We start from the raw sequence: 115343 nt of genomic DNA, 5'->3' as shown, positions 1-115343 counted from the left end.
CTGTTGCCGGCGGAAGAGCGCGACCAGCCGCTCGACGCCTATTGGCGACGTATCCTCGATGCCGATGCTGCCGTGCACGGCCCGGCCGCGCGCGCCTGGCATGACACCGAGCAGATCCTCTCCGTCCACGCGCCCGCCCGCGTACGGCTTGATCCCGCCTCGCTGAACTCCTCACGCGCTTTGCCCGCGACGCCGTTCCTGGAAGCGCATTACTTCGCCAATGACTGCTTCATGGCACCCGACCAATTGATGAACGCAGCCGGCAGGCTTGCGGAAATTCCGGGCATCCTGGTGCAGGGCCGCTACGATCTGCTGTGTCCGCCGGCCACGTCGTTTGCGCTGGCTGCACGCTGGCGAGAGGCCGAAGTACGCATCGTCGAAGGCGCCGGGCATATCCTGTACGACCCCGGCGTCCGCGACGCCGTGATGAGGGCAATCGCGGATCTCGCCTCGCGCAAGCCGGGCTGAACTCGCCAAGCTTCGCTTCAAGCACCGATCAACGTCCGCACTTGCCGCCCGGACAGACGGGTGCGTGCGCCGCCGGCGCAGCCGGCCGTGCTGGCGGCGCCGCCATACGTGGCGCGTGAGCCATCGGCGGCGGTGATGCGACACGCGGCGGCGCCGGCGGCGTGGCCATGCCCGGCGGTGGCGCCGCGACCCGCGGAGCCGCTGGTGGCGGAGCGACCGGCCGCGCCGCGACGGAAGGCGGCGGCGTCCGCACTGCTGCCGGCGGCGGTGTCGGTGTCGGACGACGGACGGCTGCTGGCGGAGCCACGGAAGGCGGCGTCTGCCTGGCTAATGCGGCCGCCGGAGGCGCGTTGCGAGACCGCGGCACGCCAGCGGCCCTCGGAACATCCGCCGGCCGTGCGACCGACGGCCGTTGCGCGGGCGCACCGCGGTTGAGTTTCGTATCGGTCGGCGCAGCGGCAGCGCCCGGCCAAGCTGCCGGCCTGCTCGCGTTCGGTTGCGTTGCCGTGGCAGGTGCCGTCGCAGTCTGCGGCGTTCGCCGTCCCTTCGCCCCAGCCGGCGCATTGGTGCCAGCCGCGTTGGGGGCCGCAGCGGGCGGAGACGTCAGTCTCGATGCCTTGGTGCCCGCATCAGGCTGCGCGGCGGTTGCAGGCGGTGTCGCCTGCGGCAATGGCTGCCTTCCGGCGCCTGGCAATGCATTCGTGCCAGCCGCATTGGGTGCTGCCGGGCCCGTCGCGCCCTGTGTCGCCGCGGACGGCGCAAACTTCGTGCCCATTCCGGGCTGCCCCGCGCCCTGCGGCAATGGCTGGACCAGGTTGGCCCGCTGCGCCGCGGCCGGCGGCAGCGATGGCGCGATCGCCGGTCGAACCGCGCCACCATTGAACTTCGTTCCGAGAGCATTGAGCTGCGCCGGACTCGGGTTGGGATTGTTGATGACCTCGTTGATGATCGTCCGGTTGTGGATGTTGGCGAACACGATGTTGTTCGGCGGCGGTGCGACATAAACCGGCGGCCGGACATAGACAGGGATCGGCACGAACACCGGGACGGGCAGCACGTACACTGCGACCGGCGGCGGCGGTGGCGGCAGCACGACGAAATCCGGTGGCGGCGGCGGCAGGAAGAACACCGGCGCCGGCGGCGGCGGCGCGAAGGCGAACACCGGATCGTCGAAGTAGAGAACCGGCCGATCGTCCACATACATCAACTCGTCGGGCGGCGGCGGCGAAACGTCATAGTCGATCGAGGCAAAGGACGGCGGCGGCTCCAGCGCCGCTGAAAGGATGGCAAGACGCCGCCGCGCATCGGCGGCGTGAGGGCCGCGCGGGTAGCGATGGAGATAGGACCAATAGGCATCCGGCGTATCGGTGCGATAGGTCCGCCCCCAGGTGATCGCCTCGCGCCGCGCGGCGACGATCGCCCTCACCCGCTTCGCGAGCGGATCATTCGGAAACGCCTGCAGGAACTCTTCATAGCCCTGCAGCGTGTCGCGCTCCAGCGCGGCGGCATAGGCGTCCTTGGCATCGAAGTCGCGGATCGGCTTGTCATGGACGCTGGCATCGACCTGGGTCGGCGGCGCATCCGGTTGCCGCTCGAAGAACATGAAGGGCGTGTCGATCTTTTGCGCGTTCCACGGAAGCTGCGCGCCCTTCGTCATCTCGCTGACGCGCAAGCGGACGCGGTCGAACAATTCCGGCAGCGGCAGGCCGCCGGCGCGGATCATCTCGGCGAGCGCCTGCGCGTAGGCGCCGTAAGGCGGCTGGCTTTCCGTCGCGATCGTCCCGGGCGCCGCATTGAACGCCACCAGCATCTTCGCCTCGGGCTCGACCAGCGCCAAGCCGCCGGCGAGCGACTGTCCCTCCTTGGCGAAGGAATTCGTACGCGCGCCATCGAGGACGATGATATTGGCCTTCACTGGCAGCGCCGAAAGCTGGCGCATGTAATCCGACAGCCGCAGGCCTTCGATCGGAACGTCGATGTCGCGGGCGATCTTCGCGTCGACCGGAAGGAAATAATTCTCGCCGGTGAGCTGCACGCCGTAGCCGGCGAGATAGACAAAGGCGACCGTATTCGGTCCCGCCTCCTGCACCTTCTGCACGAACTCGCGGAACGACCTCCGCAGCGTCTCGCCGTCGAGGTCGCGCGCGCCGACGACGTCAAAGCCCGCGGCCTGCAGGGTCTGCGCCACGAGGCCGGCATCGTTGGCCGCAGTCGGCAGCGCGCCAGCCGTGTAGGCGCCGTTGCCGATCACCAGCGCGACGCGCCTCTGCTGCTCCTGCGCCTGTGCGGACAGCGCGATCGATGACACCAAGCCAATGAACAGTGCCAACAGAATCCGCGTCATGATCGTCTCCCCCTGTCGGATGCCAATCGATTGGAGTCCTCAACGGGTGAACTGGCGCTGAACAGGATTACGCCAAATGTGGCAATCCTTGGCCTCCCCTCAGCGTTCCCTGTGCTTTTCGTCGCGGCCCTTTCGACGCGCCAGTAAGTAAATGGAACCGTGCCCTGTCGCGCACGATGCTCGAAGCTGGCAGCGCCGAGCGTGCTTCTAGCCCTCGCACTAGCAGTTGGAGTACCATCGTCCTTCATCGCTGCGCATTCCCTCCACGGGCATGACATGCGGAGGAGTCTTGAAATATGAGCACAATCGAGCGTCCCCGCCCGGAAGGACTACTGCACAATCCGGCATTCTCGCAGGTCGTCGCCTCCTCGGGCGCACGCACCATCTACACGGCCGGGCAGGTATCAATCGATGAACGCGGCGCGCTGGTCGGTCCGGGTGATCTGGCTGCGCAAACGGCGCAGGCAATGCGCAACGTCGGCCTAGCTCTCTCCGCCGTCGGCGCGAGCTATGCCGACATCGTCAAGATCACCACGTATGTAGTGAACTACAAGCCGGAATACCGATCCATCGTCAGCCAAGCGCGAGCGCCCTTTTTCGCAAATGGAACACCCCCAGCGAGCACCCTCGTCGGTGTGGCAGCGCTCGCACTGCCGGAATGGTTGGTCGAAATCGAAGCCATCGCGGTCGTCGGCTGAGGACAAGCCTCAGGATCGAGATGCTGGTGATTGGTCTTATTCGGACCTCCCGGCATTTCGGCATTCAAGCGCCGAGATGATGCAGTCCAAGGAAGTCGTTGATGGCTGCGTTCACGGGGTCTGGGTTTGTCATGTTGACGGAATGACCGCCCGCAATCACGATCAATTCCGCATTGGGAATTGCGTCCTTCATGGCCTGCGCCCTGGCAAGTGGAATGGCAGCATCGATATCGCCATGGACGATCAGTGTGGGGACACCGATCGAGGAGATTTTGTCGGTGATATCATCTCGGCTAGCGAGAGTATCCATGGCGGCCGAAAGATTTGGGGCTGTCATGGCGCGCCACTTTTCCTTCCATGCGGCGGCGCCGGGCCAGCCTGGACCGAAAAGAATGTGCTCGACTGTGGCGGCGATTTCTTCTGGCAGCTTGCCTGCGATCCATGCGTCAAGCAGCGCGCGATAGCCCGCGAGTGTCTTCGGATCGTCGATGCCTGCCTGCGCTCCGATCAAGACCTGAGCACGGACGCGCTCGGGATGCCTCAAGGCGCATCGCATGCCCAAAAAGGCGCCCTGGGACACGCCGACGAGAATGGCGCTGTCGATGCCGAGAAACGAAAGGAGTGCGGAGAGATCGTTTGCGGAGTCGTAGTATGAAAAGCTCGGCAACGTTTCCGTGGCAGTCTTCCCATGCCCGCGCTCGTCCCACACGATGCACCGGTATCTATCCCGGAACGCCGTCACCTGCGGAGAGAACATTGTGCCGTCAAGCAACAATCCGTGTGAGAAGACAATTGCCTGGCCTGACCCGCCCGTGTCCTCATAATAGAGCCGCTGACCGTTCACGTCCGCGTAGGGCACTTCTTTCTCCTGCTTGCCATCCTTCGTCTTCCAAGCATGCGACATCGGTCTGACAAAGGCGATGGAATTTGAGCTACAGTAGTAACCGAGCAGCTCATCAGCGGCGCGTCGGACAATTCCTCACAATGACCTCAGCCGAACACGCAACTGAGCGTCGGTCTCGGCAGCCAGTTCGAGCAGCCCTTGATAAGGATCGCCAGCGGGTCGAACGCGCGGAGCGCATCCAACACACCTGAGCTCTCGATTGCAGCTTCATATTCCATCGTTGCGCGCCGAGACATGAACCACCGCCACTTTGGCTCTCAGCTTTTGCGGATCGACATTGGCCGTACCACATCTCACGCGATCTTCCATCATCTCTTCCGCCAGTTGCTGGACGTACTGGCTCGTGAGATAGTTTGCGCCCCTGTTGGCGAGCCGTCCCAATCGTCAATCCGGAAATGCTCGCCTTTGTCAAACGCTGAGAGAAAGCCATGAAGATCATCGTCATTGGCGGCACCGGACTGATCGGATCGAAGCTGGTTGCGAAGCTCGGCCAAAAGGGACACGAGGCCGTGCCGGCCTCTCCGCGGTCAGGCGTGAACGCGCTGACGGGAGAAGGGCTCGCTGCCGCGCTCACTGGCGCGCAAGTCGTCGTCGACGTTTCCAATTCGCCATCCTGGGAACCTGCCGCAGTGCTCGACTTCTTCGAGCGTTCCAGCCGCAATCTCCTTGCTGCGGAAACCGCGGCCGGCGTGAAGCACCACATCGTGCTATCGATTGTGGGGACCGACCGCTCGCCGGATATTGCCTATTTTCGTGCCAAGGTCGCGCAGGAGAATTTGGTCAAATCGTCCGGCGTGCCCTACACCATCGTTCGCGCCACCCAGTTCTTCGAATTTTTGAGCGCGATCGCCGAAGCGGGAGTGATCGGGAACAGGATTGTCGTTCCAACAGCAATGTTTCAACCGATCGCGGCCGACGATGTCGTTGACTACCTCGCAGGGGTTGCGATTGGACAGCCGCTGAACAGCACGGTGGATATTGCAGGCCCGGACAAGGCGCCCTTCAATGAATTCGTTGCGCGCCGCCTGAAGGCATCAGGCGATCGCCGGCCCGTTTTCGGCGATCCAACCGCGCAGTACTATGGCGCGCCGATCGACGATGCTTCCCTGACGCCCAGCGGGACGGCCTGGCTTGGACCAACCCATCTGGAGACATGGCTCGCGAGAGCTTAACGTCGACCGATGCGGATCATCGAGTCGGCTTTCCCGCCGACGTCCTGCTCGAATGCGAGCTACTCCACTCGCCGGCATGCGACCAGTAGCATTGAACGCGGCTAGGCAAGGTTGCCCATTTACGGGTACACACTCCGGACACGCGCCGTTGGAGTTCAAACCTGGAGAACAACAATGCCCCTGGCAGGAAAAGGCATGCTGCTGACGTCGATGGATATCGCCCCTGCCGACGAAGCCGACTTCAATCGCTGGTACGACCGCGAGCATCTCGAGGAGCGCGTTGCTATCGACGGGTTCCTGGAGGCGCGTCGCTACGTCGCGCATGACGGCAAGCCGAAATATCTCTGCCTCTACTCCGCCGCGACCTTTGAGGTGCTCGATAGTCCGGCCTATCGCGAGAAGCTCGCCAACCCGACCGAGTGGTCGCGCAAGACCATGGCGCGCTTTGAGAACATGATCCGCGCAGTGGCGCGGATCAGCATCAGCCGTGGCACCGGGCGCGGCGCGGCGCTCGGCATCATCCGCCTTCGCCCGCCGGCCGATGGCGCCGAAAAGCTGCGTGCTGCACTGCGGGAACTGCTCGATCCGGCAAGGCTCGACGGGATCATCTCAATGCATGTGATCGAGAGCGATCCGGCGCTGTCGAAGCCGCTGAACGACGCTCCGCAAGCTGCCTCTCCCGGCGCTGCTGACTGGTTCGTGCTGATCGATGCGACCGGCGTGGAGGCGATCCCTGCGGCTGCGGCCCTGGTGACTGACAATGCCGCCTGCAAGCCGCTGGTAGTTTCCAGCGGCACTTACCGGCTGATGTGGGAACTTGCCAAAAGCGACCTGCCCCGCGCGTGAGCCGCGCCGACGGTGTTCCGAATTGTTGCACCGCCGCAAAAATTTTCACAGAGCCCAACGGCAGACGCGTAGCTGCAACGCGAAAGCCTTATGTCGCACAGAATTGCCTTGTGTGCCTGACCTGGAATGGCTCTAATAAGAGACAGGTATGATGCAATTGAAAAACCAGAAGAACGCCCGTCCGTTGGGCGTTCGCAGGCAAAGATAAGGCCGCGCATCTGACTTGGGCTGCGACTTCGGGTCAGCGCGGATAAGGTAGGAATGAAACCGACTGATATCTCGGCGCCGGACTACTTTCACAAAGTTGTCGACTGCCAATGGGCCTGCCCCGCCCACACACCGGTCCCTGAATATATCCGTTTGATTGCCGAGGGCCGTTACAGCGACGCCTACATGATCAATTGGAGATCCAACGTGTTCCCCGGCATCCTGGGGCGCACCTGCGATCGTCCATGCGAGCCGGCGTGCCGCCGCGGCCGCATCGAGGAAAATCCGGTCGCGATCTGCCGCCTGAAGCGCGTCGCGGCCGACTTCAAGGATGACATCAAGCACCGCCTGCCGCGGCCCGGGCCGAAGAACGGCAAGCGCATCGCGCTGGTCGGCGGCGGTCCCGCTTCCCTCACGGTCGCGCGCGATCTCGCGCCGCTCGGCTATCACTGCACCGTGTTCGATTCCGATCCGAAGGCCGGCGGCATGATGCGGAGCCAGATCCCGAAATTCCGCTTGCCTGACTCCGTCATCGACGAGGAGACCGACTACATCCTCAACCTCGGCATCGAGTTTAAGGGCGGCCACCGCGTCGACAGCCTGAAGAAACTGCTCGATGAGAACTACGACGCGATCTTCGTCGGCTCCGGTGCGCCGCGCGGACGTGAGCTCGACATTCCCGGCCGCAAGGAAGCCGCTGCCAACGTCCATATCGGCATCGAGTGGCTGGCATCCGTATCGTTCGGCCACATCGAAAAAATCGGCCGCCGCGTGATCGTGCTCGGCGGCGGCAACACGGCGATGGATTGCTGCCGCACCGCGCGCCGCCTCGGCGGCCAGGACGTGAAAGTGATCGTCCGCTCCGGCTTCGACGAGATGAAGGCTTCTCCCTGGGAGAAGGAAGACGCGCTTCACGAGGATATCCCGATCCTCAACTACATGGTGCCGGTCGCCTTCATCCACGACAACGGCAAGCTGACCGGCGTCACCTTCCAGAAGGTGAAGGCCGAATACGACGCCAAGGGCCGCCGGAACCTGGTGCCGTCGGGCGAGCCGGACGAGACCGTGGCCTGCGACGACGTGCTGGTCGCGGTCGGCCAGGAGAACGCCTTCCCCTGGATCGAGGCCGATTGTGGCATCGAATTCGACAAATGGCACATGCCGAAGGTCGATCCGAAGACCTTCGCCTCCACCAATCCAAAAGTGTTCTTCGGCGGCGACGCCGCGTTCGGCCCGAAGAACATCATCTGGGCGGTGGCGCATGGCCATGACGCTGCGCTCTCTATTCACAAGATGCTGTCCGGCGAGGATATCACCGAGCGCCCGCTGCCCGAGGTGCAGGTCTCCTCGCAGAAGATGGGCATCCATGAATGGAGCTATGACAACGACATCTCCGCCGACAAGCGCTTCAAGGTGCCGCATCGCGACAAGGTGATCGCGCTGAAGGATATCCGCGCCGAGGTCGAGCTTGGCTACGATCTCAAGCTCGCGCTGGGCGAAGCGCAGCGCTGCCTGAACTGCGACGTGCAGACGGTGTTCACCGCGCCGCTCTGCATCGAATGCGACGCCTGCGTCGATATCTGCCCGATGGATTGCATCACCTTCACGCAGAACGGCGAGGAGGACGATCTGCGGCAGCGGCTGAAGGCGCCCTCGCCGCATCACGACCAGGCACTCTATATCGCCGATGGCCTGAAGACCGGCCGCATCATGGCGAAGGACGAGGACGTCTGTCTGCATTGCGGGCTGTGCGCCGAGCGCTGCCCGACCGGCGCCTGGGACATGCAGAAATACCTCATCGATATGGTTCACGCGGGATCAACATGTCAGTCCAAAGCCCGATCAGCAGCGTAAACGACTTCGTCGTCCGCTTCGCCAACGTCAACGGCTCGGGTTCGGCGAGCGCCAACGAACTGTTCGCGCGTGCGATCCTGCGCCACGGCGTGCCGGTCTCACCGCGCAACATCTTCCCTTCCAACATCCAGGGCCTGCCGACCTGGTATGAGGTGCGGGTGACCGAAGCCGGCCATCTTGGCGCCCGAGGCGGCGTCGACATGATGGTGGCGATGAACCCGCAGACCTGGGACAAGGATGTCGCCTCGATCGAGCCCGGTGGCTATCTGTTCTACGATTCCACCAAGCCGATGCCGTCGTCGAAATTCCGCGCCGACATCACCGTGATCGGCGTGCCGCTGACCGCGATCACCAACTCGACCTATAGCGATCCGCGGCAACGGCAACTGTTCAAGAACATCATCTATCTCGGCGCGCTGTCTGCGCTGCTCGAGATGGATCCGAAGCTGATCGAGCAATTGATCGGCGAGCAGTACAAGGGCAAGGAGAAGCTGCTCTCCTCCAACGTCCACGCGCTGCATCTCGGCCGCGACTGGGCGCTGCAGAACCTGAAATGCCCGGTCGGGCTCAGAGTGAAGAGGGCCGACAAAGTCGGCGACCGCATCTTCATTGAAGGCAACAGCGCGGCCGCGCTCGGCGCGGTCTATGGCGGCGCCACGGTCTGCGCGTGGTACCCGATCACGCCGTCATCCTCGCTCGCCGACGCCTTTACGAGCCACTGCAAGAAGCTGCGGCACGATCCCGAAACCGGCAAGGCGAAATACGCGATCGTCCAAGCCGAAGACGAACTTGCTTCGATCGGCATCGTGATCGGCGCCTCCTGGAACGGCGCGCGCGCTTTCACCGCGACCTCCGGCCCCGGCATCTCGCTGATGACGGAGTTCATCGGGCTGTCCTACTTCGCCGAAATTCCGGCCGTGATCATGAATGTGCAGCGCGCCGGTCCTTCGACCGGCATGCCGACGCGCACCCAGCAATGCGACATCATCGCCTGCGCCTATGCTTCGCACGGCGATACCAAGCATGTGCTGCTGTTTCCCGAGGATCCGGCGGAGGCCTTCGAGTTTGCCGCGACCGCCTTCGATCTCGCCGAGCGGTTGCAGACCGTGATCTTCGTGATGCTCGATCTCGATATCGGCATGAACCACCGCCTGTGCCGGCCGCTGCGCTGGGACGATGCGCGGCAATATGACCGCGGCAAGGTGATGACCAAGGAGATGCTGGAAGAAGGCCGCGATTTCGGCCGCTATCTCGACGTCGATGGCGACGGCATCCCCTACCGCACCTATCCCGGCACGCACCCGACCAAGGGCTCGTTCTTCACCCGCGGCACCTCGCGCGACCGCTATGCGCGCTACTCGGAGGAAGGCCCGGTTTATGCCGACAACATGCAGCGCCTGGTGCGCAAGTTCGAGACTGCGCAGGACCTGGTGCCGCGGCCGCTGCAGGCCAATGCGGCCAAGCCGACCAAATACGGCGTGATCTATTTCGGCTCGACCTCGCCGGCGATGGACGAGGCGATCGAGATGCTGGAGGCGCGCGGCCATCATCTGGACCGGCTGCGTATCCGTGCCTTCCCGTTCCACTCCAGCGTCGCGAGCTTCATCGCCGACCACGATTTCGTTTACGTCGTCGAGCAGAACCGCGACGCGCAGCTCCGGCAATTGATCGTCAACGAGAACGGCATCGACCCGGTGCGGCTGGTGCCGATCCTGCATTATGACGGTACCCCGATCACCGCACGCTTCATTGCGGATTCGATCGGCGACCACCAGGACCATCTCAAGGTGACCCCACTGCGCAAGGCCGTGTCATGACCTACATCGCAAAGCCGAAATTCCATCATCCCGGCCTGAAGAAGAACGAGCTCGGCTACACCCACCGCGACTACGAGGGCAAGATCTCGACGCTGTGCGCCGGCTGCGGCCACGACTCGATCACGGCCTCGATCATCGAGGCCTGCTTCGAGCTTTCGATCGAGCCGCACCGGGTGGCGAAGATCTCCGGCATCGGCTGCTCGTCGAAGACGCCAGATTATTTCCTCGGCAATTCGCACGGCTTCAATTCGGTTCATGGCCGCATGCCGTCGGTCCTGACCGGCGCCAACCTCGCCAACCGGGACCTGATCTATCTCGGCGCCTCTGGCGACGGCGATAGCGCTTCGATCGGCTTCGGCCAGTTCGCGCATTCGATCCGCCGCGGCGTCAACATGACCTATATCGTTGAGAACAACGGCGTCTATGGCCTGACCAAGGGCCAGTTCTCGGCTACCGCCGACCGCGGCTCGAGATCGAAGAAGGGCGTGGTCAACACCGACAACGCGATCGACCTGGTCGCGATCGCGCTGCAGCTCGGAGCGACCTTCGTGGCGCGCAGCTTCTCCGGCGACAAGACCCAGCTCGTGCCGCTGATCGCGGCCGCGATCCAGCACAAGGGCGCCTCCTTCATCGACGTCATCAGCCCCTGCATCGCCTTCAACAATCACGCCGGTTCGACCAAGAGCTTCGACTATGTCCGCGAGCACAATGATGCGGTGAACCGGCTCGACGTGCTGGTCGGCCGCGAGCCGATCCATGTCGACTATGCGCCCGGCACGGTGCAGGTGGTGGAGCAGCACGACGGCTCGCGGATCGCGCTTCGCAAGCTCGACGCCGATTACGATCCGCACGACCGGTTAGGGGCCATGACCTTCCTGCAGAAGCACGCCGCCAAGGGCCAGATCGTCACCGGGCTTCTGTATGTCGATCCGGAAGCGGAGGATCTGCACGCCCATCTCGACACCGTCGAGACGCCGCTCAATACGCTCGATGCGAGGGAGCTCTGCCCGGGCTCCGCCGCGCTGGACAAGATCAACGCCGGCCTGCGCTGAGTGCTCCCTCTCCCGCTTGCGGGAGTCCGCTCACCCGGCGCGGAGCCTGTACTCGGACGGCGCGAAGCGCCGATCCGGGTGCGCCGACCTCCCCCGCAAGCGGGGGGAGGTGAAGGAAGGGCCCCATGCATCACTTCTCGCTCAGCACGTCGCCGAACAGGACCCATGACTTGCCGTCGAACCGCGCCATCTGGATTTGCCTGATGGGCGTGACGTTGGTCGGCTCGGTCGTCACCTTGATGCCCGGCAGCAGCATCGGCAGTTCGAGGCCGTTCAGGTTGGTGGCCTGCTTGATGATGTTGTCGCGGCTGAGATCGCCCTTGCAGTTCTTCAGCACCGCGGCCATCACGCCGGCAACGGTATAGCCCTGCACATTGAAGAGGTCGCCGGGACTGGCATTCGGCTGATACTTCTTCATCCACGCCGAGAATTCCTTCTGCGCGGGATCGTCGGCCCAGCGCGGATCGGTCGGATCCTTCAGGTACAGGCCGGTGACGACACCGACCGCATTCTCGAGGCCGGCCGGTTCGAGCACGGCGGACACGGAATTGGAGACAGTCGGCAGGATGATAAGCGGCTTCCAACCCATGCTGGCCGCCTTGCGTAGCGCTTGGGCCGCGAATTTCGGAGTAGCCTCGGCGAAGAACACGTCCGCGCCGGACTCGCGCATCGACACCATCTGTGAATCGATGGTGGGATCACTGGTCAGATAGGTCGTCTCCGACACGATCTGGCCGGCATGCTCGCCGAGGCCATCCTTGAAGCCCCTCAGATAATCCTTGCCGGCGTCCTCGTTCGGCGTGATGACGGCGATCTTGGCATCCGGCTTGGTTTTGAGAATGTATTTGGCGTAGAGCCTGCCTTCGAGTTCGTAGGTCGGGTTGAAGCCGACGGTCCAGGGGAATTGTTTCGGGTCGTTCCACCGTGTCGCGCCCGAGGAGACGAAGAGCTGCGGCACGCGCTTGATGTTCAGGTATTTCTGAACGGCGATATTGGGCGCGGTGCCGACGGAACTGAACAGCGCAAGCACCTCATCCTGCTCGACGAGCTTGCGCGTCTGCTCCACCGTCTTCGACGGCGAGTAGGCATCGGCCAGGCTGTCGAACTCGACCTTGCGACCGTTGATGCCGCCCTGGTCGTTCAGCATCTGGAAATACGCAGCTTCCGCGCGCGCAATGGTGCTGTAGGCCGACGCGGGCCCGCTGTAGGGAGCGGTGTTTCCAAGCTTGATGGTGGTTTCGGCACTGAGCGAAGCGGAGATCGTCAGCATCGAGAGCGCGGCGGAGGCGAGCGCGCCCGCCAGACATTTACGAGTTGTCACGGTCTATATCCTTTTTGGTTTTTTCGACCGCGCGCACCATACCAATCGCAAGAGATGAAGCAATCGCGCAAGAATTCCGCGCGCCGGCAATTGGGCACGCGACACAGTCTCTCGGCTCTCCCTCTCCCCGCTCTTCGCGGGGAGAGGGTCGGGGTGAGGGGCTCTATCCGCAAAATGGTGACAGATGGACTCGCGGAGACTGCCCCTCACCCGAAATTCAAGCTGCGCTTGAATTTCGACCTCTCCCCGCACGCGGGGCGAGGTCAGGCCAAGTTCGCTGCTCGACTTGAGAAGAAGGCTACGCTACCGCCGGCAGGATGCGTGGGCTAACGACATATTCCTTCAGCACCTTGTCTGTCGTATCGACCTCGGTGAGCACGACGTCGTAGCTCCAGAGATCGGCGAGGTGCTGCAGCACGCGCCGCGTGTCGGTTTCAACCAGTTGCGATCCCTTCACGACGGTGTGGCGCAACATCAGCCGGCGGTCGCCTTCCAGGTCGACATCGATGACCTCGATGTTGGGATCGATGAAGCCAACGTCGTATTGCCGCGCCAGTTCGCGACGCACGCGGCGATAGCCTCGCTCGTCGTGGATGGCATCGACACGGATGCCGGCGGTCTCCGCGGGATCGTCATGCAGATGAAACAGGCGCAGGCGCCGCATCAGCCGCGGGCTCAGGAACTGGCCGATGAAGCTCTCGTCGCGGTAGTTGGCCCAGACATCGCGCAACACGCCCATGACATCTCCCTTGCCCGCGATGTCGGGGAACCATTCGCGGTCCTCGTCCTCCGGCTCGGTCACGATGCGCTCGATATCCTGCATCATCGCAAAGCCGAGCGCGTAGGGGTTGAAGCCGGAGAAGCGGGGATCGTCGAAATCCGGCTGGAACACCACGTTCGTGTGCGACTGCAGGAATTCGAGGAAGTTGCCGTCGGAGATGCGGCCCTGCTGGTGCAGCCGGTTCAGGATGCGGTAATGGACGTGGGTCGCCGTGCCCTCGTTCATCACCTTGGTCTGGCTCTGCGGATAGAAATACTGCGCGATGTGGCGGACGATGCGCAGCACTTCACGCTGCCAGGGCTGCAGCCGCGGCGCGGTCTTCTCCAGGAAGTAGAGGATGTTTTCCTGCGGCAGCCCGAGCAGGGTTCGGCGGCGCTCCGCGGTCAGCGCGGCCCTGGTCTTCGCCGGTCCGGCCGGCACCGTGCGCCAGAGATCATTGAAGGCGCTCTCTTCATGCGCGCGGCGATCGCCGGCGCGCTTCTCCTCGGTGCGCAGGTCGAGCTTCTTCTTGCCGGGATAGCGATCGATGCCGTGCGACATCAAGGCATGCGCGGCGTCGAGCGTAAGTTCGACCGCATGCCGGCCATAGCGGTCCTCGCAGTGCGCGATATAGCCCTTGGCGAATTCGAGATAGTCGAGGATGCCATCGGCATCGGTCCACTGCCTGAACAGGTAGTTGTTCTTGAAGAAATGATTGTGGCCGAACGCGGCATGCGCGATCACCAGCGTCTGCATCGTCGCGGTGTTTTCTTCCATCAGGTAGGAAATGCAGGGCGACGAATTGATCACGATCTCATAGGCAAGGCCCATGTATCCCTTGCGGTAGGATGCCTCCTGAAAGGCGAAGTGTTTGCCGAACGACCAATGCTTGTAGAACAGCGGCATGCCGACCGACGAATAGGCGTCCAGCATCTGTTCGGAGGTGATGACCTCGATCTGGTTGGGGTAGACGTCGAGGCCGAGTTCCGACTTCGCGATTTGCTCACAGGCATCGTGGACGCGCTGCAGCGTGCGGAAATCCCAGTCCGCGCCCTCGAACAGCCGTTCACCTGTCATCGTCATGGCGTGGCCCTCTCCTGCTTGCCGCGACGTTTGAACAGATCCTGGAACACCGGAAATATCTCGCTGCGCTCGCTCACCTTGCGCATCGCCAGCGGCGCGCCCTCGCTGCGCAGACGCTCATAAAGGGTCCACAGCGAGGAGTCCGGCATGTCGAAAGTGTAGTTGGCGGCCTCGCCGACCTCAAGATAGGCAAAGAACTGAGTGACGGGGAGGATCTGCTCCGTGAGCAGCCGTCCGGTCAGAAGACTGTCGGAGGTCATGTTATCGCCGTCGGAGGCTTGCGCGGCGTAGATATTCCAGTCGGCCGGACGAAATCGGGTGCGGACGATCTCGTGCATGGCCTGCAACGCGCTCGACACCAGCGTGCCGCCGGAGGCAGGGCCATGGAAGAACGTATCCTCATCCACCTCTTCGGCGCGGTCGGTGTGACGGATGAACACGATCTCGACGTGGCGATAACGCCGCTTCAGGAACACGTAGAGCAGCATGTAGAACCGTTTCGCCAGGTCCTTCATGTGTTCCGACATCGAGCCCGACACGTCCATCAGGCAGAACATCACGGCTTGAGCCACCGGCTTGGGCACGGTCTCGAAACGCCGATAACGGATATCGATGGGATCGATGAACGGAATCCGTTTCGCCTTGGCCTTCAGCGCCCGGATCTGCGCCAAGAGTTCGGAGCGTCGCGGCTCATCGGCCTCCGCCGCCTCCGCCTCGAGCTCGGCAATCTGTGCCGGCCGCGGCCGGCGCAGCGCGACGCGACGCGCCAGTGCGAGCTTGACGGTGCGGCTTACGGAGATGTTCGCAGGCGAGCCCGAGGTGGTGTAGCCCGCCCGATGCAGGCCTTCGCTCTCCGCCTCCGCCAGCTTGCGCTTGGCGAGGTCGGGCAATTCCAGATCGTCGAGAAACAGGTTGACGAACTCGTCCCGGCTCAGGACGAAGCGGAATGCATCCTCGCTGTCACCCTCGCCCGGCCCCGTCCCCCGGCCGCCGCCCTGGTTCGGACGCTGCAGGATATCGCCTTCGACGAACTTCTTGTTGCCGGGCAGCACCATATCGCGCGTGCCGCCCTCGCGGCGGAACCGCGGTTCATCCATGCCGTCGAGCGGTATCGTGACCTCACCGCCTTCCAGTACATCCTTGATGTCCCGGTCCTGCGATGTCTTCTTGACGGCTCCCTGAACCAGGGCCTTGGCCCGCCTCAAGAACCGCTGTCGGTTCTCAAGGCTCTTGCCGCCCGGATTCAGGCGCCGATCGACAATATGCATCGTCACTTTGCATCCGCCTTAGCCAGCCTGCTTCACGCGCATATACCATTCGACAAGACGGCGGACCTGCCGCTCGGTGTAACCGCGCTCCACCATCCGCGCGACGAAGTCGTCGTGCTTCTTCTCGGTGTCGCCGTCCTTCTTCGACCCGAACGAAATGACCGGAAGCAAATCCTCGACCTGCGAGAAGATCCGCTTCTCGATGACCTCGCGGACCTTTTCATAAGAGGTCCAATTCGGGTTCTTGCCGCCATTATGCGCTCGCGATCGCAGCGAGAATTTGACCACCTCGTTGCGGAAGTCTTTCGGATTGGCGATACCGGCCGGCTTCTCGATCTTGGTCAGCTCCTGGTTCAGAAGCTCGCGATTGAGCAACTGACCGGTGTCGGGATCCTTGAAGTCCTGATCCTCAATCCAGGCGTCGGCGTAATCGACGTAGCGATCGAACAGGTTCTGGCCGTAATCCGAGTAGGATTCGAGATAGGCCTTCTGGATCTCGTTGCCGATGAACTCCGCGTAGCGCGGAGCCAGATCGGCCTTGATGAATTCGAGATAGCGCTTCTCGATTTCCTCGGGCAGTTGCTCGCGCCGGATCGAATGCTCGAGCACGTACATCAGGTGCACGGCATCAGCCCCGACCTCTATCGTGTCGTGGTTGAAGGTGGCGGCGAGCACCTTGAACGCGAAACGCGTCGAGACACCGTCCATACCTTCGTCAACGCCGGCGGCATCGCGATATTCCAGGACGCTGCGTGCCTTTGGATCGGATTCCTTCAGGCTCTCGCCGTCATAGACCCGCATCTTGGCGAACAGCGTCGAGTTCTCGTGCTTGCGCAGGCGCGACATCACCGAGAAGCGCGCCAAGGTCTCCAGCGTCGCAGGCGCGCAAGGTGCGCTGGCAAGCTCGGAGCTCTGGATCAGCTTCTCGTAGATCTTCTGCTCCTCGGTGACCCGCAGGCAGTAGGGCACCTTGATGACGCAGATGCGGTCGATGAAGGCCTCATTGTTCTTGTTGGCCTTGAAGCTCTGCCATTCGGCCTCGTTGGAGTGTGCGAGGATGATGCCGCCGAACGGGATCGCGCCGATATTCTCGGTGCCGATATAGTTGCCTTCCTGCGTCGCCGTGAGCAGCGGGTGCAGCATCTTGATCGGCGCCTTGAACATCTCGACGAATTCGAGGATGCCCTGGTTGGCGCGGTTGAGTCCGCCCGAATAGCTGTAGGCATCGGGATCGTTCTGGGCGTAGGTCTCGAGCTTGCGGATGTCGACCTTACCGACCAGGGAGGAGATGTCCTGGTTGTTCTCGTCGCCGGGCTCGGTCTTGGCGACGGCGATCTGCCGCAGCCGCGACGGCTGGATCTTGGCGACGCGGAATTGCGAGATGTCGCCGCCGAAGGCCTCGAGCCGCTTATAGCACCACGGGCTCATCAACCCCGTGAGGCGCCGCTGCGGAATGCCGTACTTCTCCTCCAGCATTGGCCCGAGCTGATCCGGATCGAACAGGCTGAGCGGGCTTTCGAACACCGGGCTCAGTTCGTCGCCGGCCTTCAGCACGTAGATCGGATGCACTTCCATCAATGCCTTGAGCCGCTCGGCGAGCGATGACTTACCGCCGCCGACCGGTCCGAGCAGATAGAGGATCTGCTTGCGCTCTTCCAAGCCTTGCGCGGCGTGACGGAAGAAACCGACGAGCCGCTCGATCGTGTCCTCCATGCCATAGAAGCCAGCGAACGCCGGATAGGTGCGCATCGTGCGGTTCATAAAGATACGGCCAAGGCGAGGGTCCTTGGCCGTGTCGATCATCTGAGGCTCGCCGATCGCAGCCAGTAGTCGCTCTGCCGCATTCGCATATCGCATCGGATCAGTTCGACACGACTCGAGATATTCAGCCATCGACATATCGCTCTGGCTTCGAGCCTCGAACGACCTAGCGAAAGCGTTGAACAGAGAATCGTTGTACATGATCCCTCTCCACGATATGTTGCGCCGCCGGAGAAGAACGAGCCGGATTGCCAGAGCGTTCCTCACTTCGAATCACGGTCGGCACGCTGGACCTATAGGACACTCGCCAGCCTCCCTTCCGCAATGCGCGGCGCAAGCAGCCGCTGCCTTATCAACAAGCAGCCAGCCTAATAGTTCATCAAAAACGCGATTTGTCATTTACTTTCTTGGCCATGTAGCTGGTCCGCCACATCCGTGATTTTACCGGGATGCATCCCGGAAGACCCGACAAACACCAGGCTCCTTGCCATCAGCAAATGCCATTCCGACCGCCTCTCGGCTGCCATCGCGTTGCTCCTTCACGCCCACGAGCTGCCACAGGTTTGAACGCATCCGGCTACTGCCGCGACTAAGTCAAACCGGCAAGCACATCGTGACGCAGCATCGTTGCGGCGCCGATCGAAGTGGCGTGTATCATTTCATATAGATCGCTTGTGTTCGCTGAACAGATCATGAAGCGTATTTTATTCTCCGTTCATCTAGCTGTCGCAGCCGCAATGCTTGCGGGAATTGGCCACAGCCACGCCGCAGATGGCGTCGACAGCGCCAACGCCGCAACTCTCGACAACAGAATAGCAGCCTTCGACAAGAGAATATTCACGGGTCCGCTCGCCGAAAAGACCTAAGCCTGCTTCGTGCGCCGTTATGACGCCAATCATCGGGCGCAACATCCAAAGCAGAACGTGAGCGCGATGAAACTGTTGCTGACGGCGGAGAACGCGCCGGAGAAAAACTGCCAGCTATTCATTCCGCCTTGGAATTAAGTACCGTCACCGCGCAAGCAATTTCGACTCCAGCAGCCTTTGCGGCCATGTTGTCACAGAAGACGCGGGCAACGAAATCCGTTTCGGCTGCGGCGTCGATTGTGAAGGTGGCGGCATCAATGTGGCGCTGTCGAAGGACGACAAGTCCACCATCATCCGCCTTAAGCGGATCAGGATTTGGGATCGCAACAAGCCGGACCAAGAGGCCGAGGACGCGCTCGCGGCCGGCGCCGACGACAAGATCTTTCGCGTCGATCGCGCAGACGCGGAAGAATGTGCCGAGCTTGTGACCGACGCCGGGAACTCGTCGCTATCAGACACAAATGATGCGCTCGTCAGGCGGATAATACGCTCGTCGGCCCGCCAACTCAATTGAGGGAGGGTGCCATGCATCGACGCAGCATCTTGTGCGGCGTGCTTCCGGCCATCGGCGGCACCCTTGCCGGCTCGCGCGCCCGCGCCGCCAGCGAGGCATCCTCGCCTCCTGCCAAGCCGAAGGTGGTCTATCACCTGAGCGACCTCGATGAGGTCAACTTTGTCCTCGGCAACCTTCAGAAGCATTTCGACGGCGTCGGCGGACCCGAGAATGTTACCATTGCCCTGGTGATCCACGGCCCGGCCCTGCGCGCCTTTCATTCGGCCTCCGCCAATCCCTACCTGTCGCGCCGCGTCCAGCAGTTTTCCGGGGATGGCGTCGAACTCGCCGTCTGCGGCAACACCATGAAATCGCAGAATGTCAGCCTGCGGAGCTCCTCCCCGGCTTCGTGGTCGCCGTCAAGGGCGTCGTCCGCCTTGCCGAGCTGCAGTCGCAGGGCTACCTGTATCTCAGGCCCTGAACCGGTGCGCCGCCCCGTCATAAAATTGTACAGAGTTCGCGGTTGCATCAAAAACGAGGGATCGAACCCATCCGGGTGGAGTTGTCCCCTTCCGATACGCATATTCCCTCTGACAGCCCTTTCCGCCCCGTGTTGACAATGCGGCCTCGCCCCAGAAAGCTGTTGGGGAACCCGACCACCCGATCGAGCAGAAACAGGCATCATGAACCCCGTCAAAGCACTCGAAAACCACGGCCAAGCGGTCTGGCTGGACTTCCTGGCCCGCGGCTTCGTCGCCAAGGGCGATCTCAAGAAGCTGATCGACGAGGACGGCGTCAAAGGCGTCACCTCCAATCCGTCGATCTTCGAGAAGGCGATCGGCAGTTCGGACGAATATGACGGGGCGATCGGCAGCGCGCTGAAGAAGGGCGATCGCCCGGTGGCCGAGCTGTTCGAACATCTCGCAATCGAGGACATCCAGCACGCCGCCGATGTGCTGCGTCCGGTCTATGACCGGCTCGATGGCAAGGACGGTTTCGTCAGCCTCGAAGTGTCCCCCTATCTGGCGATGGACACCAAGGGGACCATCGCCGAAGCGCAGCGGCTCTGGAAGCAGGTGCGGCGCAAGAACCTGATGGTGAAGGTGCCGGCGACGCCGGAGGGCTTGCCTGCGATCGAGCGCCTGATCGGCGAAGGCATCAGCATCAACATCACGCTCCTGTTCTCGCAAAAGGTCTATCGCGAGGTGGCGGAGGCCTATCTGAAGGGCCTGGAGAAATACGTTGGCGGCGGCGGCGACCCCTCGCATGTGGCGAGCGTCGCGAGCTTCTTCGTCAGCCGCATCGATACCGCCGTCGACAAGCAGCTCGACGACAAGATCGCGAAGGCCAATGATCCCACCGAGAAGGAGCGGCTGGCGTCGCTGAAGGGCAAGGTCGCGATCGCCAACGCCAAGCTGGCGTATCGGGACTACAAGCGCATCTTCGCGGGTGCGCGCTGGGACAAGCTCGTGGCCAAGGGGGCAAAGCCGCAGCGGATGCTGTGGGCCTCGACCGGCACCAAGAACAAGGCCTACAGCGACGTGCTTTATGTCGAGGAGCTGATCGGCCGCGATACCATCAACACCATGCCGCCGGCCACGCTCGAGGCCTTCCGCGATCACGGCAAGCCGCGCGACAGCCTCGAGGAAGACGTCGAGGACGCGCAGCGCGTGCTCGACGAACTGGAGAAGTCCGGCATCTCGCTGGACGCCATCACCGCCGAGCTGGTCAAGGACGGCGTCAAGCTGTTCGCCGATTCCGCCGACAAGCTCTATGGCGCCGTCGCGTTCAAGCGCGCGACCTCGCTCGGCACCGGCATCGACCGCCAGAGGCTCAAGGTCGGCGGCGAGCTTGCCAAGGCAATCGAAGAGAATACCGAGGAATGGCGTTCCTCGGCCAAGGTCCGCCGGCTCTGGCAAAGGGACAAATCGGTCTGGACCGGCGAGGATGAGGACAAATGGCTGGGCTGGCTGACCAGTCCGGCGCAAGCCGACATCGCCGACTATGAGGATTTCGCCGAGCGCGTGAAAGGCCAGAAATTCACCGACGCGGTCGTGCTCGGCATGGGCGGCTCCAGCCTTGGGCCGGAGGTGCTGGCGACGACCTTCGCCAAGAAGACCGGCTTCCCGAAACTGCACGTGCTCGATTCCACCGATCCGGCGCAGGTGCGGGCGATGGAAGCGGCGGTCGATATCTCCAAGACGCTGTTCATCGTATCCAGCAAATCCGGCGGCACCACCGAGCCGAACGTGATGAAGGACTATTTCTTCGACCGCGTCTCCAAGGCTATCGGCGCCGCCAAGGCCGGCCACCGCTTCATCGCGGTCACCGATCCCGGCTCGTCGCTGGAGAAGACCGCCAAGCGCCAGGGCTTTGCACGCATCTTCTACGGCGAGCCGACGATCGGCGGCCGCTACTCCGTGCTCTCCCCGTTCGGCCTGGTGCCGGCCGCTGCCGTCGGCTTCAACGTCCGCAGCCTGATCAAGCATACGCTGTCGATGGTGCGCTCCTGCGGCGCCGACGTGCCGCCGCATGAGAATCCGGGCGTGCAGCTCGGGCTCGCGATGGGGCTTGCCGGCCTCGAAGGCCGCGACAAGGTGACGATCACCTCGTCCGGAAAGATCGCCGATTTCGGCGCCTGGGCCGAGCAACTGATCGCCGAATCCACCGGCAAGGACGGCAAGGGGCTGATCCCGATCGACGGCGAGACGCTGGGCGAGCCGGCTGCTTACGGCGACGACCGCTTCTTCATCGACCTTCGCACCGAAGGCGAGGACGAGGCCGAATATGACGCCAGGCTTGAGGCGCTGGAGCAGGCCGGCCATCCCGTCGCCCGGATCGTGCTGCCATCGATCGACCATATCGGCCAGGAGTTCTTCCGCTTCGAGATCGCGACTGCGGTGGCGGGCTCGGTGCTCGGCATCAACCCGTTCAACCAGCCGGATGTCGAGGCAGCCAAGATCAAGACCCGCGAGTTGACCGCAGCCTTCGAGAAGACCGGATCGCTGCCGGCCGAGCAGCCGGTGGTCTCCACCGCCGAGGCCGACCTCTACACCGACCAGCACAACGCCGCCGAGCTGCGCAAGGCCGGGGCCGACGGCACGCTCGGCTCCTGGCTGAGAGCGCACCTGTCGCGCTCGCACCGCGGCGACTATGTCGCCCTGCTCGCCTATATCGAGCGCGACAAAGCTTTCATCGACGCGCTGCGGAAGATGCGGCTCGCCGTGCGCGACGGCAAGCGTCTCGCCACCTGCGCCGAGTTCGGCCCTCGCTTCCTGCACTCGACCGGCCAGGCCTACAAAGGCGGCCCCGACAGCGGCGTGTTCCTGCAGATCACCGCTGATGATGCCGCGGATCTGCCGGTGCCGGGGCAGAAAGCGAGCTTCGGCGTCATCAAGGCGGCGCAGGCGCGCGGCGATTTCGACGTCTTGACCGAACGCGGCCGGCGCGCGCTGCGCGTCCATCTCAAGGGCGGTCTTGGGTCGGCGCTCGCGACGCTGGATGCTGCACTCACCGAAGCGCTCAATTAGGGAAAACGAACATGCAGCTCGGCATGATCGGCTTGGGGCGGATGGGTGGCAACATCGTCCGCCGACTGATGGCCCACGGCCATACGGCCGTGGTCTACGACAAGGATTCGAAGGCGGTCGCCGCGCTCGCCGCCGATAATGCCGCCGGTTCCGCCTCGCTGGAGGAATTCGTGCTCAAGCTGGAGCAGCCACGCACCGCCTGGGTGATGCTGCCGGCCGGCAAGATCACCGAGGCGACGATCGAGGCGCTGTCGAAGCTGATGCAGCCGGGCGATACCATCATCGACGGCGGCAACACCTTCTGGCAGGACGACGTGCGCCGCGGCAAGGCGCTGAAGGAACGCGGCCTGAACTATGTCGATGTCGGCACCTCGGGCGGCATCTGGGGCATCGAGCGCGGCTACTGCATGATGATCGGCGGCGAGAAATCCGTGGTCGACCGGCTCGATCCGATCTTCAGCGCGCTCGCGCCGGGCATCGGCGATATTCCGCGCACGCCATCCCGCGACGGCCGCGATCCTCGCATCGAGCACGGCTACATCCATGCCGGCCCCGTCGGCGCCGGGCATTTCGTCAAGATGATCCATAACGGCATCGAATACGGCCTGATGCAGGCCTATGCCGAGGGCTTCGACATCCTGAAGAACGCGGGCAGTGAGGCGCTCCCGCCGGATCACCGCTTCGATCTCGATATCGCCGATATCGCCGAGGTCTGGCGCCGCGGCAGCGTGATCCCATCCTGGCTGCTCGATCTCACCGCCATTGCCCTCGCCGAGAATGCCACCCTCGATAATTATTCCGGCTTCGTCGAAGATTCCGGCGAAGGCCGCTGGACCGTCAATGCCGCGATCGACGAGGCAGTGCCCGCGGAAGTGCTGACGGCGGCGCTGTTCGCCCGCTTCCGCTCGCGCAAGGACCACACCTTCGCCGAGAAGATTCTTTCCGCCATGCGCGCCGGTTTCGGCGGCCACCGGGAGCCGCCGCAAGGCGCCAAAAAGAGCTAGTGAAGGCTTAACGATGACGAACGGTCACGCGCAAAAGAAACCCGACCCCTGCTCCTTCATCATCTTCGGAGTCACGGGCGACCTTGCGCACCGGCTGGTGATTCCTGCGCTCTACAATCTCGCCGCGACCAATCTCTTGCCCGACAGATTCTGCATCATCGGCGTCGCCCGCGGCGGCATGTCGAACGAGGAGTTGACCGCGAGCCTGATGAAGGGATTGCGCCAGTTCGCGACCCGTCCGGTCGATGAGGCCATCGCCAAGCGCCTGTTCGAATGCGTGACCGCGATTGAAGCCGACCCGAAGGATCCGGATTCCTTTGACAGGATGGCGAAGGAGCTCAGGGAAAGGGAAGCGGCGCGCGGCACCGGCGGCAACCGGCTGTTCTATCTGGCGACCCCTCCGAACGCCTTCCTGCCGATCACCAAACAACTCGCCCGCGCCGACATGCTCGCCGAGAATGGCTATTGGCGGCGGCTGGTCGTCGAGAAGCCATTCGGCACAGATTTGGCATCGGCCAGGGCTTTGAACACCGAACTATTGAAGCTGCTGGACGAGCACCAGATTTATCGCATCGATCATTACCTCGGCAAGGAAACCGTCCAGAATATCCTGGTGCTGCGCTTTGCCAACGGCATGTTCGAGCCGATCTGGAATCGCAACCACATCGATCATGTCCAGATCACCGTCAACGAGAAGCTCGGCGTCGGCCATCGCGGCAGCTTCTATGATTCGACCGGCGCGCTGCGCGACATGGTGCCGAACCATCTGTTCCAGCTGATGTCGCTGGTCGCGATGGAGCCGCCGATCCGCTTTGATGCCCATTCGGTGCGCACGGAGAAAGCCGATGTGCTGGCCGCGATCCAGATCCAGAGCGAGCAGGAGGCGTTGCACAATTCGGTGCGCGGCCAGTATCGCGGAGGCAAGATCGGCGACACCGAGATCGAGGACTATTGCAAGACCAAGGACATCAAGCCGGGAAGCAGCACGGAAACCTATGCCGCACTGAAACTCATCATCGACAATTGGCGCTGGGCCGGCGTGCCATTCTATCTGCGCACCGGCAAGGCGCTGGCCGCCAAGCGCACCGAGATCGCGATCAAGTTCAAGCAGGCGCCATTCGCGATGTTCCGCGACACGTCGATAGACAAGCTCTCGCGGAATTACCTCGTGATCTCGACGGAGCCGACCGAGGGCATCGAACTGCAGTTCAACACCAAGGTTCCTGGTCCGACCATCGACATCGACGGCGTGGAGATGAAGTTCCGCTACAAGGATTACTTCAAGGCCGAGCCGTCGACCGGCTACGAGACGCTGATCTATGACTGCATGATCGGCGACAACCTGCTGTTCCAGCGCGCCGACAGCGTCGAGGCGGGCTGGCAGGCCGTGCAACCCTTCCTCGATGCCTGGAAGAAAGCGGGCGGCGCCGGCCTGCAGCCCTACAAGGCCGGCAGCGAGGGCCCTGAGGCCGCCAACGCGCTGCTGACCCGTGATGGCCGCAGTTGGCGAAAGTGCGGCTGACGATGGCCGCCGTCGGTCGCCGCCAGATCATCACCGTCGCCGATCCCGCGGCCCTGGCGAGGGCTGCCGCGGAGCGCGTGCAGGCGCGGATGGCCGCGAACGGCGGTCGGATCGCGATCTGCCTGACCGGCGGATCGAGCCCGAAAGCACTCTACCAGTTGCTCGCAACCGAACCTTACCGCGACAGGATCCCGTGGGACCGCGTGCACTGGTTCATCGGCGATGAGCGCTTCGTGCCGGTCGATGACCCCAGGAACAACATGGCGATGGCGCGCGGCGCGTTCCTGGATCGCCACGCGCCAGCTTCCCACATCCACCCGATCCCGACCGACGCCGCAAGTCCCGATGAAGCGACGGAACGCTATGCGCGTGAGCTGAAATCGTTCTACGGCGCGGAGGCGCTCGACGCCGCCCGTCCGCTGTTCGATCTGGTGCTGATGGGCATCGGGCCGGATGGACACACCGCCTCGCTGTTTCCCAACTACCCCGCGATCGAGGTGATCGACCGGTGGGTGGTCGGCGTCCCCAAGGCCAATGTCGAACCGTTCGTGCCGCGCGTCAGCCTGACCCTGCCGACGCTGTCCTGCTGTCGCGAAATGCTGTTCGAGGTCGCGGGCGAGGAGAAGCGCGCAATCCTGACCCGCGCCTTCGCCGGCGAGAACCTGCCGGCGAACCGCGTGCAATCCATCGGCGAAACGGTCTGGTTGATCGACGAGGCGGCGCGGCCGGAGAATTTTCGTGGCTGATTCGGCAACCCTCTGCGCCCTCGTCGTGATGGGCGTCTCCGGCTCGGGCAAGAGCACAATTGGCGAAGAGCTCGCGGAACGGCTAAGTTGGCGTTTCGAGGACGGCGACCGCTTTCACCCCGCAAGCAACGTCGAGAAAATGAGCGCAGGCCAGCCGCTCACCGATGACGACCGCCGTCCGTGGCTGCAGGCAATCGCCGACGAGATCGACCGCGTCTGCAAGGTAGGCCAGCGCATGGTAGTCGCCTGTTCGGCGCTGAAGCGTGCCTACCGCGAGATCCTCCTGCACGGACGGAATGACGTTCGCGTCGTTTTCCTCGACGGCAGCGAGGCTCTGATCGCGAGCCGGCTCGCCCAGCGCAAGGGCCACTTCATGCCGCCTGGCCTGCTGGCCAGCCAGTTCCAGACCTTGGAGCCGCCGGGGCCGAATGAACGTCCGATCATCGTCTCGATTGACACCACCGTCGAAGCCATAGTCGACGACGTCATCCGCCAAATGAAACAGGTCACCCCATGACCCGCATCGCCCTGGTTGTTTCCGACGTCGACGGTACGCTGCTGACCAAGGACAAGGTTTTGACCGAAGCCGCACGAGCAGCCACCCACAAGCTGCATGCGGCCGGCATCGGCTTCACCATCGTCTCCAGCCGTCCCTCGATCGGCATGGGGTTTTTGATCGAGCCGCTGTCGATCACGCTGCCGGTCGGCGCCTTCAACGGCAGCTCGATCATCGATCCGCAGCTTAGGCCCGTCGAGCAGCACCTGATCCCGTCTGCGACCACGCGGCGGAGCATCGAGCTGCTGCGCGAATTCGGCGTCGACATCTGGCTGTTCACCAACGACCGCTGGCTGACGGCCAATCCCGACGGCGAATATGTCGCTCACGAGCAGCACACCATCAGGCACGACCCGACCATCGCCACCGATTTCACGCCCTATCTCGACCAGGCCTGCAAGATCGTCGGCGCCTCTTCGGACGCCCCGCTGCTCGCGCGCTGCGAAGCCGCAATGCAGCAGGCGGTAGGCCACGAGGCGACTGCCGTGCGCTCGCAGACCTACTATCTCGACGTCACCCCGCCTGGCTACGACAAGGGCACCTTTGTCGAGGCGATGGCGAAACGGCTCGGCATTCCGACCGAGGCGGTGGCGACCATCGGCGACATGCGCAACGACCTGCCGATGTTCGCCAGGAGCGGCGTTCCGTTTGCGATGGGCAACGCCACCGATGAGGTCAAGAGCCAAGCCAAGTTCGTGACCGACAGCAACGAGCACGACGGCTTCGCCAAGGCGATCGAGATGATCCTGAACTACAACGAAACCGCTTGACGACGAGTGGGCCGCCGTTCGCTCTCACTGTTCTCCGCGCCTTCGATAAAATCCACTGGCGTCTCTTTCTTGACGCTCGTACCGAGCAGCGTCGCGTCCCAATTGGTCAGGCGGACGCAGCCATGGGATTCGGATTTGCTGATCTTCGAGGGGTCGGGCGCGCCATGGATCCCGTAGCCCTCCCCTGAAAGCCCGATCCAGTAGGAGCCGACCGGATTATTCGGACCGGGCTTGATGATGAACGCCTTCCTGGCGTGCACGCCCTTGAACTTGTAGGCCGGGTTGTAGCGGTAATACGGATTGGCGTCGGACGAGATCACCTTGAGCGTGCCGCTCGGCGTCGGCTTGTCCTCGCTGCCGACGGTTGCCGGAAAGAACGCGAGCAGCGCGCCGCTACCGTCGAACGCCTTGACAGTCTGCCGCGACTTGTCGACCTCGATCCGCGCCGCGCCCAGCTTGAGCTGCGGATCACGGCCGTTGACGACAAGAATGGTCTCGCCGGCCCGATCGAACTTCTTGCCGGGATTGAGCTGCGCGAGCAGCCTCTCGCTCATGTGGAACTTTTCCGCGAGCGCCTCGCGTGCGCTTTTGTAGCCGAGCGCGGGCAGCGATTTCATGGCCTCCAGCCGGGAGGGAATCCTTCTGACAAACGGTCCTTTCACATCCTTTTGGGAGATCGTGTAGCTCGTGATGATCTCGCCCTGGCTGGTCTCGTTCAGCTTGGCCCAGATCTCGGGGGTGAGCGTCTTTTGGAACGTCAGGCCTTTTGCTTCTGCGAACGCCCACAGCGCCTTCCGCGTATTCTCGGCGAGCTTGCCGTCGATCTCTCCGGGCGAGAACAGCGCGCGGTCGAGCAGGACCTGGGTCTTGATGATCGTCGCATCGGCCTTGTCTTCGTTCGCGGGGCGAGCCCGGTATCCGGCATTGTTGATCGCCGCGGCATCAAGGCCTGCCGCGAATGCTGGCCCAGACACCAAGCACGCAACCAAGGTTGCGGCGAACAGGCGAGCCATTCCCGATCCTCCAGTGAGATACTTGCAAACAATGATCGTTGAACCCGCCGGTTCCGTCGCGCGGGTCCAGGCAGCAGCCTATTTCGACCGCTGCACGGCCGGCTTCTCCGCCGCTCGCTTGGCGTCGCTGAGATTGTGTGCGGTGTTGATCAGCGCGATATGGGTCAGCGCTTGCGGGAAATTGCCGGTCTGACGGCGGGCGATCGCGTCATACTCTTCGGCGAGCAGGCCGAGGTCATTGGCAACCGCGATCACGCGATCGAACAGCGTTTGCGCCTTCTCGACCTCGCCCGCGAGCACATAGGCGTCGGCAAGCCAAAGCGTGCAGGCGAGGAAGGCGCCTTCAATCGGCTGCTTCTCCTCGGAGACCTCGCGCGGATCGTGCCGCATCACGAATCCATTACGCATCAGATATTGCTCGGTCGCAGCAAGCGTGCCGCGGATCCGCGAATCGGTCGGCGGCAAAAAGCCCACCGCCGGCAGCAGCAGGACACTGGCATCAAGCAGGTTCGAACCATAGGATTCGACGAACGAGTTGAGCTTGCGATCAAATCCCTTGGCGCAGACATCGCGGTGGATCGTCTCGCGCAGCACCCGCCATTTGTTGATGGGCGCCTCGAGGCCGAATTTCTGCGCACTCTTGATGCCACGATCGAAGGCCACCCACGTCATCACCTTCGAGAAGACATAGTGCTTGCCGGCGCCGCGACGCTCCCAGATGCCGTGGTCCGGACGGTCCCATGCTGCCGCAAGGTGCTCGAGCACGGCGCATTCCAGCGACCAGCTCGCATCGTCCAGCTGCAGCTTCGCCACGCGCGATTGGTGGAAGGCATCGATCAGTTCGCCGTAGACGTCGAGCTGCAGTTGCGCATGGGCCGCATTGCCGATGCGCACCGGCTTCGCCCCTTCATAACCCGGCAGCCAGCGCACTTCCCATTCGAGCAGCCGCCGCTGGCCCATGATGCCGTACATGATCTGCATGTTGGCCGGCGCTCCCGCGGCCGCGCGCAACAGCCAATTGTGCCAGGCGAGCGCCTCCTCGGTATAGCCCGAGTTCATCAGCGCCAGCAGCGTGAAGGTCGCGTCGCGCAGCCAGCAGTAGCGGTAGTCCCAGTTGCGCTGGCCGCCGAGCTTCTCTGGCAGCGAGGTCGTGGACGCGGCGACGATGCCGCCGGTCGGCGCGAAAGTCAGCGCCTTCAGCGTGATCAGCGAGCGCAGCACGAGGTTGCGGGCAAACCCCTCGTAGGTGCAGTGGCTCGACCATTCGGTCCAGAACGCCTCGGTGTCCAGTAACGCCTGCGCAGGATCGATCGGTCCCGGAATCGGCAGATGCGAGGGGCCATAAGTCATCACGAAGGGCACGGTCTCGCCTTCGCCGACCGTGAATTCGGCCATCGTGGTCAGGTCCTGACCACGGGTCTCCACCGGCGAGCGGAGCACGATCATGTCCTGCCCGCAGATCGCCAGCAGCGCCGATCCATCCTGGCTCCTCTTGACCCACGGAATATCGGCGCCGAAGCCGAAACGGATGATCAGCTCCATCCGCAGGCTGACGGTGCCCTTCACGCCGCGCACCAGCCGGACGACGTCGGAAGCATTGCCCCGCGGGGGCATGAAGTCGATCAGATCGACCACGCCGCCTGCCGTCTCGAACCGCGTCTCCAGGATCAGCGTGTTGTCGTGGTAACGGCGAGACGCCTTGACGATGGGCTCCGCCGGCCCGATCAGCCAGCGGCCATGCCTGTTATCGCCGAGCAGCGCCGCGAAACAGGCATCGCAATCGAACGCGGGCCAGCACAGCCAGTCGATGGACCCGTCACGACCGACCAGTGCCGCGGTCTCGCAATCGCCGATCAGTCCGTAATCTTCGATCCTGCAAGACACGTTGGCGACGGCTCCCCGTTCAGGCTTGCGCGCACGACCGCTCGTGGGTGGCGTTCTTCAGCGCTTCGACATCGATGGCGGAGGCAATGTGCTCGATCGACACCGGCAGCCGCCGCCGCCAGTTCGGATGTTCGTCGACGGTACCGGGGATGTTCGGCTGGTCGACCAGGCCGAGCAGGTCCTCCAGCGAGATCGTCAGCAGGCGGGACCTGGTCCGAGAGAGGAACGTGGCCACCGAATAGAGATCATGCCGGTCGATGCCATTCTGGCGCAGCACCTCGTGCAGCATGCTGAGCGCATGCCAGCGCGCCTCGTCGTTTTCACCCGGATCGATCCCGAGCGAACGCTTCAGCTTCAAATCGCTGAACGAGCGCCAGCCAGCATAGGTCGCGAGATCATGGGTGTTGAAGGTGACGAGCGCATTCGCGGCGTAATGGCCGGTGCCGCGAAATGCCCCGCTGCCGTCGCGCTCGAACATCATCACGAGATAGGACCAGATGCCCCAGTCGTTCATCTGCTCGCGGAAACCTTCCGGCACCGTGCCGAGATCCTCGCCGATCACGACGCAGCGATGCACCACGCTCTCCTGCGCGGTCGCGGCGAGCAGCGCCTCGAACGGCATCTGCACATACGCGCCGTTCTCCGGGCCGAAGCCGCGCGGCACGAGATAAAGCCGCTTCAAGCCGAGCACATGGTCGAGCCTGACAGCGCCGGCATGACGCATCGAGGCGCGCAGCATTTCCCGATACGGCTCGAAGGCGCGTATTTCGAGGCCGGCGGCGTTGAAGCCCGCAAGGCCCCAGTCCTGCCCGGCGGTATTGAGCGGGTCCGGCGGCGCGCCGACGCCGAGCAGGCGCGAGATCGCCACCTGCTCGTTCCAGGCATCGAAGCCGTCGGATTGCACGCCGACGGCAACATCGAGATAAAGCCCGACCCTCATGCCAAGCCGGTGCGCAAGCGCGCTGCACGCCGCGAGCTGCCGGTCCGCGTTCCATTGCACGAATTCGACGAATTCAATCTCGCCGAAATCGGCGCCCTTGCGGAGACGGCCGCACTTGCCGTCGTCCGGCCGTCGCCATTCCTCGGGCCATTCCCACCAGGGCCGATTGAACTTTTTCCGCAAGACCTCGAAGCAGGCGAAGCGCGACAACAGCGGCCCGCGCGCGGTCCGGAAGCGTTCGAAATCCTGCCGGCGCTCGAGTGTCGGACCGGCCTTGAAGTTGGCAAATGCCGAGCGCAACGCCTGCCATTTTGACGCCGCAACCGCGCGGTAGTCGACAATGTCCCCGGCGCGCAATTGCGCGAGCTTGTCATTCGCGCGAGGGTCGGCGCGGAATTCCGGCAACTTCTCGACGTCGACATAGAGCGCGTTGAGGAACAGCCGGCTGTTCGGCGAATAGGGGCTACAATCACCGGGGCGATCATCGAACAGCGCATGCAGCGGGTTAAGTCCGACACCACCGGCACCCAACTGATGGGCGAGTTCGATCAAGCCCCGCAAGTCGGTGAAATCGCCCATTCCCCAGTTGCGCGCGGAGCGTACGCTGTAGAGCTGAGCCGCCAGCAGCCAGCAGCGGTCGAAATCGCCGCCAAAGGCGCGTTGGGGTGCGACAATCAGCGGCAGCGCTTCGGTCGATCCGGCATCGTCGTTCAGGCGCAACTGATACACCCCGATCGGCAAATCCTGTGGCCAAGATATCGCCCGGTCGCGCGCCTCACCCTTCGCCATCATTTTGCCACTGGCCCAAATCGTCCATCGGACCGGCAACTTGGCGTCCGCCGAAAGCTCCGATGGCGCCGGACGGCCGAGCCGGACCACAACCGGCTGGTCGATGAACCGGCGCGGCTCGCGCGGCGGCAAGGCGTCGAGGATCGTTTGCAATGCAGCCGCGTCTGTCACACGGCGGTGGCCCTGACCGTCGATATATTCGGTCGTAATTCCAAGGTCTCTGGCTTTGGCGTAGAGGTCCATTCGGCACGCACTTTGCTAGCACCCCGGGGGCGCGGGTCACGAAATTATGTAGATGCAGGAAGGGGATAGATGATGTTTAACTCGCTGTCCTTCGAGCCGTTCCGCCGGAACCAATGTCCCGCGAGCGGCTTTCTATATCAGTCCGGAGCGTATCCTTCACGCAAAGGGGGCGTCATTTCCGTGTCAGTGGCGGCATCACCGTGAACAAAACCGCTCAAACTGTCGAGAGTGCCGCCGGCACTTTCCATATCGAGGATGTCTATCCGCTGATCGACGGCGGCCGCTTCCCCGTGAAACGCATCGTCGGGGAGCGCGTGGATGTCTGGGCCGACATCTACCGCGACGGGCACGACATCGTCGCCGCAGAACTGATCTGGCGCGGCGAGCTCGACCACGAATGGCGGCGCGAGCCGATGATCTTGCACGGCAATGACCGCTGGTTTGGTTCCTTCGTCCCCGACGCACCCGGCCGCTATTTTTACGCGATCGAGGCCTGGACCGACGAATTCGCCACCTGGCGCCACGGCTTTGACCTGAAGCAGAAGGCCGGCGCCGATGTGACGCTCGACGCCATCGAAGGCGCGGGCATGCTGACCAAGGCGCAGGGCGGTGGACGGGCGGCGGCGGCCGTCATCCTCAAGCAATGCGAAAACTACCTCCAGACCGGCGATCCGGCGCCGCTGCTCACGCCCGAATTGCAGGAAGCGATGGCTGAAAGCCAATCGCGGCCCGACCTGACGCGGTCACAGCTTTTCCCGTTCGTGGCCGACCGCCCGCGAGCGCGCTTCGGCTCGTGGTACGAGATGATCCCGCGCAGCCAGGGCAAGGTGCCGGGACAGCACGGCACCTTCCGTGACTGCATCGACCGCCTGCCTGATGTCGCTGCGATGGGGTTCGACGTCGTCTACTTCACGCCGATCCACCCGATCGGCAAGACGAACCGCAAGGGGCGCAACAATGCGGTGACCGCCAAGGAAGGCGATCCCGGCAGCCCTTACGCGATTGGCTCGGCCGAAGGCGGCCATGACGCCGTGCATCCGGAACTGGGGACGCTGCAGGATTTCCGCGCCTTCGTCCTGGCGTGCAAAGAGCACAACATGGAAGTCGCGCTCGACTTCGCGGTGCAATGTGCGCCGGACCATCCCTGGCTGAAGGAACATCCGCAATGGTTCAAGAAGCGCCCTGACGGCTCGATGCGCTATGCGGAGAATCCACCGAAGAAATATGAGGACATCGTCAACCCGGATTTCGGCTGCGAAGACGCGGGCTCGCTGTGGAACGCGCTGCGCGACGTGGTCCTGTTCTGGGTCGACCAGGGCGTGAAGATTTTCCGCGTCGACAATCCCCACACCAAACCGTTCCCGTTCTGGGAATGGCTGATCCATCAGGTGCAGTTGCACCATCCCGACGTGATCTTCCTCGCCGAGGCCTTCACGCGGCCGAAACTGATGAAGGGCCTGGCCAAGCTCGGCTTCACCCAGTCGTACACCTATTTCACCTGGCGAACCCAGCGCTGGGAGCTGGAGCAATACCTGATCGAGCTCACCGGCTATCCCGAGCGCGATTTCTACCGGCCGAATTTTTTCGTCAACACGCCCGACATCCTGCCCTTCCATCTGCAGGGCGGCGAACCCTGGATGTTCAAGTCCCGCGTGGCGCTGGCGGCGACGCTGTCCGGCACCTACGGCCTCTACAACGGCTTCGAGCTGCTGGAGCACGAGCCGATCCCCGGACGGGAGGAATATCTCGATTCCGAGAAATACGAGATCAAGGTGCGTGACTGGGACAAGCCCGGCAACATCAAGGCCTATATCCGCGACCTCAATCTGGCGCGCCGCGCCAACGCAGCGCTGCAGCAGACCAGCAATTTGCGTTTCCTGCCCATCGAGGACAGCAATGTGATCGGGTTCGTCAAGGAAGCCGTCGACGGAAGCAACTCCGTCGACGGAAGCAACACGGTTGCAGTCGCGATCGCGTTATCGCGCGACGTTCACGAATTCTGGCTGCCGCTTGGCGATGTCCAGACCGGCGCCGCAGACGATCGCCGCCATATCGCGGCGGTCGAGAACCTCATCACCGGCGAACGCTATGCACTCGACTGGGGCGGCATCCGGGTGCGGATTGATCCGATGCGCGATCCGGCGGTGCTGTTCCGCTGCCTGGCCTGAAGGGGACCGCGCCATGAACGTGCTTTCAGCGGTCGAGACGAAGGAACTGGTTGCCACCGAGACGGCGGACGAGCTCTGGTACAAGGACGCCATCATCTACCAGCTCCACGTCAAGGCCTTCGCCGACAGCAACAATGATGGCATCGGCGATTTCGCTGGGCTAACCGAGAAGCTTGGCTATCTGCAGGACCTCGGTGTCACCACGCTGTGGCTGTTGCCGTTCTATCCGTCCCCCGGGCGCGATGACGGCTACGACATCGCCGACTATGGCGACATCAATCCCGATTTCGGGACGATGAAGGACTTCAAACGCTTCATCCACGAGGCCAAGAAGCGCGGCCTGCGCGTCATCACCGAGCTCGTCATCAACCATACCTCCGACCAGCACGCCTGGTTCAAGCGCGCGCGCCGCAGCCATCCCGGCTCGAGCGCGCGCAACTGGTATGTCTGGAGCGACACCGACCAAAAATACCAGGGCACGCGGATCATCTTCACCGATACCGAGAAGTCGAACTGGACCTGGGACCCCGAAGCGGGCCAGTTCTACTGGCACCGCTTCTTCTCGCACCAGCCCGACCTGAACTTCGACAACCCGCGCGTGGTGCGCGCCATCATGCAGGTGATGAAGCGCTGGCTCGACACCGGGGTCGACGGGTTCCGGCTCGATGCCATCCCTTACCTCTGCGAGCGCGAAGGCACCACTAGCGAGAACCTGCCCGAGACGCACGCCATCATCAAACTGATACGGCGCGAGCTCGACGCCTATGCCAAGGGCAAGGTCCTGCTCGCAGAAGCCAATCAATGGCCGGAGGACGTGCAGGAATATTTCGGCCGCGAAGACGAATGCCAAATGGCGTATCACTTCCCGCTGATGCCGCGCATCTACATGGCGATCGCGCAGGAGGACCGCTTTCCGATCACCGACATCCTGCGCCAGACGCCCGACATCCCAGAAAGTTGCCAATGGGCGCTGTTCCTGCGCAACCATGATGAGCTGACGCTGGAAATGGTCACTGATGTCGAGCGCGACTATCTGTGGTCGACCTATGCCAACGATCCCCGCGCCCGCATCAATGTCGGCATTCGCCGCCGCCTCGCGCCGCTGATGGACAATGACCGGCGCAAGATCGAGCTGATGAATTCGCTTCTGCTCTCGTTCCCGGGCACGCCGATCATCTATTACGGCGACGAGATCGGGATGGGCGACAACATCTATCTCGGCGACCGTAACGGCGTCCGCACGCCGATGCAATGGAGCCCGGACCGCAACGGCGGCTTCTCCCGCGCCGATCCGGCGCGACTCTACGCGCCCATGATCATGGACCCCGTCTACGGCTATGAGGCCGTGAACGTGGAAGCGCAGTCGCGCAGCCTGTCATCGCTGCTCAGCGCCACCAAGCGGCTGATCGCGGTGCGGAAGTCGACGCTGGCCTTCGGCCGCGGCTCCATGACCTTCATCCGCCCTGAGAACCGCTCGGTGCTCGCCTATGTCAGGCAATATCAGGACGAGGTCATTCTCTGCGTCGCCAACCTGTCGCGCTCGGCGCAGGCGACCGAACTGGACCTTTCCGCCTTCAAGGGACGCATTCCCCTGGAGATGCTCGGCCGCACGCGCTTCCCGACGATCGGCGAACTGCCCTATATGATCACGCTGGCGCCGTATGGCTTCTACTGGTTCCAGCTCCAGGAGCCGGACAAGACCATCGCCGTGCCGCGGCGGGCGGTGCCGGAATTCGAAACGCTGGTCGTGCCGCTGAATTCGACCTGGGTGTCGCTGGCGCGCGCCCGCGGCGTGTTCGAGCGCGACGTGCTGCCGGGCCACCTGTCGCGAGCGCGCTGGTTCCCCGAGAGTTCGTCGAAAGCGATTCAGCCGCTGCTCGTCTCCGCGATTCCCTTCTGCGACATCGGCGACAACCGACCCTGGCTCGCTTTCTTCCAATGCATCCAGCGCGGCGTCACTTCACGCTACGTGCTGCCGATCCGGATCGAATGGCTGCGCTTCGACCGCGAGCGCTACAATCCGCGCGCACTCGCCGCGGTACGACAGGGCGCGCGCGAGGGTACGCTGCTCGACGTTGCGACCGACGAGATCTTCATCGCGCTGTTGCTGCGCAATCTGGCGCAGTCGCTCACGGTGGAGGACGAGGAGCTCGGCATCGCACTGCGCCTCGAATTCCGCCCGACCGGCCGCTTCACGGACAGGCCGATCAAGCAGCCCCAGCGCATCCGCGCGGTGGAGACCGAGCAGTCCAACAGCACGGCGCTGGTCGACGAGGATTACGTCGTCAAGATCTATCGCAGGCTCGAACCCGGCATCAATCCGGAGATCGAGATCGGGCGTTTCCTCACCGACGTCGCCGGCTTCGCCAACTCGCCCGCGCTGCTCGGCACGGTCGAGCTCATCGAGGGCGAGCAGCGCAGCGCGGTCGGCGTCGTTCACGCCTTTGTCACCAACCAGGGCGACGCATGGACCGTAAGCGCCGCCTATCTCGACCGTTTCGTCGATGAGCAGCGGCTGCTTGCAACCAACCATGAGACGAAGCAAGGCGAACAGCAGATCTCCTATCTGCGCTACATGGCGCAGACCGGAAAACGGGTCGCCGAGCTGCACATTGCGCTCGCGAGCAACCGCGACCTGCCCGAGTTCGTCCCGGAGCGGACCAGCCCGGAAGACGTGCAGCGCTGGACCGACGACATCATGGCCCGCGCCGACCGTGTCTTCGAGACGCTGACGCAGCGGCGGGATGCGCTGAAGGAGGCCGATCGGCCGCTGGTGGCGCAGTTTTTGGCTCAGCAGGATAGCCTGCCGGCCCGGCTGAAGGCGCTGCTGCCTGCGGACATCGACGGCCTCAACATCCGCCACCACGGCGATTTCCATCTCGGCCAGATGCTGATCGTCAAGGACGACATCTTCATCATCGATTTCGAGGGCGAGCCGCGGCGGAGCATCGCCGAACGGCGGCGCAAAGCACCGGCGGCGCGCGATGTCGCCGGCCTGGTGCGCTCGATTGACTACTCCGTCACCGCCGCGCTCGATCGGGCGCTGAAGGTCGCACCGGATGAACAAGGCAAGCTCGCGCTGGCGCTCGCCGATTGGCGCGATGGGACCAGCGCGACATTCCTGGCCGCCTATCGCGAGACCATGGCCGGCCAGCGCTTGTGGCCGGCCGATCCGGAGGCCGCCGAGCGGATGCTCAACTTCTTCCTGCTTGAGAAAGCATTCTACGAGATCGAATATGAGCTGGCGCACCGGCCCGACTGGCTGCGCGTCCCGCTCACCGGGATGCTCCGTATCCTGGCGCAACAACCGCATGAGGCGCAATGACCAGATTGCCTGCCGAAGCCTACGCGATCATCGAGGGGCGCCACTCCGATCCCTTCCGCTATCTCGGCCTGCACTCCGAGGGCGACCAGAGCGTCGTGCGCGCCTTCCTGCCTGAAGCGTCCAATGTCGAAGCGATCGGCGAGCACGGCGAGACCGCGCCGCTCGCGCGCATTCATGATGCCGGCCTGTTCGCCGGCGCGCTGCCGAACGGCTCGCGCCGCTACCAGCTCCGCGCCCGGTTCGGCGACAACGTCGTCGATCTCGACGACCCCTACCGCTTCCCGCCCGTCCTGAGCGATTTCGATCTCTATTTGCTCGGCGAAGGCACCCACCAGCGCATCTATGACAAGCTCGGCGCGCATCCGATGACGCTCGACGGCGTCGAGGGCATCGCCTTCGTGGTGCTGGCGCCGAACGCGCGGCGCGTCAGCGTGGTCGGCGATTTTAACTTCTGGGACGCACGGCGGCATCCGATGCGAGTGCGCGGCGTCGGCTATTGGGAACTGTTCATCCCGCATGCCCGCGCCGGCGACCATTACAAGTTTGACATCATCGGCCCCAACGGCCAGCATCTGCCGCTGAAGTCCGATCCGGTGGCGTTTGGCGCGGAGCTGCGCCCGAAGACCGCCTCGATCGTCGTCGACCTCGACAACATCCCGCATCCGCAGCCAGCACCATCAGGCATCAACGCGGTCAGCGCACCGATCTCGATCTACGAGGTCCATCTCGGCTCGTGGCGGCGCAAGGGCAGCAATGAGTGGCTGACCTATCGCGAGCTGGCCGAGCAGCTCCCCCCCTATGCACGGGACATGGGCTTCACCCATCTCGAATTCCTCCCCGTCAGCGAGCATCCATTCGACGGCTCCTGGGGGTATCAGCCGACCGGGCTGTTCGCGCCGACCAGCCGGTTCGGCTCGCCGGCCGACTTCGCCGCCCTCGTCGATGCCTGTCATCGCGAAGGGTTAGGGGTGCTGCTCGACTGGGTGCCCGGCCACTTCCCCGACGATCCGCACGGCCTCGGCCATTTCGACGGCACCGCGCTCTATGAGCACGCCAACCCGCTGCAGGGCCGCCATCTCGACTGGGGCACGCTGATCTACAATTACGGGCGCACCGAGATCACCAACTTCCTGGTCTCGAACGCGCTGTTCTGGCTCGACCGCTACCGCGTCGACGGCCTGCGCGTCGATGCGGTCGCCTCCATGCTCTATCTCGACTACAGCCGTCCTCCGGGCGGCTGGATCCCGAACAAATATGGCGGCCGCGAGAACCTGGAAGCAATCGACTTCCTGCGCCGCTTCAACACCGAGGTGTTCGGGCGCTTTCCGCAGGCGACGACCGCGGCGGAGGAATCGACCGCCTGGCCGCAGGTGTCCCGCCCGGTCGAGTTCGGCGGACTCGGCTTCGGCTACAAGTGGAACATGGGCTGGATGCACGACACCTTGCGCTACATCGGCAAGGAGCCGATTCACCGCAAATATCACCACGGCGACATCCTGTTCGGCCTGCACTACGCCTTCTCGGAGAACTTCATCCTGCCGCTCTCGCATGACGAGGTCGTGCACGGCAAACGCTCGATCCTGGGCCGCATGCCCGGCGACGACTGGCAGCGCTTCGCGAACTTGCGCGCCTATTACAGCTTCATGTTCGGCCATCCCGGCAAGAAGCTGCTGTTCATGGGCTGCGAGTTCGGCCAGGAGCGCGAGTGGGCCCACGAATATTCGCTCGACTGGCATCTGCTCGAGCAGCCGAAATATGCCGGCGTGCAGGCGCTCATGCGCGACCTCAACCGGCTTTATCGCGCGCTGCCGGCGCTGCATGAGCTGGATTGCGATCCGGCCGGCTTCGAATGGGTCATCACCGATGACGCCGACCACAACATGTTCGCCTGGATCCGCAAAGGCAACGATGCGCGTTCGCGCTGCCTGGTGGTGCTGAACTTCTCGCCGAACGTCTACCACAACTATCGCGTCCGCGTGCCCTTTGCCGGGAAATGGCGTGAGGTGCTGAATTCAGACTCGTCGCACTATGGCGGCAGCAATGTCGGCAATATCGGTGAGGTGGTCACGCATGAAGGGCTCGTGCCCGAGCTCAGCCTGACCATTCCGCCGCTGGCTGCGATCTTCCTCGTACCTGAAAGCTGACCTATGCGACTGACTGGGGGAACGTCGTCCCGGCTGGGCGCCAGCTGGGACGGAAGGGGCACCAATTTTGCGTTGTTCTCTGCGAATGCGGAGAAAGTCGAGCTGTGCCTGTTCGACAGCCAGGGTCGGCGCGAGCTCGAACGCATCGAACTGCCGGAGCGGACCGAGGACGTCTGGCACGGCTATCTCAACGATGTCTCGCCGGGTCAGCTCTACGGCTATCGCGTCTACGGCCCCTACGCGCCGGAGCGCGGCCACAGGTTCAATGCCAACAAGCTCCTGCTCGATCCCTACGCCAAGCGGCTGGCCGGGCGACTGGTGTGGAGCGATGCGCATTTCGCCTACCGCACCGGCAGCGCGCGCGAGGACCTTTCCTTTGACCGACGCGACAACGCCCGCGGCATGCCAAAGGCGGTCGTGGTCGACGAGACCTTCAACTGGGGCCGCCGCGAAATCCGTCCCCACATCCCCTGGGAAGACACGATCATCTACGAGGCCCATGTCAAGGGACTGACGCAGAAGCGCGAGGACGTCGCGCCGAACCTGCGCGGCACCTATGGCGGACTGTCCTCGCCGGCGATGATCAACCATCTCAAGCGGCTCGGCGTCACCACGATCGAGCTGTTGCCGATCCACGGACTGATCGATGACCGCATCCTGGTCGAGAAGAAGCTCGCCAATTACTGGGGCTACAACACCTTCGCCTTCTTCGCGCCGGAGCCACGCTACGCTCAGGACAATGCGCTCGATTCCTTCCGCACCACGGTGGCGCGATTGCACGATGCCGGCATCGAGGTGATGCTCGACGTCGTCTACAACCACACGGCCGAGGGCAACCATATGGGCCCGACGCTGTCGTTCCGCGGCATCGACAACGCCTCGTATTACTGGCTGAGGCCGGACAATCCGCGTTACTACGACGACTTCACCGGCTGCGGCAATTCGGTCAGGCTCACCCATCCGCGCGTGCTGCAGATGGTGATGGACTCGCTGCGCTACTGGGTCGAGGTCTGTCACGTCGACGGCTTCCGCTTCGATCTCGCGACCACGCTCGCGCGCGGACCGAACGGCTATGACCGCAGTGCGTGTTTCCTCACCGCGATCAGGCAGGACCCGGTGCTCGCCACCGTCAAGCTCGTCGCCGAACCCTGGGACCTCGGCCTCGGCGGCTACCAGGTCGGCGCGTTTCCCTCGCAATGGTCGGAATGGAACGACCGCTATCGCAGCGCGATGCGGCGCTATTGGAGCGGCGAAGGCAGCCTGATCGGCGACGTCTCGAGCCGCATGACGGCATCATCGGATCTGTTTAATCACGACAACCGCGCGACGCGCGCCAGTGTCAATCACATCACCGTGCATGACGGTTTCACGCTGATGGACCTCTTCAGCTACAACCAGAAGCACAACGAGGCCAATGGCGAGGACAATCGCGACGGCTCCAACGACAACCACAGCAACAATTGCGGCGTCGAGGGCCCGACCGATGATCCCGATATCATCGCGCTGCGCCGCCAGCTCCGCAAGAACCAGCTCGCCTGCCTCTTGCTGGCGCAGGGCACGCCGCTGTTGCTCGCCGGGGACGAGGTCGGCAACTCGCAGAACGGCAACAACAATGCCTACTGCCAGGACAATGAGGTCGGCTGGGTCAATTGGGACAATTTCGGTGACGAAATCGAGGACTTCACCGACTTCGTCGGCCATTTGACCGGGCTGCGCCGCAAGTTCGCCCAGCTTCGCTCGCAGCGCTGGCTGGCCGGCCGCCGCGCGGACGGCTCCTATGGCGTGTTGTGGCTGACGCCGGGCGGGGAAGAGATGAAAGAGTCCGACTGGAATTTCCCTGAGGGGCGTTTTCTCTCTTACGTGCTCGGACCGATGGAACCAGGGCAGGCGCCGATCTTTATTGTGCTGAATGCTGCACCGGAAGAGATCGCGTTCAAGATGCCTGTGATGACCGAGTACAGGAATTGGCGCCAAGTGCTCAACACCACCGAGACCAAGCAGATGCCTGTTGATTTCGCGTCCGGCGCCGAGACCAAGGCGCCTCCCCGCTCGGTGCTCGCCTTTGCGGGCTCGGCATGAATGAGCGGCATTTCGGCCCCCTACTGACGAAGGACGGCGCGGTGTTCCGCCTGTGGGCGCCGGCGGCCAAGCGCGTCGACGTGTTGCTCGACAAGCCGCATGCGCTGAACCGCGGCGACAATGGCTGGTTCACGGCCGAAATTCCCGGCGTCGCCGCCGGCGCGCGCTACAAATTCCGCATCGATGACGAGATCGACGTGCCCGATCCCGCCTCCGCGTTCCAGCCCGACGACGTCTTTGGCCCGAGCGAAGTGATCGACCACGACGCCTTCCCGTGGCGTGCCGCCGACTGGCGCGGCCGGCCGTGGCATGAGGCCGTTGTGCTCGAGGCGCATGTCGGCACCTTGACGGCCGAGGGCACCTATCGTGCGATCATCGACAAGCTCGACCATCTCCTCGAGTGCGGCATCACCGCGTTGGAACTGATGCCGCTTGCCGACTTCGCAGGGACCCGCAACTGGGGCTATGACGGCGTCTTGTGGTACGCGCCCGACAGCGCCTATGGCCGGCCGGAGGACTTGAAGGCGCTGATCGACGCTGCCCATCAGCGCGGGCTGATGATGATGTTAGATGTCGTCTACAACCATTTCGGCCCCGAAGGGAATTATCTCGGCCGCTACGCGCCGAACTTTTTCACCGATGCACATACCCCCTGGGGTAGCGCGATCGACTATCGCGTCAAAGAGGTGCGCGACTTCGCGATCGGGAACGCGGTGCATTGGTTGCGGGACTACCGCTTCGACGGCCTGCGGCTCGACGCCGTCAACACCATCGTGGAGGCCGGCGAGATCCCGATCCTGCATGATCTCAGCGTAGCCGTCGGCCAACTTGCGGCGGAGACCGGCCGGCACATCAATATGGTGCTCGAGAACAGCGACAATCGTGCGCGCCTGCTCGACGCCACCGAGGACCCGCCGCGCGGCAAGTATCGCGGGCAATGGAATGACGACTATCATCACGTCTGGCACGTGATGCTGACTGGCGAGGCACAGGGCTATTACGGCGATTATCAGCGTTCGCCGCGCGGCAACCTCGCCCGTGCCCTGGCATCCGGCTACGTCTACCAGGGCGAGGTCTCGACCTTCTGGGGCGGCATCCCCCGTGGCGAGCCGAGCGGCGCGCTGTCGCCGACCTGCTTCGTCAACTTCCTGCAGAACCACGACCAGATCGGCAATCGCCCGTTCGGCGATCGACTGGAAAGTCTCGCCGATCCAAAGGCGATCGAGGCTGCGCTCGCGATCACGCTGCTGGCACCGATGACGCCGATGCTGTTCATGGGCGAGGAATGGGGCTCGAAGGCGCCGTTTCCGTTCTTCTGCGATTTCCACGGCGATCTCGCCCATGCCGTGCGCAAGGGCCGGCGCGAGGAATATGCCTGGGCCTACGCCAAATATGGCGATGAGGTTCCCGATCCGCTGGAGCAATCGAGCTTTCAATCGGCCGTGCTCGATTGGACGGAGCGCGACCGCGAGCCGGGACGGACAAGGCTGGCGCTGGTGAGGAGCCTGCTTGCGATGCGCCGCCGCGAAATCATGCCGCGGCTCGCGGGCGCCAGTTTCGGCGACGCGCATGCGGAGGGCGACCTGCTGACCGCGCATTGGCGCATGGGCGACGGCAGACGATTATCGCTGACCGCCAATCTCGGCGACCGCGAGATCGCGGCTCCGAAAGATCGGCCTGCGGGAACTTTGATCTGGGGCAGTGCGTTGGGCGATAACATCCCCGCTTGGTCGGTGTGCTGGCACATCGGATAGAAGAATGCCCCCCGCGATTCCGATCGCGACCTATCGGTTGCAGCTCACCGCCGACTTCGATTTCGATGCTGCCGCCGAGGTCGTCCCCTATCTCAAGGCGCTCGGCATCACGCATCTCTATGCCTCGCCTTTCATGAAGGCGCGCAAGGGCTCGGCGCACGGCTATGACGTCGTCGATCACACGCAATTCAATCCAGAGCTCGGCGGCGAAGCCGGTTTCGAACGCTTGAGTGCGGTGCTGAGGCAGCACGATCTCGGGCTGATCCTGGACTTCGTGCCCAACCATGTCGGCGTGCATTTCGATGACAATCCCTGGTGGCTCGACGTGCTCGAATGGGGCCCTACCTCGCCACACGCGGCCTCCTTCGACATCGACTGGGAGCAATTGCCCTATCGCGGCCGCGGCGGCGTGCTGCTGCCGATCCTCGGCTCGTTCTATGGGCAGGCGCTGGAGCGCGGCGCGATCGAGCTGCGCTACGATGCGGGGGAAGGCAGCTTCTCCGCCTGGTATTTCGAGCATCGCCTGCCGATCGCGCCGGAGCGCTATGGCGAAGTGCTGCGAACGATCGTGCGCGAAGCGGATGCTGCCGAGAGCGATGCGGGCAAGGCCATCCTGGCGCTCGCGTCGCGCTACCGGGGGCTGCGGCATCCCAACCGGAGGGAAGCACCCGACTTCAAGGCGGAATTGAAGGCGATCGCCGGTGCCGCCGAGATCATCGCGCGTGGGCTATCCGCCTATCGCGCCGGCGAGGGCCGTCCGCAGCAAACGCTGGCGCTGCATCATCTGCTCGAACGCCAACACTACAAGCTCGGCCACTGGCGGCTCGCCTCCAGCGACATCAACTACCGCCGTTTCTTCGACATCAACAATCTCGCCGGCATCCGCGTCGAGGATGCGGGCACCTTCGAGGCGATCCACCTGCTCGTGAAGCGGTTGATCGCGGAAGGCAAGCTGCAGGGACTGCGGCTCGACCATATCGACGGCTTGTTCGATCCCGCGCAATATTGCCAGCGGCTGCGCCGCCTGATCCGCCATGCGCAAGGCGGTGGCCGGCCGTTCTATTTGGTGATCGAAAAGATCCTCGGCGAGCACGAGAGGCTGCCTGCGCTTGCCGGCGTTCACGGCACCACCGGCTATGAATGGATGAATGCGATCACGCAAGCGCTGGCCGATGGCAACGGCCTGGAACCGCTCGACGAGATCTGGCGGCAGATCAGCAACCAGTCGCCAAGGCTGGCGCCGGTGCTGCGAGAGGCGAAGCGCCGCGTGCTCGAGACGCTCTTGACCAGCGAATTCACGGTGCTGTGGCGGCTGCTCGCGCGGATCGCGAACGGCCACTACTCGACCCGCGATTTTGCCGCCGACAGCCTGCGGCAGGCGCTCGAGCTCTATGTGTTGCACTTCCCGGTCTACCGCACCTATCTCACCGCCTCCGGCCCGACGCCGCACGATCGGGCGCTGATCGCGGAGACGGTCGCGCGGGCGCGCACCGACTGGTTCGCCGCCGACGAAGGCATTTTCGATTTTCTTAAGGACGCGCTGACTATGGACCTGATCAAGCCTGGCCGGGCCACCCACAGCGCGCCGCGCGTCCGCCGCTTTGCGCAGAAGGTGCAGCAATTCACCGGGCCGATGATGGCAAAGTCGCTGGAGGACACGACCTTCTACCGCTATCACCGCCTGCTAGCGCTGAACGAGGTCGGCGGCGATCCGGCCGCAAAAGGGCTGTCGATCGATGCATTTCACGAGATGATGCAAAGGCGCGCCAACGAATGGCCGCACGGCATGACCGCGACCGCAACCCACGACACCAAGCGCGGCGAGGACGCCCGTGCCCGCATCCTGGCGCTCGCGGAAATTCCCGGCGAATGGACGAGTGCGGTATCGCGCTGGAAAGTCCTCAACGCGCCGCACCTTGTGGTCGAGGGCGAATTTCGCGCGCCGTCGGCGACCTCCGAGTACATGCTCTACCAGGCGCTGCTTGGCGCATGGCAGCCCGATGATCCCGACTTCCTTGAGCGCATGCAGGCCTATGCCCTGAAAGCGTCTCGCGAAGGCAAGCAGGAGACGAGCTGGCTCAATCCGCACCAGGCCTATGAGGCCGGGCTCAAGACGTTCATCGAGCGCATTCTGGACCGCTCGCGTTCGGCCGACTTCCTGAACGCGCTCGAAACCCTGGCACGAAGGCTATCGCTATTGGGCGCGCTGAACTCGCTGAGCCAGCTCACGCTGAAGGCGATGCTTCCCGGCGTGCCGGACTTCTACCAAGGCACCGAGTTCTGGGATTTCTCTCTCGTCGATCCCGACAATCGCCGTCCGATCGACTTTGCCGCGCGCGCATCTGCACTTGCTGCACTGGAAAAGCCGGACTGGACGCAGCTTGTGCGGGAATGGGCCGAGGGTCGCTTGAAGCTCGCCTGGACACGGCACCTGCTGCGACTTCGCACCGAACTCCCGGACGTGTTCACGCAGGGCAACTACCTGCCGCTGGAGGCGAGCGGGCCGCACAGCGATCACGTCATCGCCTTTGCGCGACAATGGGAGCGCGATGCCGTCATCGTCGTCGTTGCAAAGTCCTTTGCACCTTTCACCGAAGTCGGCCGCGTCTGGCCGAACGCGGACGCTTTCGACGGAGCGGTCACCATCAAGGGCTATGTCACCGACGCCGGCGAGAACGAGCTTCGGCTCTCCACGCTCTTTCGGCATCTGCCCGTTGCAGTCCTGAAGGCGAAAGTCGCCGCCGCTGCGAGGCCAGCGCGAAAGCGTGTCCGCGCCTAGACTGAAGCCTGATGCGTCGCTTCAATTGCGTTTCGTCAGCAGCAGACGGCCGCGATTTCGGATCGCGGTTTGCGCAACTTCGGCAAAGCGTTGCAGCAGCCAGGGCAACGTCACTTCCACCTTCACATGATCCTCGTCGACATCGACATGGCCGGTCGCGGCCTGTCCGAGTGCGCGCACGCGAAAGATCATGCGATTGTCCTCCCAGCGCTCCTCGTCGACCTTGAGCACCGGCACGCTGTTCGCGGCGCGGGAGAGTCCCGTCTTCAGGCGACGCATGGCTTCATCGCGGCCAAGACTATGTGGAATCGAAACGACCAATGGAGCGGACATTGCAAAATTCCTCCTCTGACCAACTGCGTTTGGTGCCACGTCGGCCAAACGGAGGGCCGATACGCGCGGCGCAAAAGCCGGAACCTTGATGATGTCGGTTCGTTTCCTCAAACGAAGAGCAGAACGCAACGAGGCCCTCCGGGCTGAGGAGAGATTTATATGTCAATTGGAACGATCATTATCATCATTCTGATCATTCTCCTGCTGGGCGGCTTCAGCGGCATCGGCGGCGGACCATTCTATGGCACCGGCTACTACGGCGGCGGCGGGCTTGGACTCGTGATCGTCATCCTGCTGGTCCTGCTGTTGCTCGGAAGGATCTGAGGAACGGATCGCAAATCCGTAGGGTGGGCAAAGCGCAGCTTGCCCACCATCCACACTCCGCAAGCAATGGTGGGCACGCCGCGCTTTGCCCACCCTACTTCTTCGTCGCCAACTTCTTCATCGCCGCCTTGATCGACGAAGCCGCATCGTCATAGCCATCCCACGCCTTGCTCCTGGCGAGGAGCGACGGCACGGTGCGCACCGTGTACTTCTTCGGATCGAGGTCGCCGCGCACTTGCGCCCAGGTCAGCGGCATCGAGACGGTGGCGCCTTCGCGGGCGCGCGGCGACAGGGCCGCTACCGCAGTCGACATCCGGTCGTTACGCAGATAGTCGAGGAAGATCTTCCCCTTGCGCAGTTTCTTCGACATGTTGAGCAGATATTGCTCGGGATCGTCATCGGCCATCCACTGGCAGATCGCTTGCGCGAAGGCTTTTGCCTCTTTCCAGCTCACGCGGTCCTTTACGCCATACAGCAACGGCGCCACGACATGCAGGCCTTTGCCGCCGGTGGTCTTGCAAAAGCTCTCGATGCCCACCGCCGCAAGACGCTGGCGCATGTCCTTGGCGGCCTCGATCACATCCGAAAATTCGACATTCGGCGCGGGATCGAGGTCGAACACCAACCGTCCCGGCGTATCGTAGATATCAGGCGCGCAATTCCAGGGATGCAGTTCGAGTCCGCCGATCTGTGCGACGGCTGCCAATCCCTCGACGCGATCGATCTGCACATAAGGCTTGCGGTCGCCGGAGACCTTTGCGAGCTCCAGCAGGTTCGACATGCCCTGCATCGCATGGCGCTGGAAGAATTTCTCGCCATGGATGCCGTCTGGTGCGCGCACGATCGAGCACGGTCTGCCCTTGAGATGGACGATCATCCATTCGCCGACCGCCTCGAAATAGCGCGCGAGATCGAGCTTGGTCACACCCTCACCGTCAAAGGCGTCGGGCCACATCTCCTTGTCGGGCTTCGAGATCACGACGCCCATGACAACAGAGGATTTGTCCGCGGCCGATTTCGCAGCTCTCGCAGCAGCCCTGCCCGGCTTCGGCTCGGCGATCTCGGTCTCGGCCGGCTCCTCGGCTTCCACCTCCTTGGCCGGCTTGTCCTGCCGCAGTCCCTTGAACGCGGCCTGCCGGATATTGCCGCCCTCGGTCCAGCCGGCGAATTCGATTTCGGCGACAAGGTCAGGCTTCAGCCAATGCATATCGCGCGTCTTGCGTGGCGCATTCTCGCCGCCGAACGGGCTCTTGTCGGACTCGTGCGCCTTCAGCACCGGCAACAGCCGGCGGACCTTGTCCTGGCCAAAGCCGGTGCCGACAATCCCGACAAAGGCGAGATGGTCGCCGCGATGGATGCCGGCCATCAGCGAGCGGAATTTTCCGCTGGTGGTCTTCCAGCCGCCCAGCACGACCTCGTGACCAGCGCGGCATTTCGCCTTGGTCCACAGTTCGGAACGGCCGGAACGATAGGGCGCATCCAGCTTCTTGGAGACGATGCCCTCCAGCTCCAGTTTGCAGGCCGATTGCAGTACCGCATCCCCGCTGCTCTCGAAATGCTCGACATATTGGATCTGCTGCTTCCTGCCTTTGCGCGCTTCCAGAAGCCGCTTTAGTCGCGCCTTGCGTTCGGCAAGCGGCAGCGCGCGCAGATCCTCATGATCGGCGAACAACAGGTCGAAGGCATAGAAGATCAGAGCATCGGTCTTGCAGTCCGAGATCGCCGCTTGTAGGGTCGAGAAATCCGGTGTGCCGTTCTGATCCAGCGCGACAATCTCGCCGTCGATCATCACATCCGGCAGCTTGCCGCCCTCTTTCGCAATGGCGCTGAACTTGTCGGTCCAGTCGAGGCCCTTGCGGGTCTTGAGCGTGACCTCGCCGTCTTCGACGCGCAATTGCACGCGGTAGCCATCGAACTTGATCTCGTGGCACCAGCCTGCGCCGCCGGGCGGACGGTCGACTGACGTGCAGAGCTCCGGCGCGACGAAGTCCGGCATCACCTCGACCTGCTTCGCCTCAATCTTTTTTTCCTTGGCTTTGGCCGCAGTGCGCGATTTGGATGCCAGCGTTTTTGGCGACGGCGCTTTCGTCCGCGGACGCGCCTCGCTTGTCTCCTCCCGGTTGGATTGCCAGACCGCATCGGCCTTCGCTTTGGCACGGCCGGTCTTCGCCAACATGAACGGCTTCGGCGCCCGGCCCTTGCCGGCCGCGATCTGCTGCATCGTGCGGCCGGAGGCGACGGAGCGGTCTTCATCGAGGATGCTTTCCCCGTCCTCCTTGGCGTATTCGTCACGGTGCTTGATCAGGAGCCAATTGGTACGCTTGCCGCCGAAGCGATCGCCGCGCATCCGCACCAGCACCCAGCTTCCATGCAGCTTGTCGCCATCCAGGGTGAACTTCAGATCGCCCTTTTTCAGCCCGCCTTCTGGATCGTCGGATTCCCAGTAGCCGCGATCCCACAGCATCACGGTGCCGCCGCCATACTGCCCCTCGGGAATGGTGCCTTCGAAATCGCCGTAATCGAGCGGATGGTCCTCGACCTCCACCGCGAGGCGCTTGTCGTGCGGATCGAGCGAGGGCCCTTTCGTCACCGCCCATGACTTGAAGACCCCGTCCATTTCGAGCCGGAGGTCGTAATGCAGCCGCGTGGCATCATGCTTCTGGATTACGAACCGCGGCTGTTTGGCGGGCGCGACCTTGGCCTTGCCGGAGGGCTCGTCGGTCTTGGAGAAGTCGCGCTTCTTGCGGTAGGTGGACAGGTTTCTCTGCAACACGGGTGCACTCACGCAAATGCCGGCCGCCTGGCGCGGCAGCTATACCAGGAACCAAAACCCCTCGCATCGGTTGAAGTTCCCATATCCGAAATATCGGGAGCATGTAATGGCCCCTCGCGCCTATTGGAAAGGCACCTTGAAGCTCTCGCTGGTGGCGTGCCCAGTGGTGCTGTATCCGGCCTCGACCGCGGTTGCGAAAACCCGCTTCCACATGATCAACAAGGACACCGGCAACCGATTGAAGCAGCAGATGGTAGATGCCGAGACCGGCGACATCGTCGAAAGCAACCAGAAGGCGCGCGGCTACGAGGTCCGGAAAGGGAAATATGTCGAGATCGAACCGGAGGAGCTCGAGTCCGTCCAGATCGAGAGCAACCATACGATCGATATCGAAAGCTTCGTACCCAGGGACGAGATCGACAGGCGCTATCTCAACCACCCCTACTACATCGCGCCCGATGGCAAGGCCGGCATTGACGCTTTCGCCGTGATCCGCGACGCGATGAAGGATCAGGACCGCGTGGCGCTGGCCCGGATCGTGCTGACCAATCGCGAGCACGTCATGGCAATCGAGCCGCTCGGCAAGGGCCTGCTCGGCACCACCTTGCGTTACCCCTACGAGCTGCGCGACGAGACCGATTATTTCGACGACATCAAGACGCCAAAGATCACCAAGGATATGGTCGAGCTCGCGGGCCACATCCTCGATAGCAAGGCGGCCCATTTCGATCCCTCGACATTCAAGGACGAATATGAGGACGCGTTGAAGGCGCTGGTGCGGCGCAAGGCTGCCGGCAAGAAAATCGAGGTCCCGGAGCCCGAGGAGCGGCCCAGCAACGTCATCAACCTGATGGATGCACTGAAGCAGAGCCTGAAGGGCCGCTCAGCGGCCAAGAAACGCGGCCATTCCACCGCCCGCCGCCGATCATCCCACCGCCGCGCGCCGCGGAAAGCACATCGCTCGACCGCACGCGCACGCAAGGCGGGGTAAGAGTTGATACAGCGATGACGGAGCTTCTCCCCCTCTCCGCTCTGTCGCGGAGAGAGGGTTGGGGTGAGGGGCATTCTCCGCAAGTACGGTGAGAGATGAATCCGCGGAGGCTCCACTCACCCGAAATTCAAGCTGCGCTTGAATTTCGACCTCTCCCCGTGGGCGGCGCGAGGTGAGGTCGAGGCCACCTTGCCATTCATTGGAATGACGGCGACGTGAGCCTACCGCTTGGCCTTGCGCTTCTTGCTGCTCTTCCGCTTCTTCGTTGTCTTCTTGGAAGTCTTCTTCTTGGAGGTCTTCTTCGGCACTTTCCTGCCTTTGGCGCGTGCTTCCGAAAGCCCGATCGCGATCGCCTGTTTGCGGCTCTTGACCTTGCGGCCCGACCGGCCGCTCTTCAACGTGCCGGTCTTGCGCTTTTTCATCGCGCGCTTGACGTCGCCAGATGCTTTCCTGGAATATTTTCGTGCCATTGGCATTCCTCCCGGTTGAGGGAGATTAATTTCCTCACCCCGAGAAAGTTCCGCCTCTGCAACCAGCTTCAGTCCGCTGCGCGCAAGCGGTAGCCGATGCCAGTTTCCGTCAGCACGAATTGCGGACGCTCCGGATCGGCTTCGATCTTCTGGCGAAGCTGACGGACATAGACGCGAAGATATTGCGCATCGGTGTGTTCGTCCCACAATTCCTTCAACAGGAAGCGATGGGTCAAGACCTTGCCCGCGTGCTGCGCGAGCACACGCAGCAAGTCATATTCCTTCGGTGACAATTTCACTTCGCGATCACCTACCTTGACGATGCGGCGGACAAGATCGACCCACAGATCGCCGGTGCGGAAGACCGGCCGTTCGCCCTGCACCTGCAACTGATGACGCAGCGCCGCACGCAGCCGCGCTAGTAATTCATCCATCCCGAACGGCTTTGTCAAATAATCGTCGGCGCCAAGATCAAGCGCTTGCACCTTGCCAGCTTCGTCGCCACGGCTCGATAGCACCACGATCGGCACGCTTTCGTTGCGCGCGCGGATCATGCGAAGGAGGTCGTGGCCCTGGATATCCGGCAGGCCGAGATCGAGGATGATCAGCGCCGGCCCCTGAGTCAGCATCTCCAGTCCCGCTTTGCCGTTCGAGGCCTCGATGATCTCGTAGCCCTGCGTGCTCAGGCCCATCCGCAACAATTTGCGGATCGGCGGCTCGTCGTCGATGACCAGGACCTTGATCGGTATCGCGTTCATGCAGCAGTATCCAGCGCAGCAGTCGCCGCCGGGATCGGCAGGCGGATTGTCAACACGGCGCCGCTCCGGTCGGTGCGGTTGGCGGCCGAGATCGTGCCGTGCATGGCTTCGACGAAACCGCGGGAGATCGCAAGACCGAGGCCAGTGCCTGGGCGGACATGATCGCCCTTCTGCACGCGATAGAACTTGTCGAAGATGCTTTCGAGTTCAGTCGGTGGAATGCCGCTGCCTTCGTCCATGACCTGCAGCACGATCGCATCCCGATCCTGCCAGCCGCGTATCCAGATCGTTGTGTCGGGAGGCGCATATTTCGCGGCGTTGTCGAACAGGTTGAACAGCACCTGCTCGAACAGCACCGCGTCGAGCTCCAGCATCGGCAGATCGGCGGCGAGATCGAGCGAGACCTTGTGGCGAACCAGGATCTTGCCGGCGCGGCGCAGCGCACTGCCTATGATTTCGCCGACGTCATGCCGCGCCGTGTTCGGCACGATAGCGCCCGATTCGAGCTTGGTCATGTCGAGCAGGTTGGCGATGAACCGGTTCAGCCGCTCGGACTCGTCGATCACCGTCGCGATCAGGTCGTGCTTTTGCGCGTCCGTGAGGTTGCCGGCGAGATCGCGCAAGGTCGAGGCAGCGCCAAGCACGGAGGCCAGCGGGGTCTTCAGGTCGTGCGAGATTGAGGTCAACAGCGCTGAGCGCAGGCGTTCGGATTCGACGGTACGCTTGACCTTGTCCATGTCCTCGACCAGCAGCACGCGCTCGATCGCGAGCGCACCCTGGTCGACCAGCGCGTCCAGCAGGCGCCGCTGGTCCGGCGTCGGCAGCGGGCCGGTCTTGTCGTTGTCGATGCCGATAGCGCCGATCAGCCCGCGGCCGGTCCGCATCGGCAGGAAAAGGCGCTTGGCGCCGGGCAGCGTGTCCGAGCCGCGGCCGGCCGGACGATCGTTGGACCAGGCCCAGTTCGCGGCTGCAAGATCGGCGTCATCGAGTTGATCTTCCGGCGGATAGCCGGCCTTGACCTCGAGCAGGCCCGCTTCCGGCAGCAGCAGCACCACGCGCACTTTCAGCATCAGCGCGATTTGGTAGGCGGTCGCCCACAGCACGTCGTCGAGCGTCGCGGTGCCGGCGAGCTTGCGGCTGAAGGCATAGAGCTGCTCGGTCATGCGCACACGGCTGATCGCGGTGTCGGCCTGGACACGCACGCGCGCGGCAACGTTGGAGACCAGAAGCGCGATCAGCATGAAGAAGAAGAATGCCGCGATATTGGTCGGATCGGCGATGGTGAAGGTATAGAACGGCGGCAGGAAGAAGAAATTGTAGCACAGCGAGGCCGCCACACTCGTGAGCAGCGACGGCCACAGCCCGTAGCGCACGGCCACGACGACGACGGCGGTAAGGAACACCAGATCGACGTTCTCGACGCCGAAGTGCGGATGAACCAGTTCGGCCGCCCCGAGCCCGAGGGCTGCGATCAGGAGCGACTTCACGTAAGGCAATGGATCGAACGGCTCGGTTCATCCCGGAGATGCGGCAGCGGGTGTGGCTGTGACGCGAGGAGAAGCCGGCCGCGTTTCCATGAGCCCGCAGTATATGGAGTTCGAAGGTACCACCGGCAAACTGCTGGCGGTCCGCGAGCATGTGGGGGCTGCGGCCGAAACCCGAGGCGTACTTTATGCACTCCACTTGGGACGCTTCAGCGACTCCGTCACGCGATGGCTGTACTTCCTCGTAAGCTTCATGGGTACGGCCATGGTGGGGACAGGCCTGGTTATGTGGACCGTAAAGCGGCGACAAAATCTGCCTGACCCGGATCGCCCCCATTTTGGTTTCCGTGTTGTGGAGCGATTGAACATCGCGAGCATTGCCGGCCTATCGATCGCAATGACTGCATTTTTGTGGGCCAACCGCCTGCTGCCACACCCGTTGGAGGGCCGCTCTGACTGGGAGATTCACTCGTTCTTCATCGTGTGGGCCCTGACGCTGCTGCATGCGCTGGTGCGTCCGGCCAAGTCGGCCTGGGTCGAGCAACTATGGGGCGCATCAGCGCTGCTGTTTCTGTTGCCAGTCCTCAATGCACTGACGACGCAACGTCCGCTGTGGCACAGCTTGTCCGAAGGCGACTGGGTCTTTGCCGGTGTGGATATCATGTGCTGGGCGCTCGCTGTGCTCCATGCCGTCCTGGCGGTACGCACGGCTCGGCAGAAGACCAGATCCCGGTTCAGGCGCAAGACAAGCTGCGAGGCTCCGACCGCCGTTGCGTCTAGCGAGGCAGCTGGATGAGTCATCTCCTTTCCTTTGCGCTATGCCTGGCAGGGTTCACTGCGCTGGCGTTTGCCACGAATCGCCAGCAGCGCGACATCTTCGGCAGGCCCCTGCGGCTAACCACGACATATGTTCATCGCATTGCCGGCGCATGCGCTCTGCTTTTTGCGCTCGGCATTCTCGTCGCTCGGCAGGGCTGGAGCCTCGGCCTCGTGATGTTCAGCGGTCACGCCAGTATAGCTGCCGGTATCGTGTTTTGTGCGCTTATCGGATGTGCGAGAGTGTCTGCCCGCAAATCACTACACCGGTCATAGCCAGCCGGACTGACGAAATCGGGCATAAAGAAGCGCGCAGGCGCCGAAGATGCCGGCGAGAACGACGTAGTAGCCGTAAGCCCATTTCAGCTCCGGCATGTTCTCGAAGTTCATGCCGTAGATGCCCGCAACGGCGGTCGGCACGGCCAATATCGCGGCCCACGCCGCCAGACGCCGAGTAATCTCCGTCTGCTGCGATTGGCCCGCCATCATGCTTGCTTCGAAAGCGAATGCGAGAATCTCGCGAAGCGAATCGATGTCCTCCTGCGCTCTCTTCGCGTGATCAAGGACATCGCGGAAGAGCGGCTTCATCGCGTCATCGAGAGCGATCACGTCCATATGCTCCAGCCTGCGGCAGACATCGACCACCGGCCCTACCGCGCGTCGCAGCTGCAGGAGATCACGGCGGAGCTTGTACAGCCGATCGAACTCGAACTTCACGCGCGATCTGCGAAGCACGGCCTCCTCCAGCGCTTCGACTTCAGCCTGAAGCGCCTCGATCACGGGCGAGTAGTTGTCGACGATAAAGTCGAGGATCGCATAAAGAATGTAGTCTTCGCCCTGCGCCAGCGAGGTGATACAGGTCTCGCAGCGCTCGCGCACGGCAGCATAAGAGGTCGATGCTCCGTGCCGGACCGAGACCACGTAGCCCTTGCCGACGAATATGTGGGTTTCGCCAAAGACGATATGACCGTCGATCAGTTGCGCCGTTCTCGCGACGACGAAGAGCGCGCCGCCATATTGCTCGACCTTGGGCTGCTGGTGAGCCTTCGAGGCATCTTCGATCGCCAGGGAATGCAGGTCGAACTGGAGCTGAATTCGCTGCAACAGCTCAGCAGCCGGCTCGAGCAAACCGATCCAGACGACATGGCCGGGCCTCCTTGACCACCCGCCGGCTTCGTCAATGGCAATATCCGTGACGCGGCGTCCGTTCGCATAGACGCTGGAGGCGATGACTTCTGGCTCATCGACCCGAGGGGACGGATGCGCTCGCCGCCCGGACGCCCACTCGCGCGGGCTCTGAAATTCCGGATTCTTTTCGTTTGCCAGCATCGGATGCCCACCTGCGCGCCGACCAAATTAACGGCCGGCTGTCCGGTAGGTTCCCGTGCAGGCTCCCGCCTACTCCGCGGCCGAGCGGAATTCGGCCTTTTCCGCGCGCGCGGCGCAGAACTTGAATTCCGGAATCTTGCCGAACGGATCGAGCGCCGGATTGGTCAGGAGGTTCGCCGCCGCCTCCGCATAACAGAACGGCATGAACACCATGTTCTCCGGCACGTCGCGGTCGGAGCGCACCTTGACCTCAACCGCGCCGCGGCGGGTCTGAAGCCGGATGAAGTCGCCGGGCCAGAGCTGCATCCGCCGCATGTCCTTGGGCGACATGAAGGCGACCGCCTCCGGCTCGATCTGGTCGAGCACGGCGGCACGGCGGGTCATCGAGCCCGTGTGCCAGTGCTCGAGCACGCGGCCGGTCGAGAGCACCATCGGATATTCGTCGTCGGGCACTTCATCCGGCGGAATGACATGCGCCGGCACGATCTTGCCGCGGCCGCTTTCGGTCGGGAAGCCCGTGGTGAAGATGATCTCGTTGCCGGGCTTGTTGGGATCGTCGACCGGATAGGTCACCGCACCCTCGCGCACCAGACGTTCCCAGGTGATGTTCTTCAAGGACGGCATCAGCTCCGCCATCTCGGCGAACACATCAGCCGGACCGCTGTAATTCCACGGCAGGCCCATGCGCCTGGCGATTTCCTGGATGATCCAGAGATCCTGCCGCGCATCGCCCGGCGGCTTGATCACCTCGCGCGCGAGCTGCACGCGGCGATCGGTGTTGGTGAAGGTGCCGGACTTCTCCGCGAAGGCCGAAGCCGGCAGGATCACGTCGGCATGGAATGCGGTCTCGGTGACGAAGAGGTCCTGCACCACGAGATGATCAAGCATGGCAAGCGCCTCGCGCGCATGCTGCAGATCGGGATCGGACATCGCGGGATTTTCCCCCTCGATATACATGCCGCGGATTTCGCCGGCATGGATCGCGTTCATGATCTCGACGACCGTCAGGCCGCGGACCGGGTCGAGGCTCTTCTGCCAGAGCTCCTCGAACTTGCCGCGCAGATCGACGCGGCCGACCGGCTGATAGTCCGGCAGGAACATCGGGATCAGGCCGGCATCCGACGCGCCCTGCACGTTGTTCTGACCGCGCAGCGGATGCAGGCCGGTGCCAGGACGGCCGACCTGGCCGGTGATCAGCGCGAGCGCGATCAGGCAGCGCGCATTGTCGGTGCCATGGACGTGCTGGCTGATGCCCATGCCCCAGAAGATGATCGATGATTTCGCGCGCGCATAGAGCCGCGCCACTTCGCGCAAGGTCTCGGCCGGGATGCCGCAGATCGGCTCCATCTTCTCCGGCGTGAAATCGACAATCTTGGCCTTCAGCTCGTCGAAGCCCTCGGTATAGCCCGCGATGTATTGATCGTCGGTCAGGCCTTCGGTGATGATCGTGTTGATCATCGCGTTCAGCATCGCGACGTCGCTTCCCGGCTTGAAGGCGAGATGCTTATAGGCGTAGCGCGACAGCGACTGCAGCCGCGGGTCCAATACGATCAGCTTGGCGCCGCGCTTGGCCGCGTTCTTGATATAGGTCGCGGCCACCGGATGGTTCACGGTCGGGTTGGCTCCGATCACGATGATGACCTCGGCATCCATCGCCGCCGAGAACGGCGCCGACACCGCGCCGGAGTTCAACCCCTCCGTCAGCGCCGCCACCGACGAGGCGTGGCACAGCCGCGTGCAGTGGTCGACATTGTTGGAGCCGAAGCCGGTGCGCACCAGTTTCTGGAACAGATAGGCTTCCTCGTTCGATCCTTTTGCCGATCCGAATCCGGCGAGCGCCTTCACGCCCTTCTCGTCGCGGATCTTGACGAGACCCTTCGCGGCGATGTCGAGCGCCTCTTCCCAGCTCGCTTCGCGGAAATGCGTGAACGGATTGGCCGGATCGACCTGGTCGTTGGCGTCCTTCTTCGCGTTCGGCAATCGTACCAGCGGCTTGGTCAGCCGATGCGGATGGTGGATATAATCGAAGCCGAAGCGGCCCTTGACGCAGAGCCGGTTGTGATTGGCAGGGCCGTCGCGCCCTTCCGCATAGATCACCTTCTCGTCCTTGACCTGATAGGTGACCTGGCAGCCGACGCCGCAGAACGGGCACAGCGAATCCACCTTGCGATCAGGATAGGTGACGCGGGTCTGCTTCTCGTCGAGCATCACCGCCGGCATCAACGCGCCGGTCGGGCAGGCCTGCACGCATTCGCCGCAGGCGACGCAGGTCGACTCGCCCATCGGATCGTCGAAGTCGAACACGATCTTGGCATCGGCATTGCGGTAGGCCATGCCGATGACGTCGTTGACCTGAACCTCGCGGCAGGCGCGCACGCACAGCCCGCACTGGATGCAGGCGTCGAGATTGACGCGCATCGCCGGATGGCTGGGGTCGGCGTCCCAGCGCTCCGCCGCCGGGAAACGGCTCTCGGTGACGCCGGTCTTCTCGGCCCAGTGCCAGAATTTCGAATCGGGATCGTGCGAGGTCTTGCGCGCCGGCTGGTCAGCGACCAGGAGCTCCATCACCATCTTCTGCGCGGCGACGGCGCGGCTGCTCGCCGTCTTCACCTTCATGCCGACGGAAGGCGTGCGCTTGCAGGAGGCGGCGAGCACGCGCTCGCCTTCGATCTCGACCATGCAGGCGCGGCAATTGCCGTCAGGCCGATAGTCCGGTGCCGGCGAATAGCACAGATGCGGAATCTCCTGGCCTTGGCGCTTTGCCACCTGCCAGATGGTCTCGCCCGCCTTGGCCTCGACCTGTTTGCCGTCGAGCTCGAACTGGATCGTCGTCATTCCGCAGCTTCCTTGAACTCGTCGGGGAAGTATTTAATCACGGAGGTCAGGGGATTCGAGGCGGCCTGGCCGAGGCCGCAGATCGACGCATCGCGCATCGCCTGGCTCAGTTCCTCGAGCAACGCCCGGTTCCACACCGGCCGTTCCATCAACAGCGCCGCCTTCTGCGTGCCGACGCGGCATGGCGTGCACTGCCCACAGCTTTCATCCTCAAAGAAGCGCATCAGATTGAGCGCCGCCGCCTTCACGCTGTCCGCTTGCGACAAGATCACGATCGCGGCCGAGCCGATGAAGCAGCCGTATTTCTCCAGCGTGCCGAAATCGAGCGGGATATTGTCCATGCTCGCCGGCAGGATGCCACCGGAGGCGCCGCCTGGAAGGTAGGCATGGAGGGTGTGGCCGTCGGCCATGCCGCCGCAATATTCATCGACCAGTTCGCGCACGGTGATGCCTGATGGCGCCAGCTTCACGCCGGGATTCTTCACGCGGCCCGAGACCGAGTAGCTGCGCAGGCCGTGACGATCGTTACGGCCGTGGCTCTTCCACCAGTCGGCGCCCTTCTCGATGATGTCGCGCACCCACCACAGAGTCTCGACATTGTTGATCAGCGTCGGCAGGCCGAACAGCCCGACCTGGAACGGATAAGGCGGCTTGTGCCGCGGCAGTCCGCGCTTGCCCTCGATACTCTCGAGCAGCGAGGATTCTTCGCCGCAGATGTAGGCGCCGGCGCCGCGGCGCAGGTGCAGGCGCGGTCCGCTGGGTGGAAGCTTTTCGATCTCACGCGCAAGGATCTCGCGGACCGCCGGATATTCGTCGCGGATATAGATGTAGACGTCGGCGGCTTCGACCACGTCAGCGCCGATCAGCGTCCCCTCGAGGAAGCGATGCGGATCCGCCTCGAGATAATAGCGATCCTTGATCGTGCCGGGCTCGCCCTCATCGCCATTGATAGCCATCAGCCGCGGCCCCGGCTCGCCCAGCACCGCGCGCCATTTGCGCCCTGTGGGGAAACCTGCGCCGCCGAGCCCGCGCAGCGAGGCATCGTCGAGCGCCTTCAGGATCTCGTCCTTTGACAGTTCGCCCGCACGGAGCCGGTTCAGCAACCGATAGCCGCCACCGGCGACATAGTCGTCATACGCGACATAATCAGGCAGATGCGCATGCGTGTCCCCTGCTTTCGCCGTCGCCAACACGCTTTCGACCGTCGCATGATCGACGAAGTTGTGGCCGACTTCCGCGACCGGCGCGGTGTCGCAGCGGCCGACGCAGGGCGCGCGCACCACGCGGATGCCGGGGCCGGCGCCGTCCTGCAATTCCTGCAGCAGCCGTTCGCCGCCGAGCATCGCGCAGGTCAGCGAATCGCAGACGCGGATCGTGAGCGGCGCGATATCCGGCTGGCCTTCCTTCACCACGTCGAAATGCGCGTAGAAAGTCGCGGTCTCGAACACTTCGGCGAACGACAATCTCATCTCGTCCGCGAGCGCTGCGAGATGCGCAGCCGAGATCTGGTGGTACTTGTCCTGGATCAGGTGCAGGAATTCGATCAGGAGATCGCGCCGGCGCGGCTGGTCGCCAAGCAACTGTTCGACTTCATGCGCCGCAACAGGATCGATCTGGCGTCCCTTCGGCGTCGCCTTGGCCTTGCGGCGTCCGGCGCCAGGATGCTCAAACGCGCGAACCTCACGCACCTCATGCGTCGTCATTGCAACATCCCGTTCTCGTCACTCATTAGATCAACTCTAGCTTCTGGCATGCCAGATGCCAAGATAAAATTATCGCGTCTAAATAAGCATTTAAGGGACATGCCAACACGCATATCCCTTCCCGGTTCCTGCGCGTAAGCCGGCGTCGCGGGACCAAAGCACCCACGACGCCGATGCGATCAGAAGATCTTGACCGCGCTCTCCAGCGTCTTCCAGACGCCCCAGGCCAGGGGAATGCCGACAAAGGCCCAGAACAGCGCGGCCTTGGCATCTAACCCACCGAACCCGATTCCGTGGGAACCATGCGCACCAGCCGCATCCGCGCTCGCAGTCGCCGCCTGCAGCTTGGCTACCTCCGCATCGCTCATATGCCACTTCGGATCGACCGGCTTGACCAGATAATTGCAGATCAGGCCTGCGATCAGCATGGCGCAGAGGATGTACATCGTGGTGTTGTAGAGCTGGTCGCGCGGAACGCCGGCAGCTAGCTGGAACTCGCGGATGTAGTTGACCACGACGGGACCGATGATGCCCGCGGTCGCCCACGCCGTCAGCAGGCGCCCGTGAATGGCGCCAACGAACTGCGTTCCGAACATGTCGGCGAGATAGGCCGGCACGGTCGAGAAGCCGCCGCCATACATCGATAGGATGATGCCGAAGCCGAGCACGAACAGGAGTTTCGAGCCCATCGCCGCGAAGGTCGGCGCCAGCGCATAGAGCGCGATGCCGAGCAGGAAGAACGTGTAGTACGTGTTCTTGCGCCCGATCTTGTCCGACAGCGAAGCCCAGAAGAAACGGCCGCCAATGTTGAACAGCGACAAGAGCCCGGCGAAGCCCGCCGCGATGCCGGCGATCTGCGCCTTCTGCGACGCGTCAAGCTGGTTGAAGCCGACGTTAGGCAATCCGATCAACTTGCCGGCGAAGATCTCCTGCAGCATCGGCGAGGCCATGCCGATCACGCCGATGCCCGCGGAGACGTTGAGACAGAGCACCCACCAGATCAGCCAGAACTGCGGCGTCTTGTGCGCATCGTCGAGATGCACGTTCTTGGTCGAGATCATCGCATTGGCCTTGGCCGGCGGTGTCCAGCCCTCGGGCTGCCAGCCGGCCGGCGGAATCCGATAGCGGAAGGCGCCGATCATCATGAACACGCAATAGATCACGCCCATCGCCAGGAAGGTTTCCCAGACGCCGACCGAAGTCGGGGTCTTGAAATAGTTCATCAGGATGTTTGCGAGCGGCGCGCCGATCATGGCGCCGCCGCCAAAACCCATGATCGCCATGCCGGTCGCCATGCCGCGGCGATCGGGAAACCATTTCACCAGTGTCGACACCGGCGAGATGTAGCCAAGCCCGAGGCCGACGCCGCCGATGACGCCGGCGCCCAGCCACATCAGCCAGAGCTGGTGGACGTAGACGCCCAGCGCGCCGATCAGCAAACCGCCCGCCCAGCACAGTGCGGCAACGAAGCCGGCCTTGCGCGGCCCGACGCGTTCGAGCCAGCCACCCCAGATCGCAGCGGAGACACCGAGCAGCACGAAGAACAGGGTGTACATCCACCCCAGGCTCGCCACCTTCCAGTCGCAGCTGGTCGTGAACAATTCCTGCCACAACGAGATGTCGGGACACGCCTTCGGCGCGTTCAATCCGATCGCGCGCGACAGTGGCAGCCAGAACACCGAGAAGCCATAGGCCATGCCGATGCACAGATGGATGCAGAGTGCTGCCGGCGGCACCAGCCAGCGATTGAAGCCGGCGGTCGCAATCGTCCGCTCCTTGTCGAGGAAACCAAGCCCCGCGCCGGCCACAGTGCCGGTGCTGCTAATCGTCGTCATCCGATCCTCCCTACCCACACGCGCTTCAGTCACGCGTCCAGTTGTTTAATCCCATCCCAAAATTCGCCGCGAGCAACCCTGCTGCTCGGCGGCATTCCCCGATGCGCCCGAGATCACCACGCGCATTGAAGAGTCCCACACCGGATCCGACGCGATATGTCGGATGTCTGGTGCCGGCCGCCAGCCCTGATTTGCAGATGTGCCCGCCCCAGATCGCGCGTGCCTTGCACGCGAGCACTACTCCACCAGTTGGTCAGAACGTCTGAAATGTGTCGATAGGAAAAAGGTAGGTACCAAGCAGCGCGGCTGTTGCAGCGCACGGCTACCGTTGCGGCGCGGACGAAGCATCATCGATTTTCTCTATCGACCCATTTGTCTTCTCGATCAAAAACACGATGCGGCTGTCGTTGCGCTCGGTGATCTCGACCTTGTCGCCGGTCTCGCGGATCAAGTTCGGGATGTCAATCACTGACAACGGATCGGTGCAGCGCACTTCGAGAAAATCACCCGGCTTGACCGCCTTCAGCGCCTTGCGCGTCTTCAGCGCGGGCAGCGGACATTTGAGACCGGTGAGATCGAGTTTTGTCGTCGTCATGTTTGCGAACATGGCGAAGCATTGGCGCAGCGTCAATCGCTCCGCGAGAGCTTCAGATCAGGCTTGCATAGGACAGAAATCCGACGGTCTGGCCGGGTTCGACGCGTGTGATTGGTTCACTGAGTTCGACCAGGCCATCGGTGTCGACCAGCGACGACAACAGCCCTGCGCCCTCGCGTGGAAACTTGACTGCTTCGAGCATGCCATCCTGCGCTTGACGCAGGTTGACGCGGACATATTCGCGACGGCCGATCTTCTTCTTGTAGGTGAACTCGGCGCGGACCGGCATCGGCACCAGCGGCTCCGGCACGGCGGCGGACAGCGCCAAAATGGTTGGCCGCACCACGTGAACAAAGGTGACGAAGCTCGCAACGGGATTGCCTGGCAGGCCAATGAACGGCGTGCCGCCGATGATGCCCATCGCGACCGGACGGCCGGGCTTGATCGCCATCCGCCACAGCACCAGGCGGCCGACGCTCTCGACGCCGGCCTTGACGTGATCCTCCTCGCCGGTCGAGACGCCGCCGGTGGTGAGGATCAGATCGTGGTGGCCTGCGACGTCCTTCAGCGCGCGTGCGAGGCTGGCGGGCTCGTCGCGGAGAATGCCGAGGTCGCTGACCTCGCAGCCGAGCCGCCGCAGCATTGCCATCAGCATGAAGCGGTTGGAATCGAACAGTTGCGGCGGCGCGCGGCGCTCTCCGGGCGAGACCAGCTCGTCGCCGGTCGAGAACACCGCGACGCGGATGCGCCTGATCACGTCGAGCTTGACGAGGCCGAACGCCGCGGCCAGCGCGACATCCTGCGGCCGCAGGCGTTTTCCAGCCTGCAGCGCGGCGTGGCCGAGCGGAATGTCCTCGCCGGCCGGCCGCACATTGGCGCCCGGCTCCAGGCCGGCGGGCAGGACGACTTTGTCGCCCTCGAGGCGGACATCCTCCTGCATGAATACAGTGTCGGCGCCATCGGGCAGCGGCGCGCCCGTAAAGATGCGCACGGCATGACCGGGCTCGATCGGCGCATTCGCCGCCGCGCCCGCCTGCACCCGTCCACTGATGGAAAACGCCTGCTCCGAAGCTTTGGGAAGATCGCGGCTCGCCACTGCATAGCCATCGACGGCGGAGTTGGTGAAAGGCGGCAGTGGCAGCGGCGCAAGGATTTCGTTGGCGAGGATACGTCCGTCGGCCTCCGCAAGCGCGACGGTCTCGATATCGGGTATCGCCGTTACCCGCGTTGTGATCAGGCGCACGGCTTCATCGACCGACATCATCGGCCCGCTGGAGGCAAAGCAATCGTCGGACAGTTGCGCCATTCAGGTCTCGCTCTTCGCCAGGATCTCATCGACCGCGACGGCGGCGCGCTGCATCATGGCGGCAACGGAGGTGACATCATCGAGATGGGCGGTCGGCAGCCGGGTTTCAATCGCCGCATCGGTCGCGATCCCGACAATGCCGGGATCATCGGGGAACAGCAGCGGCTTGTTGTTGGCGGCACGATACACCTCGATCTTGCGCAGCGGCTCGCGTTTGAAGCCTTCGACGACGACGAGATCGACCGGCGCCATCTTGGCAAGCAGTTCGGCTAGCCGCGGCTCGCTGGCGCCGCGCAGTTCATGCATCAGCGCCCAGCGCCGGCTGGAGGAGACCAGCACCTCGGTCGCACCCGCTTGGCGGTGCACCCAGGAATCCTTGCCGGGCACGTCCACGTCGAATTCGTGATGGGCATGCTTGATCACGGAAACGCGCAGGCCCAGCCCCAGCAGGTGCGGAATCACGCGCGACAGCAAGGTGGTCTTGCCGGCGCCGCTCCAGCCTGCGAGTCCGATCACTTTCATACGACCTCGTCCCAAAAGGAACCCACTCGTTCCGCCGTCATTGCACCCGCTCCGCCGTCATTGCGAGGAGCGAAGCGACGAAGCAATCCATAGTTTCCGCGGAGACGGATGGATTGCTTCGCTGCGCTCGCAATGACGTGCGAAGCCCTTATTCCTCTAAGCTTCCGACATGCTTATATCGGATGGCAGGGAAAGTCATGCTAACCTGACCGCCATGATGAAGATTGAGAAAGCGCCTGCTCCCCTGATCGTTCCCAACCCGGACGACCCGCGCCTGACCGAGCAGGTGACCGGGACCGACCAGACCGGCACCAGCGTCGAGATCAAGGTGCCGATGGAGCGGCCGCTGACGCTATATCTGAACGCGCAGGAGATCGTCACCATGATGACGATCGGCGACTACCCCGAATATCTCGCGCTCGGCTATCTCCTCAACCAGAACATGCTCAAATACGACGACGCCGTCACCGAGGTCGAATATGACGACGACCTGCAGGTGGTGGTCGTCCGCACCGAGCACCACACCAATTTCGAGCAAAAGCTGAAGAAGCGCACCCAGACCTCGGGCTGCGCCCAGGGCACGGCGTTCGGCGATCTCCTGGAGGCGGTCGAAAACGTGGCGCTGCCGAAGGCGGAATTGCGCACCTCCTGGCTCTACCAGATGACGCATGCGATCAACACCATGCCCTCGCTCTATCTCGAAGCCGGCGCGATCCATGGCTGCGTGCTGTGCAAGGAGGGGACGCCGATCTGCTACACCGAGGATGTCGGCCGCCACAATGCCGTCGACAAGATCGCCGGCTGGATCTACCGCCATGGTGTCGACCCCGGCGACAAGATCCTCTACACCACGGGTCGGCTGACCTCGGAGATGGTGATCAAGACGGTCAGGATGGGCATTCCGATTCTGGTGTCGCGCTCCGGCTTCACCGCCTGGGGCGTCGAACTGGCGCGGCAGGTCGGGCTGACGCTGATCGGGCGCACGCGCGGCAAACGCTTCATCGCGCTGTCAGGCCAGGAGCGCATCGTGTTCGACCAGAACCTCGACTATGTCGAGGAGGAATCCGCCAAGCACAAGCGCAAGGGCGAAGCTGGTGACGACTGACATTATGACATCAGGTGCATCCACAAAGGCGCTGCGCCCCCTCTCCCGCTTGCGGGAGAGGGTTGGGGTGAGGGTCTCTCCGCAATGGGACTCCCCCGGGTGGAGAGAACCCTCACCCGGCGCTACGCGCCGACCTCTCCCGCAAGCGGGAGAGGTGAAGTGAATTCGCGGATTCCCGGTGTGTTGCTCGCAGGCGGCCTCGCGCGGCGGATGGGCGGCGGCGACAAGCCGATGCGCACGATCGGTGGCCGCACGATCTTGGAGCGCGTGATTGCGCGCCTCGCGCCGCAGTGCGACGGCCTCATCCTCAATGCCAATGGCGATCCCGCGCGCTTTGTCGCGTTCGGTTTGCCCGTCGTCGCCGACAGCGTCGCCGATTTCCCAGGGCCTCTCGCCGGCATCTTGGCGGCACTGGAATGGATGGCGGCAAACCGGCCGGAGGTCTCGCTGGTCTTGAGCGCAGCCGCCGATTGCCCTTTCCTGCCGCGTGATCTCGTCTCACGCCTCCACGAGGCGCTGGTGAAAGAAAACGCGCAACTGGCCGTGGCAGCCTCTGCCGGTCAGTCGCATCCGGTGATCGGACTATGGAGCGTGTCGCTCCGCGACGAACTCCGCCACGCCCTCACCGTCAAAGACATCAGGAAAATCGACCGCTGGACCGCCCGCTACAAGCTCGCCACTGTAAACTGGCCGACCGAGCCGCTCGACCCGTTCTTCAACGCGAACACCGTTGAGGATATCGCCGAAGCCGAAAGGCTGGCGGCGCTGGATGCGGCAGCGGACTGACACCACTGTCATTCCGGGGCGCGCCTCTTGGCGCGAGCCCGGAATCTATCGGGCCGCATGAGCTGGTGGCGAAATGGATTCCGGGCTCGCGCTTCGCGCGCCCCGAAATGACGCTGTGTGTTGTAGCGCGAGCCATGAACGGACGCTTAGTAATAACGTTTCTTAGCGCGAAACTGGAGAGGAAGCGTCAGTAGAGCTGATCCTCTTTCTGTGGCCATCGCGCAGGGAAAGCCGGAATGCTTCGGTTGAACCTGTGGCCCTACCCCCGTGCTTTTTGTTGCACGGGGCCCACGGGTGCAACCGGCACCCGGCTTTCCCTGCGCCTCTGCTCAATGAGAGGGTGAAACGAACGCAAGCCTCGGGCACATCATGCCGCGAGAATGCGGATTCACATCCCCTCTGCTGTTTGACAATCGAATCGGAATCGTAGGGTAGGCAAAGCGCAGCGTGCCCACCGTCGCGAGCGGAGTGCCTGATGGTGGACACGCTGCGCTTTGCCTACCCTACGCGACTACGCAGGGCGAAATCCCGCCCGCTCCAATGCCGCGCGACTTTCATCCGACGCAAGTGCTTCGAGAAAGGCCTGCACCGCCGGGCGATGCTTGCGCGCGGTCATCAATGCGAAGTCGTAATGCTCCTCCGCCAGCGGAATGAAGCCGAGTCCGGACGCATGCGCTACCGGCGCGATCGTCATGCCCCAGTCGGCGCGATGCTGGGCGACGGCAGCGGCAACCGCGTTGTGCGAGCGCGGTTGATTCCAGTAGCCGTCGGGACGCGCACCGCTAAGCAGGCGGTCGATCAGGATGCGCGTGCCGGCGCCCTGGTTGCGGTTGACCATGATACAGGCGGGATCGGCGAGCGCGGCGCGTACCGCATCCTGCACCGACCGGCCTTCGAAGCGTCGGTCGCCCCTGCGGAACACGATGCCCTGCATCCGCCGCCAGCCCGGCACGAGCTCAAGCCCATCGGCGAGATAGGGCACATTGTAGGTCTCGCTCTTCTCATCGAACAGATGGATCGGCGCGAAATCGCATTCGCCGCGCTTGGCTGCCGCAAGCCCGCCGAGGCTGCCGACCGCGATCGAGCGCACCGAGAGCCCGGCGCGCGCCAGCGGCGCCGTGACGAGATCGAGCCCGGTGCAATGGCTGCCGACGATGACGAGATCGGGCACGCGCACATGCGGCGTGAACAGCGTCACCTCGGCCTCAGTGCCAGCGGGCATCTGATCGGCCAGCGCGTCGATCTTCAGGAAGCCGTCGGCCTGCGCGAACGAGGTGATCGCGCCGGAGCCCTTGCCGCTGGGATAGGCGATCAGACCGTCGCTGCCTTCGACCAGCGACACCATGACGAACTCGGTACGGCCGAGTTCGGAGGCGATCCGCACCGGCACCTTTGCCGCCACCTTCGCATCGGAGCGCGGCGGAAGGCCCGCCATCCGCCGCAGCACCGGCACGATCATGTCGTGGAAGGTGAACATCGCCGAGGTTGGAAATCCCGGCAGGATCACCACCGGCTTGCCGTCGCACACCGCAAGGCACAGCGGCTTGCCCGGTTTCAGCGCCACACCATGGGCGATGATGCCGGGCTTGCCGAGCCGCGCGATGATGCGATGGGACACATCGCCCGCGCCTTTCGATGTGCCGCCGGAGAGCACCAGCATGTCGCTTTCGGCGAGCGCCTTGCGCATGGCGGATTCGAGTTGCGCCTCGTCGTCGGCAATGGCGCCGGCAAAGACGGCATCGCCGCCATTCTCGGAGATCGCTGCCGTGACGATGGCGCCGTTGGTGTCGTAGATCGCGGCCGGACGCAGCGGCTGGCCCGGCTGCACCAACTCGTCGCCGGTCGAGAGAATGGCGACGCGCGGCCGCCGCGCCACGCGAACTTGCGCGATGCCGCAGGCCGCGAGCATGCCGATCTCGCGCGAGCCGATGATGGTGCCGGCACGCAGAAGCGTTTCGCCGCGCGCGATATCGGAGCCGGCATAAGACACAAGTTGTCCGGGCGACGCGGCGCGACGGATCTCGATTGCGCGCTGGCCCGCGGGCTGCGTGTGCTCGACCATCACGATCGCGTCTGCCCCGCGCGGCACCGGTCCGCCGGTGGCAATCGACGTCGCCGTATCAGACAGCACCGGCCGCGCCGGCGCGGTGCCGCAGGCGATCACCTCGTCGTTCAGCACGAGGCGAACCGGCGTGGCCTCGCTCGCCTGCTCAAGATCGGCGGAGCGCACCGCAAAACCATCAACGTTGGAGCGGTCGAACGGCGGCACGTCAATCGGTGCGACGACATCGTCGGCCAGCGCGCAGCCGAGCGCCTGCTGCAGCAGCCGTGCTTCGCTGGCCACCGGCCGCGGAAACAGGGCAGCCTCGAACCGCGCCAGCGCCTCTTCGCGCGACAGGATGGTCAGGAACTGGTCCTGATCGAAACTGCCGCGCCCCTTCGCAGATGTATTGGTCATGTCGGAACTCATTCCCGCAACATATAGGCATCGATCGGCCTGCCCGCAGCAAATCCTTCGGAACCGCCGGGCACGACCAGAAACGCCTCGGCGCGCGCGATCGCATCGAGCGAGAGCTCGCCAACCGCGATCGGCATCCAGGCATCGCGCTGTCGTTCCAGCAGCACGAACTCGGCAATGCCGACGAGCGAGGCGATCTTGCGAGACAGCGGCAACGACAGCGTCCTGCGCGGCCGCCGTCCGGTCAACCGATCGAGCACCGGCAGCGCCAGCGCCCACCACGCCGCAAACGCCTGGTCGGGCGCGCCGGGCAGCGCGACGACCGGCGTCTTTCCAAGACGGCCGACCGCCGCAGTGCGGCCGGGTTGCAGGGCGATCCCATGGGTGATGACTTCGCCGCGCGCAGCGAGCGCGCTCACCGCCGCGTCGGTGCGGCCGACGCCGCTGCCGCCGATGGTGATGAGGAGATCGCAGGCCGCATCTTCAAACGCGGCGACGATCGACGCGGCATCGCGCGCGCCGGCCTCGCGACTGATGACCTCAGCGCCGGCGGAACGTGCGCTCTCCGCGAGCAGGTTGGCGGTCGCCGTCGCGCCGGGAATATTGACGATGTGCAAGCGCGGCCGTCGCACCTTGAGCCGCTCAATCCCTGCTGTGCGCGCTATCAGAAGATCGCGCGGCAGCAGGCGCTGTCCAGCCTCGGCAACGAGACTCCCCTCGGCAATGTCCTGGCCCTTGCGCCTGACACCCTGCCCCGGGATCGCCTCGGCAAGCACCTGCGCAATGGGCCCGCCCACCTCGACCAGCTCGGCATCGAGCACGCAATCGCAAGCACAGGGCATGGCGTCACCGGCTTCGACCCAGGCAGGCGGCGCCGCCAATGGCAACGGCGAGTACGAGGAGGCGCCGACCAGATCATTGGCGCGCAGCGCCCAACCATCGGTGGCGGCAACATCATGCGGCGGATGCGCTGGCAGTGGCTGCATCTCGGCCGCGATGCAGCATAGCGCGTCCGAAAGCGGCACCTCGATCGGCTGCACCGGCTCGAGCGCGCGCAGTAGGGCAGTGAGCACGGTTTCCAGTGGCGTGAGCGAAGCCGGCAGGCGCTGGGTCAGAACCATGGCTCCGCCTATCTACTGTATCAGGTGAGAAATCAACAGGTACCGCCGCACGTCCCTGCTCCGAAAGGACGCGTTGACCCCGACCCGGCCTGGTTGCAAAAGAAACCAATTCACCCGGGTTCACGTCCCGGAACAAGCAATAACGGCCAATGTGCCGGTCCAGGGAGGGAGACAAGAATGTTCGATGTAATGTTCGACAGACCATTTTCCATGCTCGGCGCGCTGGCCGGCGCCATGCTGGCCTCGACCGCGGCGCTGGCGCAAGTCTCCGACGACGTCGTCAAGATCGGCGTCCTCACCGACATGAACGGCCCGGCGTCAACGCCGACAGGACAGGGCTCGGTCACCGCGGCGCAGATGGCGATCGACGATTTCGGCGGCAAGGTGCTGGGCAAGCCGATCTCCGTGATCGTGGGCGACCATCAACTCAAGGCCGATATCGGCGCCAGCATCGCGCGACGCTGGTATGACGTCGATCAGGTGGATTTGATCGTCGACGTCCCTGTCTCCGCGGTCGGGCTCGCGGTGCAAAACGTCGCCAATGAGCGGAAGCGGCTGTTCATCACGCATTCGACGGGAGCGACCGACTTCCATGGCAAGTTCTGCTCGCCCTACGCGATGCAGTGGGTGTTCGACACCAGGGCGCTCGCAGTCGGCACCGCGCGGGAGGTGGTGAAGCGCGGCGGCGATAGCTGGTTCTTCATCACTGACGACTATGCATTCGGGCATTCGCTCGAAAAGGATGCGTCAGCCGTCGTCACCAAGAACGGCGGCAAGGTGCTGGGCGCGGTGCGGCCGCCGTTTGCGACGCCCGATCTGTCGTCGTTCATCCTGCAGGCACAAGCGTCGAAAGCGAAGATCATCGGCATCGCCGCCGGGCCGCCCAACAACATGAACGAGATCAAGACCGCCGGCGAGTTCGGCGTGTTCAAGGCTGGCCAGAGGATGGCGGCGCTGCTCGCATTGATCACCGACATCCATTCGCTGGGTCTGCCGACGGCGCAAGGCCTGTTGCTGACGACGTCGTTCTACTGGGACATGGACGACAAGACCCGCGAGTGGTCGAAGCGCTATTTCGCCAAGCTGAACCGGATGCCGACGATGTGGCAGGCGGGCGTCTATTCCTCCGTGATCCATTACCTGAACGCGATCAAGGAGGCCGGCACCGACGATCCCCTGAAGGTTGCGGCCAAGATGCGCGAGAAGCCGATCGAGGATTTCTTCGCCCGCAACGGCAAGCTGCGCGAGGACAATCTGATGATCCACGACCTCATGCTGGTGCAGGTGAAGTCGCCGGAGGAATCGAAATATCCATGGGACTACTACAAGATCCTCACCAGGATTTCCGGCCAAGACGCGTTCGGCCCTCCGGATCCGGCGTGTGGGTTGGCGAAGAAGTAAGATGGGCGAATGGCGAGTAGCGAGTGGCGAATCGGGAAGGCGGGGAGTGGTTATCCATTCGCTACTCGCTATTCGCCACTCGCCTCATTTTGCTACTCCAATCTCGCGAAGATACTTCAAGACACCTGGATGAATCATCTCCACATTCGGCGCCGCCGCCACCGTGTTCGCGGCCGTCGTCTCGCAGGCCTGCGCCAGCTTCCTGCAGAACTCGCCCTCGATTCCGTGCAGTGTCTTCGCCAGCCGATAGGCGACGTCATCAGGCAGGCTTTCGCGCACGAGGATGAAGCTCCACGAGCCGACGGAGGCGATCGCTTCCGTCTGCTTCGGATAGCTGTTCGGTGGGATCGTCAGCGGCTTCAGGAAAGTGTGCTTGGCGCGGATGCGCGCGATCTCCTCCGCACTCGGAGCGATGAAGCGCGCTCCGGCAGGACTTTCCGCCATGGCGGCAAAGCCCGGCCAGCCGACGCCGGCACCCCAGAGCGCTGCGGCGCGGCCATCCTGCACCATGGCCGGGCCGTCGCCGGCACGATCGAGATAGATCGACTTGAAATCCTCGTCCTGCTTCAGGGAGATGCCATCGAGGATGTAGCGCGACAGGATCGGTAGGCCCGAGCCTTTGGCGCCGAAGGCAACCGGCTGGCCGACGAGGTCGCGGATCGTCCGGTAGGGGCTATCGGCCCGCACCACGAACATGCCGGGGCTCGAATACATCGCGGTCAGGATCTTGAGCTTGGTCGCGGGCCGCCCGATTCCCATGAACGCCTCATAGGCGGGCTCGCCTGCCACTGTCGCGATGTCGAGCTGGCCTGCTTCGAGCAGCGGAATGTTCTCGTTCGAGCCCTTGGTGTTGCGCGGCGCGATCGCAAGGCTCGAGTCTGCCGCGTTCATGGCTTCGGCAAAGGCATTGCCATAGAGCGGGAAACCGCCGCCCGGCGTCGCCGTCCCCAGGCTGATCGTGGTCTTGGAAATGGCCTTGCCTCCCTCCTGTGCGGCCGCCCCACCGGCGAGCAGGACAACAGTGCAAACCATCAAAGCGATTTTCATTGGCGGCCTCCAACATCTTCTTGCACGGGATTGACGGATCTTTGTGCTGCAGAGGTTGTAGGCAAGGCCGGAATTTTATGAAAGCATGGCCGCAACGGTAACAAGAAAATGACGAGGAAACATAATGCTTCGATTTTTGCGTGCGACGTCCCTTGGTTTGATTTGTCTTTTGAGTCTTATCGCCCCCTCCTCCGCCGCGGACTATCCGAACCGCCCGGTGCGCTGGCTGATCGGATTTTCCGCCGGCGGGCCGGTCGATATCGTCGCCCGCATCATGAGCCAGTGGCTGTCGGACCATCTCGGCCAGCAATTCGTGGTCGAGAACCGCACCGGCTCCGGCGGCAACATCGCAGCCGCCGCCGCGATCAATTCGCCTGCCGACGGCTATACGCTGCTGTTCGTGGCGCCGAACAACGCCATCAGCACTTCGCTCTACAAGAAGCTGCCCTTTGACTTCCTGCGCGACACCACCCCGGTCGCCAGCATCATGCAGCTCACCAACATGCTGGTGGTCTCCAATGCGATGCCGGTGAAAACCGTTCGGGAGTTCATCGATTACTGCAAGGCCAATCCGGGCAAGGTCTCCTATGCATCGTCCGGCAACGGCACCTCGGTGCACATGTCGGCGGAGTTGTTCAAGGCGATGACCAAATGCGAGATGCAGCACGTGCCCTATCGCGGCTCGGCGATCGCCTTTCCGGACATCATCTCCAACAAGGTGCAGCTGATCTTCGACAACCTCCCCTCGGCGCTGGAGCAGGCGCGAGGCGGCAATGTCCGCGCGCTTGGCGTCACCTCGCCAAAGCGGTGGCCCAGCGTGCCTGATATTCCCGCGATCGCGGAGACCGTGCCGGGCTTCGAATCGGTCGGGTTCTACGGGATCTCGGCGCCGAAGGGCACGCCGCCGGAGGTCGTCGATATCCTCAACAAGGCGGTCGGCAAAGCGCTGAAGGATCCCAAGCTCGTCGCCCGCCTGGCTGAGGTCGGCGGCATTCCCAAGCCGATGACCCCCGCCGAATTCGGCAAGCTGGTCGCCGACGAAACCGAGAAATGGCGGAAAGTGGTGGAGTTCGCCGGGGTTTCGGTGGACTAAAGCGCCGGGATTGCCCGATCGCCCCTTAGCCTGTAAACGGAGCCGGCACCGTTGCCGGCCGCATCAAGCATGATCCGGCCCCGGGCCTGCCTCAGCAAGGCGGCCCCGGGGTTCCGAAGAGATCACGCTCGACCGGACGTCCGCGGCGGGGCCTGTAGCTCAATGGTTAGAGCCGGCCGCTCATAACGGTCTGGTTGCAGGTTCGAGTCCTGCCGGGCCCACCAGTGAAATCAGAGCGTATCGGTTCGCAACAGACCTGACTCGGATTCGCACGATCTGACTCTGCGCCCGCCTCCCAAGCTGGGTGAACACCGAAAGAACGACTCGATCTCGCTCTAACAACGACTCGATTTTGACTTATATTAGAGAACGACTCGATTTTGCATCCCACAGGCATGACTGACGACTTTCGGCTCGATTTTTCGAATTGACGTGGGCCGCAAAAAAAACGCGGGGTTCCTTTTGGATCCGAACGGCTGGCGCTGTCACCAGAGGAGCCAGCAGGTGCGTTGGTTCGAGAAACAGGTCAAATCGACTTCGCATAAGGTTCATTATTATGCGAATTCGGGTTCTCGCCGTCAGCGTCGAGCTGTCGTTTCTGGTTGGACCTGAGTCATTTGCGCTCTATTCGAGTCTCAGCAAGATGCCCTTCTCGTCGGCTCATGCAGCCGGCGCGCCGCTGGTCAACGCAATGTCGTATCCGGCTAAGACGACCGTCCCGAAGCCGCCGACCAGTCCCGTCAGCAGAAACGCCGTTCAGCGGCGCTGCGCGCTACCCGGCCCTTCCCTCGACGTCCCGGGTCCGAAGATCAATGACATCGCGGCAGGGGTTCACCTAGGTCGCGTTTCGTGATTACCGCGCCAGAAACGCCCCTTATTCGCGCATCGACATGCCGCTATCTTTTAGCAGCAGCAGATCAGTGCTGCATCTCCTGCCCGGCTAGGCACCCTGCCCTTCAGTCGCAGATTGGGCCGCGACGGCGCATCAAAAGGTTGAAGTCGTCGTGTTCCCCACCGCCGGACTCAGTTATCGGCGAGATACATTGATGGGCGATGAAGTCCTGAGAGGCTGCGATTGCGGCGGCTGGCGACAGCTGCAATCTCTAACAGTACACAACGCAAATTTCCAGTATTCTGGGCGATCTCAGCTCGGTCAACACAACTGCACCAAACCTAGGGAGCTCGACATGAGCAATACTCAGGCCCGCAGAGAAATGAGCCGACTCGATGTGATCCGCCTTTTCGCCTTCAGCATGCTGTTGATCCTCCCTGCGACTTCCCGGGCGCAACAGCTCCCTCCGATCGCCGAACAAATGGCAAAGACCTACGGCCTTGATTCGTTTGGGCAAATCGAGGCAATCCGCTACACCTGGAATGCGGAATTGCCTGGTGTCAAAGTTACTCGCAGATGGGAGTGGAGCCCGAAGACCGACACTGTCTCCTACGAGGGGAAAAATAAGCAAGGCAACCCGGTCAAGGCTACCTATCAGCGCTCGCAGCTCAGCAGCCAAAGCGATGCCATAAAGAACGAAATCGATCCGGCATTCATCAACGATCAATATTGGTTGATCCTCCCTTTGCACGTCGTATGGGACGCCCCTACCGTGACCAACGAGGGCACGCACAAATTACCCCTGGGCGACGATTCCGCTGAACGGCTTGTGGTGAAATACCCGTCGGAGGGCGGCTACGACCGCGGCGACACCTGGGACCTGTACGTTGGCGCGGACAAGCGAATAAAGGAGATCGCCTACCACCGGGGCGGAACCAAGCCGCCCAAGCTCGTGATCGCGACGTGGGCCGGCTACAAGAAGGCTGGCCCACTCCTGATCTCAACAGATCACCGTGGGACGCTCGACGGAAAGCCCATGCAGCTTTCGTTTTCGGATGTGTCGGTTAAGCTGACGGGATCGGAAAACTGGATCAACGCGCAATGAGGAGCGGAGAGGTTCGTTCGAGCGATTGATCGTGTGTGGTTCACAGATCAGTCGCCTGGTTCTCGATCCAGTCGCTCGCAACAGCGGGTTGGCGCGCTGTCGAATCGTACAATGCCGGCGCTCTTCAGCGTAATGATTGCACGTTCTGCTGCGTAGTAGCCCAGGTAGGCGCACCTCTCGATCGCTCGCACGGTGGTGCGCCTTACGCTGAGTAGCTATCCAAATCTCTGGAGCACCCGCCTATGCCTAACAATCCCTTCACCAATGCGTGGCAATTCCTGACGGCGGGTACGGGTGATTATCTCCGTCTGGGAAACTGGCGCTATTTGATCCTGGCCCTGTTCTGGGCGCTGCTGATCGCCGGCATTGCAGTGGCCTTCCAGAATTGGCGGGAGGATCCGGCGCAGCGTACTGGCCGACATCTTGGCATCTGGCTGGTCCGCGTCCTGATCGGCTGCATGTGGTTCCAAGGCATGTTGTGGAAACTGCCGCTGCCCGTGTCCGATGGTCTGCAATATTGGACCGAACAGGAAACGACGCACGCGGCTCTCGAATTTCACCGCACATTCATGAAGGATGTCGTGTTGCCTAACATGACGATCTTTGGACCAATTGTCTTTCTTGCCGAACTGGTGTTTGCAGCATCGATGATCCTCGGGCTTGCCGTGCGGCTGGTTGGCGTGCTGGCCATCGCCTACGTGCTGCAACTGTGGCTCGGCCTCTATGGCAATCCGGCAGAGTGGCCGTGGACGTATATGTTTCTGGCCTTGCTGATGTTCCTGTTCGTGGTCGAGAGCGCCGGCCGCAGTCTCGGCCTTGATGCTTGGTTGCGCCGCAAAATCCCTGCCGTGCGCGACAAGAAGGGCCTTATCGGCTGGTTCTTCAACATCGCGGGTTAGTTGCAATCATTTTGCGTGGAAGAGATCATGCTGGAGTCATCCCGTGAGCTGACAGAACTGGACGAGCACGCCGAATGCCTGGCAGGCAAATGATCGCACTGGTGCGCGCAGCGATGTTTATTGCGGCGCTGGACGTGGCTTGCGCATACGCCGCCGACATCGGCTATCTGGCTCCGCCAGGAGTCCCCGCAAAAGAGTTTCCCTCGCCCCAGCGTCCGGTTGCACAGATCGTCAGCCCAACCCGCGCCTCCGAGGAGCGCCGCGATTCACTGAATGAGGCCGGCGAGATAGCCCGTCTTCTTGACCTCAAGTCAGGCATGACGATTGGCGATATCGGTGCCGGTAGCGGTTATCACACAGTGCGTCTCTCGCGGCTCGTCGGTCCCACCGGCTCTGTCATCGCCCAGGACGTCACGCGGCGTTATCTCATCGCGCTCGCCATGCGAACGCAACGCCTGAAGCTGATAAACGTCAGATTCGCGCTGGGCGAACCGCACGACCCGCGCCTGCCCGCTTCCTCGCTCGATGTCGCCCTCCTCGTGCACATGTATCACGAGATAGCTCAGCCCTATGCATTCCTCTACAATCTCGCGCCCGCCTTGAAGCGGGGCGCGCGGGTCGGAATTGTCGACCTTGAGCGCCCCACGTCGGAGCATGGCACGCCAATTGAGCTGTTGCGCTGCGAGTTGGCCGCCGTTGGCTATCGCGAGATCGCTACGCACCAGCTCGCAGGCGATGGCGGATACCTGGCGGAGTTTTCTCCACCCGAGGTAGGAGGTCTAAAATCTCCCCGGGACATCGTTGCTTGTGGAGATCGTACCGGCGCTCGCTGATCACCGCTGCTGAGTTCGGAGCTCAAACGCGAGGCGAACAAATGTCGCTGAAATCGACCAGGCCGCCTTGACGCCAGTGATGAGATTGCCGGAGACCTTCGATACGCCGCCGATCCGGCGCCGCTGCCCGACGGCGATTTCCAGTGCCGGCAGGCGGGCTGCCGCAACGCGCATCAACATTTCCAGGTTCCAGCCGTATGTCTCCTCCTTCATGCCGAGATGTATGAGTTCGTCCCGACGGATGGCGCGAAACGGCGAAAGGTCAGTAAAGTTTGCGCCATAGACGAGGCGCAAGAGCAGCCCGCCGACATAGGCCGCGAAGAGTTGCTGTGGCGCCAGGCTCCCGGGCTCACGCGGACCGCGAACGCGCGAGCCGAGAACGAAAACGGTTTGCCCGGCGACGATCGGCGATACCAGATCGGGAATGAATTCGGCAGGATCGCTGCCATCGCCATCGAGGAAGACTACAATGTCGGCATCATCGCGCGCTTTGGCGATGCCCGCCTGGATCGCGCGGCCGTAGCCGGCCCGAGGCTCGACAATCACGCGAGCTCCCGCGGCCTCCGCCCGTTCAGTCGTACGGTCCCGGGAGCCGCCGTCGACAACGACAACCTCGCTCACATTCTGCGCCAGCACCGCGGTCACGACCTGGCCAATCGCTATTTCCTCATCAAGGCACGGAATGACCGCAGAGACGACCGGGTGACGCCGTGCGCCGATCTCATTGGTCACCTCGTTCACAGGCTCCAGCGCAGGCCGCAATTCGCACAGCTTTTCGGCGGCTTGTCTGAAAGGAGCGCCGTGCGAAAGTCGCGATACGCGGGCCCGTTCCAGATGTCCTCCAAGGACTGCTGCCCCGCATGGCCGAGCGTATAGTTGTCGTAGCCATGCTGCGAAAACGGCGCGATACAGCACGGCAAGGCGCGACCATTGGCCGTGAAATACATCAACGACCACGGCCGCCGGCAGAGCGACCATGGCGAACCGTCGCCGCTGCTTCTCAGACTTAACCCCGGCTCGCTCGCTGCGCCTGATGCGCTGAAGGCCACGCCAAGCGAGCGTGCAAGATCCTCGGCCTGTTTCAGATACGCCGCTTCCCCCTCGGTCAGGCGTTCGAACAGCGCCTGATCAGGACCTGCCTTGCCAATTGCCGCTTCGTCGAAAAACACGAGCCTTTGCAGATAGACTTCCTTGACACCGATCTCCGCTGCAACTTTCACAAATGCCGGGAGTTGCTCGACAGTATCTTTCAGGCCGGTAAGCCAAACAGAAACTTGCGGCCTAGTGCGCCCCTCCCGCTCCTGAAGCTCGCGAAATGCACGTATATTGCGGATGATGCGGCCGAAATAGTCCCTGCCACGGATCGCCTTGAAGCTCTCGCGATTTGACGCATCAAGCGACACACGTAGCTCGTCAAGCCCGGCGTCGATCAGCGCACGCCCGTTGCGCTCGCTGAGGACTGTTCCGTTGGTGTTGAACAGGACGTAAACGCCGCGTTCCTTCAGGTACCTGACCATCCGGGGCAGGTTTGCGACCAGCATCGGTTCGCCGACGCCGTGCAGCACCGCGCGCGAGAGATCGGAGACTTGCTCGACAATCGACGTAAACAGGTCCCAGCTCATGTCCGCCGGCGGCTCGAGCTCCTCATAGGTGCGAGGACAGGTCGTGCACAGCAGATTGCAGCGGTTGGTCACTTCCAGATAGAGGCAGACCGGCGGACGCGGGGCGATCTCGGTGCGCTCGACCGTGACCGACTCGTGATATCGGCGCGGATCCAACGGCGCGCGAGCGTCCCGCGAAAGGCTCATCGTGATGCCTCCGTATCTGCACTCCGCTGCATGCGGGCTCTCCAGGCTGTGAAGGCACAGGCTAGAAAAAGACCTCCGAACAGAATTGATTTGGTCACTATTCTCGGAATGTAGAAATCCCAGTCGAGCTGCTCAGACAGCAACAGCGCTCCGATCGACACAACCCAGGTGGACGCGGATCCACACAGGGCAACAAACGGCATGATGATCAGAAAATACCAGGGATAGTTGGGTGACAACAACAAGAGCGTAAGGAGTAACAGCATGTTGATGTCGGCAAGCGTCAATACGATAGTGCGGTCAGAGCTTTGGGCCACGGAGAGCCCCTTGAACAAGAGGACAAGAGCGGCCAGTGCGACGTAGACGACAACGTCACCTTGATACTCGCCAAACAAAAGGCGCCAGAGGGACAACAGCCAGAGATCGTTGCCGGCACTAATCCCCTCTTCCGTCAGATAGCCCTTGGTCAGGAATCCGAGAACTCCCCAGCCAGCCGACAAATAGGGAACATAACAGAGCGCGACGATAGCGATCACGACGAGTGGCATCCTGAGGTCCCAAGGGCGCCAAATTCCAGCCAGCACCGGCGCCGCATAGGGCTTCACCAGCAGTGAAAGAGTGATCACGGCGGCTCCGCGGAGAGCATGGCCCATCAGGGCAATCCACAGGCCCAACAGCATCAGGGCAACCATCAACGCGTCGACATGGCCGCCGTTGGCAATTTCCCACAAGGGAAGCGGGTGCCAAAGATAGGCGATCACGCGCGTCACCGGACGGTTCATACGCCGCAGCAGGAGCATGATTAAGGTGACGGTAACTGACTCGCAGCCCAGCAGTGCAAGTCGCATCGTCGTCACGGTTTCGCCGAACCGCGTGACAATGAGGAAGAAGAATTGCGCCACCGGAGGATAGATGGTTACGGCGGTATCAGCCCGGTTGATGTGAGGAAAGATCATCCCGTCGCGCAGAAACGCCAGCGCGTCATCGGCTGGCATGTAGCGATAGGGATTGATGCCGGCGGCCTGCACCTTGCCATCCCAGACATAACGATAAATGTCGCTGGACAGAAGCGGATCGAACAGCAGCGCATAGACTCTCAGCGCTATCCCAAGCCCAAAGATAAGCCATAGCGCTCGATCACGTGGCGCGCGCTCGACCAGGCGTGTCGCTACGATCGTCAGTAGACCTGCGGCGATGCTCAGAGCAATGAACGCATTGTCACCATAGGCCTCGAGGGCAAGGGGTGTCGCCAGAGTCAGAGCCAGCAGGGCTGCACCAATGCCGGCCAACAGGTGAAGCGGAGGCATGTTGCTGGCGGAGCGCGCAAGTCGATCGAATTGACTGGGAACAGCCGCCGCCATTGGCTTCATGGGTCTATCTGCGGCGCTGCCTCGAGAAAGGCCCGGCTCGCCGCGGCAAGACCACCGCCACGAAAGCGCGCGGAACTGCCGGCCAATTCGTCCCTAAGCCAGCCCAACGTTTCAACATCGTCGATATCGTACCATTCCGGAAGCAACGTTGTGGCGAGCCCGATTTCGGCAGCGCGCTCGCATGTGCTGCGAGCCACGGTTTCGGTTCCCCAGGCAATTCGCGTGAACAGCTGCCTGTGCGGGTGTTTCAAGCCGATAAGATAGTAGCCGCCATCACTCGCCGGCCCGAGCACCATTCGATCGCCCGGCTCGCGGAGGATTTCAATCGCCTGCATCAGGAAACGGGTAGGAAGGGTCGGGCTGTCACCATTGACGAGCAAGACGCAGTCATGTCCATCGATCAGGAGATCGCGCGTGGCACCGAACAGCACATCACCGAGATCGTCGCCAACCTGCAGCATGAGCCCGAACGTTGCCGGAAGGAGCTCCCGCATGATGTGTTCGACTCCCGCGGGCGCATAGACACCATACCCTCGCCGGCCAAGGGTCTCGGGGACCGCGTCGATGGCTGCGGCGACGTCACGCAGAAAGCAGGACGAGAGTTCCGACGCCGCAACTGCGCCAATGGCCGTCCCAAGCCGCGTTTTTGCGCGGCCGGGTTGTGGCGCCTTGCAAATGATCCCGATCGCCGCGACACTCACGGAAGGAGCCGGGACCGCAGGCGATCGGCGGCGATCGCGATCAATTGCAACGCGTCCCGGCTACCGTCTGCTTCGCCTTTTTCAAAATCACCATCGACGCGTCCCATTTGATTTGTCACATGGGCAAAACACAGGACGGGCTTTTGTCGGGCTTGCGCGAACGCGTAGAGTGCAGCAGCTTCCATTTCGACTGCCATCAGGTTTCTTTGAACCATTGCGTCGATCGCCGGCTGGGTTTCACGGAATGGCGCGTCGGTTGTCCAAGTCGCGCCCGTAAGCACCGGCACAGGGAATTCGCGGAATGCACCGTTGAGCGCCGAGATCAATCCGGCATCAGCATACGAATAGTCGGACGCTGCCATGTAATGATAGCTGGTGCCTTCGTCGCGCAGGGCGCGTTCGATGACGATGAAATAAGGCGGCGGACGTACCGGCACGATCTGCCCGGAGGAGGTGACGCTGATCAGAAGTTTGCAGCCCGATGCAAACATTTCCTCAGCGATCACCACCGCGAACGAGGCGCCCACAGCGCAGCCGACAATTCCGAAATCGATCCCGCTCCGGCTAAAGGTGTAAAGCTGCGTGTGATAGCAGGCCCATCCGGGTTCGAGCCGGGCTTTGCCGCCGGCGAGCAGGCTGCGCACCATGTCGCCGTCAGGATCGAGCACGCAGACGTCGGGAATGCTGGAGTCCGTAATCCGTTTTTGCCTGCGGGCTTCGCGCAGCAGACTTTCCGGCGTGAATGCAGACGGCTGCGCGTAATGTTTTCCCGCGAGGATTGGCGGGGACCCGCCATCATTGATCGCCATCACCAGACAAACCTTGTCACGCTGCTGCCGGTTATTGGTAGCGTTCCCCCGGACGGCGGGCAAGCGCCGCCTAGGTTCGCCGATGTCACAAAAAATGGATTTCAGGTGATGTAACAAAGCGGCCTTGAAGAACGTAGTAACGACGGCCTGTACTGGCTGTTGGTACCGCAAGAGCCTGCCATGCCGGAGCTACTCGTGTTGATCCGATGGCGCGGGTCGCGTAGCATCGGTCGCAAGGAGAGGCGGGTTCGATATTCGAACGTGACAGACAGTGCCCAGGTGTCGAGGTGTCGAGGTGTCGTTATGAACCATGAGACCGCAGTTTCGAATGCCAAGGAGATCGCTGACCGTATTCTCGCGCCGGCAGCCAAACAGAACGACAAGGATGGTCGATTTTCGTCCGAGGCAGTCGCTGCGCTCGGTTCAGCCGGATTGCTGGGGATCATGCTGCCCACCGAGATGGGCGGCTCGGCTCTGGGACCGCGGACGTTCGCGGCCGTCATTGCGACGCTCGCAGAAGCGGACGCGTCGGCCGCGATGGTCTATCTGATGCATATGAGCGCCACCGCGACGATCGCGGCGGCACGTCCGGGTGCTACCGTCGCACCGACACTCAAAGACATTTCGGCCGGTCGACACCTGACAACCCTGGCATTCAGCGAAGCCGGATCGCGCAGCCACTTCTGGACGCCTGTCTCGCGAGCGCAGCCCAACGGCGCCAACGTATACATCACGGCCAAAAAATCTTGGGTGACGAGTGCCGGTCACGCGCAAAGCTATATTGTCTCGATCTTAGCTCCTGAAGGCAAAAGTCCAACGGATTCGACCCTTTACCTTGTCGCCAGCGGTACGCCCGGACTGTCGGTCGCCGGCCCATGGGATGGTTTCGGGATGCGCGCCAACGCTTCTGCGCCGATGATTCTCGAGGATTGCGAGGTCGAGCCTGGTCTCCAACTGACCGAGGACGGTGCCGGTTTCAAGGCGATGCTGGAGATCGTGCTTCCACTGTTTAACCTCGGAACGTCGGCGGTCGCGCTAGGCCTTTGCCGGGCCGCGGTGGCCGCGACCGCGGCTCATCTCAAAAGCGCTCGCTTCGAGCATTTGGGCCAGACCCTCGGAGAGAGCCTGCCGACGCTTCGCGCTCAACTGGCGACGATGCAGATCGACACAGATGGGCTTGCGGCGCGCGTCGACGATCTCATCGATCATCTTGAGCGCCCCCGAGATACCACCATGCTGCGCGTACTCGAGAGCAAGGCGTCGGCAGGTGATGTTTCGATCGCCGTCACTTCGGCCGCGATGCGAGCGTGCGGAGGCGCAGCGTTTTCCAAGCATATGGCCACCGAGCGATTGTTCCGCGATGCCCATGCGGGCGCTGTTATGGCGCCGACAGGCGATGTTCTGCGGGACTTCATCGGCAAAGCCATTTTGGGAATGCCGCTGTTCTGAGCGCGAAAGCACTGCGCCGCCCGGCAGCGCTCGGATCGCGATTGTCGCAATTGGACGTTAGCTTCGACATGTGAGAGGCAATCATGGGCCAGACGATCTGGGTAGGTGCCGTCGCGTATGACCCAAAGGTGGTCGGTATCTGGGAGGGCATGCGACGGTATTTTCACGAGGAAGCACGACTGCCGGTCGAGGTGGTACTGTTCCAGAGCTACGAGGCGCAGGTCGCCGCCCTCCTGGCCTTACCCGGCGAGCCGCTGCCGCGCATCGACATCGCATGGAACACGAACCTCGCCTATATCCAGGCTGACGCCTGGAGCGACCACCGCTGCCGACCTATCGCAATGCGCGATACCGATGTGGGCTGGGCGACCAAGATCGTCGCGGTAACCGGGGGGCCGGTCGCTACGCTTGCCGATCTTAAGAGCCGCACCCTCGCTCTCGGCAGCCGTGACAGCGGTCATGCGGCAATCCTCCCAGTTTATTTCCTGCAACGCGAGGGACTGGTTGAGGGAAAGAACTACCAAACGCTGCGCTTCAACTCCGACCTCGGCAAGCATGGGGATACGGGGACAAGCGAGTCCGATGTCGTTCGTGCGGTCCTCGACGGCCGTGCCGATGCGGGTGCAATTGGCAGCCCGTTCTGGAATGCAGTGCGTACCGAGCGTCTGGTGCCGGAAGGCGCGCTGACTGAGATCTGGACCTCGCGGCCCTATAGTCACTGCATGTTCACTGCTCGCTCCGATCTGAACGCCGCGCTGGAGCAACAGTTTGCGAAAGCGCTCTTCGGGATGAGCTACGACAATCCGACCCATCGTCCTGTGCTTGAGGCCGAAGGGCTGCGCCAATGGATAGCGCCGCAGCTTGAAGCCTATAGCGAGCTACGGGAAGCGTCCACCCAACAAGGTCTTTTGACGCGGCCTTTGGCTTAGCTACCAGGAGCAAAAACCTGCTTCGGCCTCAAGCGCACTTGCCACCCTTTATCAGGCGCAATTGAAAATCTTTGCTAAACGGCGCGGATGCTCAAATTCGCGATCGAAGGCACGACGTACAGCTGCGAAGGATGCGGCGAGTGGAAAGATTTCGCGGCTGACCAGCAGGTCGTTGTCTTCGGCTCCGACCGGATGCCAAAACACGCCTTCGGCTGTAATCGTCACCTCGGGAACCAAATCTGCCCTTGCCAAGGCGATGCCCTGCGCGGCGGAGCCTCGCAAGGCAATCCGCCTGATCACCCGGTTCTCCTCGCTAACGTGATGGGCGTCAAGGAAGCTGCGGAACTCCTCGGCCTCCGCGTCAGTCGACACCGTCGCCGCCAATCGCACGCGGAATCCTTCCGCGCGGGCGCGCTCGATCCCCCTCCGGGCACGCACCCATGTCCCCTTTCCTCGATGGCTGTCATGGTGCTCCGGCGTCGGACTGTCGAGGCTGATCTGCAGGGTTACGCGCTCACGCGGCAACGCGCGCAGCATCTCAAGCCGACTTCCGGCAAACAGCATGCCGTTGGTGAGAACTGTGGTCGGCGCTGCCGCGGCACAGGCGGCTAGGATCTTGCCGATATTCGGCAGCATAAATGGCTCGCCGCCGGTCACAAAGATTTCACCTACGCCGAGCTCCGCTGCCTCGGCAGCGATCCGTCGCACGCGCTCGATACCAAGAGCTCGCCGCGGAGCTGTGGGTGACGAGCGCACGCAACAATAGTCGCAGCTCAGGTTGCAGTCGAAGTTGGTGTAAAGCCACAGACGAGAGCCGACAGGCCGATCCTCTCCGACATTCTGACGAGCCTCTCCGTGCCGAAATACCCAACAACTGCGACCTTCTTCGACTGTTATGTCGACCAAACTGTTGCGTGTGAAGCGGCACCATGCCTCGAGCTCGGGGCCGATACTTGGATTGCCGCTGATCACAGCCACGAGGTCGCCCTTACGGCTGCGGCGGAGCGCAGCTATCAAATCCGGCAGGAGGCCCGAGGCGAATGTCTTGGTGCCCGCGTCGAACTCAACATTCGCATGCATTCTCATGAGCAGACCCCATGGTCTCTACAGACGTTCGACGTGGACCGCCCCAGTTCGCACCAGAAGCAATCTCACCAGAACCCGATGAACAGGATCAATCTCAAACGAAAACGTCGAAAAATCAACGATCGCGGTCCATTATCGTTCCGCTCATAACGGTCTGAGAAGCGGACCCAAGCATCATCATCGGGCCATGCCGCTGCCGGATGACAAGCTGACCCATGTTGTTCGTGTAGACGAAGGTCTCGGTCTGATCCGGGACCACGCGGTTTTCCCGATCATGCTCGTGGTCAACGTCGTCGGGGTTGCGCTCATCGCGTGGAGGGATCATGCTATTGTTATCGGTCATTGTCGGTGTCCGATGTTTGCTCTTTCGCCGGCGTCAGCCTTGCCGGGCCGACGCGGGTTTTCATTTCTCCCAGAATTCGCGCAAATCGATCCGCGCCTTGACCGCACGCTGGCGCAGCCAGGCTTGAACCGCCGTGTCCGGCGGCCGGCAGGATCGATAGCGGACCCATTGTCCGGTCCGCATCAGCGATCGAGCAGGCCCGCCGACTGTACGCTGGAGTAAATGAGAATGGCTTTAGACGTTCAGGGCAGCTTTCCGTCAGCAATCCATTGCTTGAAAAGTTGAATGCTCTTGTCGGGCCAAGCTGCGTCGCAAGGCATCAGGCCGTTCTCGACCGCGACCAGAATCTTGTCCGCCCACTGCTTTACGTCGTCATACTTCCAGAGATCAAGCTTTGCGAGCATCGATTTTCGATCAAAATCGCGAAACAGGGGATAGACGTCATTCTTGTAAGAGATCGGCATCTGCATCACCATTTGCAACGAACCGACCGGCTTCCCTTTTCCTCGACCCAGCCATCCTTGACCGGGATCGAATAGAGGAAGTCAGTCTGGAAGTGGGTTTCCGTGCTTTGCCGGCACACTCGCGAGCTTGAAGTCTTGCCAGCAATTCCGGCCCTATAACGTGATCTGCCATGTTCGTAAGGCCTAATGCTAAAGCCCCGGTTGTCCATGGCTCAGCTCAGCTTTATCTTGCAGGCCCTCTCGCACAAGTTATTGTTTGTATGCCTTCTGATTATTGCCATGTGCGTCGGCTAAATGCGACCTTTGGTGTGAACTTGAGAAGGCAAGTAGCGCGATCCGGCCACCTCCATGACAAGAACGCAGCCCGCTGCCTTGCGCTCGCTCGCAAGCACATGCTCGATCGCGTTTGTGGCGCGTCGGCGGTCCATCAGTTTGTCTAGCAGTCTGCTGAAAAACCGGTTCGGCGGCGATCCGGAACGCGCGCGACGGGCGTAACATTCATCGACTTCAGCGGAGAGGAATGGGAGCAGCAGGCTACGGGTTGGGGACCTTGGCTTCGTGCCACCACCAGAGCTGAGTGTGCAAGAACAGCTTGATCGTTGCCCACGTAACGCAATTCGGGATTTCCGAACTTTTTCTGTAGGCATCTTGCCCCATCTGCAAAATGGCAATGTCTTTCCGTCTCTTACGTCGGTCCCGCATCCGGTCGGCGACGTGGCGCACGACAAATCCGCCGTAGGAGCGGCGTCACGGTCAAGGACGTCGGGGTGTTGGCACGCGCAACCTGGATTGGTCCAAGGGCGGCAACGGGTTTAGAGATCTCTGCAGATGCAGCTGGTCGTATTCCTCGCTACGGCATCACGCGGCGTGCGGCAATAACGATCGTCTATCGACTCTATGGCGAGAGGTGATTTCCCTCGCCGGCGTTGCAACGTCATTCTCGTCGGGTGGTTGATAGTCGTTCTTAACCCACAAAGCTCATTATCAGCGTCTGCACGACTGAACAGACAATCCAATGCCCATCCCGAAGAACAACAAGCATGAGCGGTTCGCTCATCATCCCGACTACAACTGTGCAGGATGGCGCCGCTGTCATGAAAAACCCCGACGGCTCGGTCTCGATCGATCTTTCAGGTCGGGCCGCTGCGCCGTCCATCGTCGATGACAAGTTCTATGCGAACTTGGCTGCAAAGATGGATGAAGGCGAGCTGAACACCATTGTAAGCGAATTGCTTGAAGGTATCAGGCGCGATGACGAGTTCCGCCGCGAGCATTTGGAGATGCTGTCCGAAAGCTTCAAGCTGCTCGGGCTGGTGATCGAGACTGCCACCGCAACATCGGTTTCATCCTCGGCCCCGCTGGAGGGCATGTCGACGGTGCGCCATCCGCTGCGCTCGAAGCGTGCTCGCTGTTCCGGGCGATGCCGTGGGCGAGATGCTGCCGGCGGCCGGTCCCGTGAAGGTTCGCGATGATCGGCCGCACAAGCCGAAGAGCAACATGCTGGGCCACGATGGCGGTCCCGCGCTCGATGGCATCAACCCGTTCTCCACTCCGCCGGCGCCGCAAGCGCCGGCACAAGCTACGCCGGGAATCCCCACCCCCAGCCCGGCGTTGGCACTCCCGGCGGCAGTCCCCCGTCTCCTCCCGCTGCCGCCGGGATGCAGCCTCTGCGACCGCCGATTGCCGGGCCTGCTCCGGCGATGGGTGCGCCTACCGCTCCTGGCCTATGCCCAGACCCGAGCGGCCACTCCTCCGGAAGTTCGTCGACGGTTTTAGCTGGGGAAGCTAGGTGCGGGCAGTCGTCCGGTATCGGCGCCGGCTCTGCCAAGGGACGTTGAGAAGCCCGCTTGGGTGCTGCGCCGGCGACCTTGTCCCCTGGGCGAGGCGCCGCAAGCGCCTGCAGACGAGAGCTGCGACGTCCGCGACTTCCTCGCCTTGGCAGCTGCGGCGCAGGATGACGACTTCGAAGCGATGCGGGGCGTGCTCGGCACCGCGGCGAAATCGAGTGAAGCGGTCCGCAACGCAACCGAGGAGTTTGCGTCCCCGCCACGCCTCCCGACCGGCGCGAGTGATGTCGATCGCGTGGTGGCCGTCGGCAATATCGATCATCCAGGGTCGAATGAAGGAATTCTCGCCGAGGAGATCCTGTTGCACCGAGGTCCCCGCCTTGGCGAGAGTTTTGGGGATCTCGACTGTCTTCCAGGTCTCGCCATGTAGCAGCCGTCCGATCTCGGCCTGAAGATCGCCGTAGCTAATGACCTCAAACTCGCCGAGAAGCAGCGTCTCCTCCGGTCTTCTCCGCGAGGTATACAAGGATCGCGCCGGACTCGAAGACTGTCCTTGGGCCGCCGACGCCGTCGTGGTCGACGATCGCCGGTATCTTTCCGTTAGGCGAGACGGTGAGAAACTGAGGCGCGTGCTGCTCGCCCGAACCGAGGTTTACGACGTGGACCGAGTAGGGGGCGCCACCTCCTCGAGCATTATCGAAGGCTTCGTCCCGTTGGGCGTGGGCCACGTGAACAACACAATCATCGCGACGCCTTTCTGGAGCTGTCGTGCCGGATTGCAAGCGCGGTCGCTTCCGGCAGCGAAGCCGCGCGCTGGTCCGCGCACTTTGCAGGAACGCAGAAGGGCCCGGATGCCGGTCGTGGCATCGCGGCGCTTTGCTGTTCACGGTTCAAGCGGCGTGCAGGCTGCACAGGTGGTCCAGCACGGGCAAGACGTCTCGCGGCGGGGAGCGACCGGACTGGCCGGGGTTGATCTCGGAGTAGGCGATGACCCCTGCCCTATCGAGGATGAAGCGGGCCGGGATCGGCAGCGTCCAACTCTCGTCGCCGTTGAGGAGTGGGAGGTCGATGCGGCTCTTCCTGTGGACGTCTCGGAGGAGCTCCGGAATGCACCAGCGTACGCCGAACAGCTGCGCAATCCGACCGCCTCGGTCGGAGAGAATCGGAAAACCCAGCTTCAACTGCGCTTGGGCTTTTGCGTTCTCGGCGACCGTCTGCTGCGAGATGCTCACGAGAGACGCCCCCCGCGCCTCGACCGACGGCCGGAGGGACTCGAACGCCTGCAAGTCCCGGCTGCATGCCGGGCACCACAAGCCGGTGTAGAAAGTAAGGAGCAGCGGGCCGTGCCTGAGCAGCGTTTCCGAGGCGACCTCGACGCCGCGCTGGTCCCGCAATCGAAAGGACGGCGCGCAGTTGCCCGCCTTGAGCGCGCGCTCGGCCTGTCGTGTCGCGATCAGGTATTCCGTCGCGCTTCGCATCGCATCTACAGCGTCGCGCTTACTTGGCTTCGTAGGCGGACGCGAAGCCGCCGCAAGCGTATTCTCGCTTTTCTTCATGACCGGTCCTCCCTCAGCCGGCGGTGGTCAGTGACCCCGCGGAATTTTGGTTCAGGACGGTCGAGAGCAGTAGTCGTCGTCGGTAACTTTGAGTTATTCGCGCAGGTTATGACTGGACGGGCTTGCGCTGGCAGCCGTTTCCAGAGGCGCGTCAGGCGTCGGCGATCAGTGAGGCGATGTCCTTGAGCGGACGCCGGCTGAAGTCCTTCGCGAGCTCGCCTATGATCTTGCCTCTCAGGTCGCGGTGGAAGTGCTTGCGCATCTCCCCCAGGGTCCTAGGGTCGGAGACAACGACCAGATGTTCTATGGTCCCGTCCAGGCTGAGCCTGTTCAAGAACGCGGCCGTCGCTGCCGCGAAGTCGTCCTCGACGAGCCGCCTGCCATCGGGGTTGGCAGAGCCGGTGTGATGGCGCGCGCCGGAGCCTAAGCGGGCGGGCGCATTCGGAGCCGCCGTGATCTCGACCAAGTGCACCCCAGGTTTCACGCCTGTATTGTGGAACAGGCGCATCGTTTCGCCGTCAGCAACTGCTACTGTCGTACCGATAGGTAGAATCATCGAAAGACCTCCCGTTCACGATCCCGCATAACGCCGGCGGGTTATGATACTTGCATGCTGGCGCTCTGCGGTGCCTCTTCGATAAGCTCCTGGCGCGAAGCTCCCCAGAGCAGGGCAGTCCCAACGACCGCCGAAAGAATCGACGCGGCGAACACGGCGATCTTGGCGGCCGAGAAGTCAGTGGCGCTTGGAAACGCCTGCCCGGCGATGAAGAGCGACATCGTGAAGCCGATGCCAGCGAGGGCTCCCGCCCCCGCCAACTGCCGCCACGTGTACTCCGCCGGCTTGACGGCTATGCCTGCGCGCACGGCCGCGGCGGCCGCGAGGAAAACGCCGAGCGGCTTTCCTATGGCGAGGCCGGCGACAATCGCGGCCATGAGCCAGCCATGCCCGACGAAGACGCCCGGGTTGATCGCCACACCCGAATTCGCCAGTGCGAAGATCGGGAGAACAGCGTAGCTCGACCGCGCGCCGGCGTGCCGCAGCAACCGGTCGGCTGGCGACTCAAGTCTGTCGTAGATTGCGTCGAGCGCATGCAGCGCCGGGGTGGAGGGGCCGTGCCTGAGAACCTCGCCCTCGTGCCGGGCCTCGGCGGCGATGATGGTGCTGGCCTGCGTCATCAGGGCAGCGAGGTTGGCAGGCGGTCGCGTCGGAATGAACAGCGCCAGTACTACGCCAGCCAGCGTCGCGTGGAGGCCGCCCGCGTAAACGAACGCCCACAACGCCACGCCCAACAGGATGTAAGGCGACAGCACGTAGACCCTCGATCGGCTCAGCAGCGCCAGCGCAACGACCACCGCCGCAGCCGCGGCTAGGTAGCCCGGATGGAGATCGCCGGAATAGAACACAGCGACGACGACGATCGCACCGATGTCGTCGACGATGGCCGCCGCGGTGAGGAAGATGCGCAGCTCGACAGGGACGCGGGCGCCCATCACGGCGATCAAGGCAATCGCAAACGCAGTGTCGGTCGCCATCGGAACACCCCACCCGTGCGACCACGGCCCCGCAGGGATGACTAGCGCATACAGAAGCGCCGGTACGACCATACCACCTAGCGCGGCCGCGATCGGAAGCGCGGCGGAGCGGCGGCTTGCGAGGTGGCCGACTGTCATCTCGCGCTTCACTTCCAATCCCACCACGAGGAAGAACACCGTCAGCAGGCCGTCGTTGACCCAATGGAGGATGGACATCCGAAAGGTTGCGTCGCCCAAGCTCGCGCCGAACTCCTGGTGCCAGAGCGCCTCGAACGCCGGCCCAATCGGCGAGTTCGTCAAGACGATCGCCGCCACGGTCGCGAGGACCAGCAAAATGCCGGCGGACGGGCCCCAGCTCGCGAAGTCCAGGGCTGCCGTACGGACGCGGTGGCCGAGCGTGCCAAGCATCGCATCAACGAGAGAGCTCTCGTCCCAGGGCCCGTCGTAGCGCCGGCGGTTGATGTAGAAGGTCGGCGTGAATCTCACACCGCTTGCGCGTGAGCTTGCGACGTCCGCCTCCACCCTCGCCCTCGCGCGCCTCACGGCGTCGCTGTCGCCGAGCGCGAAATCAGCGCTCACGCCGAGGTCGCTGGCCACCGCGACGAGGTCGTCCTCTGTGAGCTGCATCGACCGCGTCATCAGCTTGATGTGCGCGGACCAGAACGCCTCGGGCGTCTGAGCAAGCTCAGCGAGCTCGGCGGCCCGAAATGAAAGGCTGTTGTCCGTGAGCGGCCTGTGCCGGAAGGCGTAGCAGACGCGGTCGCCGAGTTGGTCGCGTGCTTGCGCGATGCGCTCGTTGGCAGCCCTGCAGTGCGGGCACGCGTAGCTGCCATACTCAACGAGCGTGATCTCGGCATCGGCGGGGCCGAGCACGTGGTCCGTCTTGTGGTCGACCGGACGGTCGAGGCGGCCGGGCGGGATCATGAGCTGCATCGCTGAACCAGTCTCCAGGTGTTCGCACAGGCTACGACGTCGGCGCAGCCGTCGCTGGGTTGATGACGTGGAATACGCCGCCGTCGGGTGACGGCGTGTCCGCGATCTCCGTGCCGACGATGCTGCTGGCGAGCCCAGCTGCTTGCACGCGCGGCAGCAAGAGGCGCACCAGCGTGCCGGCCCAGCTCGCTCTCTATACAGACCGCGCCGTCTCGTCCTTCGGCGAAGCGCTGGACCTGGGGGAGCCCGAGACCTGCGCCGCTGCCAGCGGCCTTTGTCGTGAAGTAAGGGGTGAACGCCTGCGAGCGGACCTCCTCGGTCATGCCCTCCCCGTCGTCGGCGACGACGATCTCGACGAACCCGCGCGCCGCGCCAGAGGACGGATCGACGTTCCGCGCCGCGACGGTGATCACGCCGCCGCCGGGCATAGCATCGGCCGGGTTTCGGCAGAGGGTCAGCAAAGCAAAGTACAGCTCTTCCGGGTCGGCATTGAAGGCCCATACGAGCGCCACGACATCCTCCAACGGCGGACTTTCGGCAGAGCCGGGGAATGAAATGCCGATTATCTCTTTGATCTGCATGTCGGGCCTCCTGACCTGCGATCGTTCAACGGAACCTCGACTTCGGCCCGTACACGAGGGCGGGCGACGATGGATCGGAGGGTGAGTCCATGACGGTCGAAAGGAAAATCACCTCTCGCCATGGAGTCGATAGCCGATCGTTATCGAAATGACTGAGGGCGCCTGGGGCGCTGCCCGAAGGTGTACGCCGCTTCTGCAAGGATTTGCCGAGCAGCACTCACTCTTGGCGGCCGAGAAGAGGTCCTCACGTGGTTAGCCTGCCGGCCGCGCGGCATTACCTGTGGTTATAGAGATCATAGCTTTACCAGCCGATTCCACGGCAATACGGCTGGCCGCGAGCGCGGTCGTGAGGCCGAAGCGACGGCGGGCATCCCGCCGGAATCAGAATTGCGAGTATAGCCATGACTCAGAGCATCGCAGGACAGCCTGCTCCCGAACTCGCGGTCCCATGCCTATCCGATCCAGCGCCGTTGCCCAACGGCCCTGAGGAAGGGCGGCCGGTCCCCGGGAGGGAAGGACCGGCCGCCGGCGAACCACGGCGAAGGGAGGGAGCGCCGCGCGCCGAGCACTTGGTATCCGACGAGGAACGTCGGTGCGAGTGAAGCAATCCAAATCTCAGCAAATCGTGCCGAATGCGTATGCCAGTGGATCGACCACCTTCGCTATGAGAAGTTGCCTGCGAGCAGCCTAAGAGGAGGCGACGTCGCTCACGTCGATCGAGACCAGCGGGCTCTCGGCTGCAGCGCGGCAATTGAAAACGCCACTGCCAACGGTCAGCCGCAAGATCTCCGAGCTCGAGTCCCACCTGCGGCTAAACTGTTCAACCGGTCGAGCCGCGAGCTCGCCCTTACCGAGGCACGAAGCTCCTATTTTGCCGCGTGCAAGCGGATTCTCGCTGATGTGATCGAGACCGAGCGCGCCGCCTCCGGCGAATACTCCGCTCCGATCGGCGAACTGATCGCGACTGCTCCGGTCGGGCTTGGCCGCGCTTACCTCATCCCGATCCTGGCGGATTTCCTTGACGATCGCATAATCCTCGCAGTCGCCGGAATCGGAGTGGAGCGTTTCGAGCGGGTCACTCCAGTGATCCGAAAGTCCCCTTTGGGTCTCATCCCTCACCGGGGTGATGACAAGGTCAACCGCTCTGTTAAGTAGGCCGCCGCTTGCGCGGCCGCTTTGACTGTGGCCCTCCAGGCTTAAGCTGACCAGCCTTTGTACGGTCGCGGGACATGGCTTGCCCGCCTGACACTGCGCGACAACTTCAAGGTCTTTGGTGATGTCGGCCTGTATGCGACGCCACTTGTCCAACAACGCCCGTCGGCGATTGGCCCGATATCCATGCCAAAAAGCTGTGCTGATCCTTCATCCCTTATGGTGGCGGAGACGCTCGTCACGCTTATCTCAATCGCCGCAGGTGCGGGCGCGTCAGAGTCGGCGGCCACAAAGCAGATCGACAGGACGGAAGAGGAGAGCAGTTCAAGACGGTCGACCATATAGAGCGCACTCGCCAGCAAAAGACCAGCTCAAGCGACGGTCTTCCAAAAATCGACGCCATCATACATTGCGCTCTGAGTTGGCGAGCTGGCCGACATTTGACCCTAAGCTCCCCTGCCATCCTTTTTACCGAACACGCAGCGCCATGCCGCAAGGCGCTCGGTCGGATGCTGATTCATCCAGCCGGCGAGCTGCGGTGCGCCCATGAGGCAGGACTGCATTGAGACGTCAGCGAAGTCCGAGGTGGCGACGGTCTGCTCGTGGCAATTTGCCGGAGAAGACAAACTGCAGAGCACGGCGATGATCGCGATCATGATAGGACCCGGATGTTGTAAGGCAGCGTTCGTTTAGTTCGGTCGAGTCAGTACGCTATGGCGATGCTTTCCAACGCGCGATCGGAGCGATCGGCGTAGATGTAGAGCGGACCCGCGGTTCCCTCGACCACCTCGCGCGAGATCACGACCTCCTCCACGCCTTCCAGGCCCGGAAGATCGAACATGGTCTCGAGCAGGATGTTCTCCAGGATCGAGCGCAACCCACGCGCGCCAGTCTTGCGTTCGATCGCCTTGCGGGCGACTGCACCAAGCGCCTCGTCGGCGAAGGTCAGCTCGATGTTCTCCATCTCGAACAGCCGCTGATACTGCTTGACCAGCGCGTTTTTCGGATCGGTCAGGATCTTCTTCAGCGAGGTCTCGTCGAGATCCTCCAGCGTCGCCACCACCGGCAGGCGGCCGACGAACTCCGGGATCAGGCCGTACTTCAGCAAATCCTCCGGTTCGACGTGGCGGAAAATCTCGCCGGTGCGGCGATCTTCCGGCGCGAGCACCTGTGCCGCAAAGCCGATCGAGGTCGAACGACCACGTGCAGAGATGATCTTCTCCAACCCTGAGAAGGCGCAGCCGCAGATGAAGAGGATGTTGGTGGTGTCGACCTGGAGGAACTCCTGCTGCGGGTGCTTGCGGCCGCCCTGCGGCGGAACCGAAGCCACCGTGCCTTCCATGATCTTCAAGAGCGCCTGCTGGACGCCCTCGCCCGACACGTCGCGCGTGATCGAGGGATTGTCCGACTTGCGGCTGATCTTGTCGATCTCGTCGATATAGACGATGCCGCGCTGCGCGCGCTCGACATTGTAGTCGGCGGCCTGCAGCAGCTTCAGGATGATGTTCTCGACGTCCTCGCCGACATAGCCGGCTTCGGTCAGCGTCGTCGCGTCCGCCATCGTGAAGGGCACATCGAGAATGCGCGCCAGCGTCTGCGCCAGCAGCGTCTTGCCCGAGCCGGTCGGACCGATCAAAAGGATGTTCGACTTCGCAAGCTCGACGTCGTTGTGCTTGGTCTGATGATTGAGCCGCTTGTAGTGATTGTGCACGGCAACCGACAGCACCTTCTTGGCATGGCTCTGGCCGATCACGTAATCGTCCAGCACCTTGCAGATTTCCTTCGGAGTCGGGATGCCGTCGCGCGACTTCACCAGCGAGGACTTGTTCTCCTCACGGATGATGTCCATGCAGAGCTCGACGCATTCGTCGCAGATGAAAACGGTGGGACCCGCGATCAGCTTGCGGACTTCGTGCTGGCTCTTGCCGCAGAACGAGCAATACAATGTAGTGTTGGAGAGTGACTGAACTGCCATGGCGGCCTCAATTCGGCTTGCTGAGCACGAAAGCAAAGGGCACAACGAAGAGCTCATCGCGATAATCATCGCTGACATGCATGACCCAGTCACGCCAATCCTCGCGACTGAGTTCGTTGGTGAAGGATTGCACGACACGGGTCGCGTGATCGCGCGCCTCAGTAAGGTCGTCCACCACGGCGTCGCGGCGATCTGCGAAAACCTTCTTCGTGTTGGAGCAGTGGAAATAGACCTGGGTCATGTTCAACCTCGTTCAAATGATACTCCGACGGAAACAACGAGGCGTTAGCGTCAGAGCTGTCCTCAAACCGGACGGCCCGAGGATCGGAGCGGTGACGCTGTGAAGATCTGAAACCACATCCAGGTGGTTATAAGCGGGAAGACGATCATCTGCGGAACTCGTGCATTGTCATTGTCAGAGAAATAGCGAGGGTCAGCTGCCGCATTTCGTCGCCAACAGGTCTTTGAAAGCGTTAATCACAGAATCGAGCGCAGTTAACACCCGCGCGCCGCGGCGAGCAGCGGCTTGCCGCAGCATCACGGACTCATAAAATGAGGGGGGCGTAGGCGCGACAAGTCTTCTCGTTGTCGGCCGCATTATCGAGTTTGCTGTGTACAGTCGCCGAGACGGCCCGAGCGGCGTTAACATCCTTGTTTAACGTGGACTCCGCCGCAAGCCCGGGAATTGTAGATGCATTGATCAGAGCAGAAGCGATGAGAACAGTGATTCTGCTCATGAGCGGACTCCAGAACGCGACTTGTTGCGAGGAGGCTTACATTTCTGCCAGTCTATCTTCTATTGCGCGTGGGTTGTTCAGGGTACGGCTGTAGTTGCGCCACATAAACCTTGGCTTAGAAAAGGCGAGTGACGGTTTCGGATGCCGGCACAGCGGCCGCCGCCCTCGCCCTCCCAGCGGGGCCTCAAGCTGCAGCCCGAAACTCACGAACAACGCCAGGATTGTAGCCAGCCAAATGCGGATGGCGAAGCTCCCGGAGCTGACGGGAATGTTCGCTACAGCGACGGCTGCGCTGCTATTGTCGCGACCACGGTAATGCCTCCCGGTGCTTCGCCAGTTGCGCTCAATTCTCGTGAGCCGATATAGCGACTGAGGCGACGAAACAGTAGCCGCGTCCGGGGATGTTGACGATGAAGCGATTCTTATCCTGACCGTCACGCAACGCGCGACGCAGCGCTGACATATGAACCGTGAGGTTGGCGGGCTCAACGAAAACATTGGGCCAAACGCGATCCATCAAATCCTGCTTGCTGACCAACTCTCCATGGCGTTCAAGCAAAGCAATCAGGATTTCCAGAGCGCGACTTCCGAGAGGCACGGGCTTGTCGCCTTCCAGCAAAAGGAACTGCGTTCGAAGCAGGCGAAACGGCCCGAACGAAACTTCTGTTGGCGTTGCGCCGGCTGGTTCGGTTCGTTTCTCGAAGAGTGGTCTGGCCGCATCCGGACGGTGAACGGCGCGTCCGACGTCAAGCGCCGGTTCGAGATGAAATTGCTCCAAGCGTTCGAAAGCTGCAGTCGATCCCATAATGACCTCGCTTGCTTTGGCAAGGCTAATCCCCGCAAAGATGCTAGTGACCCGTAATCTGACGATTTGGAGTGCAGCGAGCTATTCCACGCGGGTGGCGCGCAATGACAGATTTGGTTGCGTTGCCTAAACCTAGATTTACAAGCCGCGAGACGGCTTCAATCGGGCGGCAGCTTGTAAGTGCTATGGCGGGATCAAGTCAGGGGGATCCCACAGATTAGATCGTTTCGCGATGGCAGCGCTTGGTGCAAATCACAATAGTCACCCAAGAGAAAAAACTTGAGGCTACCGCGCATCTGCGCGGCACTTCAATAAATCGGCGTATAATTGGCTGTATCCGGATTCGATAATGCGAACCTCCCTCCGTACATTCGCGCCATACTGATGTACGATAGAGTCGCCGGTCCCTCTGTGGTAACGATTCAATCGATGCTGACCGCCAAGTGCACAGCGGCAGGCTCTTCGTTTGCTTTGGCACTCAGTGCAGAGAATCGCAGCGGAACCGGACCCGCGAGCCGGCAGTTGCAAGAAAAGGTCGGCGGCGTAGCGCCCGCCGGCCTTTTCTCTTGGTTTGCTTTGGAGATTGCGCGACTGCTTAACTCATCCGGCCGCGCGAATAGCACATCGCGCAAAAAACGCACACCTTAAGAGCGTTGCGGCGAGTCAGGCACCAGCTTGAGCTTGTCAGCCATCCGGCCGAGTTCTGGAAGCGAACCGGCCTGCATCTTCTGCATCGCCCTGCTGCGATGCACCTTCACCGTGGCTTCGGCGATGCCGATATCGTGGGCAATCTGTTTGCTCAGGCGGCCGCGCGCCACCTGAATTACGATCTCGCGCTCCCGGGGGCTTAGGGAGGCGAAACGCTGCGTAAGGGAGACCAAGTCCTTGTCATTCTCCCGCCGCGCACGATCGCGGGCCAAGCCAAGCTGAATGGCATCGAGAAGATCTTGGTCGCGGAACGGCTTGGTCAGGAACTCGATCGCACCCCGCTTCATTGCCTGCACAGACATCGGTATGTCGCCGTGGCCCGTGACGAAGATGATCGGGATCTCCCTGTTTGCCGCAGAAAGCTCGCGCTGGAAATCGAGGCCGCTTTGGCCGGGCAATCTGATATCGAGCACCAGGCAGGTGGGGCAATCCGGTGGATCGGATTTGAGAAAGTCGGAAATGGAGGCAAATAGCTGAACGTTAATGCCGAGCGATCGCAGCAGGCGCCCGACCGACGCGCGGAGATCCGGATCGTCGTCGATGACCAACACGGTGGAGGTTGCGTCAGACATCGCTGCCACTCGGAAGAGATCGGAAAAATCAGCCTGCATTTTGGTTTGCAGGTCCGGCAACACCGCGCATTTCTAATCCCAATCCTGGAAACTGAACAGCCCCTTTTTCTGAAGATGCGCGCCGGGTACACCAAAGGTTACGCGCGCTGACACGGCTCAATTGAGCGCAGATTGAGCTCGGGCATCCAAAGGGGGCGGGATGATGATACGAAGGCTTAGGGCGCTCGGACGAGTCCTAGAGTTCGCCCGCTGCGATCCCGCGACTGTTTTCGTCCGGCGGAAGCCTCGATCACAAGCCATGCCGGATTGGCTTCGCAATCATCGTCCAGATAAGCCAAAATTTACGGGGCACAGGCCGCACACTGGTGGCATTCTCTCAGATATCAAGCAATTCGATGCGGAGCGTTAGTTTGATAGTTGTCTGCCCGCAAACGCGTCCAGCGAACGGCCATGGGCGGTATGATGAAAAAGGTACTGGTTTCGGTCGTCGAAGATGATCGGTTCCTTCGTGAGTCCATGGGCAGGCTCTTGAGATCGCTGGGCTATACGGTCGACATTTTCTCGTCTGCAGCCGATTTTCTCGCCTCCCCGCGGCTTGCCGAAACAGCCTGCCTGATCGCTGACATCCATATGCCTGCCATGACTGGGCTCGAACTGTACCGGCGCCTTATCGACACGGGCAACGCGATACCGACAATCCTCGTGACAGCCTTTCCCAATGATGCTGACCGGGCTCGCGCTCTGAACGATGGGGTCTTGTGTTACCTGCGCAAGCCGGTGGATGAGGACGATCTCACACGATGTGTTTGCGCGGCTCTCAGGTCAGCAGGCTCGCCTGAGGAGGGGTCGTGAGCTCCCGTTCCGCTCCCGGCAAGGTGAACTGGAACACGGCGCCACGGGGTTCATTGGCCTCCGCCCATAGCTTGCCGCCATGCGCCTGGATGATAGACTGGCAAATCGACAGCCCCATGCCCGTTCCACTGGGCTTCGTGGTGTAGAAGGCGTCAAAGACCCGGTCGAGATGCTCCGGATCAATGCCCACCCCGGAATCCCGCACGGCCACGACGATGCCTGCTTGATCCTTCTCTGTGCTGATCAACAGCTCTCTCGCCCCCTTCTCCATCGAACCCATTGCTTCAGCCGCATTCAGAATCAGATTCAGCAAGACCTGTTGCAGCTGTACGCGATCCCCCGGAACTGAAAGTAGTCCCTCTGCAAGCCGGGTCTGGACCGAAATGCCATTCCTGAGGGTCACGCTTCGAGCCAATACGATCACTTCGTTGATTGCCACGTTGAGATCAAAACACTCTTTTCGCGGCGGCGCTTTCTTGATTTGCTCTCGGATTCGATCGATGATTTCTCCGGCCCGATCAGCATCTCCGACGACACAGGAAAGTGCTTCCCTGACCTCGCCCAGGTCCGGCGGCTGGATCTTCAGAAAATTCTGGGCCGCCCGGGCGTTGTTGCGTGCGCTAGCGATCGGTTGCGCGATTTCGTGCGACAGCGAGGCTGCTAACTCTCCCATTATGCTCACGCGGTTGATGTGGGCAAAATCCGACTGCATTTGCTGCAACCGCGCCAACGCTTGTGTGCGATCTTCGGTGTCAGTCAGCAGAGAATACCAGCGAACAATGCGGTCGGAGGCATCCCGGACCGGAATGCCGCGGATCTCAAACCAACGAAATTCGCCGTCGAAGCGCCTCACGCGTGCTTCGGTCCCATACGGAACGCCGGCGGCGATCGATTTTGTGAAGACTTCAGCGAGATGGGGAAGGTCATCGGGATGTATCGTTCCGTTTGTGCCCCAGTTCCTCAGCTCTTCCACTGACTGGCCACAATACTCAAAGATCTGACGATTTACGGCTTCGAGGTCACCGTTCGGGGCCAAGATCGCAACGAGGCCCGGTATCCCGTCAATCGCCGAGCGCAAACTTCGCTCGCTTTCACGCAAGGCTTGCTCGGTACGCTTGCGTTGCGTCACATCGACGGTCGAGGTCATAGCCTCCAACAGCGTCCCCTCGGAAGAAAACAGGTGATGGCTGGTTCCTTCAAGGTATTTGACCGTTCCATCAGGAAGTAAGATTCTAAACTCGGTTGTGAAATCCGTTCTCTGGCGCACTGCTTCTTGAACTGTTTCCCACACTCGGTCTCGATCGTCTGGGTGGATGCGTCGCCACATATCCTCACGGCTTGGAAGGCCCTGCAGCGGATCAAACCCCCAGATTCTGTAGCTCTCGTCGGACCAATAAATGTACAGCTTCGTTGTCGCACTATAGACCCAATTTCCGCTACGGCTTAGCCTCTGTGCTTGGCTTAGCCAGGCTTCGCTGCGGCGCAGCCGGTCCTCGGCCCGTTTGCGCTCGGTCAGATCGAGGACGAACGCAAGGCGGTCGCCTCCTTCCTTGAACAGCGCGGCGCCCACAAGCACCGGAACGCGGCTGCCGTCTTTCCGAAAATATTCTTGCTCGAAGGGCTGAAGCCTTCCAGTCGAGTTCAGTTCTTCCCAGGCACGTTTGTCGAGCTCGCGCCACTCCGGCGGGGTCAGCCCAGTCCGGTGCAGGCGACCCCAGATCAGGTCCTCACGGCCATATCCCACGATGCGTAGAAACGCGTCATTAGCTTCGAGGATCCGCCCTTCGCAGTCGGCAATGAGGATCCCAATGATGTTGGCGTCGACCAAACGCCTAATCTTCCCTTCCCGATCCGCGAGGTCGTCATAAAGCCGCGAATTTTCGAGTGAGATTGCCGCCTGCGACGCAAGCACCTTCAACACTGTGACGCGGTCAGGTGTGAAAACGTGGGCCGTCAGGTTGTTTTCGAGGTAGAGTACACCGGCCAGTCTGCCCTGTTTGAGCAACGGCAGGCAGAGAATTGAACGGGCGTGATGCTGATGAATGTACTTATCGGCAGAAAACGGGTTCGCGGTTGCGGCATCGTGGAGAAGAACGCTCTCTTTCGTCCGGATCACGTAGTGTAGGATGGACTCCGGCAGATCTGCAGCGGTTACACTTGCTTGTCGCTGACCGACGGTCACCGTATTGCTGGTCGTGACTTCCGCCTCAATCCGATACCCATCACCTACCGCAAAGATCAACAGACCTCGCCCGGCACCCGCGTGCTCAATCGCTGTGCGCATCAGCGTGTCGATCATTTTTTCTAGAACGATCTCGCCCGACACGGCTTGCGAGACTTTGATAACAGTAGCTAGATCCAGTTGTTCGACGGGTGCCCCGATCGTGCTTGTGGGGCCGGCAACCGGCTTTTCTTCCCTGAGGTGCGGATACAACTCGTCAAGTTGGCGTACCTTGCCGTCGGCTCCCCAACGGATGTATGCGTACCGCGCGTCCTGCAGATAGGCATGCGCGATCTTCTTGAACCCGCGTGCGGCATAAAAGCGTGCGGCGACTTCGTTGGCGAGCGCCTCGTTGTGGACAAAGCCGTGCGTGTGTGCCGAGTGGATAGCGTGCTCGTAAAGATGTTCGGCATCGAGCGCGCGGCCTTCGATCCGGGCGATCTCCGCCCCGACGAGTGCGGCGCGGTTCTCGAAGTTCTCGGGGCAAGCCGTCGCCCAGACCTCGAGCTGTCGGTGGTGCGCGGCCAGTGCCCTGACATGCTCTTGCCATTGGTCGGCCGCCGCGGACTCGCAGGATGCTGCTCTGGAGAGCGCACTGTAAAAGTGATACTCCGCACATTCGAAAAAAGACGCCGATGTCGGCTGCAGCTGTTGCGCCCTCAATGAGGCCTCGAGGGCACTCGCATAGTCGCCGGCAAAGAAGCGTGCCTGCAGCTTGCGGGTCCAATACGAGCCTTCGGCCAACGCCAGATCCGGGTTCCTGCAGAAACGGGACTCCAATAGGAGTTCGTCAAACTGCCCATCATCAAAGCAACCGAAAATCGGCGTCAAGCCGCGGAGTGTCCGAATCAGCCCAAGCTGGCCGGCGATGGAGTCAATCGCAAAACCGAACCGCACGTTTCGCGCGAACGCGAGACCATGCTCGACCTCGACTTGCACGTTATCGAGCGGATCGCCCGCCGCGAGAAGATACGTGTTCAGGTGGGTGTAGTAGTACGCCGCAAAAGTGAGGTCACCGATCTGGGTTGCCGTCTCAAACGCACGCCGCAGCAGATCACGACCTTCCCGGACATGTCTCGTCCAGAACATGAGTAAATATCCAAAGTTCAAATAGGTCCTGGCCTGGAAGCGCTTTAGCCCGCGCTGTTCGACCAGTTCATAGCCGAGACGGCCGAATCGAAGTCCCGCCTGGTAGTCGCCGAATTCCGGTCCAGCAAGCCTGGCAAGCACTGCATAGGCGTAGCACGAGCCGTCACAATTGCCGCCCTCGAGGCTGAGATTGACTGCTCGACAGATGACCATCGAACGTAGTTTCGCATCCGTATAGTGGGCAGGCGGCCCGAGCTTCGTCAGGACATCGAGGGTCGCGAGCGATGCGGCATCGCTCATCAAAGGCAGATCAATGAGGCTTTCTATCGTGCGGGAGCCGAGTTGGGACCAGATCCGCTCATACTCGCGCCGAGCCTCGTCTTCCGTCGGGTGCGGCGACCAGTCGATGGCCAGTTGGCGGAGATAGTCGAGACCGACTGCGATCGCGCGGCTGCCCTGATCCAGGGTCGTGTAAAGATCCACCTGCAGGCACGTGACTTGGGCTCGTTCGATCGTCGTTGCGGCACGGGCCGACAGCGCCGCCAGGCGCTGCTCGGCTTCCGCCAGTGCACCAGTGAGGAACTCACATTCGGCCCGGTGCAGCTCCAGCTCAAAGATCAGGTCGTGCTGGCGCTCCCAAGAGTCCCCTCGCAGCAATGCCGCGCCGGAGAGCAGATAGTTCAGCGCCGAGGCATACGCTGTCGAGGTCTTGGCGCGTCTACCTGCAATGAAATTCAACTCCGCGACCCGCTCAAGCTCCTCAATTGACGTGATGAGATGCGAGCCGCGGTTGAGCTGATTGACGGTTTCGAAGATCGTCTCCTCGAGCTTCTCTGGAGGGGTCTGCGCTGCGAGCAGCATCCCTATTCGGAGATGGGCTTCGGCACGCGATTCCTCCGGGATCAAGGAGTAGGCGGCTTCCTGGACATGGTCGTGGAGAAACTTGTAGGAATCCTCCGAACGAAAGATCAGCCCTGCTCGCACCGCTTCCCAAAGCTGGCCATGCATCTCCTCCTCGGAGTCCTGGTAAACGATCCGCAACATGGTGAACCCTGCGTCGTTGCCCAGGCAGGCGAGCTTCTGCAATGCGTTCCGCGTTTCGGCGGACAGGCGGTTCAGCTTCCCCACCATAAGGTCCACCACATTGTCGGTGTAACCTTTGGCGTGAATGCGATTCAGGTCCCAGCACCATCGCGCCTCGCCATAATCGAAAGTGAGCAATGCTTCGTCGGCGAGCGCAGAAATGAACTGAATAGCGAAAAGCGGATTGCCGGTTGTCTTCTCGTGGATCAGCTGTGCCAGCGGCGTGATTCTCTCTGGTTCGCTGTGAACAGAATCCGCGATTAGTTGTCCCAAGTCTTCACAGGTCAGGGGTGCCAATACGATGTCTTGCAATATCGCTCCAGCTTGGCGCATCGCTTCGAGCTTGCGCATCAGCGGGTGGATGGGATCGACTTCGTTGTCGCGGTAAGCGCCAATCAACAACAGGTTCTGCACATCCGGCCGGGTCAACAGATCCTCGAGCAAATCGAGCGTTGCTGCATCGAGCCATTGGAGATCGTCGAGGAACAGGGCGAGCGGATGTTCCGGCCGCGCGAATACGCTGATAAATCGCCGGAACACCAGCTGAAAGCGGCGCTGCGCATCCTGTGGCGGCAGCTCGGGGACCGGTGGCTGTTCGCCGATGATGTGCTTCAATTCCGGGACGAGATCAACAATGAGCCGACCGTTCGGTTCGAGCGCCTCGAGCAGCGCCTCCCGCCATTGCCGCAGCTCCGCTTCGGTCTTGCTCAAAAGCGGGCGGATCAGGCTCTGAAAGGCCTGCGCGAGGGTGGCGTAGGGGATGTCGCGCTTGTACTGGTCAAACTTGCCCGATGCAAAAAGACCGCGGGGCGGAACAAGTGGCTTATGGAGCTCGTTGACGACCGCAGACTTGCCGACGCCGGAGTATCCGGAAACCAGCACCAGCTCCGGCCTGCCGCCGGCGACGATACGGTCGAAGGAGGCAAGCAGGGTATCGATCTCGGCTGTCCGACCATACAATTTCTCGGGGATCAGCAGCCGGTCCGGAGTGTCGTGTTCCCCGGGCGGAAATTCGTCGATATCGCCTCGGGTTTCCCATTCAACAAGGCAACGCCGTAGATCCCTCTCGGCGCCTGCAGCCGTCTGGTAACGCTCCTCAGCAGTCTTGGCGAGCAGCTTCATAATGATCGCAGAGACGGACCCTGGGAGGTTTTTTAACCGCTCGCTGGGCGGCGCCGGTGGTCTTGCAATATGGCAGTGCACCCATTCCATCGGATCGGCAGCGGTGAAGGGCAGAACGCCCGTGAGCATCTGGTACAGCGTGACGCCGAGGGCGTAGAGATCGCTGCGGGCGTCGACCGAGCGGTTCATCCGCCCGGTTTGTTCGGGTGCCATGTAGGCAAGCGTACCGGCGATGGTCTCGGGCGGCTCGGGCGCCTGCCGCTCGCGGGACAGGCGTGATGCGATGCCAAACCCGGTGAGCCGCACGTGTCCATCCGCGCAGTCCACCACAATATTAGCTGGCTTGATGTCTTTGTGGATGAGCCCGCGCTGATGAAGCTTGCCCAGAGCCGAGGTAACAGCGATAGCCAGGCGCAGGAAGCGTCCCACCTCCATGGGCCCACCGAGCAAACGGTCGAGCGGCTCGCCGCCCGGATCATCGAGCACTAGCACGGTCCGACCGGCGTCGCGCATGAGGGCCAGCGGCCGCGCCGCCCATGCCCCGTCGAGCTCATCTTTCAGCTCGTATTCGTGCGTGAGGCGATCGAGTCTTGAGCGGGACGGGTGGTCGGCGGCAGGGGCAACAAGCAGCACGGCGAGCCGGTTGCCATTGTCGTCCAGTCGCCAGCCACGGCTGAACACGCGCTCGCCGTCCTCCCACAACACCTGAGAGCTACCGTCCGAGTACGCGACGTTCAGCGACTGCTGCACCAACTGTCAGACTCCGGCGTCAGGCTTCGGCTTGAAGTCGGCTGATCAAGCTCTTCGTGCGCCACACGCGCGGCCTCTTCCCAGCCTGGAGAAATCGTACTCCATCGCCCGAGAAATGCCAGCCGTCCCTTGGTCTTGCCGGATACGGCGGAGGCGGATCCTCCTTCTTTTTAGCAGCAATTTGGAGCGATTTGCCCGGCTTTACTCACTATGGCGGCATACGCGGGTCAATAAGCGCCATGCCCGCTGGTCCCCAGGGGACTCGGCGCGCAACTGCGACCCAGAAGGAAGGATCATGACGGTACTTGAAGCAAGCAAGTCGACGAATGCACGCGCGGATGGCTTCGCAGCTTTTGCGCGCCGGAAAGACGGCGTGCAGCTCGACCTCGCCCATGTCCCAGTCAGCGAGGACGCGCACGAGCAGCCCCTGCGAGATCTCCTTCCTCGCGGCGCCCACGGTCATCGAGACGAGCCGGAGCCCGGTGACGGCGGCCGCCAACCCGACCTCGTTGAAGGTGACGACCAGGCGGCCGTCGACAGTCACCGAGGTCGCCTTCCCCCTCTTGGTGAACGACCACGAGCGCTCGAGTCCGGACGGGGCGACGCAACCCGCGTGCTCCTCGTATCGGGCGACGACGAGCACGCGAAGGGTATCGTCGTCCGGCTCATCGAAGCCTTCGGATTCGCGCGATCGACCTCGGCGGGCTTGTCGACGGAGTCCGCCGACAACAGGCGGGGCCAGCCCGCTCACCACCGGCCGTGACCTCCTGCTCGCGGGGGATCTCGTCGCCGACACCCGCTAGCGGAGCCGGGAGCACGCAAATTATCTCCTCTCATATTGCGAGAGACCATGTCTCGCAAATATACAATTATATTGAAAGTCGATAGGCGCTATCTCCGCGGCAGCGAGAGCATGGAGCCGTCGGGGAGACCATGAATGCCTGGAAAGCCACACTCGAGACCGCAGTCGGCCTTTTTCGCTTCAGACGAGCACGGGGGCTTAGGGTCGCCGCCGTCTGCGCCGTGGTGGCGGTCGCGGCCGCGCTCGATTCGGTCCTGACAGCCTTTGCGCTGGCCCTGGCCTCCGTGTAGCCCGCCGCGAGCGCACCGAGCGATGAACGATCGACTCTCAGCACTCAGACTGTTTGCCCGCGCCGCGCGCGTCGGTAACTTCTCCAGTGCTGGCCGCGAGCTCGGCCTGTCGCAGCCGTCTGCATCCCGGCTGATCGCCGCGCTCGAGGAGGAGGTCGGCGCGACGCTCTTCAGCCGCACCACGCGAGCGGTGACGCTGACCGAGGCGGGCGCGACGTACCTGATGCGCGTTGAGGCGATCCTGGCGGCGCTCAACGAGGCCGACCACGAGGCGCGCGGAACGGGAGAGTTGCGCGGCTCGCTCCGTGTCGGCACGCCGATAAGTTTCGGGCTCAGGGAAATCATCCCGCGGCTTCCCGCGTTTATGAACCAGCACCCGGCGCTGAAGATCGAGCTCCGGGTGACTGACCGCTACCCAGACCTCGTGACCGAGGGCCTCGACGTGTCGTTCCAGTTCGGCGCCCTCCCCGACTCGAGTGCGACGGCGCGCAAACTCATCCACCAGCCGAGGATACTCACGGCCTCCCCAGACTACCTACGGGAGCGCGGCACGCCCACGATGCCGTCGGACCTCGCGCACCACGCGGTGATCATCAGTCCAGCGCATCCCTCGCCGACTTTCTCCTTCCGCAAGGACGGCCGCGTCACCTCCGTGCGCGTTGACAGCCAGCTCGCTATCACCGTCAACGAAGGCGCCACGGCAAGCGCCGTCGCCGGGCTGGGGATCGCCGCGTCGAGCGAAAACAGCGCGCGGGCAGAGCTCGAGGCCGGGGAGCTCGTGCGGGTGCTGCCTGACTGGGATTTCGGCTCGATGGAAGTGAATGCGCTCTTCGTCAGCGGAAAGACGATCAAGCCTGCCGCCCGCGCATTTACTGACTTCCTTCTCAGGGAGTTCCGTGGCGCATAGAACGGCGCTGGCAAGGGCACCGCCGTGACGGTGCGGCATTCCCCGCAGTTATTGACACAATGCCTTTACCCCTCCCGCGCCGAAACCTAACGCTAGCACAATCGAGCGCAACGGTGCTGGCAACGTGAAAGAGAAGGCAGAAGACCGGGGCGGCATGGAACAAGCCGAGCACGACCTCCTTGCCGACCTCAGGCGAGTGCGCCGCTCACTTCGTCTTCAGGACATGGATGAGCCCCCGGCGGTTGCGTGCCTGACGCCGGGGCAAAGGATAGCGGACGCGGTCGCCACCGTCATGGGATCGTGGACCTTCATCATCGTCCAGAGCGCGATCCTGTTCGTCTGGATAACCGCCAACCTGGTCGGCGCGATCAGGGGCTGGGACCCCTACCCGTTCATTCTTCTCAATCTCGCGCTTTCGTTCCAGGCGGCCTATGCCGCGCCAATCATCATGATGAGCCAGAACCGGCAGCAGGACATCGATCGCAAGGCCGCGGAGAACGACTACCGGATCAACGTGAAGGCGGAGCTCGAGATAGAATTGCTGCATGAGAAGATCGACCAACTGCGGGAGCGCGAAGTCCTGAAGCTAACGGAGGCCGTCAGGATGCTGACCAAGCTGCTGGAGCAGTCGGCGTCGGGCGCACGCGAGTCCGATGCGGAAGGCGGACGGCCGTCATAACGCGCGGCTATCGACTTCATGGCGTGACGTCATTTCCCATTCGCCGCGCGGAATTCCATGCTTCGCCGGTACCTTGCTCATCCGGCGCACAACCGCTTAGCGTGTTGTGCGCGGCGACGCTCCTTTCACCCGCCGACGGAGGGAATCCGCCACGGTCACTCGCGGTTTCACAGGCCGCCAATCCGGATCAGAACTATCGGACCGGATTCCCCCGGGACAGCACCTCGTCGACAATTTCCCGGTGCTTACGGCCGGCCCCACGCCGCGGATCGAGCTCGCGGACTGGACTTTCACGCGAGAGGACAGTTTTCGCAAACGCCAGATTATCCGCCCGGGCAGCAGCGATTACGGTCGCGCCGGGTGCAAGAAGACCCAACAGTGAACGAAACAGGAGCTACGCAGATGCTGTCCAAGACGATCGACGTCCACGGCTCGAAGGTCTTCTGCCGTGAAGGCGGCGCACCGGGCCGGGGCACTTCGACATCGAGATCGACTACGTCGCAGCACTCTAGGAGCGGGATACGACGATGTTTTCAGTGATTTTTGAAGTCCTCCCCAATAAAGAGAACTGGGATGACTACCTCGACAATGCCAAGACGCTGCGCGCTGAGCTGGAGCAGGTCGACGGCTTCGTCGACAATATACGCTACAAGAGCCTGACCCGCGAGGGCTGGATCCTTTCGCTTTCGAACTGGCGGGACGAGAAGTCGCTCGTCCGCTGGCGCACCCGCAGGCGCCATCACGAAGTCCAGCAGAAGGGCCGCGACGAAATCCTCGCTGACTACCACCTGCGCGTCGGCCAGATCACCGCCGACAACCAGGTGCCGGCGGGGTACGCCCTCACGGAGCAGCGGCTCGACGAGACCGAAGTCGGAGAAGGCACGACGGTCACGCTGATCAACGCGACTCGCCCCGCGGAGTGGAAGCAGACCAACAACCCGTACGATTGCGCCGAGTGGCTCGGCCTGAACCCGTGGGCCGCCGACAGCACGTCCTGGGACATCTTCGATGCCGTACTTACGCCTGGCGAACTGATTCTCCTCATATCCTGGAAGGACGCCGCTGCAGCGCAGGCCTACGAGGACGCTTCCGCGCCGAATGACAAAGTGAGGGTCCGGAGAGTGCGGATCGTGCGCGACTACGGGAAATACGACCGTCGCGAGGCGCCTCAGTACTACACAGACGCCAAGGGCGGCGAGACCTTCCACGCCTGACACCGCTCCGCCAGAAGGACCGGCCTGCTGCGTGTTCGACCCTGCGTTCGTCCAGGCACGAGCCGTGGAGGAGCCAGGGTCGATCTCGCGAGGTGGCAGCGACGACACACGATCAAGGAGACCGGCTGAAATGATGAGCGCGGCGGACGAACGAGGCGCCGCGGAGGCTCCCGCAAAGATGCCGTGTAAACTGATCCACTGCAGCGACCCGCTCTGACGAGCCAGCCAAGAGCCCTGTCAAAATCTGAAAGGAAAGCACGATGATGAATTCGAACCACGATGGCGCTCCCCGCCCACAGGCTGATGTGGCCGGCGATCTCGACGGCGCTGGCACGCTCAACGGCCGTGCCGGCGAATCGGTGTTCTCGATCGGCGGCCCCGACGGCAGGGGCGGCACGGCGGCGGGGGCGAACCCCTACGAGTTGCTGAGCGCTTCGCTCGCCGCGTGCACGGCGATGACGATACGGCTGCAGGCGCGAAGGCAGAAAATCCCGCTTTCCCACGTCGAGGTAGCCGTGTCGTACCACCATGGCGAGGATGGCGGTCGCGACTCCTTCAAGCGCTCTATCACGCTCGAGGGAAACCTTGGCGACGACGGGTGCGGCGGCTCGCCCCTGTGCTGCGGCCAGCCGCTCTCCCTGTGCTCTAAAGGCAAAAACGAGTCGGTTTCAGCGAATAACGAGTCCGTCTCCCGGGAGCTTGAACGTCCGGTTTGGCCTAAGAGCAGTCGTCGAGCGCACGTCGCATTTTTAACCCGCTGCGCAAGTGGTCGGCTTTAGGGGCGCGCTCCCTAAACCTTCGTAGCATTCCCTGGCCCCTCTGGATGGCCCGCGCATTACCTACGTTCAATTGAGCGGCTGACCGCGATCGTCCTAGGCTGCGCGCGTATGAAAAGCGCACAGGTCATACAGTGCGACGGTAGAAAAGGATGATCGGCGAACAGCGACGATAGCGCCAAGAGGAGACTACGATGCCCCATTGCTCCGATAATCTTAGATCTGGCAGTGCCGCGCGATGCGCAGTTTGTGATGGCAAGTTTGGTCTCGTCCGGCACTACTCGTGGCGAACCCCGCTTTGTTCCAAGAAGTGCGTCGATCGCTTCAGAACTCGCAGGGAAAGTGACCGCAATTGGGTGAGCTGGCTCCAAATCGCCCTCGACCAGCTGCCCGAGAACCGCGCGAGGGCTTTATGACGGTCCAGAGCTCACAACGAGGCAAGGAATATTTAGAGATAGCACAGACTTTGCTCCGCGCCGCCAAAACCATGACCGACTCAGCGATTGCGGGTCAGCTTAAGGCCCTTGCCGACGACTACCAGCGGCGAGCCGAGAAAGCTTCGCATGTTGATGCGGATGGATGAATTTCCTGACTGCACAGAGAGATTCCGGGATTGGGTGTGAGATGAACAATCACATCTGGCATGCAACGCTTGTTGTATTCACTGTCATGCTGCCGATTTCCACAATCGGTCACGCCCGCGCCCACGATTATCAGCACCCTGAATTGAACAGTTGGTATGAGAGTTTGCACAGCGGCAAAGGGCCCTGCTGCGATGGCAGCGATGCGAAGCGCGTTGATGACGTCGATTGGGAAACTAAGGATGCTCACTATCGCGTACGTATTGATGGCGAGTGGGTCGATGTTCCGAACGACGCTGTCGTGGATGGACCGAACCGCGCTGGCCATACGATGGTCTGGCCTTACTATCTGAACGGCGGTTTCGTTGGCGTCAGATGCTTCATGCCGGGGAGCATGGGCTGATCGCGAGCGCAGGACGATCAGCGGTTCCCGCCCACTAGCTCCAACTCGTCCGAAGCCCTGTATCGCTTCGCATAAGGAGGCGCCAAATGACAACTGGAAGATGGAATAGCCGCAACAGGATCACCAAAGAGATTCGCGAGCAAATCCTGTATGCTTATCTAGGCGATCCCATCAAAGGAACCGAACTTGCGATGAGCAACGGACTAACGGCCGCATACGCTTACAAGCTCGCTTATGAGCGCGGTTTGTTGCCGACTCGCGATGAGAAGCTGCTTGGGCGCAGCCATTCAGCGAGATTGGCATCAACATGATTGTCCTCACTCCGAGGCGCAGGGCGGGCGGATGTGGGCTGGCGCGAATGAACCTCGGGGCGCTTCCTTTCAGTTCACTCTGCCTCTAGCGCGCGACGAGAGTGTTCCAGCAGAGCGTTCGGTTTAGAGCGCACTCCGAGACGGTTGCCATGTAGAAGCTGTCGTGTTGCGCTATGAACAGGCCTCGGTGTCTGTCGGCCGGTCGCCGGCGAACTGTGACCAATAGTCTCCGCTGTCGTTCGTCGCCTGGGCGGCCCCGACGCTCGGCGTGGTAGCGAGGTCGAGGAATCCGTTACATTGCCCCTTCGGTCGAGGCGGCCCGCCGGAGGGCCGCCTCCCCTCCGTCACGCAGCTTCGGCCGGGCTGATTGCCGGGAAATCGATTGGCGTCTGCACCGCGTTGTTCATGAAGTTGGTCAACAGGAACTGCGCGGTCAGCGCGATCATCTCGACGATGTTGGCGTCCGTCCAGCCCGCATCCTTGACCGCCGTAAACTGAGCGTCGGAAACTTTGCCGCGCGTCTCGATAAGCGCTTTCGCGAAGGCGACCGCAGCCTGGCGCTTGGAGTCGCTCGAGCGGCCCTGCCGGTTCAGCGCGATCTCCTCTGGGGGGATCTTCGCCAGGTTCGTCGAGACGTAGCTGTGCGCGGCAAGGCAGTAGTCGCAGCCGTTAGCCTCGGAGACTGCGAGCGCGATCCCCTCCCGGGTCTTCAGGTCGAGGGTCTTCGACACCGGCCCCATCAGGCCAGCCCAACCGCCGAGGGCGTTCGGGCTGATGGACATGAGGCGATAGTGATTCGGCACGAAGCCGAGCATCTTATTGACGTTGTCGAGGATTGCCTGGGATTCGGCGGGCGCGTCGTCGCGCCCCGGGATGGCGATGCGGGACATTCTCTTCTCCGTTGAACTCTGGCCGGCTCGGCCTTCACGCGGTTAACGTAGCCCCTACCGCCCGGGCGCATAATCCGGTAATCGTGAGAAATGGCCTCTCGGAATGTGAGAGAAGATGGACCGGCTCGAAGCGATGTCGATTTTGGTAGCCTCGGCCGAGGCCGGCAGTTTCTCCGCGGCAGGCCGGCGGCTCGGCGTCCCCCTACCGACCATCAGTCGGAAGGTCGCTGACCTGGAGGCGCACCTCAACACCCAGCTGCTGGTCCGCTCGACGCGGAAACTGTCGCTGACCGAGGCGGGGCTCGCGTACGTATCCGCGTGCAAGCGCATCCTGGAAGAGGTCGACGAGGCGGAGTCGCAGGCCTCCGGGGAGTACACCGTCCCGCGGGGGACGCTGGCGATGACGGCGCCGATCGTCTTCGGACGCCTCCACGTCGTACCGGTCGTGAACGAATTCCTCGCGCGCTTCGCGCAGATCAATGTTCACCTGATGCTCTCCGACCACACGATCAACATTGTCGACGAGCGCATCGACCTGGCCGTCCGCGTCGGCACCCTGCCCGACAGCACGCTCGTCGCGACGAAGGTTGGCGAGATCCGGCGCGTGGTGTGCGGCAGCCCCGACTACTTCGCCGCCCACGGCGTCCCGAAGACGCCCGACGACCTCGCCGACCACATGTGCGTCACGTTCACCACCCTAGCTTCGGGGATGACATGGATCTTCAACCCGCGCGGCAAGCCGACCAAGGGCGTGCGCCCCTATTGCCGGCTGAAGGTCAACACGGCCGAGGCCGCGATCGACGCCGCGATCGCCGGCGTCGGCGTGACGAACGTGCTCTCCTACCAGGTCGCGCGGGCAGTGGCCGCGGGGAAGCTCAGGCTCGTCCTGCAGGACTATGAGCCCGTCCCGATCCCGGTGCACCTGATGCACGCGGGACAGGCGATCCCGCCCCTCAAGCTGCGGCGCTTCACGGAGTTCGCCGCGTCTCGGCTGCGCAAGTCACTGGCGGCCGACTTGGCCAAGCTCTCTGCGCCAAAGACCAGCGCCGAAAAGAAGAAGTAGCCACCTCACTCGCGGGCGATCACTCATGCATGACAAAAATAACTCAAACTCGCGCGGCAAGACTACCGGAGCCGCACTCGACCAGCGATTATCCTGGCGGCAAACTGGGCCGCGCGCGACGGGCCGAAAACGTTACTCCAAGACAAGACACCCTGAAAGCCGAGTGTCTCGCCAAGATCCCGTCGAAAGTGACGCTGGTTCGACAGCGGGCGGTGGAAGCGCTTGCCACATCCGGGTTGGCCGAGTGGGCCGCGCACGCCGGGGAGCAAGCCCCCGTCTTCCGGCTGCGTGACGGCCATCGCCGGGCCTTTCGTCGCGCGAGGCGCTGCGTCGCGGCCCGATCGTCCTCTTGTCCTACAGGGGACGGTGGTGCCGCTACTGCAACCACGAGCTCCGCGCGATCGAGGCCGCCGCGCACGACATACGCAGCCTCGGTGCCTCGCTGGTCGCCGTCTCGCAGCAGACGCCTGATAACAGCCTGGAGACGCAGAGGCGCAATAGGCTTTCGTTCGCGAGCCTGGTCGACGCGGGAGGCAGCGTCGCGCACGCTTTCGGCCTGCGCTGGAAGGTCTCCGACGAACTGTGTGCCGTCGAGGAGGGCTGCGGGGCCGATCTCGCGGCCTTCAACGGCGATCCGAGCTGGATGTTGACCATGCCGGGCCGGTACGTCGTGGCGCCCGGCGGGACCATCGAGCACGCAGACATCAGCGTCGACTATACGCGGCGCGGCGACCCCTCCGAACTGATCCCGGTCCTCGCCCACCTCGCCGCGCATTAGCCCGGCTCTCAGAGGCTCCAGAAAGCGTGTCCGTGCGTCCAAACCAATAGACCGGGCCGTTCCAACGTGTGCATGCAAGTTGCATCTATGCGCCATGATTGCGACGTGCCCCGTCACGTCGTCGAGTGCAAAGGCTCGTCAGTATAGACAGTCGCACCTTGACGGAGAACAACCCATGGAGCTTCATCAAGTTCGCTACTTCCTCGCCGTCGCGTCCACACTCAACTTCACCCGCGCAGCCGAGCAGTGCAATGTCACGCAGCCCGCCCTGACCAAGGGGGTGCAGAAGCTCGAGCAGGAGCTCGGCGGCCAGTTGATCTACCGCGAGCGCCAGCTGACGCAGCTCACCGACCTTGGGAAGGAAGTCCTTCCGATGCTGGAGCGCACACTGGTCTCGGCAGAGGCGGTGCGTCGCAGAGCGCAAGAGTTCCAACGCAAGGAGGTCGCGCCACTGAAGATCGGCCTCGCCCCCTCCATCTCGGCGTCGCTCGTTCTCGATCCGATCGCGGAGATCGCAAAGTTCGTCCCTGGACTTCACGTCGAGCTGCGCGAGGGCGCAGCGGAGAAGCTCGTCGACCTCTTGCTCGAGGGGGAGATCAACGCCGCAATGGTCGGGGACGTGCAGGACATCCCCCCCCGCATCGACGACTGGTCGCTGTTCGAGGAGCGCTACGTCGCGGTTCTCGCGCCGACACACCAGCTTGCAAACCGTCCCTCGATCGGCATCGACGACCTTCGCGAGACCGTGTTGCTGGAACGCGCCGGATGCGACATCGCCGCGAAGATCCAACGGTCGTATTTTCCCGAGGAACCGCCCCACCTCGGCCACTGCAGCGGTCACGACTTGCACCTGCAGCACATGGCCGCCGCTGGCTTCGGCGTGATACTCGCGCCCGAGCACATGCCGCGCCTTCCGACGCTCAAGACCATTCCACTCGAAGGCGATTCGGTTTCTCGGGAGGTGCGATTGCTGGCTGTGCAGGGGCGCCGCTACTCGCCGGCGCTGGACGCTTTCGTCAAGGTCGCGCGGCTTCGCGACTGGTCGTTCGAAGTCCCCCACAGGGGCATGCCGCACGCAAGGCTCCCGGGGGTGGCGAGCGCGCCCGCATGACCACGACACGCACGCCGGCGGCCAACCGCTTCCAGCCAATCGATCCGCAGCCTGACGACGCCCCACCGATGCCAAACCAGACCGACAAGACACTCGCCCAGATTCGCACCGAGCTGTTGACGACGTTCAGCGCGGCGGACTGGGAGTCATACAACCACCTCGTGGGCTGGCTGCGCGATACAGACGTGGCATCGCACGCGTTGAAGGTC

Annotated in this window: 91 protein-coding genes, 1 tRNA gene and 4 pseudogenes (2 of these 96 cut by a window edge); 48 read left to right on the top strand and 48 right to left on the bottom strand. The window is 62.8% G+C overall.

The window, feature by feature from the left end; translation table 11 throughout:
* A protein-coding gene (gene pip / locus J6497_RS14505) for a prolyl aminopeptidase (RefSeq protein WP_225704931.1) crosses the window boundary here: on the top strand, positions 1-468 show its end. It extends 519 nt beyond the left edge of the window; only the last 468 of its 987 coding nucleotides appear in the window; the start codon falls outside the window, past its left edge; its stop codon occupies positions 466-468.
* Between the two features lie 28 nt (positions 469-496).
* Here the strand turns inward: pip and J6497_RS14500 are convergent, their stop codons facing one another.
* Positions 497-2812 (bottom strand): caspase family protein, encoded by a 2316-nt coding sequence (locus J6497_RS14500; protein ID WP_225704930.1) that lies wholly within the window; start codon positions 2810-2812, stop codon positions 497-499.
* Positions 2813-3108: 296 nt separating this feature from the next.
* Here J6497_RS14500 and J6497_RS14495 point away from each other — a divergent pair, with 296 nt between their 5' ends.
* Positions 3109-3510, top strand: a complete 402-nt coding sequence (locus tag J6497_RS14495) for a RidA family protein (RefSeq protein WP_225704929.1) — start codon at positions 3109-3111, stop codon at positions 3508-3510.
* A gap of 64 nt (positions 3511-3574) precedes the next feature.
* Here the strand turns inward: J6497_RS14495 and J6497_RS14490 are convergent, their stop codons facing one another.
* Together J6497_RS14490 and J6497_RS14485 are read right to left on the bottom strand one after the other, a co-directional pair.
* Positions 3575-4369 carry an alpha/beta fold hydrolase gene (locus J6497_RS14490; RefSeq protein ID WP_225704928.1) on the bottom strand — a complete coding sequence of 265 codons (795 nt, stop codon included), beginning with the start codon at positions 4367-4369 and terminating at the stop codon, positions 3575-3577.
* Between the two features lie 252 nt (positions 4370-4621).
* On the bottom strand, positions 4622-4795 hold the full coding sequence (locus J6497_RS14485) for a hypothetical protein (protein ID WP_225704927.1): 174 nt from the start codon (positions 4793-4795) through the stop codon (positions 4622-4624).
* A 47-nt stretch (positions 4796-4842) separates the two neighbouring features.
* On the opposite strand from J6497_RS14485, the gene J6497_RS14480 reads away from it, so the two are divergent.
* From J6497_RS14480 to J6497_RS14460, 5 genes are all read left to right on the top strand, one after another.
* Positions 4843-5586 carry an SDR family oxidoreductase gene (locus J6497_RS14480; protein ID WP_225704926.1) on the top strand — a complete coding sequence of 248 codons (744 nt, stop codon included), beginning with the start codon at positions 4843-4845 and terminating at the stop codon, positions 5584-5586.
* A 174-nt stretch (positions 5587-5760) separates the two neighbouring features.
* Positions 5761-6432 carry a DUF4286 family protein gene (locus J6497_RS14475; RefSeq protein WP_225704925.1) on the top strand — a complete coding sequence of 224 codons (672 nt, stop codon included), beginning with the start codon at positions 5761-5763 and terminating at the stop codon, positions 6430-6432.
* A gap of 261 nt (positions 6433-6693) precedes the next feature.
* Positions 6694-8493: an FAD-dependent oxidoreductase gene (locus J6497_RS14470; protein ID WP_225704924.1), complete on the top strand. Its 1800-nt coding sequence runs from the start codon at positions 6694-6696 to the stop codon at positions 8491-8493.
* On the top strand, positions 8463-10310 hold the full coding sequence (locus J6497_RS14465; RefSeq protein ID WP_225704923.1) for a 2-oxoacid:acceptor oxidoreductase subunit alpha: 1848 nt from the start codon (positions 8463-8465) through the stop codon (positions 10308-10310). Before J6497_RS14470 ends, J6497_RS14465 begins: the two co-directional genes overlap by 31 nt.
* Positions 10307-11362 carry a 2-oxoacid:ferredoxin oxidoreductase subunit beta gene (locus J6497_RS14460; RefSeq protein ID WP_225704922.1) on the top strand — a complete coding sequence of 352 codons (1056 nt, stop codon included), beginning with the start codon at positions 10307-10309 and terminating at the stop codon, positions 11360-11362. The genes J6497_RS14465 and J6497_RS14460 overlap by 4 nt, the downstream gene beginning before the upstream one ends.
* A gap of 130 nt (positions 11363-11492) precedes the next feature.
* On the opposite strand, the gene J6497_RS14455 is transcribed toward J6497_RS14460, so the two are convergent.
* From J6497_RS14455 to J6497_RS14440, 4 genes are all read right to left on the bottom strand, one after another.
* Positions 11493-12632, bottom strand: a complete 1140-nt coding sequence (locus J6497_RS14455) for an ABC transporter substrate-binding protein (protein ID WP_249793562.1) — start codon at positions 12630-12632, stop codon at positions 11493-11495.
* Between the two features lie 349 nt (positions 12633-12981).
* On the bottom strand, positions 12982-14526 hold the full coding sequence (locus J6497_RS14450) for a SpoVR family protein (protein ID WP_376708203.1): 1545 nt from the start codon (positions 14524-14526) through the stop codon (positions 12982-12984).
* A complete protein-coding gene (locus tag J6497_RS14445; protein WP_225704955.1) occupies positions 14523-15794 on the bottom strand; it encodes a YeaH/YhbH family protein in 1272 nt (423 codons plus the stop codon). The genes J6497_RS14450 and J6497_RS14445 overlap by 4 nt, the downstream gene beginning before the upstream one ends.
* Positions 15795-15812: 18 nt before the next feature.
* Complete coding sequence (locus J6497_RS14440) at positions 15813-17756, bottom strand: PrkA family serine protein kinase (protein WP_225704920.1); 1944 nt, start codon at positions 17754-17756, stop codon at positions 15813-15815.
* Between the two features lie 536 nt (positions 17757-18292).
* Here J6497_RS14440 and J6497_RS14430 point away from each other — a divergent pair.
* The 8 genes and pseudogenes from J6497_RS14430 (at position 18293) to J6497_RS14395 (ending at position 27042) form a co-directional block, all read left to right on the top strand.
* Positions 18293-18886: pseudogene (locus tag J6497_RS14430) on the top strand (hypothetical protein).
* Positions 18887-18946: 60 nt separating this feature from the next.
* Positions 18947-19395, top strand: a pseudogene (locus J6497_RS14425) (DsrE family protein).
* Positions 19396-19597: 202 nt separating this feature from the next.
* Positions 19598-22444, top strand: a complete 2847-nt coding sequence (locus tag J6497_RS14420) for a bifunctional transaldolase/phosoglucose isomerase (protein WP_225704918.1) — start codon at positions 19598-19600, stop codon at positions 22442-22444.
* An 11-nt stretch (positions 22445-22455) separates the two neighbouring features.
* Positions 22456-23448 (top strand): phosphogluconate dehydrogenase (NAD(+)-dependent, decarboxylating), encoded by a 993-nt coding sequence (gnd, locus tag J6497_RS14415; protein WP_225704917.1) that lies wholly within the window; start codon positions 22456-22458, stop codon positions 23446-23448.
* 13 nt (positions 23449-23461) lie between these two features.
* The gene (gene zwf, locus J6497_RS14410; RefSeq protein ID WP_225704916.1) at positions 23462-24970 is read left to right on the top strand and encodes a glucose-6-phosphate dehydrogenase; all 1509 of its coding nucleotides are present in this window, start codon (positions 23462-23464) and stop codon (positions 24968-24970) included.
* A gap of 2 nt (positions 24971-24972) precedes the next feature.
* Positions 24973-25716: a 6-phosphogluconolactonase gene (pgl, locus tag J6497_RS14405; protein ID WP_225704954.1), complete on the top strand. Its 744-nt coding sequence runs from the start codon at positions 24973-24975 to the stop codon at positions 25714-25716.
* Between the two features lie 28 nt (positions 25717-25744).
* Positions 25745-26233, top strand: a complete 489-nt coding sequence (locus J6497_RS14400; RefSeq protein ID WP_225704953.1) for a gluconokinase — start codon at positions 25745-25747, stop codon at positions 26231-26233.
* Positions 26230-27042, top strand: a complete 813-nt coding sequence (locus J6497_RS14395) for a Cof-type HAD-IIB family hydrolase (protein WP_225704915.1) — start codon at positions 26230-26232, stop codon at positions 27040-27042. The genes J6497_RS14400 and J6497_RS14395 overlap by 4 nt, the downstream gene beginning before the upstream one ends.
* Here the strand turns inward: J6497_RS14395 and J6497_RS14390 are convergent.
* From J6497_RS14390 to malQ, 3 genes are all read right to left on the bottom strand, one after another.
* Positions 27024-28055, bottom strand: a complete 1032-nt coding sequence (locus tag J6497_RS14390) for a L,D-transpeptidase family protein (protein WP_225704914.1) — start codon at positions 28053-28055, stop codon at positions 27024-27026. The genes J6497_RS14395 and J6497_RS14390 overlap by 19 nt on opposite strands.
* A 78-nt stretch (positions 28056-28133) precedes the next feature.
* Positions 28134-29939: a glycoside hydrolase family 15 protein gene (locus J6497_RS14385; RefSeq protein ID WP_225704913.1), complete on the bottom strand. Its 1806-nt coding sequence runs from the start codon at positions 29937-29939 to the stop codon at positions 28134-28136.
* A gap of 19 nt (positions 29940-29958) precedes the next feature.
* A complete protein-coding gene (gene malQ / locus J6497_RS14380; RefSeq protein ID WP_225704912.1) occupies positions 29959-31911 on the bottom strand; it encodes a 4-alpha-glucanotransferase in 1953 nt (650 codons plus the stop codon).
* A gap of 200 nt (positions 31912-32111) precedes the next feature.
* Between malQ and J6497_RS14375 the strand changes: the two genes are divergently transcribed.
* Genes J6497_RS14375 through treY form a run of 6 tightly spaced genes read left to right on the top strand, consistent with a single transcriptional unit; the run spans position 32112 to position 46160 of the window.
* A complete protein-coding gene (locus tag J6497_RS14375) occupies positions 32112-34079 on the top strand; it encodes an alpha-1,4-glucan--maltose-1-phosphate maltosyltransferase (protein ID WP_225704911.1) in 1968 nt (655 codons plus the stop codon).
* Positions 34080-34092: 13 nt separating this feature from the next.
* Positions 34093-37404, top strand: a complete 3312-nt coding sequence (gene treS, locus J6497_RS14370) for a maltose alpha-D-glucosyltransferase (protein WP_225704910.1) — start codon at positions 34093-34095, stop codon at positions 37402-37404.
* Entirely contained in the window at positions 37401-39548 is a 2148-nt protein-coding gene (gene glgB, locus J6497_RS14365; protein WP_225704909.1) for a 1,4-alpha-glucan branching protein GlgB, read from the top strand. The genes treS and glgB overlap by 4 nt, the downstream gene beginning before the upstream one ends.
* 3 nt (positions 39549-39551) lie before the next feature.
* Positions 39552-41627 (top strand): glycogen debranching protein GlgX, encoded by a 2076-nt coding sequence (gene glgX, locus J6497_RS14360; protein WP_225704908.1) that lies wholly within the window; start codon positions 39552-39554, stop codon positions 41625-41627.
* Entirely contained in the window at positions 41624-43381 is a 1758-nt protein-coding gene (treZ, locus tag J6497_RS14355) for a malto-oligosyltrehalose trehalohydrolase (protein ID WP_225704907.1), read from the top strand. Before glgX ends, treZ begins: the two co-directional genes overlap by 4 nt.
* Before the next feature lie 4 nt (positions 43382-43385).
* Positions 43386-46160 (top strand): malto-oligosyltrehalose synthase, encoded by a 2775-nt coding sequence (gene treY, locus J6497_RS14350; protein WP_225704906.1) that lies wholly within the window; start codon positions 43386-43388, stop codon positions 46158-46160.
* Positions 46161-46181: 21 nt separating this feature from the next.
* On the opposite strand, the gene J6497_RS14345 is transcribed toward treY, so the two are convergent.
* The gene (locus J6497_RS14345) at positions 46182-46493 is read right to left on the bottom strand and encodes a polyhydroxyalkanoic acid system family protein (protein WP_225704905.1); all 312 of its coding nucleotides are present in this window, start codon (positions 46491-46493) and stop codon (positions 46182-46184) included.
* A gap of 159 nt (positions 46494-46652) precedes the next feature.
* Here J6497_RS14345 and J6497_RS14340 point away from each other — a divergent pair, with 159 nt between their 5' ends.
* Positions 46653-46817 (top strand): DUF3309 family protein, encoded by a 165-nt coding sequence (locus J6497_RS14340; protein WP_225704904.1) that lies wholly within the window; start codon positions 46653-46655, stop codon positions 46815-46817.
* A gap of 94 nt (positions 46818-46911) precedes the next feature.
* Here the strand turns inward: J6497_RS14340 and ligD are convergent, their stop codons facing one another.
* Positions 46912-49587 carry a DNA ligase D gene (gene ligD, locus J6497_RS14335; protein ID WP_225704952.1) on the bottom strand — a complete coding sequence of 892 codons (2676 nt, stop codon included), beginning with the start codon at positions 49585-49587 and terminating at the stop codon, positions 46912-46914.
* A gap of 109 nt (positions 49588-49696) precedes the next feature.
* On the opposite strand from ligD, the gene ku reads away from it, so the two are divergent.
* Positions 49697-50581, top strand: coding sequence for a non-homologous end joining protein Ku (ku, locus tag J6497_RS14330; protein WP_225704903.1), 885 nt, complete (start codon positions 49697-49699; stop codon positions 50579-50581).
* A gap of 221 nt (positions 50582-50802) precedes the next feature.
* On the opposite strand, the gene J6497_RS14325 is transcribed toward ku, so the two are convergent.
* The 3 genes and pseudogenes from J6497_RS14325 to J6497_RS14315 all read right to left on the bottom strand — a co-directional run.
* A complete protein-coding gene (locus J6497_RS14325) occupies positions 50803-51051 on the bottom strand; it encodes a DUF6496 domain-containing protein (protein ID WP_225704902.1) in 249 nt (82 codons plus the stop codon).
* A 68-nt stretch (positions 51052-51119) separates the two neighbouring features.
* Positions 51120-51809, bottom strand: coding sequence for a response regulator (locus tag J6497_RS14320; protein WP_225704901.1), 690 nt, complete (start codon positions 51807-51809; stop codon positions 51120-51122).
* Positions 51806-53323, bottom strand: a pseudogene (locus J6497_RS14315) (DUF4118 domain-containing protein); the annotation flags it as partial. The pseudogene J6497_RS14315 and the gene J6497_RS14320, both read right to left, overlap by 4 nt.
* Before the next feature lie 76 nt (positions 53324-53399).
* Between J6497_RS14315 and J6497_RS14310 the strand changes: the two are divergent.
* Together J6497_RS14310 and J6497_RS14305 are read left to right on the top strand one after the other, a co-directional pair.
* Positions 53400-54089 (top strand): PepSY domain-containing protein, encoded by a 690-nt coding sequence (locus J6497_RS14310; protein WP_225704900.1) that lies wholly within the window; start codon positions 53400-53402, stop codon positions 54087-54089.
* Positions 54086-54385, top strand: a complete 300-nt coding sequence (locus tag J6497_RS14305; protein WP_225704899.1) for a DUF3325 domain-containing protein — start codon at positions 54086-54088, stop codon at positions 54383-54385. Before J6497_RS14310 ends, J6497_RS14305 begins: the two co-directional genes overlap by 4 nt.
* On the opposite strand, the gene J6497_RS14300 is transcribed toward J6497_RS14305, so the two are convergent.
* The 7 genes from J6497_RS14300 to mobB all read right to left on the bottom strand — a co-directional run bounded on the left by J6497_RS14300 (position 54380) and on the right by mobB (position 64234).
* Positions 54380-55438 (bottom strand): magnesium and cobalt transport protein CorA, encoded by a 1059-nt coding sequence (locus J6497_RS14300; RefSeq protein ID WP_225704898.1) that lies wholly within the window; start codon positions 55436-55438, stop codon positions 54380-54382. The two genes, J6497_RS14305 and J6497_RS14300, sit on opposite strands and share 6 nt — an antisense overlap.
* Positions 55439-55507: 69 nt before the next feature.
* Positions 55508-58273, bottom strand: coding sequence for a formate dehydrogenase subunit alpha (gene fdhF / locus J6497_RS14295; protein WP_225704897.1), 2766 nt, complete (start codon positions 58271-58273; stop codon positions 55508-55510).
* Positions 58270-59976, bottom strand: a complete 1707-nt coding sequence (locus J6497_RS14290) for an NADH-ubiquinone oxidoreductase-F iron-sulfur binding region domain-containing protein (protein WP_225704896.1) — start codon at positions 59974-59976, stop codon at positions 58270-58272. The genes fdhF and J6497_RS14290 overlap by 4 nt, the downstream gene beginning before the upstream one ends.
* 179 nt (positions 59977-60155) lie before the next feature.
* Positions 60156-61811 carry an OFA family MFS transporter gene (locus tag J6497_RS14285; RefSeq protein WP_225704895.1) on the bottom strand — a complete coding sequence of 552 codons (1656 nt, stop codon included), beginning with the start codon at positions 61809-61811 and terminating at the stop codon, positions 60156-60158.
* A 322-nt stretch (positions 61812-62133) separates the two neighbouring features.
* Positions 62134-62406: a sulfurtransferase TusA family protein gene (locus J6497_RS14280; protein WP_225704894.1), complete on the bottom strand. Its 273-nt coding sequence runs from the start codon at positions 62404-62406 to the stop codon at positions 62134-62136.
* Between the two features lie 52 nt (positions 62407-62458).
* Positions 62459-63712, bottom strand: coding sequence for a molybdopterin molybdotransferase MoeA (locus tag J6497_RS14275; RefSeq protein ID WP_225704893.1), 1254 nt, complete (start codon positions 63710-63712; stop codon positions 62459-62461).
* Positions 63713-64234 (bottom strand): molybdopterin-guanine dinucleotide biosynthesis protein B, encoded by a 522-nt coding sequence (gene mobB, locus J6497_RS14270; protein WP_225704892.1) that lies wholly within the window; start codon positions 64232-64234, stop codon positions 63713-63715. It lies immediately after the preceding gene.
* 214 nt (positions 64235-64448) lie between these two features.
* Here mobB and J6497_RS14265 point away from each other — a divergent pair, with 214 nt between their 5' ends.
* Together J6497_RS14265 and mobA are read left to right on the top strand one after the other, a co-directional pair.
* A complete protein-coding gene (locus J6497_RS14265; RefSeq protein ID WP_225704951.1) occupies positions 64449-65339 on the top strand; it encodes a formate dehydrogenase accessory sulfurtransferase FdhD in 891 nt (296 codons plus the stop codon).
* A 183-nt stretch (positions 65340-65522) separates the two neighbouring features.
* A complete protein-coding gene (gene mobA / locus J6497_RS14260; protein WP_283844425.1) occupies positions 65523-66125 on the top strand; it encodes a molybdenum cofactor guanylyltransferase MobA in 603 nt (200 codons plus the stop codon).
* Positions 66126-66636: 511 nt separating this feature from the next.
* On the opposite strand, the gene J6497_RS14255 is transcribed toward mobA, so the two are convergent.
* Both J6497_RS14255 and J6497_RS14250 read right to left on the bottom strand, forming a co-directional pair.
* Positions 66637-68583 carry a molybdopterin biosynthesis protein gene (locus J6497_RS14255; protein ID WP_225704890.1) on the bottom strand — a complete coding sequence of 649 codons (1947 nt, stop codon included), beginning with the start codon at positions 68581-68583 and terminating at the stop codon, positions 66637-66639.
* Positions 68584-68591: 8 nt separating this feature from the next.
* Complete coding sequence (locus J6497_RS14250; RefSeq protein WP_225704950.1) at positions 68592-69698, bottom strand: molybdopterin-binding protein; 1107 nt, start codon at positions 69696-69698, stop codon at positions 68592-68594.
* Positions 69699-69914: 216 nt separating this feature from the next.
* Here J6497_RS14250 and J6497_RS14245 point away from each other — a divergent pair, with 216 nt between their 5' ends.
* Positions 69915-71105 carry an ABC transporter substrate-binding protein gene (locus J6497_RS14245; RefSeq protein ID WP_225704949.1) on the top strand — a complete coding sequence of 397 codons (1191 nt, stop codon included), beginning with the start codon at positions 69915-69917 and terminating at the stop codon, positions 71103-71105.
* Between the two features lie 84 nt (positions 71106-71189).
* Here J6497_RS14245 and J6497_RS14240 read toward each other — a convergent pair whose 3' ends face one another.
* Positions 71190-72152 carry a TAXI family TRAP transporter solute-binding subunit gene (locus J6497_RS14240; RefSeq protein WP_225704889.1) on the bottom strand — a complete coding sequence of 321 codons (963 nt, stop codon included), beginning with the start codon at positions 72150-72152 and terminating at the stop codon, positions 71190-71192.
* Between the two features lie 124 nt (positions 72153-72276).
* Between J6497_RS14240 and J6497_RS14235 the strand changes: the two genes are divergently transcribed.
* From J6497_RS14235 to J6497_RS14215, 5 genes are all read left to right on the top strand, one after another.
* Entirely contained in the window at positions 72277-73245 is a 969-nt protein-coding gene (locus J6497_RS14235) for a Bug family tripartite tricarboxylate transporter substrate binding protein (protein ID WP_225704888.1), read from the top strand.
* A 148-nt stretch (positions 73246-73393) separates the two neighbouring features.
* Positions 73394-73469: transfer RNA gene (locus tag J6497_RS14230), tRNA-Ile, on the top strand.
* 963 nt (positions 73470-74432) lie between these two features.
* A complete protein-coding gene (locus J6497_RS14225) occupies positions 74433-75182 on the top strand; it encodes a hypothetical protein (RefSeq protein ID WP_225704887.1) in 750 nt (249 codons plus the stop codon).
* 326 nt (positions 75183-75508) lie between these two features.
* Entirely contained in the window at positions 75509-76081 is a 573-nt protein-coding gene (locus tag J6497_RS14220) for a TQO small subunit DoxD (RefSeq protein WP_225704886.1), read from the top strand.
* 89 nt (positions 76082-76170) lie between these two features.
* Positions 76171-76914: a class I SAM-dependent methyltransferase gene (locus J6497_RS14215; protein WP_225704885.1), complete on the top strand. Its 744-nt coding sequence runs from the start codon at positions 76171-76173 to the stop codon at positions 76912-76914.
* Here the strand turns inward: J6497_RS14215 and J6497_RS14210 are convergent, their stop codons facing one another.
* The 5 genes from J6497_RS14210 to J6497_RS14190 are packed head-to-tail and all read right to left on the bottom strand — an operon-like array spanning position 76915 to position 81773.
* Entirely contained in the window at positions 76915-77646 is a 732-nt protein-coding gene (locus J6497_RS14210; protein ID WP_225704884.1) for a glycosyltransferase family 2 protein, read from the bottom strand.
* A gap of 5 nt (positions 77647-77651) precedes the next feature.
* On the bottom strand, positions 77652-78722 hold the full coding sequence (locus J6497_RS14205) for a radical SAM protein (protein WP_225704883.1): 1071 nt from the start codon (positions 78720-78722) through the stop codon (positions 77652-77654).
* Positions 78719-80092 (bottom strand): MptA/MptB family glycosyltransferase, encoded by a 1374-nt coding sequence (locus tag J6497_RS14200; RefSeq protein WP_225704882.1) that lies wholly within the window; start codon positions 80090-80092, stop codon positions 78719-78721. The genes J6497_RS14205 and J6497_RS14200 overlap by 4 nt, the downstream gene beginning before the upstream one ends.
* Positions 80089-80793 carry a TIGR04282 family arsenosugar biosynthesis glycosyltransferase gene (locus J6497_RS14195; protein WP_225704881.1) on the bottom strand — a complete coding sequence of 235 codons (705 nt, stop codon included), beginning with the start codon at positions 80791-80793 and terminating at the stop codon, positions 80089-80091. Before J6497_RS14195 ends, J6497_RS14200 begins: the two co-directional genes overlap by 4 nt.
* Positions 80790-81773 (bottom strand): nucleoside phosphorylase, encoded by a 984-nt coding sequence (locus J6497_RS14190; RefSeq protein WP_312010290.1) that lies wholly within the window; start codon positions 81771-81773, stop codon positions 80790-80792. The genes J6497_RS14195 and J6497_RS14190 overlap by 4 nt, the downstream gene beginning before the upstream one ends.
* Positions 81774-81905: 132 nt before the next feature.
* Between J6497_RS14190 and J6497_RS14185 the strand changes: the two genes are divergently transcribed.
* Together J6497_RS14185 and J6497_RS14180 are read left to right on the top strand one after the other, a co-directional pair.
* Entirely contained in the window at positions 81906-83051 is a 1146-nt protein-coding gene (locus tag J6497_RS14185) for an acyl-CoA dehydrogenase family protein (protein WP_225704880.1), read from the top strand.
* A gap of 83 nt (positions 83052-83134) precedes the next feature.
* Positions 83135-83980 carry a phosphate/phosphite/phosphonate ABC transporter substrate-binding protein gene (locus J6497_RS14180; RefSeq protein WP_225704879.1) on the top strand — a complete coding sequence of 282 codons (846 nt, stop codon included), beginning with the start codon at positions 83135-83137 and terminating at the stop codon, positions 83978-83980.
* A gap of 51 nt (positions 83981-84031) precedes the next feature.
* Here J6497_RS14180 and J6497_RS14175 read toward each other — a convergent pair whose 3' ends face one another.
* The 3 genes from J6497_RS14175 to J6497_RS14165 all read right to left on the bottom strand — a co-directional run bounded on the left by J6497_RS14175 (position 84032) and on the right by J6497_RS14165 (position 85879).
* Positions 84032-85060 (bottom strand): Rv1681 family radical SAM protein, encoded by a 1029-nt coding sequence (locus tag J6497_RS14175; protein ID WP_249793559.1) that lies wholly within the window; start codon positions 85058-85060, stop codon positions 84032-84034.
* 121 nt (positions 85061-85181) lie between these two features.
* A complete protein-coding gene (locus J6497_RS14170) occupies positions 85182-85409 on the bottom strand; it encodes a hypothetical protein (protein ID WP_225704877.1) in 228 nt (75 codons plus the stop codon).
* Between the two features lie 242 nt (positions 85410-85651).
* Positions 85652-85879, bottom strand: a complete 228-nt coding sequence (locus tag J6497_RS14165) for a hypothetical protein (protein ID WP_225704876.1) — start codon at positions 85877-85879, stop codon at positions 85652-85654.
* A 1067-nt stretch (positions 85880-86946) separates the two neighbouring features.
* Between J6497_RS14165 and J6497_RS14160 the strand changes: the two genes are divergently transcribed.
* The gene (locus J6497_RS14160; protein ID WP_225704875.1) at positions 86947-87345 is read left to right on the top strand and encodes a hypothetical protein; all 399 of its coding nucleotides are present in this window, start codon (positions 86947-86949) and stop codon (positions 87343-87345) included.
* Positions 87346-87724: 379 nt separating this feature from the next.
* Positions 87725-88090 (top strand): hypothetical protein, encoded by a 366-nt coding sequence (locus J6497_RS14155; RefSeq protein ID WP_225704874.1) that lies wholly within the window; start codon positions 87725-87727, stop codon positions 88088-88090.
* Positions 88091-88160: 70 nt separating this feature from the next.
* Here the strand turns inward: J6497_RS14155 and J6497_RS14150 are convergent.
* From J6497_RS14150 to J6497_RS14095, 12 genes and pseudogenes are all read right to left on the bottom strand, one after another.
* Positions 88161-88405, bottom strand: a pseudogene (locus J6497_RS14150) (glutathione S-transferase N-terminal domain-containing protein); the annotation flags it as partial.
* 145 nt (positions 88406-88550) lie between these two features.
* Positions 88551-89216 (bottom strand): peroxiredoxin-like family protein, encoded by a 666-nt coding sequence (locus tag J6497_RS14145; protein ID WP_225704873.1) that lies wholly within the window; start codon positions 89214-89216, stop codon positions 88551-88553.
* A gap of 151 nt (positions 89217-89367) precedes the next feature.
* Complete coding sequence (locus J6497_RS14140; protein WP_225704872.1) at positions 89368-89772, bottom strand: baeRF12 domain-containing protein; 405 nt, start codon at positions 89770-89772, stop codon at positions 89368-89370.
* A gap of 41 nt (positions 89773-89813) precedes the next feature.
* A complete protein-coding gene (nhaA, locus tag J6497_RS14135) occupies positions 89814-91682 on the bottom strand; it encodes a Na+/H+ antiporter NhaA (protein WP_225704871.1) in 1869 nt (622 codons plus the stop codon).
* Positions 91670-92263 carry an ATP-binding protein gene (locus J6497_RS14130; protein ID WP_249793551.1) on the bottom strand — a complete coding sequence of 198 codons (594 nt, stop codon included), beginning with the start codon at positions 92261-92263 and terminating at the stop codon, positions 91670-91672. Before J6497_RS14130 ends, nhaA begins: the two co-directional genes overlap by 13 nt.
* Positions 92264-92950: 687 nt before the next feature.
* On the bottom strand, positions 92951-93571 hold the full coding sequence (locus J6497_RS14125; protein ID WP_225704870.1) for a transglutaminase-like cysteine peptidase: 621 nt from the start codon (positions 93569-93571) through the stop codon (positions 92951-92953).
* Between the two features lie 290 nt (positions 93572-93861).
* Positions 93862-94071, bottom strand: a complete 210-nt coding sequence (locus tag J6497_RS14120; protein ID WP_225704869.1) for a hypothetical protein — start codon at positions 94069-94071, stop codon at positions 93862-93864.
* 47 nt (positions 94072-94118) lie between these two features.
* Positions 94119-95390, bottom strand: coding sequence for an ATP-dependent Clp protease ATP-binding subunit ClpX (clpX, locus tag J6497_RS14115; RefSeq protein ID WP_225704868.1), 1272 nt, complete (start codon positions 95388-95390; stop codon positions 94119-94121).
* A 7-nt stretch (positions 95391-95397) separates the two neighbouring features.
* Positions 95398-95631 carry a DUF6894 family protein gene (locus J6497_RS14110; RefSeq protein ID WP_225704867.1) on the bottom strand — a complete coding sequence of 78 codons (234 nt, stop codon included), beginning with the start codon at positions 95629-95631 and terminating at the stop codon, positions 95398-95400.
* A 304-nt stretch (positions 95632-95935) separates the two neighbouring features.
* Entirely contained in the window at positions 95936-96127 is a 192-nt protein-coding gene (locus J6497_RS14105; RefSeq protein WP_225704866.1) for a hypothetical protein, read from the bottom strand.
* Positions 96128-96470: 343 nt separating this feature from the next.
* Positions 96471-96932: a winged helix-turn-helix domain-containing protein gene (locus J6497_RS14100; RefSeq protein WP_225704865.1), complete on the bottom strand. Its 462-nt coding sequence runs from the start codon at positions 96930-96932 to the stop codon at positions 96471-96473.
* A 644-nt stretch (positions 96933-97576) separates the two neighbouring features.
* Positions 97577-98212, bottom strand: coding sequence for a response regulator transcription factor (locus J6497_RS14095; protein WP_225704947.1), 636 nt, complete (start codon positions 98210-98212; stop codon positions 97577-97579).
* Between the two features lie 462 nt (positions 98213-98674).
* Here J6497_RS14095 and J6497_RS14090 point away from each other — a divergent pair, with 462 nt between their 5' ends.
* On the top strand, positions 98675-99064 hold the full coding sequence (locus J6497_RS14090) for a response regulator transcription factor (protein WP_225704864.1): 390 nt from the start codon (positions 98675-98677) through the stop codon (positions 99062-99064).
* On the opposite strand, the gene J6497_RS14085 is transcribed toward J6497_RS14090, so the two are convergent.
* Positions 99030-105332, bottom strand: a complete 6303-nt coding sequence (locus J6497_RS14085) for an AAA family ATPase (RefSeq protein WP_225704863.1) — start codon at positions 105330-105332, stop codon at positions 99030-99032. The two genes, J6497_RS14090 and J6497_RS14085, sit on opposite strands and share 35 nt — an antisense overlap.
* A 205-nt stretch (positions 105333-105537) precedes the next feature.
* Complete coding sequence (locus tag J6497_RS14080) at positions 105538-106083, bottom strand: type 2 periplasmic-binding domain-containing protein (RefSeq protein WP_225704862.1); 546 nt, start codon at positions 106081-106083, stop codon at positions 105538-105540.
* 360 nt (positions 106084-106443) lie between these two features.
* On the opposite strand from J6497_RS14080, the gene J6497_RS14075 reads away from it, so the two are divergent.
* The 6 genes from J6497_RS14075 to J6497_RS14045 all read left to right on the top strand — a co-directional run bounded on the left by J6497_RS14075 (position 106444) and on the right by J6497_RS14045 (position 111292).
* Complete coding sequence (locus tag J6497_RS14075) at positions 106444-107328, top strand: LysR family transcriptional regulator (protein WP_225704861.1); 885 nt, start codon at positions 106444-106446, stop codon at positions 107326-107328.
* A 124-nt stretch (positions 107329-107452) separates the two neighbouring features.
* Positions 107453-108007: a DUF1003 domain-containing protein gene (locus J6497_RS14070; protein ID WP_225704860.1), complete on the top strand. Its 555-nt coding sequence runs from the start codon at positions 107453-107455 to the stop codon at positions 108005-108007.
* A gap of 527 nt (positions 108008-108534) precedes the next feature.
* Positions 108535-109221 carry an antibiotic biosynthesis monooxygenase family protein gene (locus tag J6497_RS14060; protein ID WP_225704859.1) on the top strand — a complete coding sequence of 229 codons (687 nt, stop codon included), beginning with the start codon at positions 108535-108537 and terminating at the stop codon, positions 109219-109221.
* A 260-nt stretch (positions 109222-109481) separates the two neighbouring features.
* A complete protein-coding gene (locus tag J6497_RS14055; RefSeq protein ID WP_225704858.1) occupies positions 109482-110000 on the top strand; it encodes an OsmC family protein in 519 nt (172 codons plus the stop codon).
* Positions 110001-110621: 621 nt separating this feature from the next.
* Positions 110622-110981, top strand: a complete 360-nt coding sequence (locus J6497_RS14050) for a hypothetical protein (RefSeq protein WP_225704857.1) — start codon at positions 110622-110624, stop codon at positions 110979-110981.
* Positions 110982-111067: 86 nt separating this feature from the next.
* Positions 111068-111292, top strand: a complete 225-nt coding sequence (locus J6497_RS14045) for a hypothetical protein (protein ID WP_225704856.1) — start codon at positions 111068-111070, stop codon at positions 111290-111292.
* 344 nt (positions 111293-111636) lie between these two features.
* Here J6497_RS14045 and J6497_RS14040 read toward each other — a convergent pair whose 3' ends face one another.
* Positions 111637-112182: a carboxymuconolactone decarboxylase family protein gene (locus J6497_RS14040; RefSeq protein WP_225704855.1), complete on the bottom strand. Its 546-nt coding sequence runs from the start codon at positions 112180-112182 to the stop codon at positions 111637-111639.
* Positions 112183-112297: 115 nt separating this feature from the next.
* Between J6497_RS14040 and J6497_RS14035 the strand changes: the two genes are divergently transcribed.
* The 4 genes from J6497_RS14035 to J6497_RS14020 form a co-directional block, all read left to right on the top strand.
* Positions 112298-113245 carry a LysR family transcriptional regulator gene (locus J6497_RS14035; RefSeq protein WP_225704854.1) on the top strand — a complete coding sequence of 316 codons (948 nt, stop codon included), beginning with the start codon at positions 112298-112300 and terminating at the stop codon, positions 113243-113245.
* Between the two features lie 325 nt (positions 113246-113570).
* Positions 113571-114023 (top strand): peroxiredoxin-like family protein, encoded by a 453-nt coding sequence (locus J6497_RS14030; protein WP_225704946.1) that lies wholly within the window; start codon positions 113571-113573, stop codon positions 114021-114023.
* A gap of 175 nt (positions 114024-114198) precedes the next feature.
* A complete protein-coding gene (locus J6497_RS14025; RefSeq protein WP_225704853.1) occupies positions 114199-115134 on the top strand; it encodes a LysR family transcriptional regulator in 936 nt (311 codons plus the stop codon).
* Positions 115131-115343, top strand: partial view of a peroxiredoxin-like family protein gene (locus J6497_RS14020; protein WP_225704852.1) — the 5' end (the start) only. 522 nt of this gene lie beyond the right edge of the window; 213 of the gene's 735 nt are visible here — the first part of the coding sequence; its start codon is at positions 115131-115133; the stop codon falls past the right edge of the window. The genes J6497_RS14025 and J6497_RS14020 overlap by 4 nt, the downstream gene beginning before the upstream one ends.

The sequence above is a fragment of the Bradyrhizobium cenepequi genome (assembly GCF_020329485.1).
Classification (GTDB): Bacteria; Pseudomonadota; Alphaproteobacteria; order Rhizobiales; family Xanthobacteraceae; genus Bradyrhizobium; species Bradyrhizobium cenepequi.
The sequence above is the reverse complement of the archived record's forward strand: the minus strand, read 5'-3'. Positions and strand labels throughout refer to the sequence as shown.

Bases quoted from the DNA above. Each gene is read 5' to 3' on its own strand.
- J6497_RS14500 (WP_225704930.1), bottom strand. From the start codon at position 2,812: ATGACGCGGATTCTGTTGGCACTGTTCATTGGCTTGGTGTCATCGATC.
- J6497_RS14495 (WP_225704929.1), top strand. From the start codon at position 3,109: ATGAGCACAATCGAGCGTCCCCGCCCGGAAGGACTACTGCACAATCCG.
- J6497_RS14480 (WP_225704926.1), top strand. From the start codon at position 4,843: ATGAAGATCATCGTCATTGGCGGCACCGGACTGATCGGATCGAAGCTG.
- J6497_RS14475 (WP_225704925.1), top strand. From the start codon at position 5,761: ATGCCCCTGGCAGGAAAAGGCATGCTGCTGACGTCGATGGATATCGCC.
- J6497_RS14470 (WP_225704924.1), top strand. From the start codon at position 6,694: ATGAAACCGACTGATATCTCGGCGCCGGACTACTTTCACAAAGTTGTC.
- J6497_RS14465 (WP_225704923.1), top strand. From the start codon at position 8,463: ATGTCAGTCCAAAGCCCGATCAGCAGCGTAAACGACTTCGTCGTCCGC.
- J6497_RS14460 (WP_225704922.1), top strand. From the start codon at position 10,307: ATGACCTACATCGCAAAGCCGAAATTCCATCATCCCGGCCTGAAGAAG.
- J6497_RS14455 (WP_249793562.1), bottom strand. From the start codon at position 12,632: ATGCTGACGATCTCCGCTTCGCTCAGTGCCGAAACCACCATCAAGCTT.
- J6497_RS14450 (WP_376708203.1), bottom strand. From the start codon at position 14,526: ATGACGATGACAGGTGAACGGCTGTTCGAGGGCGCGGACTGGGATTTC.
- J6497_RS14445 (WP_225704955.1), bottom strand. From the start codon at position 15,794: ATGCATATTGTCGATCGGCGCCTGAATCCGGGCGGCAAGAGCCTTGAG.
- J6497_RS14440 (WP_225704920.1), bottom strand. From the start codon at position 17,756: ATGTACAACGATTCTCTGTTCAACGCTTTCGCTAGGTCGTTCGAGGCT.
- J6497_RS14420 (WP_225704918.1), top strand. From the start codon at position 19,598: ATGAACCCCGTCAAAGCACTCGAAAACCACGGCCAAGCGGTCTGGCTG.
- gnd (WP_225704917.1), top strand. From the start codon at position 22,456: ATGCAGCTCGGCATGATCGGCTTGGGGCGGATGGGTGGCAACATCGTC.
- zwf (WP_225704916.1), top strand. From the start codon at position 23,462: ATGACGAACGGTCACGCGCAAAAGAAACCCGACCCCTGCTCCTTCATC.
- pgl (WP_225704954.1), top strand. From the start codon at position 24,973: ATGGCCGCCGTCGGTCGCCGCCAGATCATCACCGTCGCCGATCCCGCG.
- J6497_RS14400 (WP_225704953.1), top strand. From the start codon at position 25,745: ATGGGCGTCTCCGGCTCGGGCAAGAGCACAATTGGCGAAGAGCTCGCG.
- J6497_RS14395 (WP_225704915.1), top strand. From the start codon at position 26,230: ATGACCCGCATCGCCCTGGTTGTTTCCGACGTCGACGGTACGCTGCTG.
- J6497_RS14390 (WP_225704914.1), bottom strand. From the start codon at position 28,055: ATGGCTCGCCTGTTCGCCGCAACCTTGGTTGCGTGCTTGGTGTCTGGG.
- malQ (WP_225704912.1), bottom strand. From the start codon at position 31,911: ATGGACCTCTACGCCAAAGCCAGAGACCTTGGAATTACGACCGAATAT.
- treS (WP_225704910.1), top strand. From the start codon at position 34,093: ATGAACGTGCTTTCAGCGGTCGAGACGAAGGAACTGGTTGCCACCGAG.
- glgB (WP_225704909.1), top strand. From the start codon at position 37,401: ATGACCAGATTGCCTGCCGAAGCCTACGCGATCATCGAGGGGCGCCAC.
- glgX (WP_225704908.1), top strand. From the start codon at position 39,552: ATGCGACTGACTGGGGGAACGTCGTCCCGGCTGGGCGCCAGCTGGGAC.
- treZ (WP_225704907.1), top strand. From the start codon at position 41,624: ATGAATGAGCGGCATTTCGGCCCCCTACTGACGAAGGACGGCGCGGTG.
- treY (WP_225704906.1), top strand. From the start codon at position 43,386: ATGCCCCCCGCGATTCCGATCGCGACCTATCGGTTGCAGCTCACCGCC.
- J6497_RS14345 (WP_225704905.1), bottom strand. From the start codon at position 46,493: ATGTCCGCTCCATTGGTCGTTTCGATTCCACATAGTCTTGGCCGCGAT.
- J6497_RS14340 (WP_225704904.1), top strand. From the start codon at position 46,653: ATGTCAATTGGAACGATCATTATCATCATTCTGATCATTCTCCTGCTG.
- ku (WP_225704903.1), top strand. From the start codon at position 49,697: ATGGCCCCTCGCGCCTATTGGAAAGGCACCTTGAAGCTCTCGCTGGTG.
- J6497_RS14325 (WP_225704902.1), bottom strand. From the start codon at position 51,051: ATGGCACGAAAATATTCCAGGAAAGCATCTGGCGACGTCAAGCGCGCG.
- J6497_RS14320 (WP_225704901.1), bottom strand. From the start codon at position 51,809: ATGAACGCGATACCGATCAAGGTCCTGGTCATCGACGACGAGCCGCCG.
- J6497_RS14310 (WP_225704900.1), top strand. From the start codon at position 53,400: ATGGAGTTCGAAGGTACCACCGGCAAACTGCTGGCGGTCCGCGAGCAT.
- J6497_RS14305 (WP_225704899.1), top strand. From the start codon at position 54,086: ATGAGTCATCTCCTTTCCTTTGCGCTATGCCTGGCAGGGTTCACTGCG.
- J6497_RS14300 (WP_225704898.1), bottom strand. From the start codon at position 55,438: ATGCTGGCAAACGAAAAGAATCCGGAATTTCAGAGCCCGCGCGAGTGG.
- fdhF (WP_225704897.1), bottom strand. From the start codon at position 58,273: ATGACGACGATCCAGTTCGAGCTCGACGGCAAACAGGTCGAGGCCAAG.
- J6497_RS14290 (WP_225704896.1), bottom strand. From the start codon at position 59,976: ATGACGACGCATGAGGTGCGTGAGGTTCGCGCGTTTGAGCATCCTGGC.
- J6497_RS14285 (WP_225704895.1), bottom strand. From the start codon at position 61,811: ATGACGACGATTAGCAGCACCGGCACTGTGGCCGGCGCGGGGCTTGGT.
- J6497_RS14280 (WP_225704894.1), bottom strand. From the start codon at position 62,406: ATGACGACGACAAAACTCGATCTCACCGGTCTCAAATGTCCGCTGCCC.
- J6497_RS14275 (WP_225704893.1), bottom strand. From the start codon at position 63,712: ATGGCGCAACTGTCCGACGATTGCTTTGCCTCCAGCGGGCCGATGATG.
- mobB (WP_225704892.1), bottom strand. From the start codon at position 64,234: ATGAAAGTGATCGGACTCGCAGGCTGGAGCGGCGCCGGCAAGACCACC.
- J6497_RS14265 (WP_225704951.1), top strand. From the start codon at position 64,449: ATGATGAAGATTGAGAAAGCGCCTGCTCCCCTGATCGTTCCCAACCCG.
- J6497_RS14255 (WP_225704890.1), bottom strand. From the start codon at position 68,583: ATGACCAATACATCTGCGAAGGGGCGCGGCAGTTTCGATCAGGACCAG.
- J6497_RS14245 (WP_225704949.1), top strand. From the start codon at position 69,915: ATGCTCGGCGCGCTGGCCGGCGCCATGCTGGCCTCGACCGCGGCGCTG.
- J6497_RS14240 (WP_225704889.1), bottom strand. From the start codon at position 72,152: ATGAAAATCGCTTTGATGGTTTGCACTGTTGTCCTGCTCGCCGGTGGG.
- J6497_RS14235 (WP_225704888.1), top strand. From the start codon at position 72,277: ATGCTTCGATTTTTGCGTGCGACGTCCCTTGGTTTGATTTGTCTTTTG.
- J6497_RS14225 (WP_225704887.1), top strand. From the start codon at position 74,433: ATGAGCAATACTCAGGCCCGCAGAGAAATGAGCCGACTCGATGTGATC.
- J6497_RS14215 (WP_225704885.1), top strand. From the start codon at position 76,171: ATGATCGCACTGGTGCGCGCAGCGATGTTTATTGCGGCGCTGGACGTG.
- J6497_RS14205 (WP_225704883.1), bottom strand. From the start codon at position 78,722: ATGAGCCTTTCGCGGGACGCTCGCGCGCCGTTGGATCCGCGCCGATAT.
- J6497_RS14200 (WP_225704882.1), bottom strand. From the start codon at position 80,092: ATGAAGCCAATGGCGGCGGCTGTTCCCAGTCAATTCGATCGACTTGCG.
- J6497_RS14185 (WP_225704880.1), top strand. From the start codon at position 81,906: ATGAACCATGAGACCGCAGTTTCGAATGCCAAGGAGATCGCTGACCGT.
- J6497_RS14180 (WP_225704879.1), top strand. From the start codon at position 83,135: ATGGGCCAGACGATCTGGGTAGGTGCCGTCGCGTATGACCCAAAGGTG.
- J6497_RS14175 (WP_249793559.1), bottom strand. From the start codon at position 85,060: ATGCATGCGAATGTTGAGTTCGACGCGGGCACCAAGACATTCGCCTCG.
- J6497_RS14170 (WP_225704877.1), bottom strand. From the start codon at position 85,409: ATGACCGATAACAATAGCATGATCCCTCCACGCGATGAGCGCAACCCC.
- J6497_RS14165 (WP_225704876.1), bottom strand. From the start codon at position 85,879: ATGCAGATGCCGATCTCTTACAAGAATGACGTCTATCCCCTGTTTCGC.
- J6497_RS14145 (WP_225704873.1), bottom strand. From the start codon at position 89,216: ATGAAGAAAAGCGAGAATACGCTTGCGGCGGCTTCGCGTCCGCCTACG.
- J6497_RS14140 (WP_225704872.1), bottom strand. From the start codon at position 89,772: ATGATTCTACCTATCGGTACGACAGTAGCAGTTGCTGACGGCGAAACG.
- nhaA (WP_225704871.1), bottom strand. From the start codon at position 91,682: ATGCAGCTCATGATCCCGCCCGGCCGCCTCGACCGTCCGGTCGACCAC.
- J6497_RS14130 (WP_249793551.1), bottom strand. From the start codon at position 92,263: ATGCAGATCAAAGAGATAATCGGCATTTCATTCCCCGGCTCTGCCGAA.
- J6497_RS14120 (WP_225704869.1), bottom strand. From the start codon at position 94,071: ATGATCGCGATCATCGCCGTGCTCTGCAGTTTGTCTTCTCCGGCAAAT.
- clpX (WP_225704868.1), bottom strand. From the start codon at position 95,390: ATGGCAGTTCAGTCACTCTCCAACACTACATTGTATTGCTCGTTCTGC.
- J6497_RS14110 (WP_225704867.1), bottom strand. From the start codon at position 95,631: ATGACCCAGGTCTATTTCCACTGCTCCAACACGAAGAAGGTTTTCGCA.
- J6497_RS14105 (WP_225704866.1), bottom strand. From the start codon at position 96,127: ATGAGCAGAATCACTGTTCTCATCGCTTCTGCTCTGATCAATGCATCT.
- J6497_RS14100 (WP_225704865.1), bottom strand. From the start codon at position 96,932: ATGGGATCGACTGCAGCTTTCGAACGCTTGGAGCAATTTCATCTCGAA.
- J6497_RS14095 (WP_225704947.1), bottom strand. From the start codon at position 98,212: ATGTCTGACGCAACCTCCACCGTGTTGGTCATCGACGACGATCCGGAT.
- J6497_RS14090 (WP_225704864.1), top strand. From the start codon at position 98,675: ATGAAAAAGGTACTGGTTTCGGTCGTCGAAGATGATCGGTTCCTTCGT.
- J6497_RS14075 (WP_225704861.1), top strand. From the start codon at position 106,444: ATGAACGATCGACTCTCAGCACTCAGACTGTTTGCCCGCGCCGCGCGC.
- J6497_RS14060 (WP_225704859.1), top strand. From the start codon at position 108,535: ATGTTTTCAGTGATTTTTGAAGTCCTCCCCAATAAAGAGAACTGGGAT.
- J6497_RS14055 (WP_225704858.1), top strand. From the start codon at position 109,482: ATGATGAATTCGAACCACGATGGCGCTCCCCGCCCACAGGCTGATGTG.
- J6497_RS14050 (WP_225704857.1), top strand. From the start codon at position 110,622: ATGAACAATCACATCTGGCATGCAACGCTTGTTGTATTCACTGTCATG.
- J6497_RS14045 (WP_225704856.1), top strand. From the start codon at position 111,068: ATGACAACTGGAAGATGGAATAGCCGCAACAGGATCACCAAAGAGATT.
- J6497_RS14040 (WP_225704855.1), bottom strand. From the start codon at position 112,182: ATGTCCCGCATCGCCATCCCGGGGCGCGACGACGCGCCCGCCGAATCC.
- J6497_RS14035 (WP_225704854.1), top strand. From the start codon at position 112,298: ATGGACCGGCTCGAAGCGATGTCGATTTTGGTAGCCTCGGCCGAGGCC.
- J6497_RS14025 (WP_225704853.1), top strand. From the start codon at position 114,199: ATGGAGCTTCATCAAGTTCGCTACTTCCTCGCCGTCGCGTCCACACTC.